Annotated in this window: 105 protein-coding genes, 3 tRNA genes and 1 other RNA gene (1 of these 109 cut by a window edge); 15 read left to right on the top strand and 94 right to left on the bottom strand. The window is 55.6% G+C overall.

What is annotated here, in order from left to right; all coding sequences use genetic code 11:
* A partial coding sequence (locus AAFN83_RS18910) for an integrase core domain-containing protein (protein WP_347772237.1) occupies positions 1-319 on the top strand: 319 nt, incomplete at its 5' end.
* A gap of 466 nt (positions 320-785) precedes the next feature.
* On the opposite strand, the gene AAFN83_RS18905 is transcribed toward AAFN83_RS18910, so the two are convergent.
* From AAFN83_RS18905 to AAFN83_RS18895, 3 genes are all read right to left on the bottom strand, one after another.
* The gene (locus AAFN83_RS18905; protein WP_347772235.1) at positions 786-1,064 is read right to left on the bottom strand and encodes a YjcZ family sporulation protein; all 279 of its coding nucleotides are present in this window, start codon (positions 1,062-1,064) and stop codon (positions 786-788) included.
* A 686-nt stretch (positions 1,065-1,750) separates the two neighbouring features.
* Complete coding sequence (locus AAFN83_RS22140) at positions 1,751-1,804, bottom strand: putative holin-like toxin (protein WP_347772693.1); 54 nt, start codon at positions 1,802-1,804, stop codon at positions 1,751-1,753.
* 223 nt (positions 1,805-2,027) lie between these two features.
* Positions 2,028-2,100: transfer RNA gene (locus tag AAFN83_RS18895), tRNA-Val, on the bottom strand.
* A 205-nt stretch (positions 2,101-2,305) separates the two neighbouring features.
* Between AAFN83_RS18895 and AAFN83_RS18890 the strand changes: the two genes are divergently transcribed.
* Entirely contained in the window at positions 2,306-2,788 is a 483-nt protein-coding gene (locus AAFN83_RS18890) for a NucA/NucB deoxyribonuclease domain-containing protein (protein WP_481810524.1), read from the top strand.
* Here the strand turns inward: AAFN83_RS18890 and AAFN83_RS18885 are convergent.
* A complete protein-coding gene (locus tag AAFN83_RS18885; protein WP_347772231.1) occupies positions 2,785-3,108 on the bottom strand; it encodes a holin in 324 nt (107 codons plus the stop codon). The genes AAFN83_RS18890 and AAFN83_RS18885 overlap by 4 nt on opposite strands.
* A gap of 209 nt (positions 3,109-3,317) precedes the next feature.
* Positions 3,318-4,151 (bottom strand): alpha/beta hydrolase family protein, encoded by an 834-nt coding sequence (locus AAFN83_RS18880; RefSeq protein WP_347772229.1) that lies wholly within the window; start codon positions 4,149-4,151, stop codon positions 3,318-3,320.
* Between the two features lie 128 nt (positions 4,152-4,279).
* Between AAFN83_RS18880 and AAFN83_RS18875 the strand changes: the two genes are divergently transcribed.
* Positions 4,280-5,215: an S-layer homology domain-containing protein gene (locus tag AAFN83_RS18875; RefSeq protein WP_347772227.1), complete on the top strand. Its 936-nt coding sequence runs from the start codon at positions 4,280-4,282 to the stop codon at positions 5,213-5,215.
* Positions 5,216-5,292: 77 nt separating this feature from the next.
* Here AAFN83_RS18875 and AAFN83_RS18870 read toward each other — a convergent pair whose 3' ends face one another.
* The 14 genes from AAFN83_RS18870 to pyrR form a co-directional block, all read right to left on the bottom strand.
* The gene (locus AAFN83_RS18870) at positions 5,293-5,715 is read right to left on the bottom strand and encodes a GrpB family protein (protein ID WP_347772225.1); all 423 of its coding nucleotides are present in this window, start codon (positions 5,713-5,715) and stop codon (positions 5,293-5,295) included.
* The gene (locus AAFN83_RS18865; RefSeq protein ID WP_347772223.1) at positions 5,688-5,870 is read right to left on the bottom strand and encodes a hypothetical protein; all 183 of its coding nucleotides are present in this window, start codon (positions 5,868-5,870) and stop codon (positions 5,688-5,690) included. Before AAFN83_RS18865 ends, AAFN83_RS18870 begins: the two co-directional genes overlap by 28 nt.
* 118 nt (positions 5,871-5,988) lie before the next feature.
* Positions 5,989-6,594, bottom strand: coding sequence for a hypothetical protein (locus AAFN83_RS18860; protein ID WP_347772221.1), 606 nt, complete (start codon positions 6,592-6,594; stop codon positions 5,989-5,991).
* Positions 6,595-6,618: 24 nt separating this feature from the next.
* The gene (locus AAFN83_RS18855) at positions 6,619-7,182 is read right to left on the bottom strand and encodes a GNAT family N-acetyltransferase (protein WP_347772219.1); all 564 of its coding nucleotides are present in this window, start codon (positions 7,180-7,182) and stop codon (positions 6,619-6,621) included.
* 100 nt (positions 7,183-7,282) lie between these two features.
* Positions 7,283-7,356 (bottom strand) — tRNA-Ile (locus AAFN83_RS18850).
* A 16-nt stretch (positions 7,357-7,372) separates the two neighbouring features.
* Positions 7,373-7,446 (bottom strand) — tRNA-Met (locus tag AAFN83_RS18845).
* A 134-nt stretch (positions 7,447-7,580) separates the two neighbouring features.
* On the bottom strand, positions 7,581-7,760 hold the full coding sequence (locus AAFN83_RS18840; RefSeq protein ID WP_347772251.1) for a hypothetical protein: 180 nt from the start codon (positions 7,758-7,760) through the stop codon (positions 7,581-7,583).
* 105 nt (positions 7,761-7,865) lie between these two features.
* Positions 7,866-8,468: a phosphatidylglycerophosphatase A family protein gene (locus AAFN83_RS18835; RefSeq protein WP_347772217.1), complete on the bottom strand. Its 603-nt coding sequence runs from the start codon at positions 8,466-8,468 to the stop codon at positions 7,866-7,868.
* A 201-nt stretch (positions 8,469-8,669) separates the two neighbouring features.
* Positions 8,670-9,314, bottom strand: a complete 645-nt coding sequence (pyrE, locus tag AAFN83_RS18830) for an orotate phosphoribosyltransferase (RefSeq protein WP_347772215.1) — start codon at positions 9,312-9,314, stop codon at positions 8,670-8,672.
* Positions 9,301-10,116 (bottom strand): orotidine-5'-phosphate decarboxylase, encoded by an 816-nt coding sequence (gene pyrF / locus AAFN83_RS18825; protein ID WP_347772213.1) that lies wholly within the window; start codon positions 10,114-10,116, stop codon positions 9,301-9,303. The genes pyrE and pyrF overlap by 14 nt, the downstream gene beginning before the upstream one ends.
* A 176-nt stretch (positions 10,117-10,292) precedes the next feature.
* Positions 10,293-13,535 (bottom strand): carbamoyl-phosphate synthase large subunit, encoded by a 3,243-nt coding sequence (gene carB / locus AAFN83_RS18820; protein ID WP_347772211.1) that lies wholly within the window; start codon positions 13,533-13,535, stop codon positions 10,293-10,295.
* Positions 13,519-14,739 carry a glutamine-hydrolyzing carbamoyl-phosphate synthase small subunit gene (gene carA, locus AAFN83_RS18815; RefSeq protein ID WP_347772209.1) on the bottom strand — a complete coding sequence of 407 codons (1,221 nt, stop codon included), beginning with the start codon at positions 14,737-14,739 and terminating at the stop codon, positions 13,519-13,521. Before carA ends, carB begins: the two co-directional genes overlap by 17 nt.
* A 203-nt stretch (positions 14,740-14,942) precedes the next feature.
* Entirely contained in the window at positions 14,943-16,229 is a 1,287-nt protein-coding gene (locus AAFN83_RS18810; protein WP_347772207.1) for a dihydroorotase, read from the bottom strand.
* A gap of 33 nt (positions 16,230-16,262) precedes the next feature.
* Entirely contained in the window at positions 16,263-16,793 is a 531-nt protein-coding gene (pyrR, locus tag AAFN83_RS18805; protein ID WP_347772247.1) for a bifunctional pyr operon transcriptional regulator/uracil phosphoribosyltransferase PyrR, read from the bottom strand.
* A gap of 475 nt (positions 16,794-17,268) precedes the next feature.
* Between pyrR and dapD the strand changes: the two genes are divergently transcribed.
* Complete coding sequence (gene dapD / locus AAFN83_RS18800; RefSeq protein ID WP_347772205.1) at positions 17,269-17,988, top strand: 2,3,4,5-tetrahydropyridine-2,6-dicarboxylate N-acetyltransferase; 720 nt, start codon at positions 17,269-17,271, stop codon at positions 17,986-17,988.
* Positions 17,989-18,005: 17 nt separating this feature from the next.
* Positions 18,006-19,166 carry an N-acetyldiaminopimelate deacetylase gene (locus AAFN83_RS18795; protein ID WP_347772203.1) on the top strand — a complete coding sequence of 387 codons (1,161 nt, stop codon included), beginning with the start codon at positions 18,006-18,008 and terminating at the stop codon, positions 19,164-19,166.
* A gap of 142 nt (positions 19,167-19,308) precedes the next feature.
* On the opposite strand, the gene AAFN83_RS18790 is transcribed toward AAFN83_RS18795, so the two are convergent.
* The 4 genes from AAFN83_RS18790 to lspA form a co-directional block, all read right to left on the bottom strand.
* Positions 19,309-20,589, bottom strand: coding sequence for a DNA recombination protein RmuC (locus tag AAFN83_RS18790; RefSeq protein ID WP_347772201.1), 1,281 nt, complete (start codon positions 20,587-20,589; stop codon positions 19,309-19,311).
* 212 nt (positions 20,590-20,801) lie between these two features.
* Entirely contained in the window at positions 20,802-21,962 is a 1,161-nt protein-coding gene (locus tag AAFN83_RS18785; protein WP_347772199.1) for an aminotransferase A, read from the bottom strand.
* 33 nt (positions 21,963-21,995) lie between these two features.
* Positions 21,996-22,943: an RluA family pseudouridine synthase gene (locus AAFN83_RS18780; RefSeq protein ID WP_347772197.1), complete on the bottom strand. Its 948-nt coding sequence runs from the start codon at positions 22,941-22,943 to the stop codon at positions 21,996-21,998.
* Positions 22,906-23,433, bottom strand: a complete 528-nt coding sequence (gene lspA, locus AAFN83_RS18775) for a signal peptidase II (protein ID WP_347772195.1) — start codon at positions 23,431-23,433, stop codon at positions 22,906-22,908. The genes AAFN83_RS18780 and lspA overlap by 38 nt, the downstream gene beginning before the upstream one ends.
* A 226-nt stretch (positions 23,434-23,659) precedes the next feature.
* Here lspA and AAFN83_RS18770 point away from each other — a divergent pair, with 226 nt between their 5' ends.
* Complete coding sequence (locus tag AAFN83_RS18770; protein WP_347772193.1) at positions 23,660-24,394, top strand: TraR/DksA C4-type zinc finger protein; 735 nt, start codon at positions 23,660-23,662, stop codon at positions 24,392-24,394.
* A gap of 110 nt (positions 24,395-24,504) precedes the next feature.
* Here the strand turns inward: AAFN83_RS18770 and AAFN83_RS18765 are convergent, their stop codons facing one another.
* The 36 genes from AAFN83_RS18765 to AAFN83_RS18590 form a co-directional block, all read right to left on the bottom strand.
* Positions 24,505-24,816 (bottom strand): DUF5665 domain-containing protein, encoded by a 312-nt coding sequence (locus AAFN83_RS18765; RefSeq protein ID WP_347772191.1) that lies wholly within the window; start codon positions 24,814-24,816, stop codon positions 24,505-24,507.
* Positions 24,817-25,031: 215 nt separating this feature from the next.
* Positions 25,032-25,511 (bottom strand): DivIVA domain-containing protein, encoded by a 480-nt coding sequence (locus tag AAFN83_RS18760; RefSeq protein ID WP_347772189.1) that lies wholly within the window; start codon positions 25,509-25,511, stop codon positions 25,032-25,034.
* A 198-nt stretch (positions 25,512-25,709) separates the two neighbouring features.
* A complete protein-coding gene (locus AAFN83_RS18755) occupies positions 25,710-26,492 on the bottom strand; it encodes a YlmH family RNA-binding protein (protein ID WP_347772187.1) in 783 nt (260 codons plus the stop codon).
* A 2-nt stretch (positions 26,493-26,494) separates the two neighbouring features.
* On the bottom strand, positions 26,495-26,737 hold the full coding sequence (locus tag AAFN83_RS18750) for a YggT family protein (protein ID WP_347772245.1): 243 nt from the start codon (positions 26,735-26,737) through the stop codon (positions 26,495-26,497).
* 62 nt (positions 26,738-26,799) lie between these two features.
* Positions 26,800-27,231 carry a cell division protein SepF gene (locus AAFN83_RS18745; RefSeq protein ID WP_347772185.1) on the bottom strand — a complete coding sequence of 144 codons (432 nt, stop codon included), beginning with the start codon at positions 27,229-27,231 and terminating at the stop codon, positions 26,800-26,802.
* A 16-nt stretch (positions 27,232-27,247) separates the two neighbouring features.
* On the bottom strand, positions 27,248-27,931 hold the full coding sequence (locus tag AAFN83_RS18740; protein WP_347772183.1) for a YggS family pyridoxal phosphate-dependent enzyme: 684 nt from the start codon (positions 27,929-27,931) through the stop codon (positions 27,248-27,250).
* 14 nt (positions 27,932-27,945) lie between these two features.
* Positions 27,946-28,821: a peptidoglycan editing factor PgeF gene (pgeF, locus tag AAFN83_RS18735; protein WP_347772181.1), complete on the bottom strand. Its 876-nt coding sequence runs from the start codon at positions 28,819-28,821 to the stop codon at positions 27,946-27,948.
* Between the two features lie 79 nt (positions 28,822-28,900).
* Positions 28,901-29,245, bottom strand: a complete 345-nt coding sequence (locus tag AAFN83_RS18730; protein WP_347772179.1) for a YlmC/YmxH family sporulation protein — start codon at positions 29,243-29,245, stop codon at positions 28,901-28,903.
* Between the two features lie 338 nt (positions 29,246-29,583).
* Positions 29,584-30,366 carry an RNA polymerase sporulation sigma factor SigG gene (sigG, locus tag AAFN83_RS18725; RefSeq protein ID WP_347772177.1) on the bottom strand — a complete coding sequence of 261 codons (783 nt, stop codon included), beginning with the start codon at positions 30,364-30,366 and terminating at the stop codon, positions 29,584-29,586.
* 142 nt (positions 30,367-30,508) lie between these two features.
* On the bottom strand, positions 30,509-31,231 hold the full coding sequence (gene sigE, locus AAFN83_RS18720) for an RNA polymerase sporulation sigma factor SigE (protein ID WP_347772175.1): 723 nt from the start codon (positions 31,229-31,231) through the stop codon (positions 30,509-30,511).
* A gap of 49 nt (positions 31,232-31,280) precedes the next feature.
* Positions 31,281-32,186: a sigma-E processing peptidase SpoIIGA gene (gene spoIIGA / locus AAFN83_RS18715; protein ID WP_347772173.1), complete on the bottom strand. Its 906-nt coding sequence runs from the start codon at positions 32,184-32,186 to the stop codon at positions 31,281-31,283.
* A gap of 371 nt (positions 32,187-32,557) precedes the next feature.
* Positions 32,558-33,691 carry a cell division protein FtsZ gene (gene ftsZ / locus AAFN83_RS18710; RefSeq protein WP_347772171.1) on the bottom strand — a complete coding sequence of 378 codons (1,134 nt, stop codon included), beginning with the start codon at positions 33,689-33,691 and terminating at the stop codon, positions 32,558-32,560.
* 62 nt (positions 33,692-33,753) lie between these two features.
* Entirely contained in the window at positions 33,754-34,995 is a 1,242-nt protein-coding gene (gene ftsA / locus AAFN83_RS18705) for a cell division protein FtsA (protein ID WP_347772169.1), read from the bottom strand.
* 226 nt (positions 34,996-35,221) lie between these two features.
* Positions 35,222-35,971 (bottom strand): cell division protein FtsQ/DivIB, encoded by a 750-nt coding sequence (locus AAFN83_RS18700; RefSeq protein WP_347772167.1) that lies wholly within the window; start codon positions 35,969-35,971, stop codon positions 35,222-35,224.
* A 155-nt stretch (positions 35,972-36,126) separates the two neighbouring features.
* Positions 36,127-37,422 carry a UDP-N-acetylglucosamine 1-carboxyvinyltransferase gene (murA, locus tag AAFN83_RS18695; protein ID WP_347772165.1) on the bottom strand — a complete coding sequence of 432 codons (1,296 nt, stop codon included), beginning with the start codon at positions 37,420-37,422 and terminating at the stop codon, positions 36,127-36,129.
* 46 nt (positions 37,423-37,468) lie between these two features.
* Complete coding sequence (gene murB / locus AAFN83_RS18690) at positions 37,469-38,377, bottom strand: UDP-N-acetylmuramate dehydrogenase (RefSeq protein ID WP_347772163.1); 909 nt, start codon at positions 38,375-38,377, stop codon at positions 37,469-37,471.
* Positions 38,378-38,686: 309 nt separating this feature from the next.
* Complete coding sequence (murG, locus tag AAFN83_RS18685; RefSeq protein ID WP_347772161.1) at positions 38,687-39,796, bottom strand: undecaprenyldiphospho-muramoylpentapeptide beta-N-acetylglucosaminyltransferase; 1,110 nt, start codon at positions 39,794-39,796, stop codon at positions 38,687-38,689.
* 4 nt (positions 39,797-39,800) lie between these two features.
* Positions 39,801-40,898: a stage V sporulation protein E gene (gene spoVE, locus AAFN83_RS18680; RefSeq protein WP_347772159.1), complete on the bottom strand. Its 1,098-nt coding sequence runs from the start codon at positions 40,896-40,898 to the stop codon at positions 39,801-39,803.
* A 65-nt stretch (positions 40,899-40,963) separates the two neighbouring features.
* Positions 40,964-42,361 carry a UDP-N-acetylmuramoyl-L-alanine--D-glutamate ligase gene (gene murD, locus AAFN83_RS18675; RefSeq protein ID WP_347772157.1) on the bottom strand — a complete coding sequence of 466 codons (1,398 nt, stop codon included), beginning with the start codon at positions 42,359-42,361 and terminating at the stop codon, positions 40,964-40,966.
* 4 nt (positions 42,362-42,365) lie between these two features.
* A complete protein-coding gene (gene mraY, locus AAFN83_RS18670; RefSeq protein ID WP_347772155.1) occupies positions 42,366-43,328 on the bottom strand; it encodes a phospho-N-acetylmuramoyl-pentapeptide-transferase in 963 nt (320 codons plus the stop codon).
* Positions 43,329-43,509: 181 nt separating this feature from the next.
* A complete protein-coding gene (locus tag AAFN83_RS18665; RefSeq protein WP_347772153.1) occupies positions 43,510-44,925 on the bottom strand; it encodes a UDP-N-acetylmuramoyl-tripeptide--D-alanyl-D-alanine ligase in 1,416 nt (471 codons plus the stop codon).
* On the bottom strand, positions 44,922-46,463 hold the full coding sequence (locus AAFN83_RS18660) for a UDP-N-acetylmuramoyl-L-alanyl-D-glutamate--2,6-diaminopimelate ligase (protein ID WP_347772152.1): 1,542 nt from the start codon (positions 46,461-46,463) through the stop codon (positions 44,922-44,924). Before AAFN83_RS18660 ends, AAFN83_RS18665 begins: the two co-directional genes overlap by 4 nt.
* A gap of 194 nt (positions 46,464-46,657) precedes the next feature.
* The gene (locus AAFN83_RS18655; RefSeq protein ID WP_347772151.1) at positions 46,658-48,595 is read right to left on the bottom strand and encodes a stage V sporulation protein D; all 1,938 of its coding nucleotides are present in this window, start codon (positions 48,593-48,595) and stop codon (positions 46,658-46,660) included.
* 101 nt (positions 48,596-48,696) lie between these two features.
* Complete coding sequence (locus AAFN83_RS18650; RefSeq protein ID WP_347772149.1) at positions 48,697-50,970, bottom strand: penicillin-binding transpeptidase domain-containing protein; 2,274 nt, start codon at positions 50,968-50,970, stop codon at positions 48,697-48,699.
* A gap of 24 nt (positions 50,971-50,994) precedes the next feature.
* Complete coding sequence (locus tag AAFN83_RS18645) at positions 50,995-51,402, bottom strand: hypothetical protein (RefSeq protein ID WP_347772147.1); 408 nt, start codon at positions 51,400-51,402, stop codon at positions 50,995-50,997.
* A gap of 6 nt (positions 51,403-51,408) precedes the next feature.
* Positions 51,409-52,374, bottom strand: coding sequence for a 16S rRNA (cytosine(1402)-N(4))-methyltransferase RsmH (rsmH, locus tag AAFN83_RS18640; RefSeq protein ID WP_347772145.1), 966 nt, complete (start codon positions 52,372-52,374; stop codon positions 51,409-51,411).
* A gap of 50 nt (positions 52,375-52,424) precedes the next feature.
* The gene (gene mraZ, locus AAFN83_RS18635; RefSeq protein ID WP_347772143.1) at positions 52,425-52,862 is read right to left on the bottom strand and encodes a division/cell wall cluster transcriptional repressor MraZ; all 438 of its coding nucleotides are present in this window, start codon (positions 52,860-52,862) and stop codon (positions 52,425-52,427) included.
* 148 nt (positions 52,863-53,010) lie between these two features.
* Positions 53,011-54,267 (bottom strand): adenosylhomocysteinase, encoded by a 1,257-nt coding sequence (locus AAFN83_RS18630; RefSeq protein WP_347772141.1) that lies wholly within the window; start codon positions 54,265-54,267, stop codon positions 53,011-53,013.
* 16 nt (positions 54,268-54,283) lie between these two features.
* On the bottom strand, positions 54,284-55,915 hold the full coding sequence (gene bshC / locus AAFN83_RS18625; RefSeq protein WP_347772139.1) for a bacillithiol biosynthesis cysteine-adding enzyme BshC: 1,632 nt from the start codon (positions 55,913-55,915) through the stop codon (positions 54,284-54,286).
* Positions 55,916-56,072: 157 nt separating this feature from the next.
* Entirely contained in the window at positions 56,073-57,032 is a 960-nt protein-coding gene (locus AAFN83_RS18620) for an ABC transporter ATP-binding protein (RefSeq protein WP_347772137.1), read from the bottom strand.
* A complete protein-coding gene (locus tag AAFN83_RS18615; RefSeq protein WP_347772135.1) occupies positions 57,032-58,069 on the bottom strand; it encodes an ABC transporter ATP-binding protein in 1,038 nt (345 codons plus the stop codon). The genes AAFN83_RS18620 and AAFN83_RS18615 overlap by 1 nt, the downstream gene beginning before the upstream one ends.
* Positions 58,070-58,081: 12 nt before the next feature.
* A complete protein-coding gene (locus AAFN83_RS18610) occupies positions 58,082-58,999 on the bottom strand; it encodes an ABC transporter permease (protein ID WP_347772133.1) in 918 nt (305 codons plus the stop codon).
* A 3-nt stretch (positions 59,000-59,002) separates the two neighbouring features.
* A complete protein-coding gene (locus AAFN83_RS18605) occupies positions 59,003-59,941 on the bottom strand; it encodes an ABC transporter permease (RefSeq protein ID WP_347772131.1) in 939 nt (312 codons plus the stop codon).
* Between the two features lie 211 nt (positions 59,942-60,152).
* Complete coding sequence (locus AAFN83_RS18600; protein WP_347772129.1) at positions 60,153-61,838, bottom strand: peptide ABC transporter substrate-binding protein; 1,686 nt, start codon at positions 61,836-61,838, stop codon at positions 60,153-60,155.
* Positions 61,839-62,102: 264 nt separating this feature from the next.
* Positions 62,103-63,035, bottom strand: coding sequence for a ketopantoate reductase family protein (locus tag AAFN83_RS18595; RefSeq protein ID WP_347772127.1), 933 nt, complete (start codon positions 63,033-63,035; stop codon positions 62,103-62,105).
* Positions 63,036-63,158: 123 nt separating this feature from the next.
* Positions 63,159-63,815, bottom strand: coding sequence for an RsfA family transcriptional regulator (locus AAFN83_RS18590; protein WP_347772125.1), 657 nt, complete (start codon positions 63,813-63,815; stop codon positions 63,159-63,161).
* A 347-nt stretch (positions 63,816-64,162) separates the two neighbouring features.
* Between AAFN83_RS18590 and AAFN83_RS18585 the strand changes: the two genes are divergently transcribed.
* Positions 64,163-65,140 (top strand): hypothetical protein, encoded by a 978-nt coding sequence (locus AAFN83_RS18585; protein WP_347772123.1) that lies wholly within the window; start codon positions 64,163-64,165, stop codon positions 65,138-65,140.
* Between the two features lie 156 nt (positions 65,141-65,296).
* Positions 65,297-66,370 carry a hypothetical protein gene (locus tag AAFN83_RS18580; RefSeq protein ID WP_347772122.1) on the top strand — a complete coding sequence of 358 codons (1,074 nt, stop codon included), beginning with the start codon at positions 65,297-65,299 and terminating at the stop codon, positions 66,368-66,370.
* Between the two features lie 110 nt (positions 66,371-66,480).
* On the opposite strand, the gene AAFN83_RS18575 is transcribed toward AAFN83_RS18580, so the two are convergent.
* A complete protein-coding gene (locus AAFN83_RS18575) occupies positions 66,481-67,803 on the bottom strand; it encodes a sugar ABC transporter substrate-binding protein (protein ID WP_347772121.1) in 1,323 nt (440 codons plus the stop codon).
* Positions 67,804-67,991: 188 nt separating this feature from the next.
* The gene (locus tag AAFN83_RS18570; RefSeq protein WP_347772120.1) at positions 67,992-69,326 is read right to left on the bottom strand and encodes a PhoH family protein; all 1,335 of its coding nucleotides are present in this window, start codon (positions 69,324-69,326) and stop codon (positions 67,992-67,994) included.
* 139 nt (positions 69,327-69,465) lie between these two features.
* Between AAFN83_RS18570 and AAFN83_RS18565 the strand changes: the two genes are divergently transcribed.
* Complete coding sequence (locus AAFN83_RS18565; RefSeq protein ID WP_347772119.1) at positions 69,466-70,092, top strand: YhcN/YlaJ family sporulation lipoprotein; 627 nt, start codon at positions 69,466-69,468, stop codon at positions 70,090-70,092.
* A 37-nt stretch (positions 70,093-70,129) separates the two neighbouring features.
* Here the strand turns inward: AAFN83_RS18565 and AAFN83_RS18560 are convergent, their stop codons facing one another.
* From AAFN83_RS18560 to AAFN83_RS18510, 11 genes are all read right to left on the bottom strand, one after another.
* Positions 70,130-70,375 carry a hypothetical protein gene (locus AAFN83_RS18560; protein ID WP_347772117.1) on the bottom strand — a complete coding sequence of 82 codons (246 nt, stop codon included), beginning with the start codon at positions 70,373-70,375 and terminating at the stop codon, positions 70,130-70,132.
* A gap of 122 nt (positions 70,376-70,497) precedes the next feature.
* Positions 70,498-72,360, bottom strand: a complete 1,863-nt coding sequence (locus AAFN83_RS18555; protein WP_347772116.1) for an S-layer homology domain-containing protein — start codon at positions 72,358-72,360, stop codon at positions 70,498-70,500.
* A 165-nt stretch (positions 72,361-72,525) separates the two neighbouring features.
* A complete protein-coding gene (typA, locus tag AAFN83_RS18550) occupies positions 72,526-74,361 on the bottom strand; it encodes a translational GTPase TypA (protein WP_347772114.1) in 1,836 nt (611 codons plus the stop codon).
* A 122-nt stretch (positions 74,362-74,483) separates the two neighbouring features.
* On the bottom strand, positions 74,484-74,966 hold the full coding sequence (locus AAFN83_RS18545) for a hypothetical protein (protein ID WP_347772112.1): 483 nt from the start codon (positions 74,964-74,966) through the stop codon (positions 74,484-74,486).
* Positions 74,967-75,094: 128 nt separating this feature from the next.
* On the bottom strand, positions 75,095-75,757 hold the full coding sequence (locus AAFN83_RS18540; protein ID WP_347772243.1) for a TerC family protein: 663 nt from the start codon (positions 75,755-75,757) through the stop codon (positions 75,095-75,097).
* Between the two features lie 116 nt (positions 75,758-75,873).
* The gene (thiI, locus tag AAFN83_RS18535; RefSeq protein ID WP_347772241.1) at positions 75,874-77,085 is read right to left on the bottom strand and encodes a tRNA uracil 4-sulfurtransferase ThiI; all 1,212 of its coding nucleotides are present in this window, start codon (positions 77,083-77,085) and stop codon (positions 75,874-75,876) included.
* A gap of 36 nt (positions 77,086-77,121) precedes the next feature.
* Positions 77,122-78,276, bottom strand: a complete 1,155-nt coding sequence (locus tag AAFN83_RS18530) for a cysteine desulfurase family protein (protein WP_347772110.1) — start codon at positions 78,274-78,276, stop codon at positions 77,122-77,124.
* Between the two features lie 101 nt (positions 78,277-78,377).
* On the bottom strand, positions 78,378-79,196 hold the full coding sequence (locus AAFN83_RS18525) for a lytic transglycosylase domain-containing protein (RefSeq protein ID WP_347772108.1): 819 nt from the start codon (positions 79,194-79,196) through the stop codon (positions 78,378-78,380).
* A 120-nt stretch (positions 79,197-79,316) separates the two neighbouring features.
* On the bottom strand, positions 79,317-79,862 hold the full coding sequence (locus AAFN83_RS18520) for a DUF308 domain-containing protein (RefSeq protein WP_347772106.1): 546 nt from the start codon (positions 79,860-79,862) through the stop codon (positions 79,317-79,319).
* Positions 79,863-79,898: 36 nt separating this feature from the next.
* A complete protein-coding gene (locus tag AAFN83_RS18515) occupies positions 79,899-80,114 on the bottom strand; it encodes a DUF1540 domain-containing protein (RefSeq protein ID WP_347772104.1) in 216 nt (71 codons plus the stop codon).
* Between the two features lie 186 nt (positions 80,115-80,300).
* Positions 80,301-80,810 carry a DUF3907 family protein gene (locus tag AAFN83_RS18510; protein WP_347772102.1) on the bottom strand — a complete coding sequence of 170 codons (510 nt, stop codon included), beginning with the start codon at positions 80,808-80,810 and terminating at the stop codon, positions 80,301-80,303.
* Between the two features lie 167 nt (positions 80,811-80,977).
* Here AAFN83_RS18510 and AAFN83_RS18505 point away from each other — a divergent pair, with 167 nt between their 5' ends.
* From AAFN83_RS18505 to AAFN83_RS18495, 3 genes are all read left to right on the top strand, one after another.
* A complete protein-coding gene (locus AAFN83_RS18505; protein WP_347772100.1) occupies positions 80,978-82,891 on the top strand; it encodes a S8 family peptidase in 1,914 nt (637 codons plus the stop codon).
* A gap of 83 nt (positions 82,892-82,974) precedes the next feature.
* Complete coding sequence (locus AAFN83_RS18500; RefSeq protein WP_347772098.1) at positions 82,975-83,820, top strand: protein-glutamine gamma-glutamyltransferase; 846 nt, start codon at positions 82,975-82,977, stop codon at positions 83,818-83,820.
* 191 nt (positions 83,821-84,011) lie between these two features.
* Entirely contained in the window at positions 84,012-84,365 is a 354-nt protein-coding gene (locus AAFN83_RS18495; RefSeq protein WP_347772096.1) for a hypothetical protein, read from the top strand.
* A 155-nt stretch (positions 84,366-84,520) separates the two neighbouring features.
* Here AAFN83_RS18495 and rnpB read toward each other — a convergent pair.
* The 19 genes from rnpB to yqfC form a co-directional block, all read right to left on the bottom strand.
* Positions 84,521-84,929, bottom strand: an RNA gene (gene rnpB / locus AAFN83_RS18490) — RNase P RNA component class A.
* 81 nt (positions 84,930-85,010) lie between these two features.
* On the bottom strand, positions 85,011-86,126 hold the full coding sequence (locus AAFN83_RS18485) for a Nif3-like dinuclear metal center hexameric protein (protein ID WP_347772094.1): 1,116 nt from the start codon (positions 86,124-86,126) through the stop codon (positions 85,011-85,013).
* Positions 86,117-86,863: a tRNA (adenine(22)-N(1))-methyltransferase gene (locus AAFN83_RS18480; protein WP_347772092.1), complete on the bottom strand. Its 747-nt coding sequence runs from the start codon at positions 86,861-86,863 to the stop codon at positions 86,117-86,119. Before AAFN83_RS18480 ends, AAFN83_RS18485 begins: the two co-directional genes overlap by 10 nt.
* Position 86,864: 1 nt before the next feature.
* The gene (locus AAFN83_RS18475) at positions 86,865-87,686 is read right to left on the bottom strand and encodes a hypothetical protein (RefSeq protein ID WP_347772090.1); all 822 of its coding nucleotides are present in this window, start codon (positions 87,684-87,686) and stop codon (positions 86,865-86,867) included.
* 75 nt (positions 87,687-87,761) lie between these two features.
* Entirely contained in the window at positions 87,762-88,886 is a 1,125-nt protein-coding gene (gene rpoD / locus AAFN83_RS18470) for an RNA polymerase sigma factor RpoD (protein ID WP_347772088.1), read from the bottom strand.
* A 28-nt stretch (positions 88,887-88,914) separates the two neighbouring features.
* The gene (gene dnaG, locus AAFN83_RS18465; protein WP_347772086.1) at positions 88,915-90,759 is read right to left on the bottom strand and encodes a DNA primase; all 1,845 of its coding nucleotides are present in this window, start codon (positions 90,757-90,759) and stop codon (positions 88,915-88,917) included.
* Between the two features lie 42 nt (positions 90,760-90,801).
* Positions 90,802-91,272 (bottom strand): YaiI/YqxD family protein, encoded by a 471-nt coding sequence (locus AAFN83_RS18460; RefSeq protein ID WP_347772084.1) that lies wholly within the window; start codon positions 91,270-91,272, stop codon positions 90,802-90,804.
* Between the two features lie 108 nt (positions 91,273-91,380).
* Positions 91,381-92,220: a pyruvate, water dikinase regulatory protein gene (locus AAFN83_RS18455; protein ID WP_347772082.1), complete on the bottom strand. Its 840-nt coding sequence runs from the start codon at positions 92,218-92,220 to the stop codon at positions 91,381-91,383.
* A 268-nt stretch (positions 92,221-92,488) separates the two neighbouring features.
* Positions 92,489-93,052 carry a GNAT family N-acetyltransferase gene (locus AAFN83_RS18450; RefSeq protein ID WP_347772080.1) on the bottom strand — a complete coding sequence of 188 codons (564 nt, stop codon included), beginning with the start codon at positions 93,050-93,052 and terminating at the stop codon, positions 92,489-92,491.
* Between the two features lie 45 nt (positions 93,053-93,097).
* Positions 93,098-93,847, bottom strand: coding sequence for a DNA repair protein RecO (recO, locus tag AAFN83_RS18445; protein WP_347772078.1), 750 nt, complete (start codon positions 93,845-93,847; stop codon positions 93,098-93,100).
* Between the two features lie 43 nt (positions 93,848-93,890).
* The gene (locus tag AAFN83_RS18440; protein WP_347772076.1) at positions 93,891-94,043 is read right to left on the bottom strand and encodes a YqzL family protein; all 153 of its coding nucleotides are present in this window, start codon (positions 94,041-94,043) and stop codon (positions 93,891-93,893) included.
* Positions 94,044-94,197: 154 nt separating this feature from the next.
* Positions 94,198-95,127: a GTPase Era gene (era, locus tag AAFN83_RS18435; protein ID WP_347772074.1), complete on the bottom strand. Its 930-nt coding sequence runs from the start codon at positions 95,125-95,127 to the stop codon at positions 94,198-94,200.
* Positions 95,128-95,216: 89 nt separating this feature from the next.
* Positions 95,217-95,645: a cytidine deaminase gene (cdd, locus tag AAFN83_RS18430; RefSeq protein ID WP_481810523.1), complete on the bottom strand. Its 429-nt coding sequence runs from the start codon at positions 95,643-95,645 to the stop codon at positions 95,217-95,219.
* A gap of 24 nt (positions 95,646-95,669) precedes the next feature.
* On the bottom strand, positions 95,670-96,377 hold the full coding sequence (locus AAFN83_RS18425) for a diacylglycerol kinase family protein (protein WP_347772070.1): 708 nt from the start codon (positions 96,375-96,377) through the stop codon (positions 95,670-95,672).
* Positions 96,374-96,898: an rRNA maturation RNase YbeY gene (gene ybeY, locus AAFN83_RS18420; protein ID WP_347772068.1), complete on the bottom strand. Its 525-nt coding sequence runs from the start codon at positions 96,896-96,898 to the stop codon at positions 96,374-96,376. Before ybeY ends, AAFN83_RS18425 begins: the two co-directional genes overlap by 4 nt.
* 3 nt (positions 96,899-96,901) lie before the next feature.
* Positions 96,902-99,190 (bottom strand): HD family phosphohydrolase, encoded by a 2,289-nt coding sequence (locus AAFN83_RS18415; protein ID WP_347772066.1) that lies wholly within the window; start codon positions 99,188-99,190, stop codon positions 96,902-96,904.
* A gap of 63 nt (positions 99,191-99,253) precedes the next feature.
* Entirely contained in the window at positions 99,254-100,186 is a 933-nt protein-coding gene (locus tag AAFN83_RS18410; protein ID WP_481810525.1) for a PhoH family protein, read from the bottom strand.
* 180 nt (positions 100,187-100,366) lie between these two features.
* A complete protein-coding gene (yqfD, locus tag AAFN83_RS18405) occupies positions 100,367-101,554 on the bottom strand; it encodes a sporulation protein YqfD (RefSeq protein WP_347772062.1) in 1,188 nt (395 codons plus the stop codon).
* Between the two features lie 12 nt (positions 101,555-101,566).
* Complete coding sequence (gene yqfC / locus AAFN83_RS18400) at positions 101,567-101,848, bottom strand: sporulation protein YqfC (RefSeq protein WP_347772060.1); 282 nt, start codon at positions 101,846-101,848, stop codon at positions 101,567-101,569.
* A gap of 230 nt (positions 101,849-102,078) precedes the next feature.
* On the opposite strand from yqfC, the gene AAFN83_RS18395 reads away from it, so the two are divergent.
* Together AAFN83_RS18395 and AAFN83_RS18390 are read left to right on the top strand one after the other, a co-directional pair.
* Positions 102,079-102,498, top strand: coding sequence for a bacteriohemerythrin (locus AAFN83_RS18395; RefSeq protein WP_347772058.1), 420 nt, complete (start codon positions 102,079-102,081; stop codon positions 102,496-102,498).
* Complete coding sequence (locus tag AAFN83_RS18390; protein WP_347772056.1) at positions 102,495-102,950, top strand: chemotaxis protein CheX; 456 nt, start codon at positions 102,495-102,497, stop codon at positions 102,948-102,950. Before AAFN83_RS18395 ends, AAFN83_RS18390 begins: the two co-directional genes overlap by 4 nt.
* 89 nt (positions 102,951-103,039) lie before the next feature.
* Here AAFN83_RS18390 and AAFN83_RS18385 read toward each other — a convergent pair whose 3' ends face one another.
* From AAFN83_RS18385 to AAFN83_RS18375, 3 genes are all read right to left on the bottom strand, one after another.
* A complete protein-coding gene (locus tag AAFN83_RS18385) occupies positions 103,040-103,483 on the bottom strand; it encodes a GatB/YqeY domain-containing protein (RefSeq protein WP_347772054.1) in 444 nt (147 codons plus the stop codon).
* Positions 103,484-103,499: 16 nt separating this feature from the next.
* Entirely contained in the window at positions 103,500-103,673 is a 174-nt protein-coding gene (rpsU, locus tag AAFN83_RS18380) for a 30S ribosomal protein S21 (protein ID WP_005547957.1), read from the bottom strand.
* A gap of 121 nt (positions 103,674-103,794) precedes the next feature.
* On the bottom strand, positions 103,795-104,136 hold the full coding sequence (locus AAFN83_RS18375; protein ID WP_347772042.1) for a histidine triad nucleotide-binding protein: 342 nt from the start codon (positions 104,134-104,136) through the stop codon (positions 103,795-103,797).
* A 122-nt stretch (positions 104,137-104,258) separates the two neighbouring features.
* On the opposite strand from AAFN83_RS18375, the gene AAFN83_RS18370 reads away from it, so the two are divergent.
* A protein-coding gene (locus AAFN83_RS18370; RefSeq protein WP_347772040.1) for a protoporphyrinogen/coproporphyrinogen oxidase crosses the window boundary here: on the top strand, positions 104,259-104,637 show its 5' portion. The gene runs 941 nt beyond the window's last position; the window shows 379 of its 1,320 coding nt (coding positions 1-379); the start codon lies at positions 104,259-104,261; its stop codon lies beyond the right edge, outside the window.

Below are 104,637 nucleotides of genomic sequence, written 5' to 3'. Positions count from 1 at the left end.
GAAGACGAAAGACGTGTCTGGCTTGATCGTTCATAGCGATCAAGGGTTCCAGTACACGTCCTACGCGTATCACGACATGCTGCCACAGGTTGGCGCCCAAATCAGCATGTCACGTCGAGGCAACTGTTATGACAATGCCTCTATGGAGAGCTTCTTCTCGCATCTCAAAACGGAAGGGCTCTACCCCTATGATATCCGATCGCTTGAAGAAGCTCAAAGGAGAATTGAATCGTACATCCACTTTTATAACCACTGCCGACCACAACGAAGACTAAACAAGCTGACTCCGGTTACGTACAGACGCCAGCTTGCTGCCTAGAGGTTTTTTTCACTGTCTACATTTCGGGGACTTGACCACAAGTGGTCAAGGGCTTCTCTCAGGTGATTTGTAGTGAGTTCGAACTGACCCCACTTTGATAATCTAGTCTTACTGCCAAGAGGGATTATTCTGGATGCAAATTCGTTTAGATAATCGGTATCCGAAGGATAATTACCAAAAGGATGAACAGAACCAGGACGAAAGCGATCGCGCTTCCGAATCCTCCACCGACTGCGATTCCCATAGTTAGCACTCCCATCTGCAAAGGATCATACATGATATGTCCGGTAAAGGGGAGCGAATTGGACTGATGGGTACATGCGATGACCCATTTTTCTCAATAAAGGCCCTGACAGCTGAAGCCATCAGGGCGAATTCGCAAGCGCTTGCCGGGCTAGAAAGCCAATCGGATCAGCCATGCTAAGCAAAACAATGCCCTACCAGCAACAACAGCCAGCAGGGCATATTAGAAAAATCGTCCTCCAAAAAAGGGGAATCCAAATTCATTGAATTGGTCGAACCGTTCGAATGGGGCAAACGGAAAAAATGACCGCTCAAACCTCTCAAATCCAAATGGCGAAAAAGGTGAAAAGGGGGTGAATGCCGATGTACGAACGGATTTCTTTGACCGTTTTTTTGATGCCATATAGATCACCACCACACGAAGGATGATTACCAAAAGAATGAACAGAACCAGAGCAAGAGCCGTCGCACTTCCATATCCGCCACCAACGGCGACCCCCATAGTTAACACCTCCATCTACAAAAGATGTATATGATATGTCCGCTATGAGGGAGCAAATGGGGCAATTGAGTACGTGCAGCGACCCATCTTCACACAAAAGACCTCGCCAGCCTAAGCCAGCGGGGTATCCTCGAAACAGCGGACACTTTCGGGGAGATGTTTTTCTCGGCACCAATTCGCCTTTTCGGGCTGATTTGAGCAGCGTATATTCGGCTATAAAAAGCAAAACAAAAAGGGACTCAAGGGTTTCTCTCAAGTGAACTAGCCGAAATGGAGTAAACAAGCAGTATAATAATAAAGGTCCCTTTAGCAAAAGTACCGATTATGTAGTTCATGATAAATTCTATCTTTTAAAGTGAACAAGTATACTGTCTCTGATTAAATAGATGTTAGCCCATCTGGCCAAAGCTTGTCGGGTCTCTAGACCTTTCACCGACAGTCGATGAAGATAACTTCAGCGCTCAGCAGAAAAAACTTGCTCCGTTCTTCCATAAAAATGTTACGTAATGTATAGGCACGCATTATAAAAATCACTTGCATGTGGTATAATGCCAATAGAAGAAGCTTAGAATGCTAAAGGAGCCGTGCGGCTAACACGACTCCCCTGGCAATAGCCGCTTTTAAGGGCGGTAGGCTTCGAATAGGTAACGTCCGGATAGACCGCTAACCATTGTCCGTGGGGCGGTCTATTTCTTTTTGTTTAGGTAACTGAGCAGCGCAAGAATGAACATGCCGAACATGAACATTAAGCTGAGTGCTTGGTATACCTCCACAGGCATCACCTCCCTTCCGAGAGGTTAGCCGACCGCCCATATAGCCTTTCTATTGCCCTTTAATTATAGCATATGCCCACTTGGTAATCTTCTCCTTTTGGACCGCTCTATCCAACTGAGCTAGAGCGCCTACTCTACATAAAAACGAAAAAACCCTTGATTCACAAAGGAATCAAGGGTTTCTCTCAAGTGATCTGTAGTGGGCTCGAACCACTGACCCCCACCCTGTCAAGATGGTGCTCTCCCGGCTGAGCTAACAGATCATATCGGGTTTCGCCCGCTTCTTTTTTGAAGCTCGTAAGCGGCGACAAGTGATATATTATCAGGTATCCCTCGACAAGTCAACTCCTGCTCGGAATTTTTTCGACGACGCGATTTCGGAATGGAATTCCTGCTTATTTGCAAAATTCTTCTGTGTTAAAATCGGGTAGAATCCTGGCCGCGGCCACATGGGAACAGGAGGAACCCTTGAGTCCATCACGCAAACGCAAAAAGAAACGCAGTCGCACGAAGCCCCGTTTCCTACAATTCATCGCCTTTCTGATCGTCCTCTTTCTCCTCTTCCTTTACATCCGACAAGAAAACGGAGAGAACTGGCCTCTGCCCTGGGCGACACCGGACCCATCGGCGGTGGTTCGCATCGAGTTCCCCTCCGATCGTTATCCCAAAACGGCGGAGCACATTCGGAACGCCATCAAGTCGGGAGAGTCTGCGTATTGCACCATCGACCGAGCCGGTGCGGAGGAGAATCGTTCCGAGTCGCTACGAGGCATACCTACCCGCAAAGGCTACGATCGCGACGAATGGCCGATGGCCATGTGCGAAGAAGGAGGAAAAGGCGCCGATGTCGCCTATATCCCCCCTGCCGATAACCGAGGCGCTGGAAGCTGGATTGGCAATAAGCTGGACGACTATCCCGACGGAACCGTAGTCGAGATTATCGTACCCTAACGATCTTCGGGAGTCTTCTTCTCATCCTTATCTCGAGAAGAGGGCTCCCCTTCTCCGTTTCGGGGCCTGTTGAAGGCCGCCTCGAACAGCCCGGTCGCAGACAGCCCCGACAGCGCTCCCGCCCACAATCGGAGCACCAAGGTCAAGTCCGTAAACGGATAAGCCACCAGCCCAATCAGCATACCGAGCGCGACTCCGGTCAGCGGCACCAGCCTCTTGGGGATGGGAACCGTCACCTTGACCAGTTGAACCGCCGCCAAGACAAAGACAGACAGCATTGATGAGAACGCTAGCATGCGTGTCAGGAGTTCTTGATCCATCCTGCATTCCTCCCTGCTTCCTTTCGCTGAAACGAAGGATGGGGGACTTAGCGTCAAGCGATGGCTTGGCTCATGTATACAGCCCAATCGCCTTAACCAGGATAGAGCCATTTTGCTGCACCCTAGCCCCCTTGTCCGCTTTCCGTCCCTTCCATCTCCGTTTCTACTACTTTATGCAGGAGGAACTCCAGAGGATGTCCGACAATCTCCTATTTCTTCATCGTTTGGCTGGTCAACCACTGCTGGGTTAGCCGAATTGCTTCCTCCAGAGGCTCGGTTATTCCCTGAAAAGGATGCACCGCACCGAAGGTATGATTGCCTCCCGATACCTTCAGCCACGGAATGTCCGGGCGAAGCTCGGTGAGCGCCGCAGAGCCCTTGCGAAGTCGAGCGCTGTCCTCTGTTCCTTGAATGAGCACGACAGGCGGTTGAATTCCCTGAATACGCCCTAAGATATCGAACCGGCCAGCATTGGCCTCCAAGTCCTCCAACAGCACGCGATCCAGCGGCATGTGCTGCTTTGTGCGCCCGTTCAGCACATAAGCGCGTCCGTGCTCTCGCATGTCTGCCTTTTCCTGATCCGAGTACAGGTCCACATTCGTGATCCCGTTCCAGCTGATGACTCCCGCAACTTCCCCTGGATGCTCAAGCGCATACAGCAAGGAGTCTCCTGCTCCGCGGCTGTGTCCCAGCAGATAGACATCCTCTTCTACCCGCAGCCCGAGCGGCGTTCGACCCTGACGCACCGCGTTCACCAGGAACTCCAAATCCTCCAGCTCCCGGGTATACGTATTGCATGCAAATTTGTCCAACTCAGTGAAGGTGAACGGGTCTTCCCCTACCCCATTATGGGTAAAATTGAACGTAATCACATCAAAGGAAGTCGCCAACTGTTCCCCAAGGTAAGGAAAGAAGCCCCAGTCTTTGAACCCTTTGTAGCCATGGCATACGATGACTACACCTTGACTTTCATGTTGACTAGGGAATGCCGTTCCTCGAAGAATTCGATCGGGTGCAAGCTCCAATTCAAAAGCAATGCTCACGCAGACTCCTCCTTTTTGCCTGTTGTTAGGCTTAGTATAAGGGGGAAGGAGCGGCCGGATCAAATTTTACCAAGGGGTGCAACCTTTTAAAACAAGTGCCCGTCTGAGGGGGTGGAGGTGCATCAACGATGACAACCAAATGGAAATGGATTTCGGCTGCTGTGCTGCCAGCCGTTCTGTGGAGCTCTGTAGCCATGGCATTCAGTGATACGGCGGGGGACCCGGCAGAAGCGAAGATCAAGAGCCTGCAGAAGGATGGGATTCTTCGCGGAGTAAATGGAGACCAGTTTGCACCGAAGCAGGTGCTGACCTATGAGCAAGGGATTCATTTGCTGGTGAAGGCGTTCAATTTGAACCTGGACGACATTCAATTTGTAAAAGAACCGAAGGCGAGTGATTACTTCTCGAAAGTTTCGGACAGCGCCTGGTATGCGAATGATTTTGTCATTGCGCAGTTCACGCTGGAGCTGGGCAAGGACGTCAACCCGAAGGCTCCCATTACCCGCGAAGCCTACGCCCACCTGCTCAGCAAAGCCATCCAACAAACAGGTGAGTATGCCACGATCTTGTTGTACAATATCATTGAGGACGAGAACATGATTGATCCTGCCGCTTCCGGCAGCATTCAGTTCCTGTTGAACACGAAGATCACGAAGCTCGATTCCGCACACAAGTTCCGCCCGAAAGCCAGCATCACCCGCTCTGAAGCAGCGGATATGCTGTACGAAGCCCGCGCCTTTGTGACCAGTCACGGCGGGAAGCTTAGCGCGGAGCCTACTCCCGGAGAGGAGGATAACTCGGTGACACCGGAAGACGAATCAGCCCTGTCCGTTGAAGCGATCAGCCCCGACGTGAACAAAGTGACCTTGACCGTCACCGTTCCGCACCCGGGATATGGCGTGGTCATCACAGGGATACAATTCACCAGTGACCACAAGGCCATCATCCGCTACAAGCTCACAGATCCCGACCCCGATATGTTTTATCCGATGGTCTTGAAGGATGTCAAGGTGTCCACTTACATCGATAAGGCGTATACTCCCGTTGCGATGCTGACGAAATAAGAGTAGATGATGTCCCCTTTACTTAATAAAAGCTGCCCCTACCGAATAGTAGGCGCAGCTTTTTTATGCCCGACTCCTCACGGCTTGTATCGGTCGGGATACGCGGCTCTCGCCTTTTCTGTAAACGCACGAATGAACTCCGTCTTGGCCTCGGTATACCCATCCCGATTGTGCTCAAACTCATGAAACAAGCTTTCCTTCAAGCGGCTATAATCCTTCGCCACCTCGGGATGGTCGAGCAAATAGTCGCGAAAATAAAGCTCTCCGACATCGCTTAAGCAGCAAACATGGAGGTGGTACACCTTTTCAGCAAATCCAAACGGGGTATAGCCTTTGTTATAGCTTGTCTTCTTAGTGGGTTCCTCCTGTTTTGACATACAGGTCCAACCCGCTTCCCTCAACCGCTCCTCCACTTGGCTCCAGTCGCAGTCTTCCCCCACTTCCACAAGAATGTCTACCGTCGGTTTGGCAATCAGGCCCGGAACCGTCGTACTCCCCATGTGGTTGATTCGCTTGACGGTTTCACCAGAGCTTGTACGACTTGCTCCTCTTCTTCCCGATACCATTCGTAGTAATCGGGATTATGCTCCTTCAGGATAATGGGGAACAATCTCCACAGTTCCTCGATCGTCATATCGGCTAACGGTTTTGTCATGAATATTCCTCCGTCCGTTTCATTCCGTGAATGTGTCCAGCGTCCATTTTCGTATGCGACTGCTCACGTAAACGAGTTCGGCAATTTTCCCCGCCCTCTCGCTTTGATGCCCGTACCACTATTCACACAGCAGGATATACTCGTCCTCTGTCTCTAAAAAGAGCGTTCGGTAGCCGGCCCAGGAATCGTCATAGCGGATTTCAACCGCCCGCTGAACCCCTTCAATCTTCATGAAAAACATTTCTTCTTCCAGCCTCTTTAGGCCCAGCTTATAGATGCCAGGTCCGCCGATTTTATCCTCTACTCCGTACCTCTGCTCATAAACCGCTATGCCCTCTATGACCTTCTTCGTCTTATCCGTTATGCATTGATTCGCAAACTCTTCTGCCTCGGAACTCCCCCATGTCTGTAAGGTGAAGTCCGCCACATCCTTCAAGAAGAAATGCTCGTAAATGCTCTTTGCGGCTTCTGTGGAAGCCATGTCGCTCTCATACCACTCCTCAACCTCGATAAGTTCCAAAAGCCATAGCTTCAAGAAAGCATCAAGCTCATGGGCAAAAGCAGCCTTCAATCCACGATAAATCCCGAGATAGAGCTCGTATTCCGACCAGGTATGAAACCGGACTCCCTCCAGTTTCGACAGATCCAGCTCGCCAAAAGAGTGCTGAATGACTTCGGGAGCTTCCCGCGCCGCTTCCACTACCTGGTTTACATGAATGTACATGGTCGCCTTCTCCGTTTCTTCGTTCTAGACGTCTGATCTTAATCGGGAGTATAGCATCAAATCAACGACTCCATGCCCTTTCCAGACATGTCCCTGCCGAATCGTCCCTTCGAGGGTGAACCCGTTTCGCAGGAGGACATGTTGCGATTTCTCATTTTCCGGCATGACGAACGCTTGAACCCGGTTGATCTCCAGGTCGCCAATCAGATACTCCAGCATCGCCGCCACGGCTTTCGTTGCGATGCCTTGCCCCCACACCCGATTCTGGAGTCGATACCCTATTGTGATGGCGTTAACTTCCGGGGCATAATCAAACAGTTCCACGGTACCCACCACTCGATCAGACTCGCTGTTCAGGCAAATCCCGAGAAGGATCAGCTTTTTCTTGAGAAAGTCCCGTTCAAAATGACCGATCATATTCGCGACAGCCTCCTTCGTCTTCCTGAGCATGACGGGGCTGTGGCGAAACTGATTTTCGTTGCTGTATAGTTCAAACAAGTCGTCCACATCAGATGGAACCGTTTTACGCAAGGTGACTTCATCGGCGGTTATGTACGGAAAGTGTTCATATGGGCTTTTCACTGCCATGGGAACGACCTCTTCTCTGCTTAAGGTAATAAATCCATTTTTCCATAAAAAAGAAAGAAGTCAATCCATTGGGATTGACTTCTTGGGGATAACGCCTTAGTGGGCCCTGCAGGACTCGAACCTGCGACCAATCGGTTATGAGCCGACCGCTCTAACCAACTGAGCTAAGGGCCCTTTCCAAAAAACAGTATTGCGGGGGCAGGATTTGAACCTGCGGCCTTCGGGTTATGAGCCCGACGAGCTACCGGGCTGCTCCACCCCGCGTCGACGACTGATTTATAGTCACAAAATATAGTATACCCCGAGCATTTTCCAAGTGTCAAGATAAAAGAACACTCAAAAGCAGACCGCACGTAACCGCCGGTCCGCTGCCGTTCCCCCTTCTTGCCCTGCCCATTTCAGGTGGGAATGTACCGCACTCCGAAACGCCCTTTGCAAGAGCGGTAGATCTCTACGTTCCGAGGGCAATCGTATCCGTAGATCCACCAATCCTCTTCCATCCGCTTGGCAAGGCATCCCGCCTGGAACTTGGTGTCATACAGCTTGGCCCAATAAATCCAATCCATGCTTCCGTTCATGCCTGATCCCGATCCCTTCGTCCGCATAATGGAATAAGGCTAGCTTGCCCATTTTGGCGTCACGGTTTCCATATGGTCGAAGGGAATCGGTACCAAAGCTGCAACCTATTCGCCTGCGCTGGCTTCCTTCAAGAAGGGATCAAGCGGAATCACCTTAGCCTCCTGAGCACTAGCTGCCTCTCCAGCTGCCAGTGCTTCCAGCTCATACACCTTCTCGTCCAAATCACGCTGACGGTGGGCGATACGGCTGGAAGCCGACGAAGCAACAGCAGCGACCAAGTCATCCAAGAAGGTATTCACTTTGCCGAGTGCTTTATTGTCCAGTTGGCGAATGATGCCTACCTTTTGTTTGTCCAAATAGCCGAAGGTGGTCACGGCAATGCTGCCATAGCCAAACACCGAGCCGAGGGCCAGCGTTTCATCGCAGCCGAACAAGCCTTCGTCGTCGCGGAGAATGGACAGCAACGGTTCAGAGACAAGCCCCTGCTCGGCCAGAACATCCAGTTCAATCCCAACAAGGATCGCATGCTGAAGCTCCCGTTTGGAGAGGACGGCACGCACGCTCTCCAGGCAGGTTTCCTTAGAAAGATTGGGATGATACGGCAGCTGCATGTCGTACACGATATCGGCAATCGCTTCCAATTCGACACCGCGCTCCGCTAGCTTGCGATACACGGCATTTTCCAATTCCCGGTTGTGGACTCTCATCGAACTTCCCCTTCCCGCCTCGCTTCTCGTCTTCCTGATCGGAAACAGAAGCCTTTCCTTCTATTGTAATCACCGCAGGGAAAAAGGTTCGGTATCTTTCTCCCTACCCAGAAGATTCGACACGACGGGAGTCGATCCCTGCAAAAAGAGCCACCCACCGTCCATAAAGACGAAGAATGGCTTTGAAGGGAGTGCGGTTCGTTACTCGGCTTTGCCGTACTCCGAGGGATTGGCCCGCCATGCTTTCAGCTTGGCAAGATCCTCCTCCTGGATGTAGCCTTGGGCGAGAGCCGTGTCCAAGAGCGCTGAATAAGTCGTCAACGTTTCCACCGGAATGCCTGCGTCAGCGAAAAGTGCGGACGCTTGCGCAAACTCATAGGTAAAGATCGCGAGAACGGACTGAACATCGCCGCCTGCTTCCTTGGCTGCCAAGGCAGCCTTCAGAGAGCTGCCCCCGGTGGAGATCAGATCTTCGATCACAACGACCTTCTGCCCTTCCTTCAGGACACCTTCAATTTGATTCTGCTTGCCATGCCCCTTCGCTTTATCCCGAATGTAGATCATCGGAAGGTTCAGCTTGTCCGCTACCCACGCTGCATGCGGGATACCGGCGGTAGCCGTTCCGGCGATCACCTCTGCATTCGGATACTTCTGCCGAATCAATTCGGCAAAGCCTTCGGCAATCAGGGTCCGAATGTTAGGGTAGGACAGTGTCAGCCGATTGTCGCAATAGATAGGCGACTTGAGCCCGGAGGTCCAGGTAAACGGATCGTTCGGACGCAGAGCGACCGCTTTGATATTGAGCAGGGAATGAGCAATGGTCTCGCTCAGGTTATGCATGGCCATGGGTAAGCATCTCCTCCAAAATGGTTTCAAGTGCGAGCCTCGGGTCGGCCTGTGCGGTGATCGGACGGCCGATGACGAGGAAGTCCGTTCCTTCGCGAAGCGCCATCGCCGGGGTCATCATGCGCGACTGGTCTCCGGCATCCGCGCCGGCCGGTCGAATTCCCGGCGTGATTGTCAAGAAAGATTCACTCGTCGCTTCCTTAATGGGGCGCACCTCTTGCGCCGAGGCGACCACTCCGTCAAGACCTGCCTGCTTGGTGAGGCGAGCATAGCGGGTAACGGCATCCGCCAGCGTTCCGGGAATGCCGATCTGCTCGTTGAGCGTCGCTTGATCCGTGCTCGTGAGCTGCGTGACCGCAATGAGCAGCGGACGATCCGGAAGGGCCACCCCCGAAGCGTTATCGAGGGTGGACGAAGAGCGAGATACACCGGTAAGCGCTTTGTCCATGCCCTCGCGAGCCGCCTCCATCATCCGCACCCCACCGGCGGCGTGGACGTTGAACATGTCCACGCCCAGCCGAGTAATGCTCTCGGCTCCTCCTTTTACCGTGTTCGGAATGTCATGCATCTTCAGATCGAGGAAAACGCGGTAGCCTCTCTTCTTCAAGTTCTCCACGAAGCGAGGGCCTTCTGCATAAAACAGCTGCATACCGACTTTCAGATAGCACGGAATGCCTTCGAGGGACGCGAGCAGCGATTCCGCTTGAGCGGCATTCGGGTAATCAAGGGCAACGATGATGCGTCGAGCAAGCTCGTCCCGGTTTGCCGGGTTTCCTTCCGTCGCATGGAATGCGTGAGTCATAGGCTCCTCCTATACGGATCATATGGGCGAAAGCGTGGATTCAAACCGGCAGAACAGGCCGGCTTGAATACCGCTCTCTCGGCACACGACACGACCCTTCATCCATAGGTGAGTCTTCTGGAGGAAGGGCCGTGTCGGCCATGCCGGAGTGCTTCATCGCCCTCCGGCTTTATTGCTTATACGTGTACACGTGCCTTCGGGGTCGCTTCTGCGGTGGTCGGCATGGAGCGAGAAGTGAAGTTGATCGTCTGCAGCACATGCAGCAGCGCCTTCACCGTATCGAGCGAGGTCATACAGACGACGCCGTTCTCTACCGCCTCGCGGCGGATGCGGAAGCCGTCGCGCTCCGGCTCCTTGCCTCTCGTCAGCGTGTTGACGATGAAATGGGCTTGCCCGCCGCGGATCAGATCGAGGATGTTTGGCGCTCCCTCGCTCAGCTTGTTTACGGTGGTAACTTGGAGCCCTGCTTCTGTCAGTGCCTTGGCCGTTCCTCCGGTCGCGATAATGCGGTAGCCGAGCTCGTCGAAGCCCTTCAGGATTTCCGCTGCCTCGGCTTTGTCCTTGTCGGCGACCGTTGCAATGATCGAACCAGCCGGCGGAATCTTCATGCCGGAGCCGACAAGTCCCTTGTACAGTGCCTTCGCATAGTTCCGATCGCGGCCCATGACTTCACCCGTCGATTTCATCTCCGGGCCAAGCGTCGTATCAACCCGGCGCAGCTTGGCGAAGGAGAAGACCGGTACCTTGACGGATACATGGTCATCTTCCGGATACAAGCCTTCCGAATAGCCGAGCTCTTCCATCTTCTTGCCGAGGATGACTTGGGTGGCGATCTTCGCCATCGGGATCGTCGTGACCTTGCTCAGGAACGGCACGGTGCGCGACGAGCGCGGATTGACTTCAATGACGTAGACTTCGTCCTGGAAGATGACGTATTGGATGTTCACCAGCCCGCTCACGCGGAGGGCCTTCGCGATCTTGATGGTGATGTCAACGATCTTTTGCTTGATGATGGGAGAGAGCGTCTGCGGCGGGTAAACGGCGATGGAGTCGCCGGAGTGTACGCCAGCCCGTTCTACATGCTCCATGATTCCCGGAATGAGTACCGTTTGGCCGTCACAGATGGCGTCCACCTCGACCTCCTTGCCCAGCATATAGCGGTCGATCAGCACCGGATGCTCCGGATTGATCTTCACCGCTTTTTCCATGTAGCTGAGCAGGTCTTCGTCGGAGTAGACAATCTCCATGGCACGCCCTCCGAGGACGTATGAGGGGCGAACCAGCACCGGGTAGCCGAACTTCGCCGCTATTCCAACCGCTTCGTCCACCGAAGTGACCGTCCCGCCCGGAGGTTGGGGAACTTGCAGCTCACTCAGCAGCGCTTCAAATTTCTTGCGATCTTCCGCCTGGTCAATGCTTTCCAGGTCGCTGCCCAGAATGCGCACACCGGCTTTGGCGAGCGGAGCCGCGAGGTTAATCGCGGTTTGGCCGCCGAACTGTACAATGACACCGATCGGCTGCTCGCGCTCGATGACATTCATGACATCCTCGAAGAACAGAGGCTCGAAGTACAGCCGGTCCGAGGTGTTGAAGTCGGTCGATACCGTCTCGGGGTTGTTGTTGATGATGACGGCTTCGTAGCCGGCTTCTTGAATCGCCCATACCGCATGCACGGTCGAGTAGTCAAATTCGATCCCTTGGCCGATGCGGATCGGACCGGAGCCAAGCACGACAACCTTGGGCTTCTCCGTCTTGATCCCTTCGTCCTCTACTTCATAGGAGGAGTAATAGTACGGGGTAACCGCTTCGAACTCGGCGGCGCACGTATCGACCATCTTGTAGACCGGCTTCAGGTTCAGCTTCTGACGGAAGCTGCGCACTTCCGCTTCGATTGAATGAGAGAGGGCGAGCTCGGTCTTGCGGCGAATCTCCGCAATGGAGCGGTCGGTGAAGCCTTTGCGTTTCGCTTGGTAGAGAAGCTCCGGGGTGAGCTCAACCGCGGCCAGCTCCTTCTCGAAGGCAACCATCCCTTGCAGCTTGTTCAGGAACCACCAGTCGATCTTCGTCAGCTCCTGCAGGAACTCCAGGGAATAGCCGCGGCGATAGGCCTCCGCCACCAGGAAGAGACGCTCGTCATCCGGCTTCGCCAGACGCGCTTGAAGCGTCGCGTCGTCCAGTTCAGCGGCTTCTTCCAGATACAGGCGATGCGCACCAATTTCAAGGGAGCGGATCGCTTTGTGCAGCGATTCCTCGAAGGTACGGCCGATGGCCATGACTTCACCGGTTGCTTTCATCTGCGTGCCCAGCTTACGGTTCGCCGAAGTAAACTTGTCGAACGGCCAGCGCGGAATCTTCGAGACAATGTAGTCGAGTGTCGGTTCGAAGCAAGCATACGTCTGCCCCGTAACCGGGTTGATGATTTCGTCGAGCGTATAGCCGATGGCGATCTTCGCAGCCATCTTGGCGATCGGGTATCCCGTTGCTTTGGAGGCGAGCGCCGACGAACGGCTGACCCGCGGGTTTACCTCGATGACGTAATATTGGTAGCTGTACGGATCGAGGGCATATTGGACGTTGCAGCCGCCTTCGATGTTCAACGCGCGGATGATCTTGAGCGAGGCGGAGCGGAGCATCTGGTACTCCCGATCCGACAACGTCTGGCTCGGCGCCACGACGATGCTGTCCCCGGTGTGGACACCGACCGGGTCAAGGTTCTCCATGTTGCAGACGACGATGCAGTTGTCACCGGCATCGCGCATCACTTCATACTCGATTTCTTTCATCCCGGCGATGCTCTTCTCAATGAGGCACTGGCCGATCGGGCTGTAGCGAATCCCGGAAGCGACGATCTCGCGAAGCTCCTCTTCCTCAGAAGCAATGCCGCCGCCCGTACCACCGAGCGTATAAGCGGGGCGCACGATAATCGGATAGCCGATGGTGTTCGCGAAGTCGACCGCTTCCGGCACCGTCGTGACAATGACGCTATCCGGTACCGGCTGCTCCAACTCGCGCATGAGCTCGCGGAACAGGTCGCGGTCTTCGGCTTGCTCGATGGCTTCCAGCTGTGTGCCGAGCAGTTTGACGTTCTCGCGCTCCAACACGCCGGCACGGGCAAGCTCTACGGCCATGTTGAGGCCGGTTTGGCCGCCAAGCGTCGGCAGAAGGCCGTCCGGTTTTTCCTGGCGGATGATCTGAGTGACGAAATCGAGAGTAATCGGTTCGATGTAGACCTTATCGGCCATGTTGGTGTCGGTCATGATCGTGGCCGGGTTGCTGTTGATCAGAACGACCTCGATTCCCTCTTCCTTGAGGGCTTGGCAAGCTTGCGTTCCGGCATAGTCGAATTCAGCGGCTTGCCCGATGACGATCGGGCCGGAGCCGATGACGAGAATTTTTTTGAGATCAGCATTTTTCGGCATAAGACGGTTCTCCTTTCAAGACAAGCTCCTCATCGTGACCTAGTGCGGCTTCCGCCTGTGCAGGCGCGGCCTTGCTGCGGTTCGCCGCAGCACCCAGGTAGATCGCGGCCTGGCGGGACGGCTTCGAGACCGTCTCCTTGTGCGTGCGAATCATCTCGATGAACTGGTCGAACAGGTACCCGGAATCTTCCGGTCCGGGCGATGCTTCCGGGTGGTATTGGACGGAGAAGGCGGGGTACTCGCTGTGGCGAACGCCCTCCACGGTTTTGTCATTGTTGTTGATGTGGGTAATTTCGAGCTTGGTGCCTGTAATGCTCTCCGTCTTCACGGTGTACCCGTGGTTTTGGGAAGTGATGTAGCAGCGTCCGGTGGCGAGCTCCTTCACCGGGTGATTGCCGCCGCGATGGCCGAACTTCATCTTCTCGGTATCGGCTCCGCAAGCGAGCGAGAGGAGCTGGTGCCCGAGGCAGATGCCGAAGATCGGAATTTCACCGAGCAGGTTCTTGATGGTCTCAACAGCATGGGGGACGTCCTTCGGGTCTCCAGGGCCGTTCGACAGCATGATGCCGTCAGGGTCGAGCTTGCGGATCACGTCTGCCGTTGCGTTCTGCGGGACAATGACCACATCGCAGCCCCGGCTCACGAGATCCCGGACGATGCCGCTCTTCGAGCCGTAGTCGATGACGGCTACCCGCTCCCTCGGTCCTGGAATGTGGAGCGCAGATTTCGTTGAGACGCGTGCTACTTGGTCGCGCATCAAGGTGGACGCTTGCAGACGCTCCTTCAACTCCTCCACCGTTTCCTTTCCGGTGGTCAGTACGCCGCTCATGGTGCCGTGATGACGCAGGATGCGGGTCAGCATCCGCGTGTCGATACCACTGATCCCCGGAATGCCGTATTCCTTCAACAGGTGATCGACCGTATCCTGAGCCCGCCAGTTGCTGGGCATCGATTCGTGCTCGCGCACCACGAAGCCGTGAACAAACGGACGAATGGATTCAAAATCGTCTCGGGTGATGCCATAATTGCCGATCAGCGGGTAGGTCATGGTAACAATCTGGCCGCAGTATGACGGATCCGACAGGACCTCCTGGTACCCCGTAATCCCTGTATTGAACACGACTTCACCGGTTGACTCTCCCTCTGCACCAAACGCCAAGCCCGTGAACAGTGTGCCGTCCTCCAAAAGCAGCCTTGCCTGCATGATCCCCACTCCTTCGGTTTTCGATTGAATATTTATTCATCATGTGTGTATGGAAACGACAGTGGTCTGCATGGTTTGTTCCATGATCTCCGTGCATCTTTCTCCCCTTACATGAACAAGATCGGCGAGTCCGCACAGAGCCCCTATTCTCTCTTATACACTATCGTGTATAAATATACCACAGCGTTCGTTGACCAACAAGCCTATTTTTGCTCCTGCCAGACAAGCTTGCCGCTTGCTACGGTGAGAACAGGCCACCCTTTCAGCTTCCATCCGCCGAACGGGGTATTTTTGCTTTTGGATACAAGCTCGTCCGGCTCCACCGCTCGTTCTTCATCCAGATCGATCACGGTAAGGTCGGCGGGGGCGCCTACTTCGAGGCGTCCGTACGGGAGATCGAAGATCTCCGCCGGCTTCGCTGTCATTCGCTCGAGCAGGAAGGGCAGCGTCCAGCGTCCCGTAGCAACAAAGTGTGTGTAGAGCAGCGGGAATGCGGTTTCCAGACCGACGATGCCGAAGGGAGCGAGCTGCATGCCCTTGGCTTTCTCTTCGGCTGCATGCGGGGCGTGGTCGGTCACCAGGATATCCAGCGTCCCGTCCTCGATGCCTTCGATTACTGCCTGTACATCCCTCGGGGTGCGCAGCGGCGGGTTCATTTTCCAGTTGGCATCGAGCCCCGGAATGTCTTCGTCGGACAGCAGCAGGTGATGCGGGCATACCTCTGCGGTAACCCGAATACCGGCCCGTTTCGCTTCGCGGATGACCCGGACGGATTGCTCCGTGCTCACGTGGCAGACATGGTACCGGGCGCCGGTCGCTTCGGCCAGGAGCACATCGCGAGCGATGGGAATCGCTTCGGATTCATTCGGGATGCCCTTTAGCCCATGCTGTCTGGCAAAAGCCCCCTCTGTCACCGCCGCACCGTCGAGGAGCGAATCTTCTTCGCAGTGGGCGACGATCACCCGATCCAACTCCTTGGCGAGCACCATCGCGTCCTTCATCATCCGCGCATTTTGCACCCCGACTCCGTCATCCGTGAATGCGAAGGCGCCTGCTTCCTTCAAGGCGGCAAAATCCGTCAGCTCCCGGCCCAGTTCGTTCTTGGTAATGCTCGCATAGGGCAGCACTCGCACAACCCCTTCGGACTCCGTCTTTTTGAGGATGTACTCGACAACCTCCGGCGTATCCGTCACCGGCCTCGTGTTCGGCATGCAGGCGATCGTCGTAAAGCCGCCGCGCGCTGCCGACCGGGTTCCGGTCGCAATCGTTTCCTTGTGCTCAAAACCCGGTTCCCGCAGGTGGACATGCATGTCAAGGAATCCCGCGGACAGCAGCTTGCCTTCCGCATCGATGACCTCATGGCCGGCTAGGGTCAAATCCTGCGCCGCCCCATTCGACAGCTTCGCGATCCGGCCCTCCTCCACGAGGACGTGCAGCCGTTCCTCTCGCTCACCGGTTCCCGGCCATCCGTTGATGATCCACAATCCCATGCTCAGTCCCTCCGCTTTCTATAGATGGATTGGTTAACGTAGAATCGACACGCGATCCTCTTCGTCCACTTCCTTCAACTTCACTTCAATTTCTTCTGCCTTTGAGGTGGGGATATTCTTGCCCACGTAATCCGGCCGAATCGGGAGCTCCCGATGGCCGCGATCCACCAGTACCGCAAGCTGGATCATTTCCGCTCGTCCGCTCGCCATCAAGGCGTCCATCGCAGCGCGGATGGTGCGGCCCGTATATAGCACATCATCGACCAAGATCACTTTGCGTCCTTGCACCCAGGCTCGGTCAAGCAGGTGCTCCGGTGCGATCCCCGTCCGGTCTCGATCATCCCGGAACGCAGCCGTGTCCACTCCGATCACCGGAGCCTTCACCCCTTCAATCTCTTCAATCCGAGCCGCAATGCGCTCCGCTAAGTAAATGCCGCGCGTGCGGATGCCTACCAGCACGCAGTTATCCACGCCCTTGTTCCGCTCCAAAATTTCATGAGCAATCCGGGTCAACGCCCGGCGAATCGCCATCTCATCCATTAAAACATGCTCATCCTGCACCAAAACCATAAGTGCCACCTTCCGTTTCCCGTGCGAGGCAAGTCCTCGCGGTTCTTCGTTCCTACCGTGCCCCGACTGTGCATGATTTAGCATGCAAAAAAGCCTCTACCCAGGAGGCAGAGGCTTCAATCGAACAGTTGAGGACAGACTGAGGTTGCGACACGCATGGAAACAGACCCTTCCGGGCTCCTGCGGACACACTCTGCCTATCGATTCGAGAGAACGTTCACCTTGCCAGCCTCACGGGACTGTCTGTTAAAGGCGCGATATGATTCTTCGACATTATGCCACTCCTGCGAAGGCTTGTCAACCGAACCGTGGCTGATAGCCGGACAGGGGAAAAGGAAACCTCCATCAAATCGGCATCACCATCCCGGTTTCTCCCCTCGCGGACTGGCATTGATGAAGAAGGTTCGGTATGCTATAAAGGATGTAGCCCGCGTGCCCTCGGCACGGACACTGCAAAGGAGCGAAAGACATGAGTGAAACGAAGGAAATGAATACGTACGAGATCATCGATTACATTAAAAACAGCAACAAGAAAACCCCGGTGAAGGTCTATGTCAAGGGCAACCTGGACGGCATCGACTTCGGATCCGAAGTGAAGGCATTCGTCTCCGGCCCCACTGCTGTTCTGTTTGGCGAATGGAGCGCCGTTGCCCCTTTGTTGGACGAGCACAAAGCTAGCATCGAAGACTATGTCATTGAGAATGACCGCCGCAACTCGGCTATTCCGATGATCGATCTGACGAACATTCATGCCCGCATCGAGCCGGGTGCTTATATCCGTGACAAAGCTACAATCGGCAACAACTCGGTCATCATGATGGGGGCGGTTATCAACATCGGCGCGAAGATCGGGGAAGGCACGATGGTCGACATGAACGCCGTCATCGGCGGACGCGTAGAAGTCGGCAAGATGTGCCACATCGGTGCCGGAGCTGTGCTGGCCGGCGTCATCGAGCCGCCTTCTGCCCAACCGGTACGGGTAGGCGACGACGCGCTGATCGGCGCAAACGCCGTCGTCCTGGAAGGCGTTCAAATCGGGGAAGGCGCGGTTGTCGCGGCTGGTTCGGTTGTCACCGAAGACGTTCCTGCGTACTCTGTTGTAGCGGGAACCCCGGCCAAGGTCATCAAGCAGGTGGACGACAAGACGAAATCCAAGACCGAGATTCTCCAAGAGCTTCGCAAGCTGTAAGACGGGAGGCAATCCACATGGGACTCTCCTTGGATGTATCCCGTTTCGTTACCATACGGCGGGATTTGCACCGGATCCCGGAGCTCGGGTTTCAGGAGTTCAAAACGCAAGCGTATCTTCTCCGGTATCTGGACGAGCTGCCCCGTGAGCGCCTGGAGATTCGGACCTGGCATACCGGAATCCTCGTAAAAGTAAAAGGCCTCTCTCCCCAACGCCGCCTCGGCTACCGCTGCGACATGGACGGCCTTCCCATCGAGGAGGATACGGGGCTTCCCTTCCGCTCGGAGCATCCGGGACAGATGCACGCCTGCGGGCATGATCTGCATATGGCGATCGGGCTTGGTGTGCTTACACACTTCGTCCAAGAGCCCATGGAAGACGACCTGATCGTCTTCTTCCAGCCGGCCGAGGAAGGGCCTGGCGGCGCCAAGCCGATGCTGGAGGACCCGGACCTGAAGGAGTGGATGCCGGACGAGATCGTCGCCCTGCATGTGGCTCCGGAATACGAAGCCGGGGTGATTGCCACCCGGCCCGGCATCCTGTTCGCCAACACCTCGGAGCTCTTCATCGACCTATATGGGAAAGGCGGCCATGCGGCAAGGCCGCATCAAGCGTGCGACATGGTGGTGGCCGCCGCTCAATTCGTCGGCCAGCTCCAGACGATTGTCGCCCGCAACATCGACCCGATCGACTCCGCCGTCATCACCGTCGGCAAGATCGAAGGCGGAACGAAGCAAAACATCATCGCGGACCACGCGCGGCTGGAGGGGACGATTCGCACCTTGTCCGCGGAATCGATGGCCCGCATCAAGGCCCGCATCGAGGCCATGCTAGCCGGGCTTGAAAAGGCCTTCGAATGCCGGGCGGAGTGGAACTACGGCTCGACCTACATGCAGGTCAAGAACGAGGCAGCCCTCACCCGCGAATTCATGGATTGGGCAGCAAGCCAACCGGATGTGAAGCTGATCGAATGCCGGGAAGCGATGACAGGCGAGGACTTCGGCTTTTTCCTGGAAGCCATTCCGGGCTTCATGTTCTGGCTCGGCGTAGAAACCCCCTATGGCCTTCACCATGCCAAGCTGCGGCCGGATGAACGGGCGATTGAGACCGCCATTCGCACGGTGACGGGGTACTTCTCATGGAAAAGCAGCAACCGAGCAGCCAAGACGAATTCATAAAATCGAAAAGACGCTTCGAACTCCTGAACATTCGGGAGCCGAAGCGTCTTTTTTCTTGTTATATGCCCAGTGGGAGAGTTAGGGCGATATCCTCATATCTGATTCATCTCGCTCGTCCGCAGTTGGCTACTCCCCTGCCCATTTAAGCCTCCAGCTTGAGCAGGTCCTCCGCTTCCGCAGCGGGAAGCTCCTGGACCTTGTTCAGCTTCCGCTCAATGGTGCGGCTCTTCCGCGCGGCGCTCTCGATGGTATTGCCCGCTTCCTGCAGCTTCTTGTGGGTCTTCTCCAAGAGATCACCAAACGTACCGAACTCGGTTTTGACCGCGCCCAGCAGTTGCCAGACCTCGCTGGAGCGCCTCTCGATCGCTAGCGTTCGGAAGCCCATCTGCAGGCTGTTGAGGAATGCGGACAGCGTCGTCGGGCCGGTCAGCACGACGCGGCATTCCCGCTGCATCCAATCGCTCAATCCTGGACGCCGCAGGGCTTCAGCGAACAGGCCTTCGGTTGGTAGGAAGAGAATGCCAAAGTCCGTGGTATGCGGCGGATCGATATACTTGCTGCGAATGTCTTTGGCTTCGGCTTTCAACCGTGTCTCCAGCTGCTTCAAGTAAAGCTCCACGGCTGGGCCGTCTCCTGCATCCTGTGCGTCCACTAGACGTTGGTAGTCCTCGGTAGGGAACTTGGAGTCGATGGGGAGCCAAACGACACCGCCTTCTCCATCCTTGGCCGGGAGCTTAATCGCGAATTCGACACGGTCGTTACTTCCCTTCTTGGTTGGCACATTCTTCTCATATTGATCGAGGGTTAAGACCTGCTCCAATAGGTTGCCGAGCTGGATTTCTCCCCACGTGCCGCGTGTCTTCACATTAGTGAGGACCTTCTTCAAATCTCCAACTCCGGTAGCGAGCACTTGCATTTCGCCCAGGCCTTGGTGAACCTGCTCCAACCGTTCGCTGACCAGCTTAAACGATTCTCCGAGCCGCTGCTCTAAGGTGGCATGGAGCTTCTCATCCACCGTCGCCCGCATCTGCTCCAGCTTGCGGCTGTTGTCCTCCTGCAGGTCCTTAAGCCGGGCTTCAACCGTCTCCCGCAGCTTGTCCAGCTTTTGTTCGGTTGTCCCGAGCTGGTGCTTTTGCAGCTGGGAGAGCTTGTCCATGAAGGCGAGCAAAGATCCGTTAAAGCTCTCCAGCTTGGCGGACAGCTCCTCACGGGTCCTTTTCTCGGATAATTGACTTTCCTTGCGATTCAACGAAAATTGCTCCAGGAGGCTTCGCTCCAGTCGGTCGATCTGTTTTTCGAGCAGAGCGAGTCCCTCTGCACTACGGTCCTCTCGCTTCGGCTTGCGGGCCATAAGGAGCAGGACGAGCACGAGAACCACTCCGTTCAAGGCAAGCGAAAGAGAGGCGATGAGTTCCGGTTTCATGTTGTGGCGAATCCTCCTGTTCGATTTTGGGCTGGCTTGCCAGCTCTTTTCCCCATTATAGCCTCATCCTCACGAAAAGGAAACGTTTGTTCGCCGAACAAAAAACCGCCCGTCGGATTGTGCATCCGGCAGACGGCTGAAAGAGCAGACGAATTGTCTCAATAAGAGAGCAAGCTCTCCTGCTTGATCAATTCGGCAGAAGAGTCAGAAGACTATGCCAAGCTCTGAAGGAAGCGCTCCATGCGGTTGAAGGCTTCTTCCAGTTGAGGCATGGAATAAGCATAGGACAAGCGAATATGCCCTTCGCCGTAACGGGAGAAGGCATTGCCTGGGACCACGCCGACCTTTTGCTCCTCAAGAAGACGATAACTGAATGCTTCCGAGCCCATCCTCGTGGGGCGTATCGACGGAAACAGGTAGAACGCCCCTTCCGGTATGTTCGCCAGCTCAAGCCCCATCGCCCTTAAGCGATCAACCGAATAATCCCGGCGTTTGCGGTATTCCTCGCGCATCGGCAGCGCATCATCTGGACCGCCGGTCAACGCTTCAAGGGCGGCATATTGACTGATGGAGCTGGTACAGGTCACATGGTACTGATGGACCTTGATCATTTGCTGCGTAATGGCGGCCGGCGCGAAGGTGAATCCGATCCGCCAGCCTGTCATGGAGTGGGATTTAGCCAATCCGTTGATGACGATCGTCTTCTCCCGCATACCGGGCTCCAAGGCAATCGAGCGGTGCTGCCCTTCATAGACGAGCTCCGAGTAAATCTCGTCCGAAATGACGACCACATTCTTCGAGCGAAGCAGCTCCGCCAGTTGGCGGAGATCGTCCGCCTCCAGAATGCGTCCTGTCGGGTTCGAGGGGTAACCCAGAATCACAACGCGGGTTTTGTCCGTCAGATGCTCGCGAAGAAGGTCTGCGGTCATCCGGAACCCCGTTGATGAGGTATCGACCAGCACCGGCGTGCCTCCGCACAACCGGACGAGCGGCTCATAGCCAGGGTACACGGGCGCTGGGAGAATGACCTCTGCCCCTTCCTCAAGCAAAGTGAGAAGAGAAATCTCCAATGCTTGAGTAGCGCCTACGGTAACCAGAACTTCACTCACCGGATCGTAGCTTTGGCCGTATTTCGCATGAACCCAGCCTGCGGCAGCTTGGCGCAGCTCGAGAAGGCCTGCATTGGCGGTATAGACGGTTCGATTGTCGTCGATGGCTCGTTTTGCAGCATCTAAGATATGCTGCGGGGTCGGGAAATCGGGCTGCCCGATGGTGAGGGTGACTGCTCCCGGCATCTGAGCGACAAGATTGGCAATTTTCCGGATACCGGAGATTTCAATCTCCTTCACCCTTGGGTTGATGAATGGCTCCATATGCGGTTCCTCCGTTCTTTCCCCTGACCGATTCTATCGGCTGCGGAGGCGCTTAAGCAGCTGTTCCATGTCCTCCGGCATAGGGGCCTGGAATTCCAGGTATTCGCCTGTCCGAGGGTGGACGAAGCCGAGGACGGCGGCATGCAGCGCTTGTCCGCGCATCTCATGATCCTTTGGTCGTCCGTAGGCGGGGTCCCCGACGAGCGGATGCCCGATGTATTTCATATGCACACGAATCTGGTGCGTGCGCCCGGTCTCCAGCTTCAACTCGAGCATGCTGAAGTCTCCAAAGCGTTCCAGGACGGCAAAATGCGTCACCGCATGCTTGCTTCCCTTGTGGGTAACGGAAAAGAGCTTCCGATCCCCTTCATCCCGTCCAATGGGAGCATCCACCGTACCTTGATCGTGTGGAATGTTCCCGTGTACGACAGCCAAATAGCGGCGCGTGACGGAGTGATCCTTCAATTGCGCGGCAAGCGATCCGTGCGCCAAATCATTCTTGGCCGCCATCAGCAGACCGGACGTATCCTTGTCGATCCGATGGACGATGCCGGGACGAAGAACTCCGTTGATTCCCGACAAATCGTTGCAATGATGGAGCAAGGCGTTCACGACGGTTCCCGAGGCATGTCCGGGAGCAGGGTGGACGACCATGCCGCGCGGCTTGTTGATGACAATGACATCGGAGTCTTCATAGACGACGGAGAGCGGAATATCTTCCGGCCGTACGTCGAGCTCCTCCGGTTCCGGTACGGTGACCTCGATGCGGTCTCCCTCCACCAGCTTATAGCTTCCCTTACACGCCGTTCCATTCACTTGGACGTGGCCGTCCTTGATCCATTGCTGCACCTGCGAGCGGGATACATCGGCTTCCAGCGCATCCACCAGATGCTTATCAATGCGTTCCCCCGCTGCTTCGGGAGTGACCTGCCACTCCTCCCGCTCAGTCGACTTGTCCGGCTTCGGGTTGGTTGGATTCATGTTTTGATTTCCTTTCTTTTCGCCAATCGAGGAAGGTGTCCAGCACGATCATCGCTACACCGATGGAGATGGCCATGTCGGCAACGTTGAAGATTGCGAAGGTATAGTCAACTTTCCAGCCCAGAAAGTTGAAGTTGAAGTAGAATTGCAAAAAGTCTACCACTTCTCCGAACCGAGCCCGGTCGATGAAGTTGCCGAGGGCTCCGCCAAGCAGCGTCCCCAGCGCGGAGGCCAAGAGGACCCGCTTGTCCTTGGCAGCTTTTCTCAGGTAGATGACGATCCCCGTTACGGCGATCAGCGTGATGAGCAAGAAGAACAGCCGCTGATCCTGCAGGATGCTGAAAGCGGCGCCGCGATTCCGATGGGACGTGAGGACGAAGAAGTCTCCAATCACCGGCACCTCCTGACCAATCTTCAGGTTGTGCACAATCAGCCATTTGGATGCCTGGTCCAGCACGATGATAATGAGTGCGATCACATAATAAATCACGGGGTACCCTCCTACGGTTACAATGCCTACGCTTCAGTATATCCGCTTTTTGACTGATTTGAAAACCCTGGATCGCCACTTCCGCATTCCCCATGCTCCTGAATCCGTATGGATTTCGCATGGGATTCGGCATGGATTGCCACCGCACACAAGCCTTCCCTTGATGAAGCCGGCCTTTTTCGCCAACACTAGCCTTACAAGGTCATGGCTAAGGAGGAGCAACCCCATGGGGCATTTGACGATCAGGCAGCAAGCAGAGCTGCGCAGACGATTGCTCGAGGAGCAACAGGAACTTTCCAGTCGGTTTGAGGGCAATGCCCATTTCGGACTTGGCGAGTCCCTTGCCGAGGGAACGTCCGAGCTGTCCAGTTACGATAACCACCCCGCCGATGTCGCAACAGAAATGTTTGAACGCGGCAAGGATCTCGCATTAAACGAAGAAGCGGAAAAGCAACTGCGCCGCGTGAACGAAGCACTCGACCGATTGGATCAGGGAACGTATGGCCTCTGTACGCGCTGCGGACAGCCTATTCGCTACGAACGGCTGGAAGCTCTTCCCGCAACGTCTTATTGCTACGAGCATACCCCTGAACGGGAAGTGTCCAACCGCCGTCCGGTGGAAGAACAGCTGCTGGATCCGCCTTTCGGCCGCACCAGTGTGGATGAGTTGAACAAGGAGACGGAATTTGATGGCGAGGATGCTTGGCAGATCGTGGAGAGATGGGGCACCTCTACAAGTCCCGCCTATGCGGAGAGCCCCGATGCAGATGATTACGACAACCTCACCATAGAAGCGGATGAAAATGTCGGGTATGTAGAGGACTTCGAAAGCTTTCTGGCCACCGACATCTACGGGGAACACCTTCAAGTCGTCCGCAACAAGGCTTACCGGCATTACCTTCAACAGGAGGAAGGCGACCCTTTGCTGGAGCCGGATGCAGCCGAGGAAGACTGGGACTGACTGAGACTGAGGCCCCCTGTGCTTGTAAAGGTAAGAAATTGTCATAAATGATGAAGAGAAGGCGAGCAAGCCCGGAAGCGTCGATAACGCAACCGGGCTTGCTTTATTTTTTACGTTCGCAAGCGACTCTGAACGACCTCTACGATCTTGGCAATGTAATCGCCGATGATGGGAAGGTTCAGCGCCCCAAGAAGTTGGAGCACATACAGGATGGTCGAAGTAAACACGGTAAGGCCGATCGCAATGCCCACTCCCCGTGCGATCCCGCCCAGCATGTTGTTGAAGATAAGCCGCCAAGGCTTGTTCATCAGTGCAATGTAATCGGCAATTTGGACCCGCTCCAGGTTGACGGCAATCTGGTCGACTTTCCGTTTGACCTCTTCCAGGACTTCCCGGTCGTAGTGGTCGAGTTGGTCCTTCATGGTGAGCTCACTCCCGGCTGCGTGCTGATCAAGCCATCCATTTAGTTATGACCCGGAGCGAATCGCTTCATACGGCTGATAAAAGCCTTGTGTGAGCACTTCCACTATGAAGTTGGCATGCATGTCAAGGGTCCTTCCAAACCTAGTAAAAAAGCTTCGTCCTCAAAGGGACGAAGCTTTGCTCGCGTTGCCAAGATTGGGAACCGGTTGGCTTATTATGCCCGTTCGTTCGTGGACTCCAGAGCGTCCCAGCTTTCGCCGCTGACGAGCTCGAGCTGAGCCTCCAGAAGCGTCCGGAACCGCGTGCGATAGATGGAAGCCTGCTTCTTCAACTCCTCAATTTCGAGCGAGATCTTGCCGGTTTTGACCAACGCTTCATTGATGATGCGGTCCGCATTCTTCTCCGCCTCGCGAATGGTCAGCTGCGCTTCCTTCTTGGCATTCGTCTTCACTTCATCGGCGGCTTCCTGGGCAACAATAATCGTCTTGCTCAGGCTTTCTTCGATGTTCTGGAAGTGTTCCAGTCGCTCTTGCAGGTTGGCGATCTGCGAATGAAGCTCTTTGTTTTCCCGAATGATGGCCTCATAGTCCTTGATGACAAGGTCCAGGAACTCGTTCACTTCATCCTGGTCGTACCCGCGTCCGATGCGGGTCTTAAATTCCTTGTTATGTATGTCCAATGGCGACAGCGGCATTGGGGCACCTCCACTTTGGGTAAATTCTGCTTGGCGCGTGCATTCAAAAGGCGGATTCCGGTGAAGGTCCTTCTGAAATGCAAACGCCTGTCTGTTAAAGAATAATTCGACGGTTCTATGGCAATTCCTGCACAAACCGACGTTCTTTTTTGAAAAGCAAAAAAAGAGCCCCTCGGCTCCTCTTCGCCAACCTGCATTCTAAACAAATTTCCCAATCGTCACGCGGTGACGGTCTTTCTTGGTAAGCTCAGCTCTCAGAATGCGGAACCGGCCAAAGCCTTGAACCGATACCGTGTCGCCTGCCTTCAAGGGCTTGCTGGGGTCCTCTTCCGTCTTCCAGTTGACACGGCAGCGTCCTGCTTGGATCGGAATGAGCGCCTTCGCGCGGCTTACCCGGCAGACATCACTTACGATGCCGTCGAGGCGCATGGAGGCAACCGAGATGGTCATCTCCTCCAGCTTCGTCTCCACACGAACCAGCCGGTCCAGTGGCAGGATCTCCGTTAGTACCTGAACCCGTCCCGCTTGGCGGAGGTGCAGGTTCAGGAAATCTGCAATCTCGCTTGCCACCAGCACATGGCAACCGTCAGGCCGCACGTGAAAGTCGCCGACCTTCTCCCGTTTGATTCCCAAACCCAGCAGCGCGCCCATATAGTCGCCGTGCTCCAGCGTTGAGATTCGTTCATCGGTCGAGGTAACGGCCAGCACCGCGATGGCGGCCTCCTCCTGCTCCGGATCGCGGTAATCGGGAACGATCACCGCTCGCCGGCGCTCCGCCTCGGGGTAGCCGCCGTCAAAACGAAGAGCGGCTTGTCCGCTGTACCGATTTGCAAGCGACTCCACGATCTCGACTTGGCGAGGATCGAGAAAATCGGTCACTTTAACGGTATGACGTTCGGCCGCCCGTTCCATCCATTCGTCGGCTTTGTCCGCGAAGCCGCGTTCATCGGGGTGAAAGTGTGAGAGCCAATCCCTTGCCATCGTTAGGTCAATACCTTATAGAGCAAGATGACAAGGTAGTCGATCCCCAGGTATACGTAGTAAAGCAGGAAGATCGCCAGCATCGGCGAAATGTCGATCATACCGCCGATCGGCGGAATCAGCTTGCGGAACGGGGCTAGATAAGGCTCGACGATCCGGCCGATGATCTCCCCCACCCGGCTCTGGCGGACATTGGGGAGCCAGGACATGAGGATGTAGGCGATGACGAGAAAGCTGTAAATCATGTAGGCGTAATTCAATAGTTCTCGAATCCAATTAAAGGCCTGTATCAAGCCGGTCACCTCTGTCAGTTGTAATGTTCTTCCATGTTCATCTCTTTGATGGCCCCTTGAATTTCAACGGAGTCCGGGGTGCAGAGGAAGATGCTTGGGCCGATCTTGGAGATGTTGCCATTCAACGCATAGACGGTTCCGCTCAAGAAATCGACAATGCGCATGGCGAGATCCGGGCGAACCCGCTGCAGGTTGACGACAACCGAGCGGCGATTGCGTAGATGATCGGCGATCTCCTGCGTATCATCGTAGCTGTGCGGTTCGTTCAAGACGACGCGGACGTTTTTTTGCGAATGGATGCTCACGACATTTCCCTTGATCTTACGTTGCTCAAAAGGATTGGTTTCAACCTCTTCCACCTCTTCTGGAGCATAGTCCTTGTCGAGAGCATTCTCCTCTTCTTCCTTTAGACCGAGAAAGTTCAAAACCCGATTCATGACGCCCATGCCGGTTCCCTCCTTATTATTCGCTGCGAAGAAGCACCGAACCAAGCCGAACCAGGGTCGCTCCTTCTTCAATGGCCACTTCAAAATCATTGGACATGCCCATGGACAGTCCGGTTATCGGCTCGGAAAAGACGGCGGCGCGGTTCAGCTCATTCCTAAGCTCGCGCAGGCCGCGGAATACAGGCCGGGTTTCCTCGGGCTCCGCCTCGTAGGGAGCCATCGTCATCAGCCCGATCACCGCAAGGCCGGGCAATTCCCGAACATCTCTGGCAAACGGCAAAAGCTTCTCCGGTGCCAGCCCGTATTTCGACTCTTCCCCGGACACATTCACTTGGAGATAGACGTTTACCGTCACTCCTCGTTCCACCGCTTTGCGGCTTATTTCCTGGGCAAGAGAGAGCCTGTCCACGGAATGAATGTAAGGAAATCGGCCGACCACGTCCTTCACCTTGTTCGTCTGCAGATGGCCGATGAAATGCCAGATGGCTTCCTCTTGAATGGCTTCCCACTTCTCGCGGGCATCCTGCCAGCGATTCTCTCCCAGATGGCGAAAGCCGGCTTGCAGGATTTCTTGTGTCGGGTCAAGCGATACATATTTGGTGACGGCGACGACCTGTACTTCCTCGCGACTGCGGCCCGATCGGGCGCACGCAGCTTCGATTCGTCGTTCGACATCCGCGATGCGATCCGTTAGCGTCATGACTTCTTACCCCTTCAATGGTTCGATGAGCCACCCTCCGGCAGCAGCCCGATCCAGGCCTGCATGCGGCCGGTTCGGCCTCCATCTCTGCGATAGGAAAACAGCAGATCGGGAGAACATTGGGTGCATCGTTCCGTAACTTCGATAGATGCAGGTAAAATTCCTGCTTTTATCATAATTTGTCGGTTGACTTGTTGCAAGTCCAGCCTTGCCTTTCCGTCCTCCCGTTCTTCATAGAGCGGGTTCGATTCGCAAGCTGCGAGCGCTTCACGAGTCATGCCCAGCGCTTCGCGAATCGGTCCAAGCACGCCTTCGTCCACCTCATAGCAGCAGCTCCCGATGGACGGTCCAATCGCGGCAAGAAGATCCGCCGGGTTCGTGCCAAACGCCTGCTCCATCGCTTCAACCGTGCGTGCGGCAATCCGAGCGGCCGTGCCCTTCCAACCGGCATGTGCGAGACCAACCGCCTCGTGGACCGGATCATAGAAGTATAACGGTACGCAATCTGCAAACAACGCCGCCAGGATCAAGCCGGGGGTCCGGGTAATGAAGGCATCCGTTGCAGGCAGCTCGGTCTCCCGCTCCCGCGTTCCTCTCCCGAGCTCCGCAGGACCCAGAATCGCTACCCGATTGCCATGAACCTGCTCTCCGTACACCCAGGAGCTCAGCTCGGTTCCCAGTGCGCCGGCAACCCGCTCACGGTTGGTGATGACGGCCTCTGAACGATCCCCCACGTGCAGGCCGCAGTTCAAGGTACCGTACGGCTCCTCGCTCACTCCCCCTGTACGCGCGGTCATCCCCGCGGTAAGGCGGGGGAAGCGGGTCATGAAGGGGGTTAACATGAACAGGCCGGGAGAAGATTCAGGGGCAGTATAGGCAAATGGTTCCATGTCGATTCCCCTCTCTTTCTCCCAGTGTACCACAGGAACAGATGAAAAGCCCGAAGCCTCGGTCATATGCAGGTCCTTCCTACGATTCCCGGATCCGCTGCTCCCGTTCGCGCTCCCTGGCCTCCCGATCCCGTTCCCGGGATGGCCGGACGTATTCCGCCGGAACGTCATCCTCCGTCGGTCGATAGATGCGTTCGTCTAAGCGAACGAGAATGACATCCGCACCGATCTTTACGATGTTCCTCCAGGGGATGATGACGTCAGCATTCCCGCCAAAAAAACCAAAAAAGCGGGAATGGCTCGGCACGACGATGGCTTCGATCCTCCCTTGACGCAAGTCCAGCTCCAGGTCGCTCACCTGGCCAAGCTTTTTGCCGTCTACAATATTGATGACGTCCTTGGACTGAAAGTCCGATATCTTCACCCGATCTCTACCTCCCCTGCATGGGCTTGGTATACCTAAGAGCGTGTTTGTAAACCCATAAAACGGCCGTTCATCATTCGATAGACTCGGCCAAAGGTCGGGTTTGCAAACACGCTCTAACTATATGAAAGGAAAAGCCCCATCGTGCCTGAAACGGCAAAAAGTCCAAGGAGGGACAAGCAGGCTTCCTCCGATGAGTGGAATCAGCCGGAAGCGCGCCACATACCTTCTTAGCAGGGGAGGTGATTGACGAACAAAAAAACAAGCGGATCCCGGCGTTCCCCCCCGGTACCGCTTGTTTCTGGAACCGGACTCGGCCGGTTTGTTATCTGTCTGGGTTAAGATTTCACGTGCTTCTGCATTTGCGAGATCGCTGACTTTTCCAGACGAGAAACCTGCGCCTGGGAAATGCCGATCTCCTCCGCCACCTCCATCTGCGTCTTGCCATCGTAATAGCGCATGGACAGGATCATCTTTTCCCGATCGTTCAGCTTGTGCATTCCCTCTCGCAGGGCGATCTCCTCAATCCAGGTAATGTCCCGGTTTCGTTCGTCGCTGATTTGGTCCATGACATAGATCGGGTCGCCCCCGTCATGGTAGATGGGTTCAAATAAAGAGACCGGGTCCTGAATCGCGTCCAGGGCGAACACGACGTCTTCCTTCGCCAGGTTGAGTTCCTGGGAGATTTCATAAACCGTCGGTTCCCGGGAATTGCGATTGGTCAGGTTGTCCCGTACCTGAAGCGCCTTGTAGGCGATATCCCGTAGAGAGCGAGATACGCGAATCGGGTTGTTGTCCCGCAGGTACCGGCGGATTTCCCCAATGATCATCGGAACGGCATAGGTAGAGAACTTCACATTTTGGCCGAGGTCGAAGTTGTCGATGGCCTTCATCAAGCCGATGCAGCCCACCTGAAACAGGTCATCCACAAACTCGCCGCGATTGTTGAATCGTTGAATGACGCTCAGTACGAGCCGAAGATTGCCGTTCACCAGCTTTTCGCGGGCTGACCGGTCATTCTGCGTCTGCAGCTTGGTAAACAGCTCGCGCATCTCCGTGTTGGTCAGCACGGGAAGCTTGGAAGTGTCAACGCCACAAATTTCGACTTTGTTGCGGGTCATAAGCGAATCCCTCCCAAGGAGAACATTACTGTTCAGTATCTCCCCGGAAGGGCATTTTATGCGGTTGACCCAAGTTCTGGAAAACGAACGCGAAGCGGCTCTTCCTTCGAAAGAGACCGTCCGGCTCTCGCGCGATGGGGAATCACACCATCTTGTTGAATTCCTTGCGCAGCCGTTTGATGATGCGTTTCTCGAGCCGCGAGATATAGGACTGCGATATGCCGAGCAGGTCTGCGACATCCTTCTGCGTCTTCTCTTCGCCGTCAAGGAGGCCAAAGCGAAGCTCCATGATCGTTCGCTCCCGCTCCGACAGCTTGTCGAGGGCCTTGTGCAGCAGCTTGCGATCCACCTGCTCTTCAATGTTCCGATAGATGGTGTCATTCTCCGTTCCCAGCACATCGGAAAGCAGCAGCTCGTTGCCGTCCCAATCGATGTTAAGCGGTTCATCGAACGAGACCTCCGTACGAATCTTGCTGTTGCGGCGCAGGTACATGAGAATCTCATTTTCAATGCAGCGGGATGCATACGTGGCCAGTTTGATTTTCTTTTCGGGGTCAAAGGTATTGACGGCCTTGATCAAGCCGATCGCGCCGATCGAAACGAGGTCTTCGATGTTGATTCCGGTGTTCTCGAATTTGCGGGCGATGTAGACGACCAGCCGGAGGTTGCGCTCAATGAGCATGGCCCGGATGGCGGCATCGCCGCTGGGCAGCCGCTGAAGCAGGTACTCTTCTTCCTCGCGCGTAAGCGGCGGCGGCAACGCTTCGCTGCCTCCGATGTAATAGATCTCATTGGATTTCAGCCCGAGAAAAAGCAGGAGACGATAATAGTTCAGCAAGAGCTGCATTTTCCACTTCAACAGCATGGCGGTTCCTCCTGATTGGTTTGGTTGGAAAGGCGGATTGGTGCCATTTCTAGGCTTCCAGCAGCGTGGGATGAAGGATGGCCCGGTAAGCGCCGTCCCGGCTGAGTTGCCCGCCGTCCAGTCCAACGAGCACCCGCGCGGTTTCCCACCTTTTCTCCTCGCAGGTGACGATGACGCGGTCCGGCTTGAGCGCCAGCAGAAACTGGGTACCCCGATTCACCCCTCGGTAAGGAACAAGCCGCAGGCGATCCTGCCACTCAAACTCTCCTTCCCCGATGGCAGCGATCAGTCGATCCGCCTCCGAAGAACGAATCTTTTTCAGCCAGGGTTCTGGAATGACATCCTTCCACTGCGCCGCTTCAATGATCATAACCGGGATGCGCGTCAAGGGATCATAGAGCTGATTGCCGGTGTCGATCAACCCCTTGCAGGCATAGACATGCTCCCCCAGCTCCACCCTCACCTCCGCCAGCTGCGTGCTGAGCTCCTGACGCTTTTTCGCCGATTGAAAGAGACGATAGAACAGCCAGACAAAAAAACAAAGCAATCCGCCCAGCAGCCCGGATGATAAGGTCTTTCCGCCGAGCCGGGAAAACAGAATGCCGTCCACGAGCTCATCGGAGGAAAGCACAAAATAAGAGACTGCAAATAGACCGCCTGCGACTGAAAAGTTGACGAGGTAGAAGGTTCCGAGATGCTTCATGAATCGACCCAGTCCTCCGTAGCCGAAAGCGATGAAGATCATGAGAAGGGAAACCAGCCCTTTCGCCGTAAGCGAATACAGGACCGAGAGCGACGGGAAGATGACGAGCACCACATACAGAGCGCCGAAGGAAGCTGCTACAACAAGACGCCATTTGCGATAAGCGGACTTCAATGTCCACGCGGTGACCGCGAGCAGGGCTCCATCGATACCAAAATTGATCAGAAAGAGCAGATCGACATAGACGACCACGACCATCCGTCCCCGCTGTGCAGGATGAACCTAGTATAAGCCAGCCCCCCTTCAAAGTCTGTCTGAATATGCCGCGTGTCCGGTTGTTTTTTTGTCGAGATCGGGGAGTCCATTTTGACGTTTGGTTGACATGGTGCTGATCTTCCGGTAATGGGAACGAGGTAGAATGAAGAGGGCTTTTGTTGGGAGTGGAGGTGAAGGGAATGTACTATGAGGAAGATCGAGAGCCATATGAAGAGAAGGAATTGCCTGCAGGTGCAGACTCGCGGGATGAGCAATGCGAAACGGAGCGCTAATGAAAAAAGGGACACCTCATGCCAGCCTGCGGGCTGATCGGGTGTCCCTCTCTCGTGAATCGGCAGATGCCGATCCTATTCTTTGTTCTTGCGGCGAAGGAAGGTCGGGATGTCGAGCTGGTCGCCGGAAGGCTGGCTTCCGAACGGACGAAGCGGCGGAACGCGGTTGCCGTCCCCTGCAGCTTGTCCAGAGGATACCGAAGCATTCGGCTCTGCACTGGTGGAAGGACGTTTCGGCTGCGGAATGCTTGCCTCCTTATGCTCGAAGCCGGTGGCGATCACGGTCACCTTGATTTCTTCCTTCAAATTCTCATCGATAATGGCGCCGAAGATGACGTTCACTTCGGGATCCGATGCGGCGATGACGATCTCAGCCGCTTCGTTGACTTCATACAGGCTGAGGTTGGCGCCGCCTGTGATGTTCATGATCACGCCGCGCGCGCCTTCGATCGAAGTCTCCAGGAGCGGGCTCATGATGGCTTTCTTCGCCGCTTCGGCAGCACGGTTCTCGCCGGTGCCGATCCCGATTCCCATGAGTGCCGAGCCGCGCTCGGTCATGATTGTCTTCACATCGGCAAAGTCCAGGTTGATGAGACCGGGGACCATGATCAGATCCGAGATGCCTTGCACCCCTTGACGAAGCACGTTGTCCGCTTCGCGGAAGGCTTCGACCATCGGCGTCTTCTTGTCAACGATTTCGAGCAGACGATCGTTTGGAATAACGATCAGCGTGTCCACTTTTTCCTTAAGCGCGGCGATGCCTTGCTCCGCCTGGAGAGCACGTTTACGGCCTTCGAAGGTAAACGGGCGGGTAACCACGCCGACGGTGAGAGCCCCGCACTCGCGTGCGATCTCTGCGATGACAGGAGCGGCTCCGGTACCGGTTCCGCCTCCCATACCGGCGGTTACAAAGACGAGATCGGAGCCCTTGAGGGCTTGAACGATCGCTTCGCGGGATTCTTCAGCGGCCTTCTTGCCTACGTCCGGATTGGCTCCGGCCCCAAGGCCGCGGGTGAGCTTCTCCCCGATCTTGAGCTTCAGCTCGGATTTTGCCAGATTGAGCGCTTGCACATCCGTATTGACCGTAATGAATTCTACACCCTGAATGCCATTCTCGATCATGCGGTTGACTGCGTTACTTCCGCCTCCGCCAACACCAATCACTTTAATGGTTGCAAGTTGGTCTACATCGAGATCAAATTCAAACATATACGTTATTAGCCTCCTCACTGATCCTGTTCATTACCACAGCATTCCAGGCGCATGTCCGGTTAGATGTATTCGCTTAACCAGTTTTTAAACCGCTCGAACCATCCCGGCTGATCGCTTCGTTGTTGTTTCTTGGCGCTGCTCGGTTTGCTGCTCGTTCCCGTTGCTGCGCGCTGCTTGTGCATCTTGATCATTTGCGTGATGATTCCGACACCGCTGGTATAAGAGGGGTCGCGTACACCGATATACTCGGGAGTCGCGACGCGGACGGATGTGGCAAGCTCCTTCTGAGCCACGCCCAGAAGGCCTGGCATGGAGACCGTTCCTCCGGTGAGGACGTAGCCCCCCGGGGTATTTCCATAGCCCATGTGGAACACTTCGCTGCGAATCAGCTGGAAGATCTCCTGTACTCGCGGCTCAATAATTCCGGTGAGATCGACTTGGGTAAAGTCCTTCTCGGAATTGCTTCCGATGCGAGGAACCTTGAAGGTTTGATCCATGGCGGCGAGCTCCGACTGGGCACAGCCGAATTTGAGCTTCACCCGCTCGGCATGCTCCATCTGCGTATGTAACCCGATGGAAATATCGCTGGTGATCAGATCTCCGCCAATCGGAAGCGTCGAGGTCGCGACAATCGTTCCGTTCTCGAAGACCGCGATGGTCGTCGATCCCGCACCGATGTCGACCAATACGGTTCCAATGGTCTTCTCATCCTTGGACAGCGTCAAATTGCCGGCGGCGAGCGGCATCAGAATGAGCCCGAGCACCTTCAGATCTGCCTTCTCAACCACTCGGCGAAGATTATGAATGGAAGATTTCGCACCGGTAATGATAATGGCTTCGACTTCCAAGCGAACGCCAATCATGCCGCGAGGGTCCTGAATGCCTTCCAAGCCGTCCACGACGAACTGCTTGGGAACCACTCCGATAATTTCGCGTTCCGGCGGCAGAGCGATCACCTTGGCGGCTTGCAGCACGCGGTCGATGTCGTCCTCTCCGATCTCACGATCGTCATTGGCAACCGCCACGACTCCATGACTCGTTAACAGCGAAATATGATTGCCGGAAATCCCAACATACACTTCATCAATCTGAATGCTGACCATTCGTTCCGCATGTTCAACCGCACTGCGAATCGAGTCGACGGTCTGGTCGATGTCCACGATGGCTCCCTTACGGATTCCTTCCGAGTCTGCTGCACCGACGCCGACTATATGAATGGAACCATTGTTCACTTCGCCGATGATGGCGCGAACCTTCGAGGTTCCGATATCCAAGCTGACGATTGTTTCATTGCCGCCCAATCTGGGGCACCTCCCTGAGCGAATTCCGATGTAGAGCCGTGTAACCTTTTACTTATTCCACACGATTCGCGCTATCCCTTTTTTATTCACCACATTTTTTAAGATTCCTGTCGATCTCCCGCCCGGTAACTTCTTCCATGACGCAAAATGCCCGCTGGACGGGCCGTAAAAACAATTTTACCATTCATTGGGCATCATGAGTAGCCCATTTTGCGTGAAAAAGTGATCACGGAGCGGAAGAGGGAACCACCGAAGCGGATGGGAACGGAATGCCCCGATCCTGCTCCAGCAGGGTCAAAATTCCAGTCGTGCCGTTCTTGCGCTTGAATTCACTCGTGAAGTACGGAAGCTGGGGGAGCTTGTCCTTCAGCAACGCAATGCGTGTAATCACTTCGAACTGGGACCGCGTATACAGCTTGATTCGATCCGGGAATACGTTGGGAAACGGCTTGATCTCCGAGATATCGGACAGCTGCTCCTCCGGAATGGCGGCGAGCGCCTGAACGAGCTCCTTCCATTCTGCTCCGTCCTGCTTCCACCCCGTCAGGATCGGACGATCCGAAGGAAAGCCCTTGTCGGTGAGCTTGTACGCCCGCCCGTCGGCAAGCACGGCCTCCGGACTTCCGTCCTTGCCGAGCTGATAGCCGGCCCGTGTATATTCCTTCACTTCCATATTCAACACGCCAGGGAAAACCTTCCACACCCTTACAGATTGCACAGCAGGAACGGTCAGCAGTCTCTTCTCCACCTCTTCTTTCTTCAGTAAAAAGAAGGAGTCCCCCACCTGAACACCGGAAGCGGCTGTCAGTTGCTGCTGCGTCGTCATATCGGTTCCCGTTATGCGAATCTCGGCTATTTTGCCTAGCGAGGATTGAAAGAAAAGGTAGGCGAATACAATGAGAAAAAAGAAGAGCAGCAAGAGGATCAGCCTGCGGCTGCCCCGCTTCTTCGGCTTTCCCGCTTTGAGCGCGGGCATGGTAGTATCCTTGGGCAAAACGCATGGCACCTACTTTGCGGATAGACTGATAGCGAATGGTCAATGCCGCTGCCCCGCCCCGCAACCGCCAAAAGGAGACGTTGGGGGGCGGGCGGCAAAGCCCTTTGGCAAATCCTGCAGCGAGGATCGACCACTCAACCCGTTCGATCGGCCAGGGGCGTCGGGGCGCTTCCTTCGATGGGAGTGCGCCGAATGCGCGCGCCGAGTCGGGCGAGCATGCCCTCGATCTGCTCGTAGCCGCGATCAATATGATGAATCTGCTCGACGACCGTGGTCCCGTGGGCCGCAAGCCCGGCAACGACAAGCGCCGCGCCTGCTCGCAGATCGGTCGCTTCGACGGTTGCTCCATAGAGCCGGGGAACGCCCTTGATAAAGGCTGCGTTCATGTCGACGTGAATATCCGCTCCCATGCGGTTCAACTCGTCGACATGCTTGAAGCGTCCCTCAAATACCGTCTCCTTGATGATGCTCAGACCGTCGGCCAGCGAAAGAAAAACCATAAGCAGCGATTGAAGGTCCGTCGGAAAGGCGGGATACGGCGAGGTCATCATCCGCTCAATCCGCTTCGGACGGTTGTGGCATTGCACGTTCATTATATCACCGGAGGAGATGATTTGAACACCGGACCGCTTCATCACGTGGATAAGCGAGGTCAAATGCTGCGGGTTGACCTCTTCGAGTGTGACGTTCCCCCGCGTCGCCGCTGCCGCGACCAGAAGCGTTCCGGCCACAATTCGGTCCGGAATGATCCGATAGGTGCAGGGAGTAAAGCGCGCTACCCCGTCGATGGTGATGGTATCCGTGCCTGCTCCGTAAATTCGCGCCCCCATTGCATTGAGAAAATGCTGAAGGTCCTGGATTTCCGGCTCCCGGGCTGCATTATGGATCGTGGTCCGGCCCTCTGCAGCAGCAGCCGCCATCATGATATTCTCCGTCGCTCCCACACTCGGAAAATCGAGCAGGATGTCGGCTCCCTTCAGCTTATCGGCGCGGCAGCGAATCGTGTTTCCGTCCTCCTCGATCACCGCTCCGAGCGCTTCCAGCCCTTGCAAATGCAGGTTGATCTTCCGCTCCCCGATCGCGCATCCTCCCGGTTGGTAAACCGTCACCGCCCCGAATCGCGCCAGAAGCGGCCCCATGAGGAAGATGGAGGAGCGCATCTGCTTCATCAGCTCTTCCGGGATATGCGAGGAATGAAGCCCGCTCATGTCCAGCTGAATCCGATCCTCTTCCCGTTGGACCTTGCTGCCCAGCGCGGTCAGGATATCGAGCATGACGCGGATATCGAGCAGATCGGGAACATTCCCTAATGCAATCTCTCCCTGGCACAACACGCTAGCCGCCATGATTGGCAGCGCCGCATTTTTGGCTCCTTGGATCCGAATGGTTCCCGAGAGAGGTTTCCCGCCTTCGATCACCAATTTTTCCAAAGACTCACCTCCTGTTCGCTTTTCAGCCAACCGGCAGGCGAGTGCCTTAGTCCCTCTCTCCCATCAGGAGAACCTCGGGTGTGAGCTCAACTCCGAATTGATCGCGAACACAGGTGCGGATACGGTCTATCAAGGCGAGAACATCCTGGGCAGTCGCCGTTCCGGTATTGATGATAAAATTCGCGTGCAGGGTCGACACCTCCGCGCCTCCGACACGCATTCCCTTCAACCCTGCTGCCTCGATCAGCTTCGCTGCGTGGTGCCCCTCCGGGTTGCGGAAGGTGCTTCCTGCGCAAGGCAATTGAAGCGGTTGGGTCCGCAACCTGCGGTCCTTGTACGTGGCCATCGCTCCGGCAATTTCCTTGCGATCGCCGGGGTCAAGAGCGAAGACCGCCTTCATGACGATGCCGCGGCGCTCCTGAAGAACCGAATGCCGGTAACGGAACTTCAGGTCCTCCGGGGTCCAGACGACCACTTCTCCTCCCTCGAGCACCACCTCGGCCTCTTTCAAAACCCGCGAAACATCCGAGCCGTGAGCTCCCGCGTTCATGTAGACAGCCCCTCCGGTCGAACCCGGAATGCCGCCTGCAAATTCCAGGCCGGTAAGCCCTTGCTTGCCGGCAAGCACCGACAGCTTGATGAAGGAATAGCCGCCGCCTGCATGAATCAAGCCTTCCTCAAAGCGCGCATCCGCCAGCTCGCCGCCCAGCTTGATGACCGCGCCGCGGATGCCTTTGTCGCTGACCAGCACGTTCGAGCCGCGCCCGAGCACATGCCAAGGGACTTGATGGGCGTGCAGAAGCCGCATCAGCCGGACGAGCTGATCGCGGTTCTGGACCGTAATCAAGAGATCGGCGGGCCCTCCGATCTTCCAAGTGGTGTGTGCGCTTAGCGGCTCGTTCGTCAAAATGGCGCCAACGTCGGCAGCTTGAAGTTCGCTTAAGAGCTGTTGCATCGGAAACCTCCTCCAACAAACACCGGTTGAGCCTTGCATGGGTAGGTGTTTGTCACGGTTATAGTGTATGGTATGTGTTTGGCGATAGAGTGTGACACCCGCCCACAGAAGTGCGGGCGGGTTCACGAGGTCAGGCTTGTCCCTCCCTGACAGAAGGAGAAGCGAAAGGCTCCTCCCAAGAGAGAAACCTTGCTTCTCTTATGGAGTTATACGCTCTGTAGGCAGCTCCCGTTGCGGCAGAACTACCGGTCCGAGTGAAACCCGCTGCGAGCGGGACCCTAGAGAGGCCAAGACCAAGCCGCTTGAGGCTTAGCGCACAAGGCGGACCAGCTCCCGGTACAGAAGCAGGGCCGACTCGCTCTCCCCCATCCGCCTCGCGCTCTCGGCCATGCGCCGTCGCTTGGCCGGGTTCCCCATGACCGCCTCGATCTCGCCGGCCAGTCGTTCGCCTGTGAGCTCCTTCTCCGGGAGAAGAACCGCCGCATCTTCTCTCTCCAGCCAGCGGGCATTCACTTCCTGATGATTGTTCGTCACATTCGGAGACGGGATCAGGATCGACGGGATGCCGAGCGCCGTAATCTCCGAAAGGAAGGACGCCCCTGCTCGGTTGACGATGAGTGAGGTTGCCGCCAGCACGTCCGGCATGTTGTGCAAGTACGGCTTAAGGCGCAGCCGCTCCGGTAGACTTCCGAGCTTCCTCTGGATGCGGGTCGCTGTCTCCTCATAATAGGGTTCACCCGTAACGAAGAGATAGGTCGTATTGGGAAGGCGCGGCAGCCGCTCGGCGAGCTCCACCATCGCCTCGTTGATCGCTCGTGCTCCCCGGCTTCCTCCTACGACGAGCACCAGTTTATCGCCTTTGCGCAGCCCAAGCGAGCGCAAGCCGCTGAACGAATCCGCGTACGCAACGGTGGTTGCCCGCGGATTGCCCGTGTACACCGCGTGTCGGGCAGCGGCAAACTGGTTTTCCGAGCCGCGGAAGCTGACTGCAACGGTATCGGCATACCGGCTGAGAAACTTGTTCGTGAGGCCGGGAATGGCATTCTGCTCGTGAATCAGTGTTGGAATGCGTAGCTTCGCTGCGGCGTACACCACCGGACCGCAGACATACCCGCCGGTCCCCACCACCACGTCGGGGCGAAACTCGCGGAGCAGCTCCCGGGAACGACCCGTCGCCTTAAGAAACCGGACCACCGTTTTGACATTGTCCAAGCTGAGCTTTCTCTTAAAGCCAGAGATGTCAACGGCCTCAAACCGAAGATCGGGATGAGCTTTGGCTACAATGCCGCGCTCAAGTCCCGTCGTCGTCCCGATATAGAGAAAGTGAGAGTCCGGTTCTTCCCGTGACACCTCTTCCAGAACGGAGAGGGCCGGATAGACATGCCCTCCGGTCCCCCCTCCGCTTAACACGACTCGCATGGGTTCACCTCGCCTGTCGGGATATATTAAGCAAAATACCAATTGCCGTCAACATCAAGGTCAAGGAAGAGCCGCCGTAGCTGATCAGAGGAAGAGTGATACCGGTGACCGGAAAAAGACCGATGACCACGCCGATGTTGATCATCACCTGAACGGCGATCATGCCGGTAATGCCGATGGCGAGCAAGCAGCCGAAGGGGTCGGGGGCAGACATGGATGCGCGTATCCCCCGCCAGACGAGGATAGCAAAGAGAGCAAGCACGAAGGCTCCGCCAATGAAACCGAGCTCTTCACCGATGATGGAAAAAATGAAGTCCGTCTGCGGCTCGGGCAGGTAGCTGTGCTTCTGCAGGCTGTGATTAAACCCGAGACCGGCGAGTCCGCCGGGACCGATCGCATAGAGCGACTGAATGATCTGGTATCCGGTGCCGAGCGGATCAGACCACGGATCCAGGAAGCCCGCAATCCGTTTCAAGCGGTAAGGTGCAGCGAGGATGAGGCCGACGAAGCCGGCAACCCCGCCAAGCCCCAGGAGACCGAGGTGGAGCATGCGTGCACCGGCCGTGTAAATGACCATCAGAGCAGCCCCGAACAGCACGACCCCGGTTCCGAGATCAGGCTGCAGCATGATGAGGCCGAAGGCGGTGAGCGTGAGCAACAGTGGTGGCATCAAGCCCCTCCAGAACCGTTTAAGCGGAAAGCGGCCCTCCGCGAGCAGCTTCGACAGGAAGAGCAGCAGGCCGAGCTTCATGAACTCCGAGGGCTGAATGCCGAACGAGCCGATACCGAGCCAGCTGCGGGCTCCGCCGCGAACGACCCCGATGCCGGGAATCAGCACGAGCAGTAGCAAGCCGAAGCAGGCAAACAGCAGCAGCTTCGACCATTTGGCCCATACGGCGTAGTCGACGCGCGAAGTGACATACATCCCGCCTATCCCAAGGAGGGCAAACAGCAGTTGGCGTTTTGTGTAATAGAGCCGATCCCCGAAGTCATGAAAAGACAGCACGGCGCTTGCGCTGTACACCATCAGAACCCCGATGGTCAACAGCAGGAGCGCAGCGGTCAGCAAGATGAGATCCGGCGATTTGCGGCGTTGTGGCATGGTCCGTCCCCCTCTTCATATCAAAGGGGGCGTGAAGCGCAATATCGTACGGACATGCCCCCTAGTTAAAGGGTATGCACGGACTCCTTAAACATGCTCCCCCGCTCCTCGAAGGAGCGGTACATATCCCAGCTTGCACAAGCTGGAGAAAGCAGCACGACTTGACCGGGATGAGCCATCTCGGACGCCAGCCTGACCGCCTGCGCCATCGCTTCCTGGGGTTCCGTTGTCTCCACGGCCGCGGCAGCTTGAATCCCCGCTTCGCGAGCGACACGAAGAAGCTTCTCCCTCGTCTGGCCGAGCGCCACCAAGCCTTTCACCTTGTCGCGGAAGGAGGGCAAGAGGTCATCGTATTCCATGCCCCGGTCGAGACCGCCTGCAATGAGGACGATCTCCTTGTCGAACGCGTCCAGGTCCTTGATGGTAGCGGCCGGATTTGTCGCTTTGGAGCCGTTGACATAAGATATTCCATTTCGCTCGCGCACATGCTCAAGACGATGCTCGACCCCGTGAAATTCCCGCAGTGCTTCGGCCACCTGCTCGGCGGCGGCTCCCGCAGATAGGGCAGCGGCCGAGGCGGCCAAGGCATTTTGAACATTATGTCGACCTGGAACGCCTACCTTGGCGGAAGGCAATAGGGCGAGCTCGCGCCCTCCTTCCTCTCTCCAAATGATCCACTCTTCACCGTTACGCTCACGAAGAAAGATGCCAACAGGAAGTTCCTCCGTCATGGATATGAGAACGATTCGGGCTTGAATCCACGGAATGAGCGATCGGCAGTAGGGATCATCCCAGTTGAGGATCGCCACATCGTCCGGTCCCTGATTGGCAAACAGCTTCGCCTTGGAGCCAGCATAGTCTTCCATGGAGCCGTGATAGTCGAGATGAGTCTCATACACATTGAGCAGGAGCGCGATATGCGGACGGAAGGAGCTCGTGCCCTTGAGCTGGAAGCTGCTCAGCTCCACGACCATGTAGTTGTCCTCGGACGCTTCTGAACAGGCATCGCAGAGCGAACGGCCAATGTTCCCGGCCAAAATGGGGTGCATGCCTGCCTTGTCCAACATGCGGTGAATCCACGTCGTGGTCGTGGTCTTGCCGTTCGATCCGGTGATGCCGATCATCGGGGCCGGACAAATCTGGTACGCGACCTCAACCTCGGTCACCACCTCGATGCCGAGGCGAAGCGCCTCACGAATCGGCTCCGCCGTGTAAGGGATACCGGGATTCTTCACGACGAGCTCTACGCCGGGATGAATGATCCCTTCGGGATGGCCTCCGCAAAGCACAGAAACACCCAGAGACGTTAATTCCTCCGCCTCCGGGCATTCCTCGCGCGTTTTTTTATCGTTGACCGTCACCTTGGCCCCGCATTGATGGAGCAGCTTGGCCACTGCCACGCCGCTCCTCGCGAGTCCGATGATGACGACTTCCTTGTCTTGGTAGTCTCTCGGATGCCGCATCGACTTAGAACACCTCGATCAGATAGAGTCCGAGTCCCGCGAGCAGGAAGCCGACCGCCCAGAACGAGACGACGACACGCCATTCCGACCATCCCGACAGCTCGAAGTGGTGGTGGATGGGACTCATTTTAAATACCCGCTTGCCGCGAGTCTTAAACGATACAACTTGTATCACAACCGACAGGATTTCCATGATGAAGATCCCGCCAATGATGAAGCTGACGAGCTCTGATTTCGTCAGAAGCGCTGCTGCGGCAAACCCGCCTCCGATTCCAAGAGAACCGGTATCCCCCATGAAGACCTTCGCAGGGTGCGCGTTATAGACAAGAAAGCCGAGCACTGCACCGACCATAGCAGCGGCAAAAATCGCCGTCTCCGGGTGATGAAACTTCATCGCGATGATGATCATCGCGCCGAATGCAACTGCGCTTGTCCCGGACAGCAGGCCGTCGAGGCCGTCGGTGAAGTTCACCGCGTTGGCCATGCCCAGCATGAACAGGATGGCGAGCGGGTAGTAGAACCAGCCCAGGTCCAGGTGGATGTCCGTCAGCGGGATCGGCAGCTCGGTGGAATGTCCGTTCTGAATGAGCAGGAAGCAGACAATGGCGGCGGCAAGGAGCTGACCGATCAGCTTTTGCAGCGCCGTCAAGCCGAGCGAGCGCTTGAACACGATTTTGATGTAGTCATCCAGGAAGCCGACGAGACCGAAGCCGAGCGCTGCGACGAGCAGGATGGCCAGTTCGATATTCTTCCCGCCAAACCGAAGTGCGGATAAAGCAAGGGCAAGCAGGATAATGATTCCGCCCATGGTAGGGGTTCCTTTTTTCTTCTGATGAGCCGCCGGCCCTTCCGTGCGAATCTGTTGGCCGAATTTCAGCTTGCGAAGCACGGGGATGATGAGCGGGCCGACGAGCAAGGCGAGCACGAAGGCGACGCCCAGAGGAAAAAGAACTTCTTTCAACTCCATCAAAGTAGACAACTCCTATTCGGTATCCTGCCTTTCTCCTCACAACCCCGCTGCATTCTCTGGCATATGCGGGAGAGGAGAAAAGAGTGCGGTTTCTCTGAAAACTAGCCGAACATTTGCTAGTAAAAGGGATATGCCCGCGAGACGCCGTCCATGCCTCGCGGGACAAAGTTTTCCTTGGTTACTCCACCTGCGAATGCGAGAGAAGGGCATTCGCCGCTTCCTCCAGACGCATGCCGCGTGAGCCCTTGACCAGGACCGTATCACCCGAGCGAACCTCGCTCATCAGGTCGGAGATGAGCTCCGCCTTATCGCGATAATGCCGGACCGTTCCTTCCGGCATAGCGGCGGCGGCAGCATTCGCCAGATGAGCGGACAAGGGACCGTAAGCATACAGCCGGTCCACGCCGGCACGAGCGGCGGCGCGCCCCACTTCCGCGTGGAAATCCGCCTCGCCGCTGCCGAGCTCCAGCATGTCGCCCAACACGGCGAGCCTGCGCGCACCCTTCACTGCCTGGGTGTCTCCCTCGGCAAGAAGCGCAAGCGCGGCCTTCATCGATGTGGGGCTGGCGTTGTACGCGTCGTTCAGGACGACCGCACCGCTCGGAGCAACCTTGCGCTCGATGCGCATGCTGGTAATCCGCGCAGATGCAAAGCCCTGCTTGATCTGGTCGTCGCTCACGCCCAGATGACGGGCCGCTGCATAAGCCGCAAGAGCGTTGGTGACGTTGTGACGGCCGATGAGCGGAATCTCAAATGCAGGAGAATCGGCTTTGTTGATGCCAAACTGACTGCCATCGGCTCTCAGTTGGACATCCACAGCGTACAGCTCATTCCCCGTCCCTTCGCCAAAGCGGAGACACTTCATGCCTTCCGGCTGAGGCATCTCGGGAAGCACCTGCTCAATGAGCGGCTCATCGCCATTGTAGAGGAAGAGGCCGTTCTTCGCGAGGCCGGAGAGAATCTCGGTCTTCGCTCTCGCAATCTCCTCCCGGCTTCCTAGCTGAAGCAGATGCGATTCACCGATGTTTGTGATGACGGCAATATCTGGCTCCGCGATGCTTGTAAGCAGGGCGATCTCGCCGCGGCCGCTCATCCCCATCTCGATGACGGCGACCTCCGTCCCCTCCTCGATCTGGAGCAGGGTGATCGGCAGGCCGATGTGATTGTTCAGATTTCCAGGCGTCTTGTGAACGCGGAAAGCAGTGGACAAGGCGGCTGCCGTCAAGTCCTTGGTTGTGGTCTTACCATTGCTTCCCGTAATGCCCACAACCGTGAGCCCCAGCTCGCGCCGGTAAGCGCGGGCCAACTGCTGCAGCGAGGCCAGCGGGTCGCTTGTCAGAAGAAGCGGCGGTGCCCCCTCCGGTACAGCATGATCCTCCTGCCAGAACGCAGCAATCGCGCCGTTCTCCACCGCCTGGTTCCAATAGTCATGACCGTCAAAGCGGTCTCCGGTTAACGGTACGAACAAGCTTCCCTGTGTCAAGGTGCGGGTGTCAGTCGATACTCCATTCACGATCAGGTTTTTAGCCGTTGGATCGGTCGCATGAAGCTTCGCTCCAGACAGAGCGGCGATCTCGGACAATGGCTTTTTCATTGATTTTCGGCTCCCTTTATGGCTGTCCTCAATTCTTCGCGATCATCGAAATGATGGCGGACGCGGTTCACTTCCTGATAGGTTTCGTGTCCCTTGCCCGCAATCAATAGTACATCGCCGGGGCCTGCCTGTTCAACCGCCTTTTTAATCGCCGTACGCCGATCCTCGATCACCTCATAGCGATCACTCGGAAGCGTGGCGAGTCCCGCTTCGATCTCGGCAAGAATCGCAAGCGGATCTTCGGTCCGCGGATTATCGGAGGTGAGGATCACATGGTCGCTGTACCGGGCGGCAATCTCGGCCATGATCGGCCGCTTCGTGCGGTCGCGGTCTCCGCCGCAGCCGAAGACGGTGATCACCCGATTCTCCGCAAATTGGCGGATGGAGGACAGCGCATTCTCCAGCCCGTCAGGCGAATGAGCATAGTCGACCAGGGCGAGAAACGGCTGCCCTTCTTCGACCAGCTCCATCCTTCCTTCCACGGATGGCATTCCTTCGAGATAGCGGATGATCCGCTCAAGCGGAACCCCCTCCAGAAGCACGGCAGCGATGGCAGCAAGAACGTTATAGACGTTGAACTTGCCGACAAGCTTCGTACGGACAAGGGCTGTACCGGCATAGGAGACCAGGCGGAATTCGGTGCCGCGGTTCGTCAGCTTGACCTCCTCAGCCCGAATGTCGCAGGCTTGGTCGATCCCATAGGTGAGGGTGTGCACACTCGTGAGGGAAGCGAAATAAGCGGAAGCTGCATCATCCGCATTCAGCACGGCGTATTGCCTCCGGGACGGATCTGCGCTGAACTCGTTGCCCAAACGGGAAAACAGCAAGCCCTTCGCCTCGCGATAGCGATCCATCGTCTTGTGATAGTCCAGGTGGTCCTGCGTAAGATTGGTGAACACGGCGGTGCGGAAGCGCACACCCTTCACCCGACCGTAATCGAGAGCGTGGCTGGAAACCTCCATAATTCCATAACCGGCGCCTGCATCAGCCATCGCACGGAAATTCCGCTGAAGGACAGCTGCCTCCTGCGTCGTATTGGGCGTATCGTAGGACTGGCCGGCGATCACGGTACGGATGGTTCCCATCAAGCCGGTCCCATGCCCCTCCGCTCTCAGCAAATAGTCGATAATCGTCGTGGTGGTGGTCTTGCCGTTCGTTCCGGTGACTCCGATCACCTTCAATTGGTCGCTTGGGTATCCATACAAATGATTGCTGATAACGGCCGAAGCAAAATGAGCATCCTTCACGAGCAGCTGCGGGATGTCCAGCGGGAGCTGCCGTTCCACAACCAGTGCTGCGGCTCCTCGCTCAACAGCAGCGGCGGCATAATCATGACCGTCGACGGTATAACCGGGCAGGCAGAGAAAGAGATCATTCGGCGCCACTTTGCGCGAATCGGTCGTGAGCCCGGCTAGGGCAGGATCGCCCCCCGACAATCGGGCAAACGGAAAAAGGGAAGCGAGCTCACTTAAGCGGATAGCCGACTCCCCTCTATTCGAACGGTTGTATGATGGAGTTTCGGTTTGATTGTTGTCCATGGGTTTAAGGTCCTTCCTGGGAGTATCCTTTCCTTTATATCCATTCTACACTTGCTTTAATCAGCAAGAAACCTTTATTTCCTGCCCGCTCGCTGGAGCGGGTCAACGGGTCCAAAACGGCGAAATGGCAAACAGGGGAGAAGCTCTCCCCCCTGCCTGTAACCGTTTCGACAGACCTGCCAAGACTAGCGGTTCTATTGCTTCTTCGTTGTACTGGTGTCTTCCGTTAAAAAGATACGAATCGTCGTGCCCTCATCAACTCGGGCACCCGCCTTCGGAACTTGACTGGCCACGACCGTTCCCGTCCCGGACTTCACAAGCCGGAAATCGGAACGCATATCCTCAAACAGGTCCGAGACGGTTCTTCCAACGAGGTTCGGGACCTCCACGGTTTTGACATCTCCATAGGTATATTCGCGCGAGAGCTGATCCTTGCTTGGCTGTACGCCCATATAGCGAAGCGCGTCGCCCAGCATATTCTTCACAAGAGGAGCTGCCACCACGCCGCCGAACTGGACCCCCTGCGGGTTATCGACAGCCGCGTAGATGATCACGCGCGGATTATCCGCAGGCGCAAAGCCGATGAAGGAAACGATGTGCTCGCTGGCGGAGTAACGGCCGTTCACGACCTTTTGCGCCGTCCCGGTCTTTCCCCCTACGCGGTACCCATCGAGGAAAGCATTCTTCCCGGTCCCTTTTGCCACAACACTCTCCAATGCATAGCGCACCTGCTTCGAGGTTTCCTCCGAGATCACCTGACGCTTGACCTCCGGTTCGACGGATTTGACCTCTTCTCCGGTTTCGGGATTGTACCAGGCGCGGACCACGTGAGGCGTTAGCAGCTTGCCTCCATTAATCGCCGCAGAGACTGCCGCGATCTGTTGAATCGGCGTGACGGATACCCCTTGGCCGAAGGCCGTGGTGGCGAGCTCGACCGGCCCGACCTTCGGCAGCTTGAAGAGGATGCCGTTCTCTTCCCCGCTCAGGTCAATTCCCGTCTTCTTGCCGAAGCCGAACCGGCTGATATAGTCGAACAGCTTTTCTTTGCCAAGCCGCTGCCCCATGAGAACAAAACCGGGATTGCACGAATTCTCCACGACCTCCAGCATCGTCTCGCTGCCATGGCCCCCCCGCTTCCAGCAATGAAGGGTCGCTCCAGCGACCTTGACGCTGCCCGAATCGTAGAAGGGCTCATTGAACGTAATCTTCTTTTCCTCCAACGCGGCCGCGAGGGTGATGATCTTGAACGTGGAACCGGGTTCATAGGTCATCCAAATCGGAAGGTTCCGGTTGTAGATCTCCGAAGGGTATTCCTTGAAATTCTCCGGCTCGTACCCCGGACGGTTCGCCATGGCAAGGATCTCGCCGGTATTCGGGTCCATCATGATCGCCCAGGCTTGGTCCGCCTGCGTTTGGGTCATCGTATTGTCGAGCTCGCGCTCCAGGACGGATTGCAGGTAATAGTCGATCGTCAGCTGCAGGTTGAGCCCGTCCTTCGGTTCCTGAAAATGCTCTGAGGAACCCGGCATCCGTTTCCCCGATGCATCCGACAGGAAGGACACGCTGCCCTTGACCCCGCTCAGCTCTTTGTCATACTTGGCTTCAATTCCCGTTAGCCCTTGGTTATAGCCTCCGGTGAAGCCGAGGATATGAGAAGCCAACTGTCCGTACGGATAGAATCGCTTGTTGTCCTCGGCCACGACTACACCGGACAACCCGAGCGCCCGCACCTGCTTCGCCTTCTCCTCGGACAGCTTGCGGCCGGCCGGCTTGATGTCCACGAGCATCTTTTTAACGGAAATCTGCTTCAGCACACTCTCCTGCGTCATGCCGAGCAGAGGAGCCAGCTTTGCCGCCGCCGCCGGCTTGTCCGGGATTTGCGCCGGAACAGCAATGACGGACGGGGAGCTGATGTTGTACGTCAGCCGGACACCATTGCGGTCCGAAATTTCACCGCGCTTATCGGCATGTGGGATCTCGCGGCGCCAGGAATTCTCCGCCTTCTCCGTCAGTTCGGGGCCGAGCCAGAGCTGGACGTAGGCGAGCCGGAGGATCAGTGCGACAAAGACAACGCCGCCCCCCAAGAGAGCAAACCAAAGGCGGCGGCGCATCGTAACGTTGGACAGCTTCATGGCAGTTCCCTCCGAATTCGTCAATTGGGATTCATCCCAAGCCTATTCGGAAAGTGAACGGGATAGAACAAGCCTCCTGCGGAATCAGGGTAACCGGGTTACTAGGGTGCGGAAGTGGCGGGAACTGACGACCCTCCCGGTTCAGCCGGGGTTGGCGTCGGGCTGGCTAACTCATCCGATTCGCTAAACGGCTTCAGGGTCAGCTCCAGCACCTTCTTCGAGCCTTTGGTCGATACCTTCTGGGATACCACGAAGCCTTCACCCTGAATTTCATAGTCCATCTGCAAAAGGGCGGCGATCTCCACCGCGTCGCGCAAGGACATGCCGGTCAAATCCGGCACCTGCGCATTCCCCACCGCTCCGGCGACGAGGACGACGCTCCGGCCGACCTGAAGCTCCGTTCCCGGAGTCGGAAGCTGGCGCGTAACCTTGTCGCCAGTGCCCAGAACATCCACATGTAGCCCCGCATCGGTCAGCTTTTGCTTCGCCTCGGTCACGGTCAAGCTGGTCAGCGTCGGCACCTTGGCCGTTGCCTGGGCCTCCGTCGTCTTGGCCTTGCTGTCCGAGGAGGGAATCCCAAGGTAGGCGAGCGTCTCGGCCATTACATTTTTGAAGACTGGCAGCGTGACCAGGCTCCCATCGTGATAGCTTTTGATTTGGGGACGATCTGCGATGACCCCGATCAAAATCTGCGGGTCTTCAATCGGCGCATACCCAAAGAAGGAAACGACGTATTGGCCGACGGCGTACGTCTTCTCTCCCTCCGGCACGATGTTGGCCGTACCGGTCTTGCCTGCGATGCGATAACCGCTAATGGCGGCATTGACGCCGGTTCCGTGCTCATCGGTCATGACGTGCTCAAGGGCGAGCGTGGTCTGCCGGGCTACCTCCGGGCTCACAACCTGGCGAACAACTTCCGGCTGATTTGTTTGAATCGGCTTCCCCGTCTTGGGATCGATGATTTCCTTGACAATATAGGGCTTCATCAGCTTCCCGCCGTTCGCGACCGCAGCAAAAGCTGCCGCCTGCTGTACCGCATTAACGGATACCGACTGCCCAAAGGTTGCACGCGCATAGTCAGACTCGTACTTGAAGTTGATGTTGCCTGCTGCTTCACCGGGCAGGTCAATACCGGTTTTGGACCCGAAGCCGAATTTCTCCACGTAGGACTTGAACTTCTCTTTGCCAAGCTGCTCGTAACCGAGCTTGGAGAAGAGGACGTTACTGGAGCGAACGAGTCCTTCCATGAAGGAAATGGTGCCCCAGCCGCTCCAATTGTGGTCGCGAATCTCCTTCATGCCTTGAAATTTGACCGATCCGGATTCAAAAGACGCCTGAGGCTTCCACAGCCCTTGCTCGATTGCCGCCGCCAGGGTGACGATCTTGAAGGTCGAGCCCGGCTCGATCTGATCCATCACCGCCCGGTTCCGGTAGGAGGCCGGCTCGGACTGCCAGTATGCATTCGGATCAAAATCCGGCGTGCTCGCCATGCCCAAAATCTCCATCGTCTTCGGGTTGACGGCGATGGCGGTCATGCTCTTTGGTTTAAACTCCTCCTGGGCGCGGCGAAGTTCCTTTTCCAAGTAATATTGAATGTTCTGATCGAGCGTAAGCTTCACATGGTTCCCGTCAACGGGGCTGGTCAAGGTCGCCTTCGAGCCGGGGATGTCCACGCCCTTCAGGTCCTTCTCCTTCACGAGCTTTCCAGGCTTTCCGGTGAGCTGGTCGTCCAGACTCTTCTCCAGCCCCATAATCGCTTCACTGCCGTCGCGGCTGACGAAGCCGATAATCTGAGAGGCCAGCCGTTCGAACGGATAATACCGTTTCTCGGTTTCCTTCAGGTAAACGCCAACCGAATTCAAGTAGGGCTTGCCGTCCGCCTTAAGCTGATCTCGAAGCTGCTTGATGAAATCCTCCACCGCGCGCTTCTTCTCGGCGTTGATCTTCCAGCCTTCCTGCTTGACCTCGACTTCAATCATGTATTGATCCTCTTTCGGAGCGGGGCGCATTTTGGTTGCCAGCTCGTAGAGGCGTTTTTCCAATTCCGCGATGTAGCCGGGTTCATCCTTCTGCTTCAAAACTTGGGCGAGTCCCTTCGCCACCTCATCGGCAATCCCGCGCTGGTGAATCAGCTCCGGATTGAGCGCGACGGTGTAAGCGGGAGCCTCTTCGGCCAAGCCACGCCCGTTGCGATCCAGGATCGAGCCCCGGGTCGGCTTGAGAATTTCCGTCGAGGTCCACAGCACCTCTGCCTTCTCCCGCAGATTCGAGGCTTCTACCACCTGAATCCAATAGATTCGCCCGACGACGACAAAAAACAGCAAGAAAAAAAAGACTCCGATCAACAAGGACCGGATTTTTAGACGTTTTTCCATTTGCAGCTCCCTTTCTCCCGCCGGTTATCGGGAAGCCGTCTTCCGGTCGTTCGCACCGTTGTCAGGGCTCGGCTTTTGGTCCTCCTGCACCGGCTTGAAGCCGCCGGTTATCGCTTCCGCGGAGAGCTTCTCCGGGTTTTTGACCGTCCACAGCATGGCTTTCAGCTCTGCATTCTTCTCGTCCTGCAGCTTGATCTCTTTTTGGGTCTGGTAGATCTGATGGTTCGTGTTGTAGAGCTTGGAGTTGAGAAGCACGAGATACCCGAGCATGAGCGCTACCCCGAAGCAAATGGCAAGATAAAAGAGCTTTTCGAGAGCAGACAGCTTGAGCGTTTTGCGGGAGGGAGACGGATTCGAGCGTTTCTGGGGTTTCTTGGTCTCTTGGTGTCGTTCCGTTTCTCTTACCGCCAGATTGCCATACGTGTACGCCAAGTTCATCTACTCCTTCTCATGGATTACTTTCTCCGCTATGCGCAGCTTGGAAGAACGAGCCCGCGGGTTCGTTTCGAGCTCCTCCGAGGAGGGCTCAATCGGCTTGCGATTGATCAGCTTCAGGCGAGCCTTGCGGCCGCAGGTACAAATGGGAAAATCGGGCGGGCAGGTGCACGTGCCGAGCTCTCGCGCGAAGGTCTGCTTGCAGATCCGATCCTCCAGCGAGTGAAAGGTGATGACCGATACCCGGCCTCCAGGGGCGAGGCAAGCGATCGCTTCCTTAAGCGAATCTTCAAACGCCCTCAGCTCGTCATTGACGGCGATTCGCAGCGCTTGAAAGCTTCTCTTTGCCGGGTGGCCGCCTGTTCTTCTTGCAGCAGCCGGGATCGCTTCCTTGACGATCTCCGCCAGCTGCACGGTGGAACGAATCGGAGCCGCCGAGCGTTCGCGCACGATCGCGCCGGCAATACGGCGGGAGAATTTCTCTTCCCCGTATTCAAAAAGGATGCGGGCAATCTCCGCTTCTCCCCAGGTGTTGACGATCTCCTCAGCGGTAAGCGGAGAACTGCGATCCATGCGCATATCGAGCTCCGCTTCCTGGTTGTAGCTGAAGCCGCGCTCCGCTTCATCCAGTTGGGGGGACGATACGCCCAGGTCATAGAGGATTCCGTCGACTTGAGGAATGCCGTCTAATTGAGGGATAGGGAGCTTGCTTAATTCCTCTTGAAGGTAGCGAAAGTTGCTTTTTACAAAAAGGACGCGGTCCGCATAGGGAGCCAGCCGATTCTTGGCATGGGCGAGCGCGGTTTCATCCTGATCAAAAGCGATCAATCGACCGTTCTCCCCGAGCTGGGAAGCGATTCGCTCGCTATGCCCGGCCCCCCCAAGGGTGCAGTCGACATAGATGCCGTCGGGGCGGAGATTCAGCCCCTCTACCGCTTCTTCCTTCATGACGGTTATATGATGAAACATGAGTGGGTCTAGCCTCCTGACTGCCGCTTGTGTCGGTGTATGTAGCATGGTTATAGATCAAAATCGAAGTCAACGAGCTTCTCCGCAATTTCGTTGAAGGACTCCTCCGACTTCTGGGCATAATCGCTCCAGACTTCTCGGCTCCATATTTCAACCCGATTGGAGACGCCGATCACGACGCATTCCTTGTCCAGCTTGGCGTGCTCTGTCAGGTTCTTCGGCAAATTTACCCTTCCCTGTTTGTCGAGCTCGCATTCGATCGCCCCGGAAAAGAAAAAGCGCGTGAACGCACGGGCATCGGACTTCATCAGAGAAAGCGCTTTGAGCTTCTGCTCCAGCACCGCCCACTCGGACAGCGGGTAGACAAATAAGCATTGGTCCAATCCGCGGGTGATAACGAAGGTCTCACCCAGCTCCTCGCGAAAGCGGGACGGAATCGTAAGGCGGCCCTTCTCGTCCATGTTATGCTGATGTTCCCCCATAAACATGAGCGGTCGCCACCCCTTTCCTCCACTTTGCCCCACTTCTCTCCACGATTATAGTAAGTATTCTCATCAAAAGCAAAAAATCCTGCCGCAATGGCAGGATTTTTTTTAATCATTTCAAAAGAATTTGATCTTTGCCGGGCAAAATCGCTTACTTCCAGCTGTTCAGGTAGGCAATTTGAGCCTCGCTCAGCTTATCGACGCTTGTTCCAAGCGATTCCAGCTTAAAGCGAGCCACCTGCTCGTCCAACTCGTAGGGCAGATTGAGGACTCGTTTCCCGAGTGCTTGGTACTGATCATTGACGTACTTGAGCGACAGCGCCTGCAGGGAGAAGGTCATGTCCATAATTTCCGCCGGATGACCATCGCCTGCACCAAGGTTAACGAGTCGGCCTTCCGCGAGGAGATAAAGACGACGGCCGTCCTGTTGCTTGTACTCCTCAATGTTGTGGCGCACGACGCGCTTGGTGATCGAGCGTGCGAGCAACTCCGGCTTGTTCACTTCGACATCGAAGTGACCGGCATTTGCGAGGATAGCACCGTCCTTCATGACGTCGTAATGCTCGCCGCGAATGACGCTGTTGTTCCCGGTAACCGTCACGAAGACATCGCCGAGCTTGGCCGCTTCCGCCATGGGCATAATGGCAAAGCCGTCCATGTAGGCTTCCACGCCTTTGATCGCATCCACTTCGGTGACGATGACGTTCGCTCCAAGTCCCTTGGCGCGCATGGCGACGCCTTTGCCGCACCAGCCGTAGCCGACCACGACAACCGTTTTGCCCGCAACGACCAGGTTCGTGGTCCGGTTGATGGCATCGAAGACCGATTGGCCGGTTCCATAGCGGTTGTCAAACAGGTACTTGCAGTACGCATCGTTGACGGCCACCATCGGGAATTGAAGCGCACCTTCCTTTTGCAGAGCTTTGAGGCGAATGATTCCGGTGGTGGTCTCTTCTGCTCCGCCGCGAATGGTTTCAATCAGGTCGGGCCGCTCGGTATGCAGGAGCGCAACAAGTTCTCCTCCATCATCGATAATCAGATCCGGTTTCGTCTCCAGCGACTTGATCAGCATCGCCTTGTACTCTTCCGGTTCCGGCTTGTATTTTGCCATGACGGTGATTCCGTCTTCGACCAATGCCGCACAGACGTCATCCTGCGTAGAAAGCGGATTGCTGCCGGTGATAGTGACTTCGGCCCCTCCGGCTTGAACGACTCGTGCCAGATTGGCCGTCTTCGCTTCCAGATGAAGGCAGATCGATACCTTCAGCCCCTTGAACGGCTGCTCCTTAACAAATTGCTCCTTGATCCGGTTCAGCACGGGCATATGGGCGTCGACCCATTCGATTTTCAAATGTCCTTCCGCTGCCAGAGCGGGGTTTGCGATGATGCTTTTTTCTTTTGCCGTCACAAGATTCGCCTCCTGATTATAAGTAAATCGCTCGATGCTCGCCCCACTCCCCGGTAACGGAGTCAACGAGCTCCCGGACCCAACGGTCCCCATAGCGGACGAGATAAGCGCATGCGTTATAGACCCGTTCCTGGGGCTTACCGTTCGGATAGAGGGCCATCGCAATATGGTCCCACTGCCGAATGGATGCGTCAAATTGCTGCTGGTAGGCTTCCACCGATCGGGTCTGCAGGTACTCCACCTGCTCCATAATCTTCATTAGATTCACGCCGGCCAACCGTGCCATTCCCGGATTAATGGATGATACCAGTTCTACAATGGGCTGATAATCCTCCCGCAGACGCTCTTTGGCCAGCTGAAAGCCATCCTCAAGCCCCAGTTGATCCTGTTCCTTCAGCCAAGCGCGTTTGAGCTCCTCTAAACGGGTGAACACATCATCCAAGGTTACTCCGTATTTTCGCATATGCTTGGCGACCGTTCCTCCGACGAGGGTGAAGCTTTTCCGCGGCAAGAGCAGCGGCATATCCATCTCGAAGGCTTCGAATGCTTTCCTTGTGAGTCCCCAGTAGGCGAGCTCACCCGGTCCCAGAATTGTTCCGAGCACCGGCAGTACATATTCCTGCATCAATGGTCGCGTCAGCACGTTGTTGCTAAAGCTCTGTGGTGAGCGCTCCAACCAGGAGAGCAGCTCCTCCTGAGTATAATGCCGTTCTCCCCGGCGATCCGTGAAGCCCTCTCCCTGACGGTACAAAAGAACCCGCTCGCCCGTCTCCTCATCAAAGACGAACAGATTGGCACCATCTGGATTCACCTCTGCTTGCGGAGCATACCCGAGTCGTTCGACCGAGCTTCGTCCATCCGCTAGCGCACGGCTGAGCTCCGGCTGCCGAAGTACCAGCTCTCGAAAGAACTCCTTCTCACAGGCTCGTAGAGCGGGATCATCGGAATCAAGCAGAACCAGCCCTTCTTGGCCGAACTGCTCCGCCATCAGCCTGGCGAAGAAGTCCGACAATGTGTCGGATGCTGACGCATAAGCCTTCATCGTCTCCATAAGAGGCGTTTTGAATTCCGTGTCGAGCAGAGAATCCTCCAGTTGCGCGAGCACCGGCTCCCAATCGGGAATTCGGGTCCGGCTTACGGAGGTGCGGGTTTTGTCCGGGTGCGGCAGGACGATCTTCTCCGTCGTGAGGCCGCGGGTCAGCTGCGTCAGGTGATTGACCTCTTCAAAATCATGATCCTCTCCTGCAATCCAGAACACCGGGATGACCGGTCTTCTCAGCTGCTCTTCCGCCATTTTGGCCGCATGGAGAACCGTAATGGCCTTGTGGATAACCAGAAGCTCTCCACCGAACAGACCCGCCTGCTGTCCCCCGACCATGACGAGGGCGCTCGGCTCCCGCAGCCGCTCTATTTGTCGAAGGGCCTCTTCGCGATTGCCTATCCTTCGATTATAGGCATGAAGCACATCTGCGATTTGCCGATGATCGGCTTGCGGGCCCGGGCTCTCATCGCGGTTCTTCGCCCGTCGTTCCCACTCCGCAGGCTCCCAAGGATTGTATGCGTACAAGTCGCGCACCCGCGCGAAATCCTTGCGGTAGGTTTCCGCTAAGGCTTGCCCGGATGCGAGGGTGATCGATTCCAATATCAAGTTGAACAAGCCCCCCAATTCAAGCCTTCGGCGCTTTGCGTTGCCGTAGGCAGTTCATTCTGATTGTACATGGGCCCTTTTGAAAAAACAACCGATCTGCTCGGGTTTGGCAACACAAAAACCGCCCCTTCCCAAACGGGAGGGGCGGCTTCTTGAATTAGTACAAGTGGCAGGCCGCGAAGTGACCTTCTTCGATCTCTTTCATCGGAGGCATCGTCTTCGCGCAGACATCCATCGCATGCGGGCAGCGCGTACGGAACGGGCAGCCGCTTGGCGGATTCATCGGGCTCGGAACCTCGCCTTGCAGGATGATTCTCTCCCGGGTGCGTTCCACTTCCGGGTCCGGAATCGGAATCGCGGACAGAAGCGAGCGTGTATACGGGTGCAAAGGCTTCGCATACAGCTTAGCAGAAGTCGTGAGCTCCATCATCTTCCCGAGATACATAACCCCGATCCGGTCAGAGATGTGCTTGACCATGGCCAAGTCATGGGCAATGAACAAGTAGGTCAGGCCGCGTTCCTTTTGCAGCTTTTGGAACAGGTTGATGACCTGAGCTTGAACCGATACGTCCAGAGCGGAGATCGGTTCATCCGCTACGATGAATTCCGGTTGAATCGCGAGCGCACGGGCAATGCCGATCCGCTGGCGTTGGCCGCCGGAGAATTCATGGGGGAATCGGCCCGCGTGCTCCGCATTCAGACCGACCGCATCCAACAGCTCTTGCACGCGATTGGTGCGTTCCGCACGGTTCTTGGCGAGGCCATGAATGTCGATGCCTTCTGCGATAACATCACCTACGGTCATCCGCGGATTGAGCGATGCATACGGGTCTTGGAACACCATTTGCATGTTCCGCGAATAGGCGCGACGGTCTTTCGTATTCATGTTCTTGATGCTTTTGCCATGGAAAAGGACGTCTCCGCCCGTAATGTCGTACAAACCAATGATCGTCTTGCCGGCGGTCGACTTGCCGCAGCCCGACTCCCCGACGATCCCCAGGGTTTCGCCCTTGCGAACGCCGAAGGTGATTCCGTCAACGGCCTTCAGCTTTTTGCCGCCGATGTTGAAATGCTTCTTCATATCCTGAACTTCCAGGATGTATTGATTGTCCGCCATTATACTGCACCTCCTGTTTCAACCGGACGTTCCACTTTCGGCGCATCCGGGTGGCAGAGCCAGCAGGCGGCACGATGCTCGCCTTTCACAACAAATTTCTCGGGGTCATTGTCCAAGCATACCTTCATGGCATACGGACAACGGTCTGCAAACGCACAACCCTTCGGCGGCGCGAACAGATCGGGCGGGGTCCCCGGAATCGGAACCAGGTCGCTCTTGTTCTCGGCGTCCAGACGAGGAACCGAGCGCAAGAGGCCCCACGTATACGGATGGCGGGATTCATAGAAGATTTCATCCAGCGTTCCTTCTTCTACAATTTTGCCGGCATACATAACGATAACGCGATCCGCCATCTCGGCCACGACACCCAAGTCATGGGTAATCATGATGATGGAGGATTCGGTCTTTTCTTTCAGTTCTTGCATAAGCTCGATGATTTGAGCTTGAATGGTCACGTCGAGCGCCGTCGTCGGTTCGTCCGCAATCAGAAGCTTCGGGCTACAAGCCAAGGCGATCGCGATCATTACCCGCTGCCGCATACCGCCGGACAGTTCGTGAGGATATTGCTTCAAGCGACCTTCCGGATTCGAGATGCCGACCAGACGCAGCATTTCCAAGGAACGGGACATCGCTTGCGATTTCGACATTCCTTGGTGCTTGATCAGGCTTTCGCTGATTTGCTTGCCGACGGTCATCGTCGGGTTGAGCGAGGTCATCGGGTCTTGGAAGATCATGCCCATCTCGGAACCGCGAACCCGCTGCATTTGCCGTTCGGACAACTTGACGATGTCTTCCTTTTCGTTGAAGACAATCGAGCCTTTCTTGATGAAGCTGGGAGGCGTTGGCACCAGGCGCATGATCGTTTGGGCCGTTACGGATTTCCCGCAGCCGGATTCCCCGACGATCGCCAGGACTTCCCCTTTATCCAAATGGAAGGTGACGCCGCGCACCGCTTGCACTTCGCCTGCGTAGGTTTTGAATGAGACGTGCAGGTCGTCAACTTCCAGAATGCGATTCTTTTCATTGGTTGTTGCCATTTGTTTCACCCCTTATTTGCGCATCTTCGGGTCGAGCGCGTCGCGAAGGCCGTCGCCGAGCACGTTGAAGCTGAGCAGAATCAAGCTGAAGATAATCGTCGGAATGACCAGACGATAAGGATAGAATTGAAGAACGCCGATACCGTCGCTGATCAGAGCGCCGAGGGAAGCAAGCGGAGCTTTGATCCCCAAGCCGAGGAAGCTGAGGAACGCTTCCGTGAAGATAGCGCTCGGTACTACGAACGTAATTTGAACGATGATGATCCCAAGTGCGTTCGGAATCAAGTGGCGCAGGATGATCCGCCATGGGCTGGCACCAAGGGTGCGGGCCGCAAGTACGAATTCCTGTTCTTTGATTTGCAGAATCTGGCCGCGCACGAGGCGCGCCATGCCAACCCAACCGGTAATCGAGTAAGCGATGATAATGGTTGTGATGCCCGGCTCCAGGTACATGATGAGCAGGATGGTTACGAGCAGATACGGAATGGAGTAGATCACTTCCATAATCCGCATCATGATGTCATCGACGCGGCCTCCGAAGTAAGCGGAGATCCCGCCATAGAGAACCCCGATAACCAGGTCGACCAGAGCGGCGACAATCCCGATGAAGAGAGAAATACGAGTTCCCCACCAAACACGCGTCCACAGATCACGACCAAACTCGTCCGTTCCGAACAGGAATTGCTTGCTCGGGGACTTGCTCAGGTTGCTGTAATCCTGGAAGTCATACGTGTGGTTGGTGAGAAAAGGCGCGATGATGGACGTCAGCGTCAAGACGACAAGAATGATCAAGCCTCCCATGGCCAGCTTGTTCTTGCGCAAACGCCTCCAAGCATCCGCCCAGAAATTAACCGAAGGGCGTACGATTTTCTCGGTGCCCAGCTGCTCCCGTTCGATGGGGAGGAATTGATCTTTGCTGATTTGCTGCATAAATTAGGACCTCCCTTTCGAAATGCGGATACGGGGATCAACCAAACCGTACGTGATGTCGACGATGAACAGAGCTATCATCAGGATCGCAGAGTAGAAGATCGTGAGTCCCGCGATCATCGTATAGTCATTGGAATAGATGGCTTGCACAAAGTGCTTGCCAAGCCCCGGTACGGCGAAGACTTGCTCGACGATAAGCGTACCGGTAATCAAGTTGACCGTAATCGTCCCAAGAGCGGTGATAACCGGAATGATGGCATTCCGAATCGTATGCTTCCAAACCGTAGAGTTCGGAGAAAGACCTTTGGCCTTGGCCGTCTTGATATAATCCTGGCTGAGTACGTCAAGCATCGAGGCTCTCATTAGACGAGCGAGTACCGCTATGGTTCCGAATGACAGGGCAAGAGCAGGCAGCACGCGCGATTCCGGCCCATTCCACAGTCCGGGAGGCAATCCGAGCCAGCTCATCTTAACGCCGACATAGTAAGAGAGAAGCGGACCCAGTACCATCGAAGGCACCGATACACCGATAACAGCCGTGAACATGGCGGAGTAGTCCAGCCCTTTGTTGTGGTTCAAGGAAGCGATAATACCGAGGAACAAGCCGACAATAACGGCAATCAGCAAAGCCCACAGGCCGAGCTCCGCAGAAGCCGGGAAGGCTTGCGTAATTTTTTCGGTTACTTTGGTTGTGGGGAATTGATAAGAACGACCCAGATCCCCGTTAAGGACATTCCACATGTACTTCAGGTATTGCTCCCATACCGGCTTGTCCAATCCATATTGCGACATCAAAATTTTCTTCGCTTCCGCAGAAAGCTTCATGGAAGCTTCGCCGAACGGGTTGCCCGGGAGATTCTTCATCAGGAAGAACACGAGGGTAATGATCACCCACAGCGTGACAACCATGTAAAGAAATCGGCGAACAATAAACTTTACCATAAGGCACCACCTAAACCAAAATTATGATCACTGCCATGGACACGGACAAACGGCTCCTTCCCCGGTTTTCGCCGGGATGAGGGCCGTTTTATCGGGTCGACGCGAAAAAACAGAGAAGATCCCCTGTTTGCTCGCGTCGGCTCAGTAAAAACGGGCCGTTCTTAAGGTGCGAGAACGGCCCCTTTTCCTGATTATGCAGGCAGATTCATGATTATTTCACAACATCGACATTTTTCAGTTCCCATTCGGTTCCGAATGCCGGGAAGTACAGACCCTTGACGGCCGTGTTCAGAGCGTAAACCTTCGTACGGAAGTACAGCGGAATGACACCCATGTCGTCCATCAGAGCTTTTTCAGCGTCTACGAGCAGTTGAGCGCGCTTAGCCGGGTCGGTTTCGTTGCCAGCGTCAGCAAGCAGCTTGTCGTAGTTCGGGTTGCTGTAGTCCATCGTGTTGAAGCTGCTGGTCGTCGTCCAGAGGTCCATGAAGGTCATCGGGTCGTTGTAGTCAGCGCCCCACAGAGCGATGATCACGTCGAAGTCCTTGTTGTCTTGACGTTCAACACGCAGTTCGTGCGGAACCGGGTCAGCCGTAGCCGAGGTAATGCCGAGGTTTTGCTTCCATTGAGCCAGGATGAACTCAAGGGTCTTCTTAGCGCCTTCGGTGTCGTCTGCCGTTACTTTGAAGGCCGGCAGTTCTTTAATGCCGAGTTCTTCAAGGCCCTTAGCATACAATTCTTTTGCTTTAGCTGCATCGAAAGCCGGTTGCGTGTCGCCAGCCGTCTTACGGAATTCGTTGTTGTTGCCGTCTTGCGTACCAACTGGAACGAGACCGGTGGAAGGAACGGAACCATTCTTCAGAACGATGTCAACATGAGCTTGGCGGTCGATCGCCATGTTCAGTGCTTGACGGATGTTCTTGTTGGCGAGGAACGGAGCTTTCTTTTGTTCCAGCATCAGGTAAGCGTTCGTCAGCTCGCGCTTGACTTGCTCTTCCGGCTTGCCTTTGTACTTTTGAACAAAGTCGCCGCCGAGGTCGGTCAGGTCAGCTTGCTTCGTTTCGAACAGGTTGACAGCCGTTGCACGGTCTTTTACAACCGTTACCGTGAACTTGTCGAGCTTCACGTTTGCTGCATCCCAGTACTTTTCATTCTTGACGAAGGTCAGGGATTGCTCGTGCTTCCATTCTTTCAGAACGAACGGACCAGCACCGATAACCTTGTTCGGGTCTTTGCCGTATTCGTCGCCAGCGGATTCAACCAGCGTTTGGTTTTGCGGGAAGAACAGCGGGAAGGTGAGTTGAGCCGTGAAGAAGGCGATCGGTTTTTCCAGCGTAATTTCCAGCGTCTTCTCGTCGAGAGCTTTTACGCCCATTGCGTCCTTGGCCTTTTGAATTTCATCGGCCGTCTTCGCATTGTGGACTGCAGCGCCGCCCTTGATCCATTCGATCATGAAGGAGTAGAGAGCCTTCGTGTTCGGGTCAACGGTACGCTTGTAAGCATCAACAAAGTTTTGAGCCGTCAGCGGAGATCCGTCCGAGAAGGTCAGGCCGTCGCGGAGCTTGATCGTATAGGTCAGGCCGTCAGCGGAGATCGTCGGCAGTTCAGCGGCGAGAGCCGGCTGAGCCTTGCCGTCTTGGTCCAGACGATACAGACCTTCGTTCAGAGCGTTGATCATGGTGAAAGCAGCATTCGTGGTTGCTTTCGAGCTATCCAGATCGGGCGGCTCTGCGGAGAACAAGATGTTAATCGACTTGCTTCCTGCGGCAGGAGCGGTGCTCGACTTGCTCGGATTCTCGGAAGGCGATGCCCCTTCATCCTTCTTGCTGCTGCATCCGGCGAATGCCCCACCGATCAAGGTGACAGCAACGGCGGTAGTAAGTACCTTGTTGATCTTCATAAAATGCCTCCCCAATCCAATATGCTTTCTCTGTACAAAACTACTTGCAGGCGAGCCCGGCCATTTCGAAGCCTTCTGTAGATTCTATGAAACAAAACCGCCTGTTTTCATTTGCAACTTGTTACCCATTATACAACCAGTGGTTAATAAAATCTACAGGGTGTTTCGAACGATAATTCTAATACCCCCTTTAAAAAACATTTATGATAACTCCGCGTGTAAGCTTTACCTCGATAATACAGCACCGTGGCAAGCCTTCCTCATCTAAAGGGCTGTCACCATCCGCACAAGCCATTCCGTGAGCGGGAGCGGCAATGACTTTTCCCTAGCTTTCTCAAGGATGGAACCATTTATCCAAGCGATCTCTGTCTCGTTTCCCTTCTCCACATCCTGAAGCATAGAGGAATGATTGGAGGAAGTATCCTGGCATACTTGGATAAGAGTCTCCCACAAATCGGGTGATGTCGGGATTCCGTGGGCTACGGCCGTCTGCAGACCTTCTTGATACAGTTCCCGCATGAGCTCCCTGCGATCCTCTCTCTCCAGCAGCTTGCCGTTGGGTAGTCTCCAGATAGCCGTTAAGGGATTGATAACCGAATTCACCAGAAGCTTGTCCCATACGGCCGTCCAGATATCGTCTCGCAGCCTCCATTTCAATCCCGCTTCCGAAAACAACGGGTAGCGTTCATCAGCAAGCGGCGTCTCTTGTGGAAGAAAAGCCTGAGCCGGGTAGGCCCTTCCGACCTGAGTCAATCCCCTACCCGTATGCACAACCTTATTTAGAGACTGTCGGCGCGCACCTTCCGTCGTAACCGCCAGCCAGATGCGTTCTTCTGGGAGGAAGGCTCGAAGCTTATCCGCGTGCCCGATCCCGTTTTGGAAGCAGAGCACCTGCGTCCTCTCCCCGAGCTGTCCTGCCAATCCTCGGAGCAAGTCGTCTTGTATATCCTTTTGTTTTACCGTCAGGAAGATCCAATCCGGAGCAGTCGTATCATCGAGGACTTCTCCTTCAAAAACAGCCGCTTCGATATAATGGAGAGACTCCTTTGCTGACTGATCCGTGAGGACAAGCCCTGTGCTGCGGATAAGAGAAGCTTGCTCCTCGGTACGAACCAATAGTTTCAACGGGCCGTATGCTTCGAGCTTTGCAGCGAGCAGCATCCCGATGGAGCCCCCTCCGATGATATGAAGACGCACCGGTCATTCCTCCTTCCATGAGTCCCTTCTATTATATAGAAGAAACGCGCAAAAAAAAGATGAAGAACATTCCACTCGGCCTCAGCCGCCACGGAAATCTTCATCTTTTTTCGAGAAGACTAGCTATTCAATTCGTTCGAGGTTTCCATTGGCATCCATCTTGAAGCGCGATTTGGACTCCTCATCCTCTTCGGTGAGAAAGGCCAGCTTCCGCGCGCGATCCATGATTTGCAGCAAGGCTTTGTAGTCATCGTTCACGACCCGGTAGTCGGTTTCCGCGTGATTGACCTGCTTGCCCAATCGCTCATTCTCGTCCCGGAGCCTTCGGAGCTCTTCGCGATTCATGATCACCTCGCGTTCCAATAGCTTGGTCTGGCGAGTAAGCTCCTGAAACGCTCCTTTTAAATGTCTCAGGTAACGGATGACCGAGTCGATCGAAATGCCTTCTTCTCCATATTCCTCCCCTTTGCCAAGCATAGGCTCGGGCGTCTCTTGCGGGAGAACGGTACTGAGTGCCTGAACCGTAACGGCTGATGCCGTTTTTTTGCCGTGGGATCTCTTTTGGCGCTGAGCCTTGGCAATCTGAATTGCAGCCTCGTATTTCTTGCGCACAAAGCTGTTCCAACGGAAGCCGCAAGCGGCGGCTGTGCGGCCGATCCGCTCTCCGACTTCTTCAAAAGCCATAAGCTGGGTGCTGCCTTCCCGAATATGACGAAGGGTAACTTCGGCGAGGATCAGATCATCTTCATCCGTCCAAGCGTCCTGTCTGATTGCTGACATGCGAATTCCTCCTACATGGTTATAATAGCCTTCCGCAACCGATGGACGGGCGATGAGCTGCTGCTGCAAAAAACCCTTTCTCATGGCCGGATGAGGCGAAACTCTGCCGTTTGTTTATCTTTATGCCCATGGTAGAGTTCATAGAATCTATTTGTTACTATTCGGTATTCCCCATTTTCCCCGCTCTCATACGTGACATGAATGGATGAGTCTTCTAAACCACGCTGCCCGTTCTTTTGAATTTTTAAATCCAGCCTGTAACTATGGTATAATGAAGATCGTCTGTTTAAAGAAGACCCGAAGAAGGGTAACCACATCATAAAAGAGATAAGGGGAATCCTTGCCATATGAAGACTGTAAAAGGCGGATACGCCGTAACCGCAGCCATTCTTGCTCTCTCCCTCGCAGCCGTCGGCTGCACGAAGCCTCCCAAATGGAAGGACGACCTTGACGCCGCCCTGGCCAAGCAAGCAGAGGTCAAGCAATATGCCTTCACCGGTGAAACGGACCTGGATATCGGCTTACCCGCTCCGCCGTCTGGAGCGAATGCCGCCACCACGACCCTCGTTTCCCTGTTCAGCAAGAGCCAGATCAGTTGGACCGGGCTTTCTTCCTCCGAGCCTAAGCGTCTGGAAGCCGATTATAAGCTAACGCCCGGCGGTTCTTCCGCCTCTACCTCCTTTACGCTGCCGGTCATCCTAACGGAGGGCAAGCTGTATATGAGTATCCCTCTCCTGAACAAGGAGGGAGAGTATTTCTCCTTTGAAACGGCCAAGCCGTCCACGTCTGGAAGCGGAGCAGCCTCCGCACTGCCCGTGGATGGGCTCAGCAACGTGAACAAAGCGCTGTCCGATTCCTTGCGGCAGCTCCTTCAGGATTTTGATGCCAAATGGTTCAAGAAGGACAAAGAAGCGGAGGAGCTTCCCGATGGCAAGAGCGGAACCGTCCTTCGCATGTCCATTACCGAAAGCAACCGGGATGCCATCACCGAGAAGATCAAAACAAAGCTCCCTGCTGTGATTGACGTCTGGAAAACCGATGGGATTCTCACCACCGCGCAGGCAGATGCCTTGAAAAAAGGGGTGTCCGGCACCTGGAAGCTAACCAGCGGCGAGCTGGCCTTCACCTTGGATGAAGAGGGTTTTATCCGCAAGGAAACCGTGAAAATCAATTATCAGCCTGCTGACGGGACCGATCGTCACATTTCGTACACCCAAGCCTTCAACGGCATCAACCAGCCCCCTGCTTTCCAGAAAGAGACCCCGAAGAACGTAAAGCCGTTTGAGGATGTTCTTAAGCTGCTTCAAAATTCCTCCGCCAAGTAAAATACAGGACGGAAAAGCGGCAGTCCGCACGGATCATTCCGTCGGACTGCCGCTTTCTGTATAGCCGGCTTGGGAGGTCTCCAGCGGGAGAAAAGGTCTGTTCTCCTCTGCTCGTTCGTATTATAGTGAGAGAGACAAGTGCCAGGAGGGGAAGTCATGAAACGATTGGCCCGGCTGCTCTTTGCGGCTTATCTCGCATTGTTTCTAACCGTAAGCGGAGCGGCAGCCGTGCATGCGGAGCTGGATGTCGATGGGATGAGAGAGCTCCTGCAAAAAAGCCTCACGGTCACCGAGATCGACACCGAAATCAGTCGGATCGAACAAGAGCAGGGGAACGTCAAAGCGTCCATTGTAACAGCCGAAGAGCAGATGAAGGTGCAGGAGAAACAAGTCGATCGTTCCCGGGAGAGGCTGGGACGCGTTTTGAGGGCCTATTACAAGGGCGAGCGGGAGTCCCTTTGGCTGCTCATTTTCCGGGCAAAATCCTTTTCCCAGATGCTCTCCTTCTATGATTACTTGAGCTATCTATACCGCAATGATAAATTAGCCTTTACCCAATACCGCGATGAATACAATCGGTTAATGGATGCTCATCAAAAGCTAGCCCTGGTCCAACTGGAGCTGGAAAACCTGAAGACGGAATTTATCCATCAGAAGGAACGGCTGCTGGCCTTGCAGAATGAGATCGACCGGAGGCTGGAGGATCATCCTGAGGCCGCCGAAGTGCTGGCTCGGGAAATGAATGCGGTGCAAACCCGATGGAAGGAGCAGGGCCTTCCCCTCTTCCAGCGGTACTTTAGCTCCATGTCCGAAGCCATGCAGAAGCTTCCGAACCGAATTGTAAGCGACAAGGAAAAACGATTTATCAAGGGGACAACGTTAAGCATTTCGGACCAAGACTTAACCAAGCTTCTCTTGGAAGAGAAGCCGGATCTCAAAGACTTGACGCTTCATTTCATGCAGGGGATGTTCCAGGCGGAAGGAGAAGCAGAGAATTTGAAGGCCACCATCACCGGCCATTATACGGTGGAAGAAGACCCGAACCGCCTGCAGTTCCACGTCGACAAGCTGGAGTTCGACGGCTTCGTCCTGGATGAAACTACGCGACGTCAGCTCCAAGAGAAGTACGACCTCAGCTTCATGCCCGGGCTTGTGCTCCCCATGCTGCATGCCAAAGAGGTTGCCATTGAACAAGGGACGATGACCATCAAATTTCAGATCAAATTCTAAAACAGGCTCCAATCCCACCTTTGCCGTGGGATTGGAGCCTATTCGTTGTTTGTCGTTTCAGCTTAATGCAGGGGCTGAACCGTCTCGAAACGTCTGGACAGCGCGCTCCCTCAGCGGGTCGGGCTCTCCAGCGGGTTGGAGAGCTGTTTGATGAACTCCTCATAGACCAGCTTCCCCTGAGACAATTCATCAACCAAACGCATGACGCTTTGGGAATGTGCAGCTGAATCCATGGTGAAGGGAAGCGCCCTGCCTTCCTGCACAAGCCAGGTGTACGACATGTACTTCTCGTCCATCATCAAGGGGGTGGAAGAATAGCTGCTGAGCAATACCGGAAGCATGCTCGTTTCCGTCCATTCCTTCTTCTCCGCCTCCGCACCGGTGACCGACTTGATCCATTCCATGGCGATCACGGAATTTACGGTGTGCGAGGACAACGAGTAACTGCGGCCCTTCAACCAGGACCCTGTGCCGGTCTTGGCTCCCCCCGGCATCGGCAGGCTGGCCAATTCCACGCCGGTTAACGAGTGTCGTCGGTATTCCGACACCGTCGTGACCATGGCGGCAAGCTTGCCATCCGCGAGCAGTTGCCAGGGGTCCCAGGACTCGGAGGGGGTCGGGAAATTCGCCTTAAGCAGCGCGGGGTCCCACTCTTCCTTTTGGGGCAGAAGAAAAGTTTTGAGTGCGGCTTGAACGGCAGGCTCCTTCGCGTTTAAGAACGGGTTCGAGCCCTCCGGTATCTCACTTGGAAAGGCTGTATAAACGGACAAAAATGCCATATAATCGCTCGGGTTGAAATAGATGCCGTACCTGCCATCAGCCGGAGCCAACAGCTTGCGGTTCCACTCGATCAGCTCGGCAGATGTGGAGGGTGCCTTTTTCCATCCATTCTCTTCGGCTGTCTTGCGATTCCAAACGAGGATGTAAGGGTCTATGTCTTTGGGCACGCCCCAGAGGTACCCGTTCCATTTCACTTGATCCAGAACAACAGGCAAATACTGGGACTGTCTATCGGTTGTGAAGTATTCGCTGACCGGATACAAGAAACCGAGAGCAGCAAACTCCTGCACCCATCCATTGTCGAGAAGCATCACGTCCGGGCCTGTCCCGAATTGACCGGCTTTTTTCCAAGCCGTGTATCGTTCACTGGATGAGAGATTCTCCAGCTTAACCGAGACATTGTTGTGGCTCTTCAGGAACTCCGCATTCAAGGCTTGAAGGGACTTCCACTCTGCTTCGCCGAGCGAAACAGAGACGTGAAGAGTGATCGCTGCGTTACCGGCATCATTCTGTCCTTGGGCCACGATTCCTTCCTCTTCGGTTCCGGACGGCTTAACCTGCCGCTTCTCCTTGGCCCCCGAAAAGGGAAGCATGACGAGGAGCATGAACCCGACGATGATGCTCAGAATCCAGAAGCCTTTGCGTTTAGTCAATCGAAAGCTCTCCTTTGCCGCTTACGATTCCGCCCTTTTTTCTAGTCTCTATTTCCTATATCATAGCAGAATTTATCCCATTTGGGGCAAGAAGTATCGGAAACGCTTTCAAATCGACACAAAAAGGCCTCCCTCATCCGCCCTGAGGCCGATAAGGAAGACCGAACGCCTTAGGAACCGTTGGTTTGCTACAGCAAATCCGCGGCCAACTGCGCAAGGTTTGAACGCTCACCCTTTTCCAGGGTAATATGCCCGCTGATGGATTCCCGCTTAAAGCGCTCCACGACATGGGTAAGGCCGTTGCTTGTCGCATCCAGGTATGGATGGTCAATCTGGGCCGGATCGCCGACCAGGACGATCTTGCTCCCCTCGCCTACCCGCGAAACGATCGTCTTCACCTCGTGCCGGGACAGGTTCTGCGCCTCGTCGATGATGATGAATTGACCGGGAATGGAGCGGCCCCGGATATACGTGAGCGCTTCAACCTGAATGCTGCCAAGACCCGCCAGGATTTTGTCGATGTCTCCTGCTTTCTTCGTATCAAAGAGAAATTCCAGGTTATCGTAGATCGGCTGCATCCACGGGCGCAGCTTTTCGTCCTTTTCCCCGGGAAGATAGCCGATATCCTTGCCCATCGGGACGACGGGCCGGGCGATCAGGAGCTTCTTGTACTTGTGCTCATCCTCGGTTTTGAGCAAGCCCGCTGCAAGCGTAAGCAGCGTCTTTCCGGTGCCCGCCTTCCCCGTCATGGTGACAAGCGGAATGTCGTCGTTCAAGAGCAGCTCCAGCGCCATCCGCTGCTGGGCATTCCGAGCGCCGATTCCCCAAACGGACTCGTTGCTCAGGTAGAGCGGCTCCAGCTTCTTGCCCTCGCGATCCACCTTGAGAAGGGCAGACTTCGTGGTGCCAAGTTCGTCTCTCAGGATGACGAATTCGTTCGGATTCAACGGGGTTCGTAAGCCCAGAGACGACACAGACAGCTTGCGAAACGAGTAGAATTCATCGATCACGGACGGATGAACCTGAAGGGTTACGCTCCCGGTGTAGAATTCCGAGGCATCGGATACCGGATGATCCGACAAGTAATCCTCCGATCGGATCCCGAGCACATCCGCCTTCACCCGTACCAAGGTATCCTTGCTGACGAGTATAACAGGGCGCGGTTCGGTCTTATCCTTTTCCTCCAAGTGGTAATTCAAGGCGACAGCCAGGATCAGATTGTCGTTGTTCAGCTCTCCAAACGTATCCTGAAGCTTCTGAAAGCTCTTATGATTCAGTTCGACCTTGAGTCGCCCTCCCTGCTCGAGGTCCACTCCGTCGTGGAGCTGACCATCGGAGCGCAGGCTGTCGAGTGCTCGTGAAACCCGGCGGGCGTTGCGGCCGATCTCGTCAGCCAGCCGTTTTTTGGAGTCGATCTCCTGGAGCACCACAGCGGGGATGATCACTTCGTTTTCTTCAAAGGCGAACAGCGCATTCGGATCATGAAGCAGCACGTTGGTGTCCAAAATGAATATTTTCTTCATGGTGACCACTCCCGTCTCTTGTCGCAGATTGCGATTCCCGCTTGGTACATAGTTGTGGAGTTCCCCGGTCAGACTATAGGGAGACCTCGAGCGTTGGATCCAGGTACGCTCAAGCACTTACCAAAGGGGGAAGATCGCTATGAGAGCAAAATCTGCTCCGTTCCTGATTGCACTGGCGCTGATCGTCACCGTCTCCTCCGCCTGCACGGCACCGGCCAAACAGCAGGGCATGCGAGCGAAGAACAACATGGAGCAAGCCGGTGAACACGCCGGAAGAACCTTGCCCTATTCCCTACCCGACACGGCGAACAACCATCCGCTCCGAAATGCCAAAGCCACTCACCTCGCCGATATCGCCAAAAGCGTCCCCAGCGTACAGAATGCCTATTGCCTGACCCTTGGCAATACGGCCATTGTGGGCATCGACGTGCCCGCAAATCTGGAGCGCTCCCGAATCGACACCATCAAGTATACCGTCGCAGAAGCCCTCAAGAAGGACCCGGACGGAGCGAGTGCTCTGGTCACTGCCGATCTGGATCTGAACCAAACCATTCGCGATATTAGCGTGAAGGTGCAAAACGGTCACCCCATCGCCGCCTTTACCGATGAACTGGGCGATATCCTCGGAAGGCTGATTCCCCAGCTTCCACAGGATACGAACTCCCAGGACGAAGCCACGAGTGAGCTTCCCAATCCGTCAGGGGAAGCGAAGGGCAAAGGTGCCACCGAGCTTCGAGGAACCTCGAAGGGACCCGGAAGCGACTAAAGAGACGAATGCCGTGCCCCGAGCTGAAAGCCAACTCCTAAGGACAAAAAAAGCCTGGCTCAAGTGAGCTAGGCTTTTTCATGATGACGCCAACAGGCGCAGGAAGGTCGTCCTGCGTGCGGGCGGGTGCTGCATCCTTAGGAGCGCAAAGAGGCGTCTGGCGAGCGGTTCCGTACAACAGCAGCTCCCGGCTGGCATGCTCCGCAACAAACGCGGCTTCAGCCTGAGATGCTTGCGGAAGCAGTTCCTCTTGCTTCGTGTGCACGGTCTTCCGATCCGCCATAGGCTGTTCTTCCTCCTTGCGGCGACGAAGTGATCTTACGCCCTCAGTATACCACAGAGCCGGGGGACGAACCACCCGGCCAATCGCGGATGCTTATACATATGCCGAGATCAGACGCCGCATTACGGAGCAGGTGTATAGGTAACGGTGTAAAGGATTTCAGTTGACTTGCCGTACTTGTTGCTGGCGACTATTTTGAACGTATTCGTTCCTTCCTTCAGCTTTACGCTCATCGAATCCGAATACAAGGAGACTTGCTTGTCATCGATATAGATTTTGGGATAGGAATCGTTAACGTCGGACACAGTCCAGCTAACCGTGATCGTGTCCGACGTGGTTGTTTCCGGTGCGTGAACCAAGGTAAGGGTCGGGGCCGAAGGAGTGAATGTAATCGTCTTTATAACCTCGGCTGTTTTACCAAGCTTGTTCACGCTTCGTACCGTGATCGTGTTGGGTCCAGGCACCAGAGAAAGGGTTGTATTATCCGAATACCCTTGTTTCTTCTCATTCACATATACCGTTGGGTAGGAATCATTCGCGTCACTAACCGTCCATGATACGGTGACAGAATCCTTCTCCGTCATTTCCGGAAGCTCGCCAACCGTTAGCGTAGACTTTTCTGGATTAAACGTGATGGTTTTGATCACTTGCGAGGTCTTGCCCAAGCTGTTTGTTGCTTTCACGACGATCTGGTTCAAGCCCTCTTTCAGCATCACCGTCTTGCTCTCGCCGTATTGTTTCTCTTCATTTACATATACCGTCGGGTAGGAGTCGTTCTTGTCCTGAGCCCTCCATCGGATGGTCACCGTTTCCTTGTCGGTTGTTTCCGGAATGCTGTCCACCGTCAAAACAGGACCCCCACTTGAGAACAATACATGCTTGACTACTTCTGTCATTTTGCCGGAGGAGTTCTCTGCTCGCACCGTGATGATATTGTCCCCTTCGTTAAGCTCTACACTCGCAGAAGTCCCCCACTGTTTCATTCCGTTGAGATAGACAACCGGGAAGGAGTCGTTTGAATCCTTCACCGTCCATGAGACCGTGATTGTTTTTTTGTCTGTCTGATCCGGAACACCCTTTACGTCCAAACTAGGCGCTCCTTTTTCAAATACAACCTTTTTGGTGACGGTTTGGGTCTTGCCTCCCGGCATCCGAGCAACGACCGTATACGTATAAGTGCCTTCTTCCTCGAGTTTAACGGCCCACCGGAATTGCCCTTGCACAACCTCCACCGATTGATTGTTGATGGATACGCTGGCTCCCTTTGTCACATCGCCGGTAACGTAGAAAGTGGGGGTGCCTGTTTTCTCAGGCGCTGCAACGTTCAATTCCAGGGAAGCTTGGCTATCGCCGGAAGCCCCCTTTAGAACCCGATAAATCAAGGCAGCCGCTTCGGCACGGGTGACCGGGTTTTTCGGTCTAAGCTTGCCATCCTCATAGCCGTTCATAAGCTTCTTCTCAACTGCAATCGCCATATACGTCTGCAAGTTGGGAGAAACGTCGTTCCCGTCATAGTAACGGTTCAAAATGTCGGAATTTTGAAGATCATCCGGCTGGTAGTTCATGGTTTTAACCAAGGCGACCGCAACATCCTCGCGGCTTGCTTTTGCGGTGGGATCAAAGAATGCTTTGCCGGTTGGAGGATAGTACCCCGTCAAGAAATCTTTCGCCGCCTCGATTGCCGGGAAAGACCAGCGGGACGGAGCTACATCACGAAAGGTTTGGACATCATCGCTTGGTAGATCAAGGTAAAAGGCCAGCGTGATCAATTGCGCAAACTGCTCCCGCGTAACAGGTTCTGCCGGCTTGAATGTACGATCCTCGAAGCCTTTGACAACCCCAAGCTGGACAAGGCTGTTAATGGCATCGTGCGCCCAGTAAGTACCGTCCACATCCTTAAAGTCTGACGCCTCCTTGGCGTACACTTGAGTTGGAACCAGTAATGCGATCACCAAAAGAAGCATTAGGAATTTCGACTTGCTCATATTGTCCCCTCCTATTTCCTCAACAGGGACTATCTTACTACGGAATGTCATACTCGTCGAGGTCGAATTCCGGCAGAGTATCACGGCTTGGTGGAATAGGAAACCAAAAGAAAAAACCGTTCCCTTAAATAGGAACGGTTTACCTTTTTTCATTACAATACAGATTTACGCCTCCGCCATCTTGCGATGCTTCTCGGAACGCGCGCGTTCGTTCTTGTCGAGGACTTTCTTACGCATCCGGATCGTCTTCGGCGTGATTTCACATAGTTCGTCGTCGTTCAGGTACTCCAGGGCTTGCTCCAGGGAGTACAGGCGCGGCACTTTCATGGTGACGGTGCCTTCCTTGGTCGCGGAACGAACGTTGGTCAATTGCTTTTCCTTGCAGATGTTGACGATGATGTCGTTGTCACGAGTATGCTCGCCGACGATCATGCCTTCATACACTTCCGTACCCGGCTGCATGAACAGGATGCCGCGATCCTCTACAGAGAGCATTCCGTAGAGCGTCGAAACCCCGGCTTCACTCGAAACGAGAACACCTTGGTGACGCCCGCCGACATTGCCGCCCAGGAACGGCCCGTAGCTGTCGAAGGCATGGTTCATGATACCATAACCGCGCGTCAGCGTCAGGAAGTGCGTACGGTAGCCGATCAGGCCGCGCGCCGGAATCAAGAATTCTAGACGAACCTGGCCATTGCCGTTGTTGATCATGTTGACCATTTCGGCCTTGCGGGAGCCGAGGCTCTCCATGACGTTGCCCATGCTCTCTTCCGGAACATCGATGATGAGGCGTTCAATGGGCTCCATCTTTTGACCGTCGATCACCTTGACGATGACTTCCGGCTTCGATACTTGCATTTCGTAGCCTTCGCGACGCATGTTCTCGATGAGAATGCCAAGGTGAAGCTCGCCGCGACCTGATACGGTGAAGACATCCGGGCTGTCTGTCTCTTCCACGCGCAGGCTGACGTCCGTCTCGAGCTCACTCAGAAGACGTTCGCGCAGCTTCCGTGAGGTGATCCATTTGCCTTCGCGGCCCGCGAACGGGCTATTGTTGACGAGGAAGGTCATCTGCATCGTCGGCTCGTCGATCTTGAGCACCGGCAGAGCCTCCGGATTGGCCGGATCAGCGATGGTCTCCCCGATGTTGATATCCTTGATACCGGAGATGGCGACGATGTCGCCGGCAACCGCATCCTCGATCTCGACGCGCTTCAGGCCTTGGAAGCCCAGCAGCTTGTCGATCCGCGCCTGCTTGATTCCGCCTTCGCGGGTCATGACGGCGACGGTTTGTCCTTGCTTGACGGTACCGCGGTTGATCCGGCCGATCGCGATGCGGCCTTGGTACTCGTTGTAATCCATCAGGGTAACAAGGAATTGCAGCGGCTCATCCGGATTTTCGTTCGGATGGGGAATGTGCTGCAGGATCGTTTCATACAGGGCTTCCATGTTCGGGCCTTGCTCATCAGCGTTCAGGCTCGATGTGCCCTGCAGAGCGGAAGCATAAACAACCGGGAACTCCAGCTGCTCATCATTGGCCTCCAGCTCGATAAACAGGTCCAGTACCTCGTCTACCACTTCGGCCGGACGGGCGTTCGGACGGTCGATCTTGTTGACGACCACGATCGGCTTCAGCTTTTGCTCCAACGCCTTGCGGAGAACGAACTTCGTCTGCGGCATACAGCCTTCGAAGGCATCGACCACGAGCAGAACGCCGTCGACCATCTTCATGATCCGTTCCACTTCGCCGCCGAAGTCGGCGTGTCCCGGGGTATCGACGATATTAATCAAATTGCCTTTATAGTGAATGGCGGTATTTTTTGCAAGAATCGTGATGCCTCTCTCCCGTTCCAGATCGTTCGAATCGAGAGCCCTCTCCTGCACCTGCTCGTTTTCGCGAAACGTACCCGATTGCTGAAGCAGCTTATCGACGAGAGTGGTTTTCCCGTGGTCAACGTGTGCGATAATTGCGATATTGCGGATGGTGTCCCTTGCTTGCATAAGATGGTTGATCCTTTCTGGGTTGAGAATGGCCACAAAAGAAGCGCCGGTATCATCCGACGCTGAACATTACACTATATTTTACATCAGGAATTATGAAAATGCAATGAAAAAGAAAAACCTCAACGCTTGCGCGCGCGGTACACCACGAGGAAGATCGCGGCAGCCAGCAGGACAAAGCAGAACAGAATTATATTTGTGCTGAGAATCGATAGGATGAGGCAGATCCCGGAGAAAGCGGCTAGCAAAAGGGAAACCGGCTGCGCTCGATCCCAGCCCAGCCCGCGCCCGTAGGTCGACCACTCATAAAGCCCCACGGCGATACCCAATGGGAACAACGGCCAAAGCACACGCAGGATATCCCAGCCAAAGAGCGTACACAAGACAAACAAAACCCCATATACGACGATCATCCCCGCAGGAAGCAGAACCGCGGCGATCCATTTGCCTCGGTAATACCCGTAGTGCAGCCAGACCCCGAAGCCGAGGAACAGAAAAGGCCACAGGATGCGGAACAAAAACCCAATTACCCCCAGCTTGCCGAGCACCAAAATCAGGACGATGGCAAGCAGGGTTATGGCAGCAGGCCATTTGGCGTTTCTCATGAAAGTATCCTCCAATATGACGGTCCTTCCCGCATTCGAAACTGGAAGGGCAGCTTGTCTCTCTTCTTCCAGTTTAATCGAAAATTCCGGGAAAGGCCAGAACCCCGCCTTCACAAGACGGGGTTCCTTTACGCCGCTGGTTCGCGGTGAGCGTGTTTCATGGCCCACCCGAGGGCGACCACCAAAGCGGCCAGCAGGTAGGGTAGATAGGGAAGAAGCCCGAAGGCGGGCAGCTTCTGGGTCAAGGCCTTGTCCGCCAGGATCATGTCTCCCGCCGTATACCCCAGGATGGCCGCCCCCATGTACACAAGCAGCGGCATCTGCTCCAGCAGCTTCATCACGAGTGAGCTTCCCCAGACGATGAGCGGAATGCTGATCCCGATTCCAAGCAGAATTACCTTGAAGTTCCCGTCAGCTGCAGCCGCTACCGCCAATACATTGTCCAGGCTCATGACGAAATCCGCTGCGATGATGGTCACCACGGCTTTGCCCAGGGTCCCCGCTTCTTTGACTCGTCCCTCTTTGCCTTCGTCGGCCAGCAGCTTCACGGCGATTATGAGCAAGAGAAGCGCTCCTGCCGTCTTGATAAACGGAAATTGCAAGAAGGTCACGGCCACGGCCGTTAGAATGAGCCGCAACCCCACTGCACCGGCCGCGCCCCACCAGACTGCCCTCTTTTGCTGCTTGGCAGGCAGATTTTTACTTGCCATGGCGATTACGATCGCGTTGTCACCGCTGAGCACGATATTGATCAGCAGGATCTGCAGGAACAGCATGATCCAGTCTGCCAGCATGACTCGCCTCCCTTCCACTCGCTTATGGCAGCAAGCTTCAAGATTGGAAAGGAGGGTCCAGGGCGGAAGGAGCCGGACAACTCCCTTTCCCTAGTTGGTTTATTCGGTTTTGGCTAAAAATATTCGTCGAACTTGTCTTCCTCCTGCTCCCGGATATAGAGAGCTTCGGTTTGCTCGACGGCCTGCTGCTCCAGCTCCGGAAGGAAAAAGAAGCTCTTCTCCATCCGTTCGACCACCTTCAGGTTGGGGTTCGTCGCAGGAGATTTCGGCACGAACAGCGTACAGCAGTCTTCATACGGGAGAATGGAGATGTCGTAGGTATCGATGGCTTGCGCCTGCCCGATGATCTCCTGCTTGTCCATCATCACAAGCGGCCGCAGAATCGGCAGCCGGATGCCGTCGCCAATGACCTGCATGCTGGTAAGCGTCTGGCTCGCCACTTGCCCCAGGCTCTCTCCCGTTACAAGCGCATTCGCCTTCCGCCCGGAGGCGAGCTGCTCCGCTATGCGCAGCATCGAACGCCTCATGAGGGTGATGAGCAGATTCTCGCAATTGCTTTGGTTCAACCGGGTTTGGATTTCTGTAAAAGGAACCATGTGCAGCACGATGCGATCCGGCGTATAGCGAGCCAGCTTGCGCGTCAAATCGATCACCTTTTGCTGCGCTCGTTCACTCGTGTAGGGGTAGCTGTGAAAATGCACCCCTTCGATCTCCAGCCCGCGGCGCATTGAATGCCAACCGGCAACCGGACTGTCAATCCCGCCGGAAAGCATGAGCAGAGCCTTGCCATTAGACCCGACCGGGTAACCCCCGGTTCCGGGAAGGATCTCTGAGAACAGATAGACCTCGTGCTGTCGGATGTCAATTCGAAGCTCTAGCTCTGGCTGATGCACGTCTACCTGAAGCGTTCCTTCCGCCTGTCGAAGAATAGCCCCTCCGATCAGATGCGCCAGCTCATGAGAATTGTGGGGAAAGGCTTTATTTGCCCGCTTCACCGATACCTTGAACGTACGAGGAGCAGGCTCCGCTCCGCGAACCCATTCGATGGCCCGGCGACGGATGTCCTCCAGATCAAGACGAGCTTTCACAGCCGGACTGTAGGAGCTAAGCCCGAATACGCGGTTCAACCCTGCGGCTAACTCCGCATAAGGCTCCCCGTTCAGAATGATATAAACCCGGCCGAATTCCTCGCGCAGGGTGGCTTTCGGGTAATGTTGAATTAGATTGGCAATTTGCTCCATCATGCGGCGTTCAAAACGGCGGCGGTTTCGCCCCTTCAAGGTCAACTCGCCGAGCCGGACGATGATGGCTTCCGGATGTTGCATAGTCACTTCTTCCCTCCGATAGGCATTGTTCATTCGTTACGCTTGCTCCAGCATGGAAAGGACGGCACCCAGCTCTTGAGCCATGCGATCCATGTCTTCCAGCGATTGATCGGCCGAGTAGCTGATTCGTAAGCCGGCGGCCGCCCTCTCTCGCGGAAATCCCATCGCCAGAAGCACCCGACTGGGCTCGACTTGGTCTGAAGAGCAGGCGGAACGAGTGGAAATGAAAATCCCCCGCTTCTCCAAGGCATGGATCACGACTTCGGGTCGAAAACCCGGAGCGGTCAGATGAACGAGCTGCGGGGCGTACCCTTCATCTTCGGCCGTCATTTCAGCGGGAGTGGTGAGGTGAACTCCCGGGATCAAAGCCAGTTGATCCGTCAGGCGCTTTCGCAAGGTGAGCAGCTTGGCAGCGACCTGCTCTCGCTCTTCTTCCGCAAGACGGCACGCTTTCGCCATGCCCACCAAGAGCGGAACATTCTCCGTGCCGGAGCGGAGTCCTCTTTCCTGACCTCCCCCGGAAACAAGCGGAAGCAGGGCAACCTCTTCGCGGCAATAAAGCGCTCCAACTCCCTTCGGACCGCCAAATTTGTGAGCCGACAGGGTGAGCAGATCCGCATTTCGAACCACCCGCTTGCAATCGAGTTTTCCAAAGGCTTGTATCGCATCAATATGAAAAAGCGTCTTCGGCCTCTTCTTCAGCAGTTCGGCTATGGCTTCTACCGGCTGAACCCGTCCCATCTCATTATTCACGTACATGAGACTGACCAGAATCGTATCCTCTCGAAGCGCTGCTTCTACGTCCGCGAGCCTTACTTGTCCTGTGGAATCCACCGGGAGGTAAGTTACGTCAAAGCCCAAGTCCTCCAACTGCCGGTAAGCTTCGTAGACGGAAGCATGCTCCAACACACTCGTGATCAGGTGATTTCCCCGCTTCCGATAAGCAAGAGCCGCCCCCTTGATCGCCAAATTATTCGCCTCGGACCCGCTGCCGGTAAACAGGACCTCCGAGGGCTTGCAGCCGAGCGTCCGGGCCACAACCGTCCGCGCCTTCGTCACGAGCTCTTCGGCCTCTTTCCCTAGTCGATGCAGGGAGGATGGATTGCCGTAATGGCGGGTCATCACGTCAGTCACCGTCTGGATGACCTCGGGCCGGACAGGCGAAGTTGCACAATAGTCGAGATATAGCATATCCGTTTCCCTCCAAAAAAAAGAAAAAGATCAAAACTGATCTTTTCTTTCCTTGTCTAGCGTCAATTAACGAATGCAAAACGAGGCCTGCCCCTGAGGAACTAAGCCTCGTACAGTGATTTCTTACCCAACACACGAGTGACATAAGCTTGGGTCTCTTGAGGAAGCGAACGGTACTTGGCCGTCAGCTCCGACCGGTTCGTAATGCCAAGCTGCTCCAGCCTTCCGGGGCCGGCGTTGTAAGCAGCAAGCGCCATCGCCTCATCTCCGCCGTATCGACGGAGCAGATCCCCGAGGAATCTCGTTCCTCCGTGAATGTTTTGCTCGGCATCAAAGGAATCCGTCACGCCAAGACCGCGTGCGGTCGCATCCATGAGCTGCATAAGCCCCTTCGCCCCTGCACGGGATACCGCGTAAGGCTGGAAGGAGGACTCCTGGTCGATCACCGCTTTGACCAAGGAGGTGGGAACATTGAACCTGGCTGCGGCATCTGCAATGATGGGATCGTAAGCATTCGTTCCGCTGAGGCCGTACCCTGCGGCTGCACTTAATCGAGCGAGTGCCGTCGAAGCCGTGACGCCTGAATATGCAGATGAATTTGAAAGCTGTTGAAAGCCCGTGGTCATAGAGCCGGAGCTAAAACCAGACAGCAGGTTGTTCGCGCCGAGTGTATAGGTGGCATATTCCGCTGGAATCGTATCGCCCCACCCGGTTGTTCCATAGGCAGAGGATGACATTCCGTAGCTGGAATAATCGCTGGTTGCCGAGCTCCCGCCCAGGATGGATTGGAGGAGATTGGTGAAGAGGTTCCCGTCGCTCTGAGTTGAGGAGTTCGACAGACTGTCCGAATTCCACCAGCTTGAGGTTCCAAGAACCTGTGCGCGCAACAACTGACTGAGAACCCTCGGGTCCATGCTCATGGTCAATGCCCCTTCCGCGATGCATACTTACTCGTTATTGTACACCGAAGGAAGGCGAATCCGCTACCCAAAAATGAAAATCCTGCCGATTCTTGAAGCATCCATCGGCAGGATTCGAGGCTATCCCAGATAGGGGATGAGGATGAGATTGGTGATCAGCGTGACGATCCCGATAAGAACGGACCAGGCCCCCAGGGATCGGCTGCCTTGGTAGACGGACACGATCCCGAGCACAACGGCGCCGATTCCGAACAGCGTCGGTAGAACGAACAAGGATAGCAGAGCAAGGACAAAGGCCGTCCAGCCGAGCACATCCGCCGTCCGGCTTCGCTCCTCAGGAACCGCTTCTTCCTGGGCTCCGATTCGGTCTGCCTCATACGTTTCAGGGGCGGGTGCGGTTCTCCCGGTGGATCGGCCAAGCTCCTTGCGCATTGCCACCGGCGCTCCGATCATGGGAGCTCCGGCTGCAAGCTCTGCGGAAAACTCAGCTTCCTCCCGTGAAGCTTGACCCGACTCCATTCTTTGCTCCAGCCGGCGATACTCCGCCAGTCTGGAGGAATCGGGAACAAAGTCGACATTCGACGCAGGTCCCGGCGGTCGAACTTTTTGTTCTTCGCCTCCGCGCAGGTCCCGCTCATTACGCGAATTCGGCCTCCACTCACTCATGGCTCATTCCTCCTTTCCTCCAGAGACTCGGCCGGATCAGCCCTTTTTCGGCTTGAAGGTGTGGCAGCAGGTATTCGCGCTGTTCGCAGCATGATCCTTATGCTCGCTGTCAAAGGATTCTCCTGCGAATTCGGCATCGAACTTGGCGTCCGCATGCTGGTCAATTTCGATCATAATGGCATCTGCTTGGCAGTTGTTGCCCTGTCCCCAATATTGACAGTTGGCAACGCTGCATTTGACGATCGGTTTCATGGTCGATCACCTCCCACCCCAAGCATCCCCGCCGTCGGAAGGCGTTATTCCACTTGACGGGTCCTTGGGTGTGACCCAAAAAAAGAACCGGCTCCGAAGCCGCGCTTCGTCCGGTTCTTCCCTTCTATGCTCCCCTGTAATTCCCTCAATGCAACCCTTCACGTGTGAGTACGGGGGTATGAACCACTAGACCTTTTCGCCTTGCATCCGCTTCTGGTTGATATAGTCTGTTTCATAATAGGCCAAGTCTTCGCGAAGCTCCTCGAAGATTTTGGATAACTCCACCGTCAGGTTGCGGACATCGCGGCTCGGCTTTTTGCGGAACCGAATGGCATCCTGTCCGGTATAGGCGTATCGGCCGTCCTCGGAATAGCATTCGTTCTTGGGATAAAAAAAGCGGTTGATGCATTGGTGATACGCCTCATACAGGTTACGCTCGGCATGATCCGCCTTGAACTCCGCCCTGCGCAGGCTGACGCCCAACTTCTCGAACGTCACCTCGCTGAAGACCAGAAGGTGCCGGGTGTCCTGCAGGTAGTCCCGATAAAAGTCCGCCATCGCCGGATCTGCTTCTCCGCCTCCATTCACCAGGTCGTCCAGCGAATGCTGATTCAGAAAGAGCTCCATCTTGGAGATGGCTTCCTTCAGCTTCACGCGCACGGATTCGCACAAGTTTTTCACATCTGAGCCTGCCATTTCCGTTCCTCCTCGGCGTTAGCGCCTATCCTCAAATTCATCCTCATCCTATCATACTTTCACCGGAAACGATACCGTTTGAAACGAGAGGGAGGTGCATAAAACCTCCTCCGGCACCAAACCCTAGACAAGGCTAAGGCAATATAGGAAACGGAGGAGAACCGCCCGTGAAAAAATGGACCTGGGCTGCCGCCATTCTGGTGGTCGCCGGTGTGCTGCTCGTCGCCCGGTACGATCGACTGGACCGCGGCACCGCACCCAAACAACCTACCATCAGTGCGGCCCAAGAAAAGTCGGCCAAGCTGCTCGCCGTTCAGCAGGACGTACTCTTGACTGAGGAGCTGTGCCGGACTCAGTGCATCATCGACATGCACAAAGCGGCTGTCTCCACCCTTCAGGTTAAACAGACCGACGTACCCGGTCACCTGAGGAAAATCGTTCAGGGCCACCCCCGCCTGGAGTCCCTGTCCTGGTACGGGGCAAGCACCGCCCCCCTCTCCACGGCGGGAACCTCGACGAAGGAGTATCCCAAGCAGGTTCAGGCTGAGCTCGACAAAGCCTCCAAAGCCGTCCATGCTGGCACGGATTACCGTTCTTCCCTGCTGGAGACCGGAATGGGCCTCCGTGCCGTGCTCGGTGTTCCGGCTTCCGAGGGCCACGGACTGGTCGCCGTCATCCGTCAGGATGTCCTGGCCAAGGTGGAGACCGAAGCCAAGAAGAACATGCGGCTCGTGATGAACCCGAATCCGAACCGGAAGCCCGGCATGAAGGCCGCTGAAGCGAACAACCTGCAAGAAACGAGCGTTGCAAATCCGGAAGAAAATGAAGGCAAGAGCCATTATTACAAAAACCAGATTGTCGTCAAATTCAAAAAAACACCCAGCGAGAAGCAGCTGACTCAGATCCAAAAGGAGCTGAAGGCTTCCTCCTGCGAAAAGCTCGGTTATTCCTACCTGTTCACCTCGCAGAAAATGGACACCAAGCAGATGATTCGATACTTCCGGAAACACCACATTGATTATGTGGAACCCCATTACTTGTATAACACCAATGAGACCCTACCCGCTCCCGCCATGCCGACCGGTCCCCTGCACTTCCGCCCGCTTGCCCAGGAACAGGCCGAAGGCGAACCGAATGACACGCTCTTCGCCCGCTACCAATGGAACCTGCCGCTCATTCAAACGGAGATGGGCTGGACCTTCTCCAAAGGAAGCGGCGATGTCATCGTGGCGGTCGTCGATACCGGGGTGGATTTAACTCACCCCGACCTGAAGGATCGGCTTTTGACCGGCTATAATGCCATCAATCCCTCCGGCAAGCCGGCAGACGACGTTGGACACGGAAGCCATGTAGCCGGCATCATCGCCGCTACCGTCAACAACAGCTTAGGGATCGCGGGTCTCACCTGGGACAACCCCATCCTGCCCGTTAAGGTGTTGGATAATTCCGGTGCAGGGAATGCTTACAATGTCGCGAAGGGCATCATCTGGGCTGCCGACAACGGAGCCAAGGTCATCAACCTGAGCCTCGGCAACTATGCCGAATCCAGCTTCCTGCACGATGCGATCAAGTATGCCTACAACAAGGACGTCGTACTGGTCGCTGCAACCGGCAACGACAATTCCGGACAGCCCGGGTATCCGGCCGCTTATCCCGAGGTGCTCGCCGTGGCCGCAACCGACAACAACCGAAATAAGGCGTCCTTCTCGAATTACGGCTCGTACGTCGATGTAGCGGCTCCCGGTGTGAATATCGCCAGCACCTACACCAACAATCAATATGCCTCCCTGTCGGGAACATCCATGGCGAGCCCTCACGCAGCGGGGTTAGCCGCCCTGATCCGCTCCGTTAACCCCAAGCTGACCAACAAGGAAGTCATGGACATTATGCGGAATACCGCAGCGGATGTGGGGGATGCTGGCCGAGACGATTATTTCGGCTACGGACAGATCGATGTCTATCAGGCCCTCGAATCCGCATCAGGCGGGACCAAGGCGAGCGCGAACGGGAAGGAGCAACCCCTCTCAAGGGAGTCGGGCAACGCCATTACCCGGTTTTTCCAACGGCTGTTCAGCAAATAACAAAACGAAAAGGAACAGGCGACACGCCCATTCCTCTCCGCACATATCATGGGGTATCACAGCCAGAATGGATGGGATGCCCCATGATTATTTTGTTGGACGGGAGCGCGCTGCCTTCCCCGATCGGACTCCCCCCCGCTGAACAGATGATTTTCGGAGCCATGCAGACGAGTCCTGCCTCCTTTTCATTCGCCAATTCGGACTCGCTGGCTTTCGAGCTCCGCTTAAGGGCAAATATCCTCCATAGCGCCCAAGCCCTCTCGACGAGCGGCGCTCGTTTTTCCACCTTTGCCGAATCGACCAGCAACCCGATGTACTGGAACCGCACCCCCAAAGGTGCCTTTGAACTGCGGCCGGGCGTTGCTCCGGCGGATGCGATCCGCGATATTTTCCAACAGGGAGCCCTGTACAGCTTCGAGTGCGCGACGGCCATGGTCATTGTTCTCTACCGCGCAATCATTGAGACGATGGGAGATGCCATTTTCAATGAGAAATTTGCGAATCTGACGCTCTATGACTGGAATTATGACCGCGACCTCAATCTGCAAAGAGTCGCCCCCGAACGCGTACTCCCCGGCGACATCGTCTACTTCACCAACCCGGACGTTTCCCCGTTAACGCCTTGGTGGATCGGTGAAAATGCAGTGGACATGGGCGGCGGCTATTATTTCGGACACGGAGTAGGGATCGTGCCGGGGGAGGAGATCATTGTCGCCTTGAACCGGAACCGCGTCCCCGGCAGCATGATTTCCGCCAGCCTGAGCGATAATGTCATCGCGCCGAATTATCCCGTGCTCCTGAGCTGGATCCGCCCCAACATGGCGAATCCGGGGGCTCTGCCCTATCGAAGCTCACATCTCCTGCGCGACTCCCTGATCTCCATTCATGTAGGGAGCGCCACGGAGTACCGCTTCCTGCCGATCGCCTAGCGCGATTCAAGCACATGGAATAGTCGACGTTGGGACCTCCTCGCCTGGACTCTCCCCTGGATGGACACGCCGCAGGAAAAAGATGGCGCAGGCCCCTATCCCCCGGGCATTCGTACAGACCCGCCCGGGGAGGCATTCATACAGTAGTAGGGAACTGCCCCAAATCCACCATGGGAGAGGAGATCCTGACCGTGTCGAAACCCGAAATGGCAGCCCAAGGCTGCATGAGCTTTCCGCCGATCGTCTGTGATCCGCAAATTATTGCACGTGATTTCTATCATCCCCGTCCACAGCCGGTTATCCATCCGGTCCAAGTGATCAACCGTCACCATTTCGTTCCGGTTCCTCAGCATTACTACACGGTAACGGAACGCAACGTCGCCGTTCCACCGGTGCCCACCGTTCCGATGTCGAGCCTTCCAACTTCGGTTTCGCCGGCAAGCACGTCGCCTTCGGGCTTTTCGCCGTACTCCGCCGGATCGCCAAGCGGAATCTCTCCTTATTCCGCCGGTACGCCGTCCGCGTCGAAGCCTTATCGCGGCTGAGCCAAGGCGAAGGAGCCGGGGATGCGTGCATCCCCGGCTCCGGCAGCCGTTTGGCGTCCTGCCACCCCTCTTCGTGAAGCGGCGAATGGGACTCTTCACGAACGAAAGCCCGCAGCCTAGGGGATTATCCCTTTGACTGCGGGCTTTCGTTCGTTTCGGAAAGCTTGCCGTAAGCCGGGTTCTGTACTTCTGGCGGTGATATCGGGTTTCCCCTCCCGCCCTTGAAGCGACAATCATCTATCTACGCCGCCTATTGCTAAGCGGCTCCAGCGACCAACCCGGACGCGCCTCGGGCTAAGGCTTGGGGGCAGTTGCCTGCCGCCCTGCGTCCCATTAGGTCTTGCTCCAGATGGGGTTTACCAGGGGCTATGTCACCATAGTCCCTCGTGGTCTCTTACACCACGGTTCCACCCTTGCCTGATCCCGATAAACGGGCCATCGGCGGTCCATTTCTGTGGCACTATCCTTCAACTCGCGCTGACTGGACGTTATCCAGCATCCTGCCCTGTGGAGCCCGGACTTTCCTCCCGCGGCAAAGCCGCCGGCGATTGTCTGTCAAACTTTCCGAACACGAATTTAAAGTATACACGCATTTAGGGGGCCATGCAACTGACGATTTCATGGAAATCGGGTGACTTTGCGCCATTACTTGATGCGGAAAACCTCGGTGTCCACAGCAGACGCCAACGCAACTGTCTTCGACTTGCGTTCCGTAAGCTTGGCATTCAAATACGCCGTCAAGCCCTTCTTCATGATCTTCTCGGCATTGTGGCCGGGATCAATCAGGCACATGCCGTCCGCCAGTGCATCCTGAGCCGTGTGATAGTCGATGTCGCCAGTGATCAGCACATCGGCTCCGGCGAACCGGGCGTGCGAGACATAGCGCGCTCCCATGCCGCCTAGAACGGCAGCCTTGCGGATGGGGGTCTCGCCTCTGCCCACTACGCGTACGAAGGGAACCTCCAGTGCAAGCTTGACTCGTTCAGCCAGTTCATCGAGCGTGCAAGGCTCCGTGAGCTTGCCGGCGCGACCGAGGCCATACACCTCGCCCGGCAGTTCAAGTGCGTACAGATCATATGCTGGCTCTTCATATGGATGTGCCTGCATCATCGCGCGAATAACCCGGCGTACTCGGGTTTGCGGGACGACGGTTTCCAATCGAACCTCTTCGACTTTCTCGAGGCGGCCTTCCACCCCAATGAAGGGCTTCGTTCCCGCCTCCGGCTGAAACGTGCCCGTTCCGCTCGCCCGGAAGCTGCAATGGCTGTAGCGGCCAATGTGACCGGCACCGGCTTGGAACAGCGCCTCAGCCACGCGGTCCGCATGCTCGACTGGAACATAGACGACCAGCTTCTTGCGGAGATCGGTGAAGGTCTCTTCCAGCGGAACCGTGTCTTCGATGCCGATGGCGTCTGCCATCAGGTCGTTGATGCCTCCAATGGCTGCGTCGAGGTTGGTGTGGGCGACATACACAGCAATCTCGTGCTTGATGAGCTTTTCAAAGACCTTCCCGGCGGGAGAGTCCGTTTGCAGCGACTTAAGGGGGCGGTAAATGGGGGCATGATGGGCCACGATCAGCCCGGCGCCTTCCCGAACGGCTTCGTCCACCACTTCCTCCGTTACGTCCAGCGTAACCAAAACCCGCGAGATTTCCTTCGAGAGCGTACCGACCTGCAGGCCGATCCGGTCATCAGGAACCGCAAGCCGCTTGGGGGCAAGCTCATCCACGAGCGTGGTTATCGTTTGTCCATTCACATACATGCCAATACCTCCTCCAGCAAGCGGATCGTGTGAGCGACTTCCTCTCGCTTCTCCTGAGAAGCGGGAAGCTCCGATTCGGTGAGCTGTTGGCCCACTCGCTTCCACTTGGTGAGTTCCCGTTCCCACTTTCTCGAGAACACGGGGCCCTTGGCTTCCACAAGGAAAGGCCCGAAACGCAGAAGCTCCTCCTTCGCCAATCGGCAGGAAGGGGACAGCTCGCGCTCCCGGTACACTTCCTCGTTCAAGCGATCAGCATCCGGATGACGCTCAGCCGTCAGAATTTCATAGCTTTTGCCGTCCTCCTCCAGCAGCTGCTCGCCCAAGAGCAACCAGCCGTTCGCCAGGAGATAACGGCGCACTTGATCTTCCCCCACATTCGGCTGCAGCACCAGCCGTTGAACGCCCTCCAAACGGTCGGGGTTTGCTTCCAGAATGCTGACAATCAAGCTTCCGCCCATTCCTGCGATCGTGATCACGTCAACTTCGCCTGGACGAAGCACAGACAGGCCGTCACCCTGACGCACGTCAACCTTCTTCTCAAGCCCCGCCATGCTCACTTGCCTCCGGGCAGCGTCATAGGGTCCGGGGTTTACTTCTCCAGCAACAGCTTGCAAGATGCGGCCTCGCTCCGCCAAAAAAACCGGAAGAAGCGCGTGATCCGAGCCGATGTCTGCCAGTCTGCTGCCATCGGGAACTTGCCCCGCAATTGCGGTTAAACGATTAGAGAGCCATACCATATTAGAAACCGATCCATTCTATCCATTTTTTGCGTGACAGGTAGAGCGCCGTGCCGGCGGTGACCAGCTTGACGGTCAACATGAGCTGCAGCATGACAGGAGGAAGCTCCGTCGTGATGAGCCCGTAGGCTTCAGGCGCAAACCAGAGTCCGGCTCCCGTGAGCAAAAGGACTCTTCCGTTCTGCGGGAAACGCCGGACGAGGAGCGTACCGATCCAGCCGAGCAGCACCCCAAGGGGGAGCCAGCTGAGCTGCAGCCGGAGCAGGTCCGCATCCGGCAAGAGCCGTTTGATCAGCCAGCCATAGAGCAGCGCGGCCGCAGCCCAGCCGCTGAATTGGAGCGCGGCGTAACGCGTGAGAATGCCGGTCACCACCCAGAAGGCGGCCACCAGCAGGAGCAGTGGGGCATAGGCTCCCACCGGAGCATTCTGCTGCTGCATGATGTAAAGTGCGGCGGCCGGTGCAGCGATAGCTCCGGTCCAGTAGGAAAGGAAGGCAAAGGTAGGGCGCTTGTTCCGCTGGCGCTTCCCTATGAGGAAGAGCACCAACACGATCAAGGCCGAAACCGCAATTTGCATGGGCATCGGAAAAGAGCTAAAATAAAGAGCAATATAGAAAATGATCCCAGTGGATACGATCATTAGGAACCACGTTCGCGGGCGGGCTTGTACAATTTTATCCGCCGATACGCCGAAGACCTTCCTTGGGTCTTCCTCTGGGTCCCGGTATAGATTTTGCAGGAAGTCGCAGTACTGCTCCGGCAGCAGCCGATTCCGCCGCCACTTTTCAATCTCCTGGACGATGATTCGATGTTTCTCCTCCAAGCCGATCGCCTCCGCCTCTTTCGAAAAAAAAGACCTTTTCCCAGTGGTGCAAAAAAGGTCATGCGTTGTTCATTTTTATTCGAGGAAGTCTTTCAGCCGCTTGCTGCGGCTTGGGTGACGAAGCTTGCGGAGCGCCTTCGCCTCAATCTGCCGAATCCGCTCCCGGGTAACGCCGAATACCTTGCCCACTTCCTCCAGCGTACGGGTACGGCCGTCATCGAGGCCGAAGCGTAAGCGAAGCACGTTCTCCTCCCGCTCGGTAAGCGTATCGAGAACATCCTCCAGTTGCTCCTTCAGCAGCTCATAAGCCGCTGCATCTGCCGGGGCGAGTGCCTCCTGGTCTTCGATAAAGTCGCCAAGATGGGAATCATCCTCTTCGCCGATCGGCGTCTCTAGGGACACCGGCTCTTGCGCGATCTTCATGATCTCGCGCACCTTCTCGGTAGAGAGGTCCATCTCCTTGGCAATTTCCTCCGGCATCGGCTCACGGCCGAGCTCTTGAAGAAGCTGACGAGAAACCCGGATCAGCTTGTTGATCGTCTCGACCATATGCACCGGAATGCGGATGGTCCGCGCCTGGTCCGCGATGGCCCGCGTAATCGCTTGGCGAATCCACCAGGTCGCATACGTACTGAATTTAAAGCCCTTCTCATGGTCGAATTTCTCAACCGCTTTGATGAGGCCCATGTTGCCCTCTTGGATCAGATCAAGGAACAACATCCCGCGGCCTACATACCGCTTGGCGATGCTGACCACGAGCCGGAGGTTGGCTTCCGCCAGCCGGCGCTTCGCTTCCTCATCTCCGTTGCCGATGCGCTTGGCCAATTCGATTTCTTCCTCGGCTGACAGCAGCGGAACGCGTCCGATCTCCTTCAAGTACATGCGCACCGGGTCATTGATCTTGATGCCCGGCGGAAGCGAAAGGTCGTCATCGAAGTTGAATTCGTCCCCTTCTTGATCTTCTCCGCGGCCCATAGGCATGTCGTCATCGTCGTTCTCGTTGCCGATCTCGATGCCAAGCTCCCCGAGCTGCTCAAAGAATTCGTCGATTTGATCCGGATCCTGATCAAAGGGAGCGAGTCGTTCCATGATATCCTTGTAAGTCAAGCTTGACCGCTTTTTGCCAAGCTCGATGAGTTGCTCCTTCACCTGATCAAGAGTAAGTTCCGTTTCCACTCGGGTGTGTTGGTCGTTTGCCATGAATCTTCTCCCTCCTCCCCGGAATCGGTCAAGCGTTGTCATGTCCGAATGATTTCAACTGCTTTTCCAGGGTTATGATCTCACTTGCAATCTTTGCCGCCAGCATGACGTCTCCGGCTTTGCTGGCCCCGGCCATCTCTTCTCTCTTTTGCTTGATGGCCTTAAGGCGAAATTCCTTGCGTATGTGACGAATGTAATCGTCGATGACCTGCTGGTTGGTCTCCGGCAGCGGCTTCATCAGGATTTCACCAGCAGCCGTCTCCAGCCGTTCATCCTGTAGAGTCGCCAAGTAGCGGCTGGCATTGGGAGGATTCCCCTGAGCATAGTACGCGTACAAATAAGCAGCAAGCGCCGCGTGGGTTTCCGATATAAATTCTTCCCCGATCCGCTCCCGCACGTAGTCGGCTACATCCCGATCATGCATCATAACGGCAAGAAGCAGGACCTCGGCATTGTGAGATGCCCGTCCCGGGGAAGGATATCTTCCGGTTCCGTTCCCATTATTTTTACCAGTATTCCACGAAATTTCTTTATTATCCCTGTTCTCTGTCTTTTTCAGGAATTCCTGCCTCGCGAGTGCCACTTCCTGTTTAAACCCTTCCAGTCCTACGTGAAGCTCGGACGTAAGCTCCTTGGCATAGTGTTCTCTCTCCAGAGGAGAAGGGAGCTCGCCCACCAGCCTCGCAGCGGTTTCCAGGTAGCGGAGACGGCCGTCCTCGCTCATCAGGTTGAAATTCTTCCGCACGTATTGAAGCCGATACCGTACGGAGCTGACAGCCCCCTCAATGATTTCCTTGCGGAATCTTGCCGGCCCTTCTGTCGAAATGAATTCATCAGGGTCCTTCCCGTCTGGCAGCATCGCTACCTTAACGGTGAGGCCCGCCTTTTCCAACAAGGCGAGTGCTTTGTAGGCCGACGATTGCCCCGCTTGGTCTCCGTCGTAACAGATCAGCACTTCGTCGGCGTTACGGCGCAGAATGGAGCAATGCTCATCGGTAAGCGCCGTCCCCATCGTGGCAACCCCGTTCTCGATTCCCGCTTCCCAAGCCTTAATCACGTCCAGATAGCCCTCGAAGAGAACAATTTGGCCGGTCTTGCGAATTTGCGGTCGGGCACGGTGAAAATTGTACAGGCTGCGGCTTTTGCTGAACAAGGGTGATTCCGGACTGTTCAAGTATTTCGGCTGAATGTCTCCCAGCGCTCTTCCGGCAAAAGCAATCACTTTCCCTTTGTAGTCGTGGATAGGGAATATCAACCGATCTCGGAACTTATCCAGGTAACCGTTCCCGTCGGATTTGGCGGAAACCAGCCCTCCTTTCTCACATAGGGGCAGCGAGAAGCCCCTCTTGTTCAGCTGCAAGGCCAGCAGATCCCAACTATCCGCTGCGCATCCGATCCCAAAGGTGTCGATCAGCTTCTGGGACACACCCCGGTTTCTCACATAACTCAGGGCTTTCTGTCCTTGCTTCGTGCTGACCAGAATATATTGATACAATCGGGATGCCAGTTCATGGGCCTCGTACAGGCTCTCGCGATCCTTGCGTTCCGGGTCGGATTCGCGTTGCGCTCCTTCCCAGTCCGTTGGAATGCCCGCTTCCTCGGCCAAATGGCGGACCGCTTCCGGAAACGAGTATCCTTCCAATTCCATGACGAAATGAATGAGGTTGCCCGTGGCTCGGCATCCGAAGCAGTGGTAAATCTGCCGCTCCGGGTTGACGGTAAATGACGGCGTCTTCTCCGAGTGGAACGGACAGAGGCCCTTTAAGTAGCCCCCTTGCTTCTTCAAATGCACATACTTGCCGACGACATCGGCGATATCATGCCGCTTTAGGACCGACTCAATCACTTCATCGGGTATGCGTCCATAACTCATTTGACTCACCTGCACCTCATGGACACGTCTTTATCTATTCGCTTATGTGACGAATATCTCCTGCTTGTCCGACAAAACTTTTGTCAGAGTTTGTAGAAAGTGTTGCCGATCTTCCTCTGTAAAGGCCCTTGGCCCCTTCGTTCGCCCGCCGCCACGGCGTTTGCGCATCTGTTCGTTGCGGCGCTCCAGCAGGAAGTCGATGTTCCCATTCGTGTATATCTGTCCTCGGTTCGAGAGCACGATCGCCCGCTTGCCGATGCCGATGGCGGCCAAGCCGAAATCTTGCGTGACCAGCACATCACCCGCTTGTACACGATTGGCAATATACAGATCGACGGACTGATCCGACCGGTCCACCTGAAAGACGGTAACGCCGGCCTCCGGCTGCAGGCGATGGTCATAGGAGGCCACCATCCAAACCGGAACTCCGCAAGCACGACCGGCTGAGGCGATCTCGGCTTTTACCGGGCAAGCGTCCGCATCGACGAGTATGATTCTTCCCTCTCTGTTCATCGCTTACCCACCCGATTTCGTCTTTCGTTGCACCTATCTCCAAAATCACTCTCTATAGTATACGACTCTTGATTTGAAAATCCTTCTTCCAAAAAAGAGCGAGACAGCCTAGGACCGAAAATGATCGTGCTGATGATTGGCCCGGTACATATCCTGAATCATGCTTGCCGTCTCCTCGACCGCACGATTCGTGACATCAATGGTCACGCACCCAAGTCTCTCCATAATGACTGTGGAATAATCCAACTCCTGCTCGATCCGTTCCAGCTTGGCATAGCTCGCTTCGCCGTGCAGGCCGAGAGCCTTCAACCTCTCCTTACGGATGGCATTCAGCTTGTCCGTTCCAATGCGCAGGCCAATGATCTTGCCCTTCGGAATGGTGAAAAGCTCCTTCGGGGGCTTCAACTCCGGGACGAGCGGGACGTTCGCAACCTTGAACCGCTTGTTTGCCAAATACATGGCCAGCGGAGTCTTCGAGGTGCGAGAAACACCGACCAGCACGATATCGGCCTTCAGAACGCCGGCTGGATCACGCCCATCGTCGTACTTGACGGCAAATTCGATCGCTTCGACCCGCTTGAAATAATCTTCGTCCAGCTCATGGATCATGCCCGGTTCATGCCGGGATTGCTTGTGCAGAAGCCCTTCGAGATTGCCAATAATCGGACCGAGCAGGTCGATACAGACAATCTTGTTCAGCAGGGCTTGCTCCAGCAGATAATCGCGAAGCTCCGGTACAACCAAAGTAAACACAATCATACTGCGAGTAATTCTTGCTGCTCCGATCACACGTTCAATACCGGCCTTGTCCTGAATGAACGTAAAGCGGACAATCCGGACGGCGCTCGGTGAAAACTGGACGGTCGCTGCCCGAACGGCCGCTTCGCCCGTATCTCCCGCAGAATCGGATACGACGTATACGGTTGGGGTTTCTACATTCACTGGCACTCTCCCCTTCTATCAATCCAGGATCGCGAAATCGCCGACAGGCGCTGAGGCAGGATCCCCCGTTTAAAAGAATACGAATAAAAGCCCTCATGCGTTTCATTCCATTCTCCGTGCAGAACGACAAAAAGCTCGACATCACCCATGCCGGTTCCCCCGTGCATAGGGACGAGAGCTTGCACCCGTGGTTCTTCCCTGCTTGGCTAGACGACGCATTCACGAATCCTCGCGATTTCGTAACCGATATCATAGCAAAAGCGCCAAGGCTTTGTCAACGGATGGACGTTGTCCACTCCTCTTCCAAAATGGCCATTAAGATCACGTCTACATAGCGGCCATCGATCCATTCGGCATCCCGCTTGCGTCCCTCTTCGCGAAATCCGGCACGGAGGTAGCTGCGATACGCTCTCTCGTTAAAATCGAAGACCTCCAGGTCAATCCGATGCATACCGAGTTCTTCGAACCCGAAACGAACGGTTTCCTTGACCGCCGTGCTGCCGGTGCCTTTGCCGCAAAGATCGCTGCGAAACAAGCAAATTCGGAAGTGCGCCGATCGGACTTCTTCATCGATCTCGTTGAGAACCGATTCGCCAATGATTTGACCGTCAGAATGACAGATCAGGAAATCATAACGGCTCGGATCATCGACGATTCGATTCAGATAGCTTTCAATCTGTGGCAGGCTAAATCGGGTTTTCGTACCCGTCAACCGCATGATCTCCTCGTCATCCTGCTCAAAGCCCGCCTTAAAATAGGCTTGCAGATCTTCCAATCGTATGAGCCGGAGTTGAATGTCTCCTTGGACAATAGGTTGTACTTGTTTTTTCTGAGTCATGATAAACTATCTCATTTCTATGTCTATTCTTTGGCTTTTCGAGCATTATATCCCGTGCTTCTCCATCTGATCAAGAAAGTCGCGAGACTTCCACTTTGTTCCCAAATGAAGATCCATAAACATACGCATGGCAAGACGAAGTTCCGCCTTTGTCTCCGGCGAAACTTCCGTCGTCCCGAGTCTCCTCAAATCCACACGCTGGAACAGGCGGAGCAGACGCAGCGTCTTTGCCGACAGCTTCAATGCCGAGGGGTCCTGCGCCTTGCAGCGAGGGCAGAGCACACCGCCCTGAATCACGCTAAGCACCATTTCGCCCTCTGTGCTCCCGCACGAGACACATTCCTCCAGTTGGGGCAAATACCCGGCGATGGCGAGCATCTTCATCTCCATGACGGCCAGGATGACAACGGAGTCCTTGTCCTCTTCAATGGCCGACAGAGCCGCTTTCACTTGCTCGAACAGCATGCCGTTCGGCTCGCGTTCCGGGGTGAGCCTTTCAACCAGCTCCGCCAAATAAGCCGAGTAGGCGGCCTTGTGCAGATCCTCCCTCAGGGGACGATGGGCATCAATGGACTCTCCCTGATTCAAGGTCCCCATCTGGCCGGAGCCGAAATAGACCACATACTCCCCATACGTAAAAGGCTGGGTTACGGCGGCAAGCCGGCTTTTGACTTTCTTGGCACCTCTCGCCATCACACTGATCTTGCCCATACGGGAGGTGAGCAACGATACGATCCGGTGCCCTTCCCCGTATTCCATCGAGCGAATGACGATTCCTTCTACATGCTCCAGCAACGCGTTCCACTCCCGATCCTGTTCCTAGCATCCATTCGCTCTTTTATCCCAGGTAAGGCTCACTCTCCGGCGAGAGCGAAGCGAGCTCCGCCTGCTCCTCGGGCATCTCTTCCTGCCCGTCATCCGTCTTGTACAATAGATAAGCTTCGACGTTCCCCGTGTTGTGGAAATACTGCCAGTAAAACTCCTTCATCATTCCCATCCTCCCCGATTGTCATGATGATTCGACCATTAGTATTTGAATGATCCAGAGGCTTTACCCGATGGTGTTCTTATGGAATTGCTGGCAACCGCAAACTTCGTCTCCTCCACCGATCCCGACAACGCTTACCTATGTGCATGACCGAATGTTATTCGTTGCGGAACCCGAGGTCGCGCAAAACGCGATCCTGGTTGCGCCAATCTTTCTTTACCTTTACCCATAACTCCAGGAAGGTCTTGGACCCGAGCAGCGCTTCAATGTCTGCACGCGCCAGCTGCCCGATCTGCTTGAGCAGCGCTCCCTGCTTGCCGATGACGATCCCTTTTTGAGAGTCCCGTTCCACAAAGATGACAGCTCCGATTTTGACGAGGCCGTTCTTCTCCACGGACATCGACTCGATGGTCACCGCGATGGAGTGCGGGATTTCCTCCCGGGTGAGCTGAAGGATTTTTTCCCGAATGAGCTCGGCGCATACGAATTGTTCCGGATGATCCGTCACTTGATCAGCTGGATAGTACTGCGGCCCTTCTTCCAAATACTTGCCGACCTGCGTAAGCAGAGTATTCACATTGTTCCCGAGGAGTGCGGACACCGGAACGATCTCCGCAAACGGATACAGGTCCTTGTAGGAATCAATGATTGGCAAGAGCGCTTCCGGTTGCAGCTGATCGATCTTGTTCAAGACGAGGATAACCGGCGTCTTCGTCGTCTTGAGGCGTTCGATGATGAAACGGTCTCCTCCGCCCAGTTCTTCCGCTGCATTCACGAGGAACAGGACAGCGTCCACTTCCTGCAGCGTGCTTTCCGCGACTTTCACCATGTAGTCGCCCAGCTTGGATTGGGGCTTATGAATCCCCGGAGTATCCAGGAAGACGATCTGCATGTCGTCTGTCGTGTAGACTCCATGAATCTTGTTGCGGGTCGTCTGCGGCTTGTCCGACATGATCGCGACCTTCTGGCCGATCACCTGGTTCATCAGCGTTGATTTCCCGACATTCGGCCGGCCGACAATCGCTACGAAGCCGGAGCGGAATGGGGGTTGATTGGCGTGGGTACGCCCGTTGGTCTCGGTTGACATGAAATCCTCCTGAAGGACAAAACGTTCATCCCCGAACCGGGATCAAACGTCTCATCGGGTTGTCTCTGTTCTACGTTCTTACCCCGTTTTTAGCGGGCTTCTTCATCTTCCGGCAAAACAAATGCACCAGGCAAAAGCGCGCCGACTGTTGATTCCGCAACTTCGCCCTTGCTGTTCGTCATGATGACCGGCATATGGGGACCGCACAGCTCCATCAGCACTTGACGGCACGTACCGCAAGGCGTGATGGGCTCATCGGTATTTCCGGTCACGGCGATGGCTTTGAAGCTGCGCGGAGCATGCCCGTCCGCGATAGCCCGATACAGGGCGGTACGTTCTGCGCAATTCGTGGGGCTGAGCGTGCCGTTCTCGACGTTGCAGCCGAGATGAAGGGTGCCGTCCTCCGCGAGCAGTGCGGCTCCAACCTTGAAATGGGAATAAGGCACATAAGCCCGTTCCCTCACTTCCTTGGCTTCCTTTAAGAGAAAATCCTTTTCCTGTTGGGTAAGCTTCGACATCATACCCACTCCTTCACACATGGATTAGAAAGGAAACGGCAGCCGGTTCAGTTCAAACAGAAGCAGCGTGATGGTCACTCCGGCGACCGTTCCAAAGAGAATACCCGGCAGCGTGCGGGTCTTGCGACGGTAGAGAAGCATGAGAAACAGAAGCGCCATCAGGCTCGCAAGAAAGCCAGGAAGCGGCTCGGCTGTGACGAGAGCGATCATGGTGGCAAGCGAACCAATAACGCCTGACAAGAGGCTAGGCCGTAGAAAGAAGGTTCGGCCAAATCGGGTTTCCGTCACGATCACCACGAGCAGCACGAGCAAGAGATAGACCCACACCGATTCCACGGACAGCTCACGGCCAGGGTCCCGCACTGCGTGGAAGAGGCGCTCCACCGGACGAAAAAAGACGGTGACCCCGACCGCAACGGCAAAGACGGCCGCAACCAGTACGGCAGCGGCGGCGGCGTCTTTGGCAATCTTGGCGAGCGGATGCCGACTCGGCATCGCCAGGTCGACGGTTTTCTCGATTGCCGTATTAAGTAATTCGGTTACGATGACCAGCGTAATCGCCAGCAGCAAAAAAAGCAAATGCATCGGTTCGATCCGCATATACACCGCTGTGACGATGACGCCAAAGGCGGCAAAAAAGTGGATCTTCATGTTCGGCTGGGAAGCCAGGGCGTACTTCACGCCTTCATAAGCATAGCGCAGGCTGCGAAGAAAGCGCGGCCCGGCTTTCACCGCAGGAGTCCTGCCTTCTCGAGAATCGCTTCCTGCTTCGCAAACATTTCCTTCTCTTCTTCCGGACCTTCCTCATGATCGTAGCCGATGAGATGAAGGAATCCGTGAACGAACAGGAATCCAACCTCGCGCTCGAAGGAATGACCGTATTCCTCGGCTTGGGCGAGGGCCCGATCCACGGAAATGACGATATCTCCGAGCGATTCTTCCTCGACGAAGTCACCCGGTTCTTCTCCGTCTTCCTCCGAGAGCTCCTCAAGATCGGAATAATCAATCTCGGAATCATCCAGCTCTTCGTCCATCATCGGAAAAGACAGGACGTCCGTCGCCTTATCCTTCCCGCGATAATCCTGGTTCAGCTGACGAATTTCTTCGTCATTTACAAAGGTCAGTTCCACCCGGCCCTTTTCGATTCCTTCTTGTTCTCCGGCTGCTGTCAGCAGCTTCGTGAGCAGGTCTGCAAGGCTCTCGTCGATCGGACGAACCTCTTGCTCATCCGTCCATTCCAATTGCAATGCCATGTATCAAGCGCCTCCCTTGGTTTCCTTCGTTTCGGTTTCGGTCGTCTGTTTAAGTTGTGTTCCGCCGATGGGTGCAGCGGAGCTGCCTTGCTTGGTCGGGAGATCACTCGGATATTCAATTCGGGAATGGAAGATGCCGAGCAGAGCTTCCTTGAGCGCCCGAGAGATCGTATCGAGCTCTTTGATCGTCAGGTCGCATTCATCAAACTGCCCGTCGTCCATCCGATCCTTGATGATCTTGCGAACCATGTTGTCGATCTGCTCGATCGTAGGGGATTTCAGCGAACGGACGGCCGCCTCCACACAGTCGGCAATGCCGACGATGGCCGCCTCCCGGCTTTGCGCCTTCGGTCCCGGATACCGGTACTCGGCTTCCGTAACCGGCCGTTCCGGATTCTCTCCCTGCTGCTTCACGGCTTTGTAATAGAAGTATTTCAACAGAGTGGTTCCATGATGCTGCTCGGCAATATCTCGGATGGCTTTCGGAATGTTGTATTCCAGCAGCATCTCTACCCCATCCCGCGGGTGCGCGGTAATGATCGACATACTGAGTCCGGGATCGATATCGTCGTGCGGGTTCTCCATGTTCATCTGATTCTCGATAAAGTAACTCGGTCGCTTCGTCTTACCCAGGTCGTGGTAGTACGAGCCCACCCGGCACAAGAGCCCGTCTGCGCCGACCGCTTCGGCTGCCGCTTCTGACAAGTTACCGACCATGATGCTGTGGTGATAGGTCCCCGGCGTTTCGGTGAGCAGCTTGCGTAGCAGAGGATGGTTGGGATTGGACAGCTCGACCAGCTTAAGCGGCGACAGGATGCCGAACGCCGTTTCGAAGAACGGGATCAGTCCGAAGACGAGAACGGCCGTAATGATCCCGCTGCTAAAGGCGTAGATCAAGGAATAAATCAGCTTGTCGTACTGGCTCTCCATCATGGCCAGCGCCATTACCGCCAAGCAGGCGAACAATGAGATGGTAATCCCCGTCTTCAGGATGGCGGACCGATTCCCGGCTCGCGCAAAGGAGTAAGCGGCTGTCAAACAGCTGACGAGGGCGATCAAACCAAAGCGGAAATCAAACATCAGGTCCGGATCGGTGTTGAAGATGATCGAAGCCATGACGCCGAGTACAATCGACAGGGTCACCGCGATTCGGGCATCCATCAGGATGACCGTCAGCATGACCCCGAACGCAACCGGCGCCAAATACCCGACCATCGGGTATTCCAGGTTCTGCCCGAGCGCGACGAGCCGCATGCCCGCCATCGTCAGAACAAAGAGAATGGTCAGCATGAGAAGCTGCACATTCGGATTGGTCGACGCACTCGTGCTGCGCTTCACCTGAACGAGAAGCAGCAAGGTCGAAAGCAGCACGAAGACGGCCAGTCCGATCGTCGGACGTAAGTTTTTCTCCTTATGGAGGAGCCCCGCCTTCTCGAGCTTCTCAAACATCGCTTGATTGATGAGCTCTCCCTCACGCACAAGCACATCATTTCGCTCAATGTAGACCGGCTCCGTGCTTTCGCGGGCGGTGACCCGCGCCTTCTCGGTAGCCGTCGCATCGTAAAACCGGTTCGGCAGGATGCTGAACTTCGCCAGCTCCTGAGCCAGCTCCCGTTGGGTATTCTTGGTAAGCGCCGAAGAATTGACCAGGCCGGTTACTTTCATCCGAGCCGCAGACACATCGCCATTCCCTTCCACCATCAGCTTGCTGACGATGTCCCGGGTAACCGGCTCCATGGCGGCTAGATCCTCTGCCGTAAGGCGAGGCAGCTTATACAGCGCTTCCTCGGACAGGGTGTACTCCTGCTCGGCAAGCTGTTTGGTCATCTCCTCAATCAGCTTGTCGTTCTCTTCTCCCGGTTGGACCGCTTTCACCAAATCCGAGGTATGCTCCTCATAGACGCGGGGAATGACCGAACGGAAATAGCTTACCTTCTCGTCGAACTTCATCTCCTGATCGGCTATGGCGAATTCGAGCTTATCGAACAGCTCGACCACGAGTTGATCGGTGCGCGTGGTAACGGCACGATTGACCGGAGAGACCCGCTGGGCCGCTTCCTCCCGCGCCTTCTCCGTGCCGATCTCGTCCTTCATCTGCTTGGGAGCAACGATGGTCACGGCGCTTTTGGTATTCGGTTGAATATCGTATGTCTTGGGAACGACGTGATCCACGAGCGAGACATAACTGACGATAGCAATCAGCCCGTATAAAAAAAATCGGATGAGGGGGCTTTGCTTCCAGCCGTTCATCCATTGCGGAGTTTTGTTTTTGGCGGCAACTTGTCGGTTCATGGAACGGCCCTTCTTTCCGAATACGCCTGCCGCTTGCTTGAGGCGCGGGCGGCAGGCGGATCCTTACTGTCCTTGCTTTTCCGTGTCTACGTTATAGGCAGTGATGATCTTCTGGACGAGCGTATGACGAACGACATCCTGCTCCGAGAAATAGGTAAAGCCGATCTCTCCGATCTCCCGCAGAATGCGTTCCGCTTCCACCAGACCAGACTTTTTGCCGCGAGGCAAATCGATCTGCGTGATGTCGCCGGTGATGACCATCTTCGAGCCGAAGCCGAGACGGGTCAAAAACATCTTCATCTGCTCGGGAGTCGTGTTCTGCGCCTCGTCTAGAATGATGAAGGAATCCTCAAGCGTTCGACCGCGCATGTAGGCGAGCGGAGCGATTTCAATCAGGCCTCTCTCCAGTGCTTTCGCCACTTGTTCGGTTCCCAGAACATCGTTAAGTGCATCATACAACGGCCTCAAATAGGGGTCAACCTTTTCCTGGAGGTCGCCGGGCAGGAACCCGAGGCTCTCTCCCGCCTCTACGGCAGGCCGCGTAAGCACGATGCGCTTGACTTGTCCTTCCTTCAGCGCCGTGACCGCCAAAACGACCGCGATGTAGGTTTTCCCGGTTCCCGCCGGGCCGATGCCGAAGACAATGTCGGCCTTGCGTATCTGGTTCACGTATTGCTTTTGACCGATGGTCTTTATGCGAATCGGCTTCCCCCGGTACGTGACGGCGATCTCGCCCTTGAACAGCTCAAGCAGTTGATCGGCCTTGCCTTCCTTCGCCAGCTCCATAGCATACACGAAGTCACGTTCGGACAGCACGTAGTGATTGCGAATGAGGGTAAGCAGCACCTCGAACAGCTGCTCCAGCATCTCCACCTCGCCCGGAGTCCCTTCCAGGGTCAGTTCTTCTTCCCGCGAATTGATCTTCACCGAGGTTTCCCGTTCAATCAGGTGGAGATAGCGGTCTTGGGGACCGAATAGCGCCAGGCCTTCGGCCATGTTCCCGAGGGTGATCTTGGCTGTGACGGTTTGTTGGTTCAAAAGGTTCGTTCTCCTCGCTTTCCCAGACAGTGGTTTCTCCCTCAAGTGTAATGGATTTGATGCGCACTATGCAAGGTGAGGCCCATCCCCATGCGACAAAGAACCCGGCGGTTCGGCCGGGTCTGCTATTTGCTGCTCTTATGGAGTTTCGACCAGCGCCAGCTGGGACGTGATCTCTTCCTCAATCTCAAAATGCACCTTCAACACGAGCTTGCCGTCTGCCTCCCGGCGCGACAGCACCTTTTCCGAGGCCACCCGGGCCCCCGCTCCCGCCTTCAGCAGCAGATCGTCCCGTGCACGCTTCAGTCCGAGCTTCTCCGCTTCTTCATTCGTGAGGGCATACACCTTCTCCTCCGTTTCGCGGACGGTGTCCTTCAGCCATCCAATCGGGAGGGAGAAGCCCCTGAAGCGGAACATTTTCGGAGTTCCAATCGTGACCGAGGTCGTGTAATTTCCTTCTCCGTAGCCGGTGAGCTGAAAGCCCCGTTTGCCCAGGATCAGATAGGACTTCTCGGCGGTCTCTCCTGTATAGGTGCGGTGCACCTGGGTCAGAGGCACCTCGATGGTAGAGACATACCAGACGAGGCCGTACACCTTCCCGGTGGCGGGGACCCACTTGCGGTGATCTCCCTCCCCAAGTTCTCCCGAGATCAACACCTGTCCCTTCTTCACATACAGATTGGGCTTGGCTACCGGTTTCCCCTTCTCCGCAAACACCTTCGTCACCAGCGCATTCTTATTGGCGATCAGATGCCGGGGACTTGCGAGCGGCTTGTCCTCCGGCTTCGTCGTTTCCACAACGCGGATGCGGATGCTTGTCCCACTGCGTTCAACGCCTACCCAAGCGGCATCGGGCAGCCGGGAGAGCAAGCCTCGGGCCAGCTCGTCCATTTTCTTCATCCGAAAGATCCATTGGTACGGGTAAATGCCCTCTTCCCGAGCCGCTGCTAGAACCAAGGGCTTTGAGAGCTTATCGGTTCCGTCTACCTCTACCTTCCATACGAGAGAGGTAAGCAGGAACAGCCCCATCAGGAACCCAAGCGCTCCGGCCAGGAAGACCTTGCGGCGCAAGATGCGCTTTCTTTGAAAAGGCAGTCCGTGCCGCTCTGCCACATGGATGCGGCAGCCTGTCCGCTTCAGGATCGGCCGAAGCCGATAAAAATCGGACAGGTCCAGCTTGAACCGGCCGGTATTCGGCCCGGTCAGCTGAACATCCCAGAGCCGGAGGCCCTCCCGAACCGCTTCATTCAGAAAGGCTTCCACTTCCCCGCCCCTGAAGGTCAGGGATAAGTATCCGCGAACATACGCGATGAAGGTTGCACGCACGGCCTCTCTCTCCTAACTGGGATCGTAATGGATGGTTAGAATGGTTCCTTCTATGAACACTTCTTCCGGCAATATCGCTCGAATGACCAATTCACTGCCCTCGATGCGCAGCCGTCCGGCCGTTAGCGCAAGCAGCAGCTCCGTTGGGGAAAAGTGAAGCACTCCCTGATGGCTTTCAATGTAGAGCTGGCGATTGCCGATCATGGTGACGCGAGGCAAGTCATGGATGACGTCTTCCGGGACATCAAGCACCGTTGCCGCGAACTGGTGAATTCTGCGCTTAAGTCGCCCCATGGACCGCTCCTCTCCTTTTCGCCGATAGACCGCATTCCCTAATCCATATGTAACAAGACCGCTGTCTATGACCGAATAGAGCCAGAACACACGTTAAGCCGCGTCCCCTTCATTGTTCATAAAGGCTTCGATCTCTTTTGGCAGGATTTGTCGTATACTGGTTCTAATGGCATCGTCCATGAGTTACATAGACGGTTGATGGATAGACACGCCGAGGAGGAAACCTGCTGATGATGTGGAAAGACAAGTACACGCTCGGGGTCGAAATGATCGACCAGCAGCACATGGAATTGTTCGAACGGGTGGAGAGCTTCCTGCTCGTTCTGCGCTCCAAGGAACCTTGGGAACGCAAGGTAGAGAAGGTCAAGGAAACGCTGGAGTTTATGAAGGAATACGTAGTCAAGCATTTTCACGACGAGGAATGCTATCAGCGAAAGATGGGCTTTCCCGATTGCGATCGACACTGCGAGATTCATGCGGAGTTTACGGCTGAGGTGCAAGGGTTTGTGCAGCTGTTTGAAGAGCAAGGCTATGAGGAGCCCCTCGTGCAAAAGTTCGCCGGCAAGCTGCTTGCCTGGCTGATCAATCATGTAGCGGCAACCGATCAGAAGATCGCCGATCATGTTCATCGGCTGGGGGTGGAAGCATGACGGATCTCATTCATCCCTTCTTCAAGGCAACGCAAGAGGTCTTTCGGCTGATGCTGGATCTGGAGATCCAGCAGGCACCGGGCACCTCGGTTCCCGATCTGCACAACAAAGCCGTCTATGTCAGCATCGGGATCATCGGGGATCTGGAGGGCAAGATCGACTATTGCTTCCCTGAGAGCATGACTCTTGAAATCGTGCGCATTCTCTCGGGAATGGAGATGAGCGAGTTGGACGACTTCGTCGCCTCTGCCATCAGCGAGGTAGTCAACATCATCAGCGGCAATGCCATGACCGGCTTGTTCGAGAGCCAGGTCCAATGCGACATTCTTCCCCCTTCCATTGAAGTAGCGGAGCTTCGTTCCGGCTGGAACGACCCTGCCCAGGTGCTCACGCTTGAAACCAGCATCGGACCGCTGCTCGTCGACGTTCAGCTCACGAAGAAGGCAGCTTGACCGCGAAATACCCTGTCTTGATAAGAACCCCTATAGAAGAAAAGAAAAAAGCACCCCGAATGGGGTGCTTTTTGGGCTTTCCGACCTAGTTACTGAAGGTTCTGTTGAACGACCTGATTAACAAGCTTGCCGTCGGCGCGGCCTTTAACCTTCGGCATCAACGCGCTCATCACCTTGCCCATATCCGCTTTGGAAGAAGCGCCTGTTTCTTGGATGGTCTGCCGCACAATGGCTTGAACTTCTTCTTCCGTCAGTTGCTGCGGAAGATACTTGGCAATGACGGCGATCTCCGCTTGCGCGGATTCCGCCAGATCGTCCCGGCCAGCCTTTTGAAACTCCTGGAGGGCGTCCCTGCGCTGTTTGATTTCTCGATTCAGGATATCCAAAACTTCATTGTCATCCAACGTTTTGCGTTGATCGATTTCTATATTCTTAATCGCCGAACGAACCATACGGATTACGGAGAGTTTGAATTTGTCCTGGCTCTTCATCGCTTGCTTCATGTCTTCGTTCAATTGCTCGTTTAAGGTCATGGTAGGCTAAGTCCTCCTAGAACTTGCGCTTACGGGCAGCCTCAGACTTCTTTTTGCGTTTGACGCTAGGCTTCTCATAGTGCTTGCGCTTTTTGACTTCGGCCAAGACGCCATCCTTCGCAATAGAGCGCTTGAAACGCCGAAGAGCAGCATCAATGGTTTCGTTTTTGCGTACTTTTGTTTCCGACACCAGATTTCCCTCCCTCCGAACAGACCGTCCAAGACGAATAACACACGGTTATCAAATTACATTATAGAGGAAAGGAAAACCCAGTGTCAACTTAAGTCTAAGAATCCTTTCAAGCTTCCCCTCAATGTGTCATTCCGAGCTTCTTTCCCCCCAAAAGATGGTAGTGCAAATGCGGAATCACCTGCCCTGCGTCAGACCCGCAATTGTTAACAAGCCGGTACCCGGTCCTGTCGATTCCGAGCTCCCTCGCAGCGATTTGAGCTGCGCGGTGAATCGCTGCCAGCACCGACAGCTGCTCTTCCTTCACTTCATTCATAGAGGCCACATGAGCCTTCGGAATAATCAGGACATGTACGGGAGCCGCCGGCAGCAGATCGTGAAACACAAGCACCTCCTCGTCCTCGTAGACTTTTCGGCAGGGTGATTCTCCAGCGATAATTTGGCAGAACAAGCAGTCTTTCATAGAACGTTCCTCCTGACGTAAGATAAGCGCCTCATTTGTGATTTCTTACCCTCTGGCGTAGACGGTGATTGGGAGCTCCCGGTATAATGAAGAGGACAGGAAAATAAAGGAGGTCGCCCCACATGAAGGTCGCCGTAATCGGAGGCGGATTGGCCGGACTGACCGCAGCCGCCTATTTATCGGAGTCAAACCGGGTCGAGGGCGTTTTATACGAACGCAGCCCTCACTTGGGAGGAAGGGCGTTTACCTATGAGAAGAACGGATTCATTCTTAATTATGGAGCACACGCCATCTACGGAATGGACCGGCACGACCTGTCCGATATCGCTCAGGAGCTTGGCCTGACCTTTGAGAGCCGGGAGGTCGACAAACGGAAGGTCATGTACGCCAAGGGCGGTCGGCTGATCAGTGCCCCGCTCAACTTCGTCAATCTGCTAAAGACCGACCTCTTGACCGCTACCCAAAAGGTGCGGTTTGTTGGGGAAATCACCTCGATCATCG

Origin of the sequence: Gorillibacterium sp. CAU 1737 (assembly GCF_039888655.1) — a bacterium.
Classification (GTDB): Bacteria; Bacillota; Bacilli; order Paenibacillales; family NBRC-103111; genus Gorillibacterium.
Note: the sequence above shows the minus strand (reverse complement) of the source record. Positions and strands in the feature narration are given on the sequence as shown.

Coding starts and splice junctions, on each gene's coding strand:
- sigE (WP_347772175.1), bottom strand. CDS start 31,231: ATGCTGTTGAAGTGGAAAATGCAGCTCTTGCTGAACTATTATCGTCTC.
- AAFN83_RS18450 (WP_347772080.1), bottom strand. CDS start 93,052: ATGACTCAGAAAAAACAAGTACAACCTATTGTCCAAGGAGACATTCAA.
- AAFN83_RS18555 (WP_347772116.1), bottom strand. CDS start 72,360: ATGAGCAAGTCGAAATTCCTAATGCTTCTTTTGGTGATCGCATTACTG.
- sigG (WP_347772177.1), bottom strand. CDS start 30,366: ATGACCCGCAACAAAGTCGAAATTTGTGGCGTTGACACTTCCAAGCTT.
- AAFN83_RS18855 (WP_347772219.1), bottom strand. CDS start 7,182: ATGGCAGTGAAAAGCCCATATGAACACTTTCCGTACATAACCGCCGAT.
- typA (WP_347772114.1), bottom strand. CDS start 74,361: ATGCAAGCAAGGGACACCATCCGCAATATCGCAATTATCGCACACGTT.
- AAFN83_RS18660 (WP_347772152.1), bottom strand. CDS start 46,463: ATGGACAACAATCAAACCGAAACTCCATCATACAACCGTTCGAATAGA.
- AAFN83_RS18650 (WP_347772149.1), bottom strand. CDS start 50,970: ATGGAAAAACGTCTAAAAATCCGGTCCTTGTTGATCGGAGTCTTTTTT.
- AAFN83_RS18795 (WP_347772203.1), top strand. CDS start 18,006: ATGGGACTCTCCTTGGATGTATCCCGTTTCGTTACCATACGGCGGGAT.
- AAFN83_RS18500 (WP_347772098.1), top strand. CDS start 82,975: ATGATTATTTTGTTGGACGGGAGCGCGCTGCCTTCCCCGATCGGACTC.
- AAFN83_RS18770 (WP_347772193.1), top strand. CDS start 23,660: ATGGGGCATTTGACGATCAGGCAGCAAGCAGAGCTGCGCAGACGATTG.
- rsmH (WP_347772145.1), bottom strand. CDS start 52,374: ATGTTTCATCATATAACCGTCATGAAGGAAGAAGCGGTAGAGGGGCTG.
- AAFN83_RS18615 (WP_347772135.1), bottom strand. CDS start 58,069: ATGGCAACAACCAATGAAAAGAATCGCATTCTGGAAGTTGACGACCTG.
- mraZ (WP_347772143.1), bottom strand. CDS start 52,862: ATGTTTATGGGGGAACATCAGCATAACATGGACGAGAAGGGCCGCCTT.
- AAFN83_RS18840 (WP_347772251.1), bottom strand. CDS start 7,760: ATGAACGGAAGCATGGATTGGATTTATTGGGCCAAGCTGTATGACACC.
- era (WP_347772074.1), bottom strand. CDS start 95,127: ATGTCAACCGAGACCAACGGGCGTACCCACGCCAATCAACCCCCATTC.
- AAFN83_RS18545 (WP_347772112.1), bottom strand. CDS start 74,966: ATGAGAAACGCCAAATGGCCTGCTGCCATAACCCTGCTTGCCATCGTC.
- AAFN83_RS18745 (WP_347772185.1), bottom strand. CDS start 27,231: ATGGGCGTCATGAATCGGGTTTTGAACTTTCTCGGTCTAAAGGAAGAA.
- AAFN83_RS18375 (WP_347772042.1), bottom strand. CDS start 104,136: ATGAAAGACTGCTTGTTCTGCCAAATTATCGCTGGAGAATCACCCTGC.
- AAFN83_RS18760 (WP_347772189.1), bottom strand. CDS start 25,511: ATGCCGCTGTCGCCATTGGACATACATAACAAGGAATTTAAGACCCGC.
- AAFN83_RS18515 (WP_347772104.1), bottom strand. CDS start 80,114: ATGAAACCGATCGTCAAATGCAGCGTTGCCAACTGTCAATATTGGGGA.
- AAFN83_RS18885 (WP_347772231.1), bottom strand. CDS start 3,108: ATGGATCAAGAACTCCTGACACGCATGCTAGCGTTCTCATCAATGCTG.
- AAFN83_RS18585 (WP_347772123.1), top strand. CDS start 64,163: ATGAAGACTGTAAAAGGCGGATACGCCGTAACCGCAGCCATTCTTGCT.
- AAFN83_RS18620 (WP_347772137.1), bottom strand. CDS start 57,032: ATGGCGGACAATCAATACATCCTGGAAGTTCAGGATATGAAGAAGCAT.
- AAFN83_RS18765 (WP_347772191.1), bottom strand. CDS start 24,816: ATGAAGGACCAACTCGACCACTACGACCGGGAAGTCCTGGAAGAGGTC.
- AAFN83_RS18865 (WP_347772223.1), bottom strand. CDS start 5,870: ATGACAAAACCGTTAGCCGATATGACGATCGAGGAACTGTGGAGATTG.
- AAFN83_RS18755 (WP_347772187.1), bottom strand. CDS start 26,492: ATGGCAAGGGATTGGCTCTCACACTTTCACCCCGATGAACGCGGCTTC.
- AAFN83_RS18440 (WP_347772076.1), bottom strand. CDS start 94,043: ATGATGAAGGAGTTTTACTGGCAGTATTTCCACAACACGGGGAACGTC.
- AAFN83_RS18740 (WP_347772183.1), bottom strand. CDS start 27,931: ATGACGCTAACGGATCGCATCGCGGATGTCGAACGACGAATCGAAGCT.
- AAFN83_RS18460 (WP_347772084.1), bottom strand. CDS start 91,272: ATGAACAGAGAGGGAAGAATCATACTCGTCGATGCGGACGCTTGCCCG.
- AAFN83_RS18530 (WP_347772110.1), bottom strand. CDS start 78,276: ATGCTATATCTCGACTATTGTGCAACTTCGCCTGTCCGGCCCGAGGTC.
- AAFN83_RS18655 (WP_347772151.1), bottom strand. CDS start 48,595: ATGAAGCTGTCCAACGTTACGATGCGCCGCCGCCTTTGGTTTGCTCTC.
- AAFN83_RS18870 (WP_347772225.1), bottom strand. CDS start 5,715: ATGGGGAGTACGACGGTTCCGGGCCTGATTGCCAAACCGACGGTAGAC.
- AAFN83_RS18480 (WP_347772092.1), bottom strand. CDS start 86,863: ATGGTATGGCTCTCTAATCGTTTAACCGCAATTGCGGGGCAAGTTCCC.
- AAFN83_RS18875 (WP_347772227.1), top strand. CDS start 4,280: ATGACAACCAAATGGAAATGGATTTCGGCTGCTGTGCTGCCAGCCGTT.
- AAFN83_RS18560 (WP_347772117.1), bottom strand. CDS start 70,375: ATGGCGGATCGGAAGACCGTGCACACGAAGCAAGAGGAACTGCTTCCG.
- rpoD (WP_347772088.1), bottom strand. CDS start 88,886: ATGGCAAACGACCAACACACCCGAGTGGAAACGGAACTTACTCTTGAT.
- pgeF (WP_347772181.1), bottom strand. CDS start 28,821: ATGGAACCATTTGCCTATACTGCCCCTGAATCTTCTCCCGGCCTGTTC.
- cdd (WP_481810523.1), bottom strand. CDS start 95,645: ATGTCGAAGCTTACCCAACAGGAAAAGGATTTTCTCTTAAAGGAAGCC.
- AAFN83_RS18905 (WP_347772235.1), bottom strand. CDS start 1,064: ATGGGGGTCGCCGTTGGTGGCGGATATGGAAGTGCGACGGCTCTTGCT.
- AAFN83_RS18590 (WP_347772125.1), bottom strand. CDS start 63,815: ATGTCAGCAATCAGACAGGACGCTTGGACGGATGAAGATGATCTGATC.
- AAFN83_RS18520 (WP_347772106.1), bottom strand. CDS start 79,862: ATGAGTGAGTGGAGGCCGAATTCGCGTAATGAGCGGGACCTGCGCGGA.
- ybeY (WP_347772068.1), bottom strand. CDS start 96,898: ATGGCATTGCAATTGGAATGGACGGATGAGCAAGAGGTTCGTCCGATC.
- AAFN83_RS18565 (WP_347772119.1), top strand. CDS start 69,466: ATGAGAGCAAAATCTGCTCCGTTCCTGATTGCACTGGCGCTGATCGTC.
- AAFN83_RS18485 (WP_347772094.1), bottom strand. CDS start 86,126: ATGTATGTGAATGGACAAACGATAACCACGCTCGTGGATGAGCTTGCC.
- dapD (WP_347772205.1), top strand. CDS start 17,269: ATGAGTGAAACGAAGGAAATGAATACGTACGAGATCATCGATTACATT.
- AAFN83_RS18415 (WP_347772066.1), bottom strand. CDS start 99,190: ATGAACCGACAAGTTGCCGCCAAAAACAAAACTCCGCAATGGATGAAC.
- ftsZ (WP_347772171.1), bottom strand. CDS start 33,691: ATGTTTGAATTTGATCTCGATGTAGACCAACTTGCAACCATTAAAGTG.
- AAFN83_RS18570 (WP_347772120.1), bottom strand. CDS start 69,326: ATGAAGAAAATATTCATTTTGGACACCAACGTGCTGCTTCATGATCCG.
- murD (WP_347772157.1), bottom strand. CDS start 42,361: ATGCGGCATCCGAGAGACTACCAAGACAAGGAAGTCGTCATCATCGGA.
- pyrF (WP_347772213.1), bottom strand. CDS start 10,116: ATGACTCACGCATTCCATGCGACGGAAGGAAACCCGGCAAACCGGGAC.
- AAFN83_RS18525 (WP_347772108.1), bottom strand. CDS start 79,196: ATGAGCATGGACCCGAGGGTTCTCAGTCAGTTGTTGCGCGCACAGGTT.
- mraY (WP_347772155.1), bottom strand. CDS start 43,328: ATGGAGTTGAAAGAAGTTCTTTTTCCTCTGGGCGTCGCCTTCGTGCTC.
- AAFN83_RS18750 (WP_347772245.1), bottom strand. CDS start 26,737: ATGATTTACAGCTTTCTCGTCATCGCCTACATCCTCATGTCCTGGCTC.
- spoVE (WP_347772159.1), bottom strand. CDS start 40,898: ATGCCACAACGCCGCAAATCGCCGGATCTCATCTTGCTGACCGCTGCG.
- AAFN83_RS18835 (WP_347772217.1), bottom strand. CDS start 8,468: ATGAGAGTCCACAACCGGGAATTGGAAAATGCCGTGTATCGCAAGCTA.
- carB (WP_347772211.1), bottom strand. CDS start 13,535: ATGCCGAAAAATGCTGATCTCAAAAAAATTCTCGTCATCGGCTCCGGC.
- AAFN83_RS18700 (WP_347772167.1), bottom strand. CDS start 35,971: ATGCCCGCGCTCAAAGCGGGAAAGCCGAAGAAGCGGGGCAGCCGCAGG.
- AAFN83_RS18385 (WP_347772054.1), bottom strand. CDS start 103,483: ATGACCTTAAACGAGCAATTGAACGAAGACATGAAGCAAGCGATGAAG.
- AAFN83_RS18410 (WP_481810525.1), bottom strand. CDS start 100,186: ATGGCCGAAGGCCTGGCGCTATTCGGTCCCCAAGACCGCTATCTCCAC.
- AAFN83_RS18600 (WP_347772129.1), bottom strand. CDS start 61,838: ATGAAGATCAACAAGGTACTTACTACCGCCGTTGCTGTCACCTTGATC.
- dnaG (WP_347772086.1), bottom strand. CDS start 90,759: ATGAGTTATGGACGCATACCCGATGAAGTGATTGAGTCGGTCCTAAAG.
- AAFN83_RS18610 (WP_347772133.1), bottom strand. CDS start 58,999: ATGCAGCAAATCAGCAAAGATCAATTCCTCCCCATCGAACGGGAGCAG.
- AAFN83_RS18390 (WP_347772056.1), top strand. CDS start 102,495: ATGACGGATCTCATTCATCCCTTCTTCAAGGCAACGCAAGAGGTCTTT.
- AAFN83_RS18665 (WP_347772153.1), bottom strand. CDS start 44,925: ATGAAAAAGCCATTGTCCGAGATCGCCGCTCTGTCTGGAGCGAAGCTT.
- AAFN83_RS18860 (WP_347772221.1), bottom strand. CDS start 6,594: ATGTACATTCATGTAAACCAGGTAGTGGAAGCGGCGCGGGAAGCTCCC.
- murG (WP_347772161.1), bottom strand. CDS start 39,796: ATGCGAGTCGTGTTAAGCGGAGGGGGGACCGGAGGGCATGTCTATCCG.
- AAFN83_RS18605 (WP_347772131.1), bottom strand. CDS start 59,941: ATGGTAAAGTTTATTGTTCGCCGATTTCTTTACATGGTTGTCACGCTG.
- AAFN83_RS18790 (WP_347772201.1), bottom strand. CDS start 20,589: ATGAAACCGGAACTCATCGCCTCTCTTTCGCTTGCCTTGAACGGAGTG.
- thiI (WP_347772241.1), bottom strand. CDS start 77,085: ATGCAACATCCGGAAGCCATCATCGTCCGGCTCGGCGAGTTGACCTTG.
- pyrE (WP_347772215.1), bottom strand. CDS start 9,314: ATGGCCATGCATAACCTGAGCGAGACCATTGCTCATTCCCTGCTCAAT.
- yqfC (WP_347772060.1), bottom strand. CDS start 101,848: ATGGGGCGACTTAAGCGCAGAATTCACCAGTTCGCGGCAACGGTGCTT.
- AAFN83_RS18395 (WP_347772058.1), top strand. CDS start 102,079: ATGATGTGGAAAGACAAGTACACGCTCGGGGTCGAAATGATCGACCAG.
- AAFN83_RS18780 (WP_347772197.1), bottom strand. CDS start 22,943: ATGAATCCAACCAACCCGAAGCCGGACAAGTCGACTGAGCGGGAGGAG.
- carA (WP_347772209.1), bottom strand. CDS start 14,739: ATGCAGGCAAGGCTGCTTTTGGAGGACGGCACACTGTTCACGGGCTTG.
- murB (WP_347772163.1), bottom strand. CDS start 38,377: ATGCAACAGCTCTTAAGCGAACTTCAAGCTGCCGACGTTGGCGCCATT.
- AAFN83_RS18580 (WP_347772122.1), top strand. CDS start 65,297: ATGAAACGATTGGCCCGGCTGCTCTTTGCGGCTTATCTCGCATTGTTT.
- AAFN83_RS18510 (WP_347772102.1), bottom strand. CDS start 80,810: ATGGCAGGCTCAGATGTGAAAAACTTGTGCGAATCCGTGCGCGTGAAG.
- AAFN83_RS18810 (WP_347772207.1), bottom strand. CDS start 16,229: ATGGGATTGTGGATCATCAACGGATGGCCGGGAACCGGTGAGCGAGAG.
- AAFN83_RS18785 (WP_347772199.1), bottom strand. CDS start 21,962: ATGGAGCCATTCATCAACCCAAGGGTGAAGGAGATTGAAATCTCCGGT.